At 65.3% G+C, this 112,662-nt stretch carries 108 protein-coding genes, 3 rRNA genes and 1 pseudogene (2 of these 112 cut by a window edge); 49 read left to right on the top strand and 63 right to left on the bottom strand.

Translation table 11 applies throughout. The features are described from left to right. Positions 1–487 carry the final stretch of an EAL domain-containing protein gene (locus tag CKW06_RS02425; protein WP_005412097.1) on the top strand. The gene continues 1,130 nt to the left of window position 1, outside the view, so only the last 487 of its 1,617 coding nucleotides appear in the window; its start codon lies off the left edge, out of view; its stop codon occupies positions 485–487. Positions 488–807: 320 nt separating this feature from the next. Here CKW06_RS02425 and CKW06_RS02420 read toward each other — a convergent pair whose 3' ends face one another. Beyond that, positions 808–1,992, bottom strand: a complete 1,185-nt coding sequence (locus CKW06_RS02420) for an MFS transporter (RefSeq protein ID WP_005407879.1) — start codon at positions 1,990–1,992, stop codon at positions 808–810. Continuing rightward, the gene (locus CKW06_RS02415; protein ID WP_005407878.1) at positions 1,989–3,167 is read right to left on the bottom strand and encodes a serine hydrolase domain-containing protein; all 1,179 of its coding nucleotides are present in this window, start codon (positions 3,165–3,167) and stop codon (positions 1,989–1,991) included. The genes CKW06_RS02420 and CKW06_RS02415 overlap by 4 nt, the downstream gene beginning before the upstream one ends. Positions 3,168–3,395: 228 nt before the next feature. Between CKW06_RS02415 and CKW06_RS02410 the strand changes: the two genes are divergently transcribed. Together CKW06_RS02410 and CKW06_RS02405 are read left to right on the top strand one after the other, a co-directional pair. Then, positions 3,396–4,295, top strand: a complete 900-nt coding sequence (locus CKW06_RS02410; protein ID WP_005407877.1) for a LysR family transcriptional regulator — start codon at positions 3,396–3,398, stop codon at positions 4,293–4,295. 225 nt (positions 4,296–4,520) lie between these two features. After that, positions 4,521–6,128, top strand: coding sequence for an ATP-binding cassette domain-containing protein (locus CKW06_RS02405; protein ID WP_024958651.1), 1,608 nt, complete (start codon positions 4,521–4,523; stop codon positions 6,126–6,128). 105 nt (positions 6,129–6,233) lie between these two features. On the opposite strand, the gene CKW06_RS02400 is transcribed toward CKW06_RS02405, so the two are convergent. After that, the gene (locus tag CKW06_RS02400) at positions 6,234–7,559 is read right to left on the bottom strand and encodes a GTP-binding protein (RefSeq protein ID WP_005407875.1); all 1,326 of its coding nucleotides are present in this window, start codon (positions 7,557–7,559) and stop codon (positions 6,234–6,236) included. A 69-nt stretch (positions 7,560–7,628) separates the two neighbouring features. On the opposite strand from CKW06_RS02400, the pseudogene CKW06_RS02395 reads away from it, so the two are divergent. Continuing rightward, positions 7,629–8,004, top strand: a pseudogene (locus CKW06_RS02395) (MerC domain-containing protein). A gap of 95 nt (positions 8,005–8,099) precedes the next feature. Here CKW06_RS02395 and CKW06_RS02390 read toward each other — a convergent pair. Next, positions 8,100–8,384, bottom strand: a complete 285-nt coding sequence (locus CKW06_RS02390; RefSeq protein ID WP_005407873.1) for a metal-sensing transcriptional repressor — start codon at positions 8,382–8,384, stop codon at positions 8,100–8,102. A gap of 48 nt (positions 8,385–8,432) precedes the next feature. Here CKW06_RS02390 and dmeF point away from each other — a divergent pair, with 48 nt between their 5' ends. Then, positions 8,433–9,407 (top strand): CDF family Co(II)/Ni(II) efflux transporter DmeF, encoded by a 975-nt coding sequence (dmeF, locus tag CKW06_RS02385; protein WP_024958650.1) that lies wholly within the window; start codon positions 8,433–8,435, stop codon positions 9,405–9,407. A gap of 88 nt (positions 9,408–9,495) precedes the next feature. Here the strand turns inward: dmeF and CKW06_RS02380 are convergent, their stop codons facing one another. Next, positions 9,496–9,780, bottom strand: coding sequence for a hypothetical protein (locus CKW06_RS02380; RefSeq protein WP_012478993.1), 285 nt, complete (start codon positions 9,778–9,780; stop codon positions 9,496–9,498). A 90-nt stretch (positions 9,781–9,870) separates the two neighbouring features. On the opposite strand from CKW06_RS02380, the gene CKW06_RS02375 reads away from it, so the two are divergent. The 3 genes from CKW06_RS02375 to CKW06_RS02365 all read left to right on the top strand — a co-directional run bounded on the left by CKW06_RS02375 (position 9,871) and on the right by CKW06_RS02365 (position 11,650). Beyond that, a complete protein-coding gene (locus CKW06_RS02375; protein WP_005407870.1) occupies positions 9,871–10,287 on the top strand; it encodes a hypothetical protein in 417 nt (138 codons plus the stop codon). Positions 10,288–10,356: 69 nt separating this feature from the next. Further along, on the top strand, positions 10,357–10,680 hold the full coding sequence (locus tag CKW06_RS02370) for a hypothetical protein (protein ID WP_005407869.1): 324 nt from the start codon (positions 10,357–10,359) through the stop codon (positions 10,678–10,680). Positions 10,681–10,807: 127 nt separating this feature from the next. Continuing rightward, complete coding sequence (locus CKW06_RS02365; RefSeq protein WP_024958106.1) at positions 10,808–11,650, top strand: class I SAM-dependent methyltransferase; 843 nt, start codon at positions 10,808–10,810, stop codon at positions 11,648–11,650. A 3-nt stretch (positions 11,651–11,653) separates the two neighbouring features. Here CKW06_RS02365 and CKW06_RS02360 read toward each other — a convergent pair whose 3' ends face one another. Next, complete coding sequence (locus tag CKW06_RS02360) at positions 11,654–12,622, bottom strand: polysaccharide deacetylase family protein (protein ID WP_024958107.1); 969 nt, start codon at positions 12,620–12,622, stop codon at positions 11,654–11,656. Between the two features lie 69 nt (positions 12,623–12,691). Then, positions 12,692–13,351 carry a hypothetical protein gene (locus tag CKW06_RS02355; protein WP_024958108.1) on the bottom strand — a complete coding sequence of 220 codons (660 nt, stop codon included), beginning with the start codon at positions 13,349–13,351 and terminating at the stop codon, positions 12,692–12,694. Positions 13,352–13,484: 133 nt separating this feature from the next. On the opposite strand from CKW06_RS02355, the gene CKW06_RS02350 reads away from it, so the two are divergent. Next, the gene (locus CKW06_RS02350) at positions 13,485–14,165 is read left to right on the top strand and encodes a hypothetical protein (RefSeq protein WP_024958109.1); all 681 of its coding nucleotides are present in this window, start codon (positions 13,485–13,487) and stop codon (positions 14,163–14,165) included. A gap of 91 nt (positions 14,166–14,256) precedes the next feature. On the opposite strand, the gene CKW06_RS23705 is transcribed toward CKW06_RS02350, so the two are convergent. After that, complete coding sequence (locus tag CKW06_RS23705) at positions 14,257–14,430, bottom strand: hypothetical protein (protein ID WP_005412082.1); 174 nt, start codon at positions 14,428–14,430, stop codon at positions 14,257–14,259. 9 nt (positions 14,431–14,439) lie between these two features. Then, complete coding sequence (locus tag CKW06_RS02340) at positions 14,440–15,252, bottom strand: alpha/beta fold hydrolase (RefSeq protein ID WP_024958110.1); 813 nt, start codon at positions 15,250–15,252, stop codon at positions 14,440–14,442. Positions 15,253–15,473: 221 nt separating this feature from the next. Between CKW06_RS02340 and CKW06_RS02335 the strand changes: the two genes are divergently transcribed. Then, on the top strand, positions 15,474–15,953 hold the full coding sequence (locus tag CKW06_RS02335; RefSeq protein WP_024958111.1) for a DUF4440 domain-containing protein: 480 nt from the start codon (positions 15,474–15,476) through the stop codon (positions 15,951–15,953). 63 nt (positions 15,954–16,016) lie between these two features. Then, positions 16,017–16,409, top strand: coding sequence for an XVIPCD domain-containing protein (locus CKW06_RS02330; protein WP_024958112.1), 393 nt, complete (start codon positions 16,017–16,019; stop codon positions 16,407–16,409). 26 nt (positions 16,410–16,435) lie between these two features. Here the strand turns inward: CKW06_RS02330 and CKW06_RS02325 are convergent, their stop codons facing one another. From CKW06_RS02325 to CKW06_RS02305, 5 genes are all read right to left on the bottom strand, one after another. Continuing rightward, positions 16,436–17,308, bottom strand: coding sequence for a hypothetical protein (locus CKW06_RS02325; protein ID WP_095052028.1), 873 nt, complete (start codon positions 17,306–17,308; stop codon positions 16,436–16,438). Between the two features lie 12 nt (positions 17,309–17,320). Next, positions 17,321–18,466, bottom strand: a complete 1,146-nt coding sequence (locus CKW06_RS02320) for a YncE family protein (protein ID WP_038646122.1) — start codon at positions 18,464–18,466, stop codon at positions 17,321–17,323. Between the two features lie 166 nt (positions 18,467–18,632). Beyond that, positions 18,633–19,559: an XVIPCD domain-containing protein gene (locus CKW06_RS02315; RefSeq protein WP_024957151.1), complete on the bottom strand. Its 927-nt coding sequence runs from the start codon at positions 19,557–19,559 to the stop codon at positions 18,633–18,635. Between the two features lie 133 nt (positions 19,560–19,692). Next, positions 19,693–20,631: an XVIPCD domain-containing protein gene (locus tag CKW06_RS02310; RefSeq protein ID WP_024957152.1), complete on the bottom strand. Its 939-nt coding sequence runs from the start codon at positions 20,629–20,631 to the stop codon at positions 19,693–19,695. A gap of 9 nt (positions 20,632–20,640) precedes the next feature. Then, positions 20,641–21,108, bottom strand: a complete 468-nt coding sequence (locus CKW06_RS02305; protein WP_231910869.1) for a hypothetical protein — start codon at positions 21,106–21,108, stop codon at positions 20,641–20,643. Between the two features lie 668 nt (positions 21,109–21,776). On the opposite strand from CKW06_RS02305, the gene CKW06_RS02295 reads away from it, so the two are divergent. From CKW06_RS02295 to CKW06_RS02260, 8 genes are all read left to right on the top strand, one after another. Next, positions 21,777–21,986, top strand: coding sequence for a hypothetical protein (locus CKW06_RS02295; RefSeq protein ID WP_024957154.1), 210 nt, complete (start codon positions 21,777–21,779; stop codon positions 21,984–21,986). Positions 21,987–22,077: 91 nt separating this feature from the next. Continuing rightward, on the top strand, positions 22,078–22,407 hold the full coding sequence (locus CKW06_RS02290) for an energy transducer TonB (protein WP_231910867.1): 330 nt from the start codon (positions 22,078–22,080) through the stop codon (positions 22,405–22,407). A 549-nt stretch (positions 22,408–22,956) separates the two neighbouring features. Beyond that, the gene (locus tag CKW06_RS02285; protein WP_024957155.1) at positions 22,957–23,325 is read left to right on the top strand and encodes a hypothetical protein; all 369 of its coding nucleotides are present in this window, start codon (positions 22,957–22,959) and stop codon (positions 23,323–23,325) included. Between the two features lie 766 nt (positions 23,326–24,091). Beyond that, positions 24,092–24,703, top strand: a complete 612-nt coding sequence (locus CKW06_RS02280; RefSeq protein WP_197697520.1) for an HNH endonuclease — start codon at positions 24,092–24,094, stop codon at positions 24,701–24,703. A 96-nt stretch (positions 24,704–24,799) separates the two neighbouring features. Beyond that, complete coding sequence (locus CKW06_RS02275) at positions 24,800–25,219, top strand: very short patch repair endonuclease (RefSeq protein WP_076738390.1); 420 nt, start codon at positions 24,800–24,802, stop codon at positions 25,217–25,219. Between the two features lie 94 nt (positions 25,220–25,313). Beyond that, on the top strand, positions 25,314–26,132 hold the full coding sequence (locus CKW06_RS02270; RefSeq protein ID WP_024957157.1) for a NaeI family type II restriction endonuclease: 819 nt from the start codon (positions 25,314–25,316) through the stop codon (positions 26,130–26,132). A gap of 402 nt (positions 26,133–26,534) precedes the next feature. Continuing rightward, positions 26,535–27,491 carry a DNA cytosine methyltransferase gene (locus CKW06_RS02265; protein WP_076738391.1) on the top strand — a complete coding sequence of 319 codons (957 nt, stop codon included), beginning with the start codon at positions 26,535–26,537 and terminating at the stop codon, positions 27,489–27,491. A gap of 154 nt (positions 27,492–27,645) precedes the next feature. Continuing rightward, entirely contained in the window at positions 27,646–28,356 is a 711-nt protein-coding gene (locus tag CKW06_RS02260) for an NgoMIV family type II restriction endonuclease (protein ID WP_231910863.1), read from the top strand. 116 nt (positions 28,357–28,472) lie between these two features. Here CKW06_RS02260 and CKW06_RS23450 read toward each other — a convergent pair whose 3' ends face one another. The 3 genes from CKW06_RS23450 to aceE all read right to left on the bottom strand — a co-directional run bounded on the left by CKW06_RS23450 (position 28,473) and on the right by aceE (position 32,945). Further along, positions 28,473–28,991, bottom strand: coding sequence for a HEPN domain-containing protein (locus CKW06_RS23450; RefSeq protein WP_141401639.1), 519 nt, complete (start codon positions 28,989–28,991; stop codon positions 28,473–28,475). Between the two features lie 2 nt (positions 28,992–28,993). Further along, positions 28,994–30,169: a DUF262 domain-containing protein gene (locus CKW06_RS02255; RefSeq protein ID WP_076738392.1), complete on the bottom strand. Its 1,176-nt coding sequence runs from the start codon at positions 30,167–30,169 to the stop codon at positions 28,994–28,996. Positions 30,170–30,257: 88 nt separating this feature from the next. Next, positions 30,258–32,945, bottom strand: a complete 2,688-nt coding sequence (aceE, locus tag CKW06_RS02250; RefSeq protein ID WP_005407842.1) for a pyruvate dehydrogenase (acetyl-transferring), homodimeric type — start codon at positions 32,943–32,945, stop codon at positions 30,258–30,260. Between the two features lie 568 nt (positions 32,946–33,513). Here aceE and CKW06_RS02245 point away from each other — a divergent pair. Beyond that, the gene (locus CKW06_RS02245) at positions 33,514–34,074 is read left to right on the top strand and encodes a PadR family transcriptional regulator (protein ID WP_024957161.1); all 561 of its coding nucleotides are present in this window, start codon (positions 33,514–33,516) and stop codon (positions 34,072–34,074) included. A gap of 59 nt (positions 34,075–34,133) precedes the next feature. Then, positions 34,134–34,931 carry a siderophore-interacting protein gene (locus CKW06_RS02240; protein ID WP_024957162.1) on the top strand — a complete coding sequence of 266 codons (798 nt, stop codon included), beginning with the start codon at positions 34,134–34,136 and terminating at the stop codon, positions 34,929–34,931. Between the two features lie 93 nt (positions 34,932–35,024). Here the strand turns inward: CKW06_RS02240 and CKW06_RS02235 are convergent, their stop codons facing one another. Next, the gene (locus tag CKW06_RS02235) at positions 35,025–35,846 is read right to left on the bottom strand and encodes a hypothetical protein (protein WP_024957163.1); all 822 of its coding nucleotides are present in this window, start codon (positions 35,844–35,846) and stop codon (positions 35,025–35,027) included. Between the two features lie 209 nt (positions 35,847–36,055). On the opposite strand from CKW06_RS02235, the gene CKW06_RS02230 reads away from it, so the two are divergent. Beyond that, positions 36,056–36,457, top strand: coding sequence for a hypothetical protein (locus CKW06_RS02230; protein ID WP_024957164.1), 402 nt, complete (start codon positions 36,056–36,058; stop codon positions 36,455–36,457). 198 nt (positions 36,458–36,655) lie between these two features. Here the strand turns inward: CKW06_RS02230 and CKW06_RS02225 are convergent, their stop codons facing one another. Further along, the gene (locus tag CKW06_RS02225; RefSeq protein WP_080290446.1) at positions 36,656–37,363 is read right to left on the bottom strand and encodes a YceI family protein; all 708 of its coding nucleotides are present in this window, start codon (positions 37,361–37,363) and stop codon (positions 36,656–36,658) included. 86 nt (positions 37,364–37,449) lie between these two features. Next, entirely contained in the window at positions 37,450–38,040 is a 591-nt protein-coding gene (locus tag CKW06_RS02220; protein ID WP_024957166.1) for a malonic semialdehyde reductase, read from the bottom strand. Between the two features lie 126 nt (positions 38,041–38,166). Here CKW06_RS02220 and CKW06_RS02215 point away from each other — a divergent pair, with 126 nt between their 5' ends. Beyond that, positions 38,167–39,126 carry a mitochondrial fission ELM1 family protein gene (locus CKW06_RS02215; protein ID WP_005407835.1) on the top strand — a complete coding sequence of 320 codons (960 nt, stop codon included), beginning with the start codon at positions 38,167–38,169 and terminating at the stop codon, positions 39,124–39,126. 285 nt (positions 39,127–39,411) lie between these two features. Here the strand turns inward: CKW06_RS02215 and CKW06_RS02210 are convergent, their stop codons facing one another. From CKW06_RS02210 to CKW06_RS02180, 8 genes are all read right to left on the bottom strand, one after another. After that, the gene (locus tag CKW06_RS02210; RefSeq protein WP_024957167.1) at positions 39,412–39,804 is read right to left on the bottom strand and encodes a hypothetical protein; all 393 of its coding nucleotides are present in this window, start codon (positions 39,802–39,804) and stop codon (positions 39,412–39,414) included. 428 nt (positions 39,805–40,232) lie between these two features. Continuing rightward, positions 40,233–41,027, bottom strand: coding sequence for a hypothetical protein (locus CKW06_RS02205; protein WP_038646116.1), 795 nt, complete (start codon positions 41,025–41,027; stop codon positions 40,233–40,235). A gap of 9 nt (positions 41,028–41,036) precedes the next feature. Further along, on the bottom strand, positions 41,037–41,609 hold the full coding sequence (locus CKW06_RS02200) for a hypothetical protein (protein WP_051924758.1): 573 nt from the start codon (positions 41,607–41,609) through the stop codon (positions 41,037–41,039). 59 nt (positions 41,610–41,668) lie between these two features. After that, positions 41,669–42,184 carry a Mor transcription activator family protein gene (locus CKW06_RS24155; protein WP_076738607.1) on the bottom strand — a complete coding sequence of 172 codons (516 nt, stop codon included), beginning with the start codon at positions 42,182–42,184 and terminating at the stop codon, positions 41,669–41,671. A gap of 172 nt (positions 42,185–42,356) precedes the next feature. Then, a complete protein-coding gene (locus CKW06_RS02190) occupies positions 42,357–45,854 on the bottom strand; it encodes a phage tail length tape measure family protein (RefSeq protein WP_049450005.1) in 3,498 nt (1,165 codons plus the stop codon). 2 nt (positions 45,855–45,856) lie between these two features. Continuing rightward, positions 45,857–46,078 carry a hypothetical protein gene (locus tag CKW06_RS23445; RefSeq protein ID WP_125899025.1) on the bottom strand — a complete coding sequence of 74 codons (222 nt, stop codon included), beginning with the start codon at positions 46,076–46,078 and terminating at the stop codon, positions 45,857–45,859. Next, a complete protein-coding gene (locus CKW06_RS02185) occupies positions 46,075–46,539 on the bottom strand; it encodes a DUF6631 family protein (protein WP_049450007.1) in 465 nt (154 codons plus the stop codon). The genes CKW06_RS23445 and CKW06_RS02185 overlap by 4 nt, the downstream gene beginning before the upstream one ends. A gap of 145 nt (positions 46,540–46,684) precedes the next feature. Continuing rightward, the gene (locus CKW06_RS02180; protein WP_061782624.1) at positions 46,685–47,254 is read right to left on the bottom strand and encodes an RNA polymerase sigma factor; all 570 of its coding nucleotides are present in this window, start codon (positions 47,252–47,254) and stop codon (positions 46,685–46,687) included. Positions 47,255–47,503: 249 nt separating this feature from the next. Here CKW06_RS02180 and CKW06_RS23440 point away from each other — a divergent pair, with 249 nt between their 5' ends. The 6 genes from CKW06_RS23440 to CKW06_RS02150 all read left to right on the top strand — a co-directional run bounded on the left by CKW06_RS23440 (position 47,504) and on the right by CKW06_RS02150 (position 51,075). Continuing rightward, on the top strand, positions 47,504–47,938 hold the full coding sequence (locus CKW06_RS23440) for a hypothetical protein (protein ID WP_143568576.1): 435 nt from the start codon (positions 47,504–47,506) through the stop codon (positions 47,936–47,938). 310 nt (positions 47,939–48,248) lie between these two features. After that, positions 48,249–48,479 (top strand): hypothetical protein, encoded by a 231-nt coding sequence (locus tag CKW06_RS02170; RefSeq protein ID WP_005407834.1) that lies wholly within the window; start codon positions 48,249–48,251, stop codon positions 48,477–48,479. A gap of 48 nt (positions 48,480–48,527) precedes the next feature. Beyond that, a complete protein-coding gene (locus CKW06_RS02165) occupies positions 48,528–49,379 on the top strand; it encodes a DUF2145 domain-containing protein (protein ID WP_024957314.1) in 852 nt (283 codons plus the stop codon). Between the two features lie 19 nt (positions 49,380–49,398). Further along, entirely contained in the window at positions 49,399–49,893 is a 495-nt protein-coding gene (locus CKW06_RS02160; protein WP_005407832.1) for a hypothetical protein, read from the top strand. Between the two features lie 32 nt (positions 49,894–49,925). Next, the gene (locus CKW06_RS02155; RefSeq protein WP_005412056.1) at positions 49,926–50,438 is read left to right on the top strand and encodes a hypothetical protein; all 513 of its coding nucleotides are present in this window, start codon (positions 49,926–49,928) and stop codon (positions 50,436–50,438) included. A 76-nt stretch (positions 50,439–50,514) separates the two neighbouring features. After that, entirely contained in the window at positions 50,515–51,075 is a 561-nt protein-coding gene (locus CKW06_RS02150) for a queuosine precursor transporter (RefSeq protein WP_005412055.1), read from the top strand. A 632-nt stretch (positions 51,076–51,707) separates the two neighbouring features. Here the strand turns inward: CKW06_RS02150 and glnE are convergent. Continuing rightward, on the bottom strand, positions 51,708–54,503 hold the full coding sequence (gene glnE, locus CKW06_RS02145; RefSeq protein WP_024957145.1) for a bifunctional [glutamate--ammonia ligase]-adenylyl-L-tyrosine phosphorylase/[glutamate--ammonia-ligase] adenylyltransferase: 2,796 nt from the start codon (positions 54,501–54,503) through the stop codon (positions 51,708–51,710). A 421-nt stretch (positions 54,504–54,924) separates the two neighbouring features. Between glnE and scpC the strand changes: the two genes are divergently transcribed. After that, positions 54,925–56,439 (top strand): succinyl-CoA:acetate CoA-transferase ScpC, encoded by a 1,515-nt coding sequence (gene scpC, locus CKW06_RS02140; RefSeq protein ID WP_005407828.1) that lies wholly within the window; start codon positions 54,925–54,927, stop codon positions 56,437–56,439. 173 nt (positions 56,440–56,612) lie between these two features. Here the strand turns inward: scpC and hglS are convergent, their stop codons facing one another. The 9 genes from hglS to CKW06_RS02095 all read right to left on the bottom strand — a co-directional run bounded on the left by hglS (position 56,613) and on the right by CKW06_RS02095 (position 67,740). After that, entirely contained in the window at positions 56,613–57,977 is a 1,365-nt protein-coding gene (hglS, locus tag CKW06_RS02135; RefSeq protein ID WP_012478960.1) for a 2-oxoadipate dioxygenase/decarboxylase HglS, read from the bottom strand. A gap of 166 nt (positions 57,978–58,143) precedes the next feature. Then, positions 58,144–58,632 carry a hypothetical protein gene (locus CKW06_RS02130; protein WP_012478959.1) on the bottom strand — a complete coding sequence of 163 codons (489 nt, stop codon included), beginning with the start codon at positions 58,630–58,632 and terminating at the stop codon, positions 58,144–58,146. 31 nt (positions 58,633–58,663) lie between these two features. After that, positions 58,664–59,416 (bottom strand): HAD family hydrolase, encoded by a 753-nt coding sequence (locus tag CKW06_RS02125; protein WP_012478958.1) that lies wholly within the window; start codon positions 59,414–59,416, stop codon positions 58,664–58,666. Positions 59,417–59,500: 84 nt separating this feature from the next. Then, positions 59,501–59,917, bottom strand: a complete 417-nt coding sequence (locus CKW06_RS02120) for an EF-hand domain-containing protein (protein ID WP_005407824.1) — start codon at positions 59,915–59,917, stop codon at positions 59,501–59,503. A 232-nt stretch (positions 59,918–60,149) separates the two neighbouring features. Then, entirely contained in the window at positions 60,150–60,521 is a 372-nt protein-coding gene (locus tag CKW06_RS02115) for a hypothetical protein (RefSeq protein ID WP_012478956.1), read from the bottom strand. Positions 60,522–60,919: 398 nt separating this feature from the next. After that, a complete protein-coding gene (locus CKW06_RS02110) occupies positions 60,920–61,633 on the bottom strand; it encodes a M15 family metallopeptidase (RefSeq protein ID WP_032963637.1) in 714 nt (237 codons plus the stop codon). Then, on the bottom strand, positions 61,566–63,119 hold the full coding sequence (locus tag CKW06_RS02105; RefSeq protein ID WP_024957147.1) for a serine hydrolase domain-containing protein: 1,554 nt from the start codon (positions 63,117–63,119) through the stop codon (positions 61,566–61,568). Before CKW06_RS02105 ends, CKW06_RS02110 begins: the two co-directional genes overlap by 68 nt. A gap of 55 nt (positions 63,120–63,174) precedes the next feature. Then, positions 63,175–66,198, bottom strand: coding sequence for a TonB-dependent receptor (locus CKW06_RS02100; RefSeq protein WP_024957148.1), 3,024 nt, complete (start codon positions 66,196–66,198; stop codon positions 63,175–63,177). A gap of 51 nt (positions 66,199–66,249) precedes the next feature. Next, a complete protein-coding gene (locus tag CKW06_RS02095) occupies positions 66,250–67,740 on the bottom strand; it encodes a transglutaminase-like domain-containing protein (protein WP_024957149.1) in 1,491 nt (496 codons plus the stop codon). A 132-nt stretch (positions 67,741–67,872) separates the two neighbouring features. Between CKW06_RS02095 and CKW06_RS02090 the strand changes: the two genes are divergently transcribed. The 6 genes from CKW06_RS02090 (at position 67,873) to CKW06_RS02065 (ending at position 74,266) form a co-directional block, all read left to right on the top strand. Beyond that, a complete protein-coding gene (locus tag CKW06_RS02090) occupies positions 67,873–69,312 on the top strand; it encodes a C40 family peptidase (RefSeq protein WP_024957150.1) in 1,440 nt (479 codons plus the stop codon). Then, positions 69,309–70,403 carry a dipeptide epimerase gene (locus CKW06_RS02085; RefSeq protein WP_005412042.1) on the top strand — a complete coding sequence of 365 codons (1,095 nt, stop codon included), beginning with the start codon at positions 69,309–69,311 and terminating at the stop codon, positions 70,401–70,403. The genes CKW06_RS02090 and CKW06_RS02085 overlap by 4 nt, the downstream gene beginning before the upstream one ends. A gap of 505 nt (positions 70,404–70,908) precedes the next feature. Beyond that, positions 70,909–71,757 (top strand): MurR/RpiR family transcriptional regulator, encoded by an 849-nt coding sequence (locus CKW06_RS02080; protein WP_005407816.1) that lies wholly within the window; start codon positions 70,909–70,911, stop codon positions 71,755–71,757. Positions 71,758–71,772: 15 nt separating this feature from the next. Further along, positions 71,773–72,534 (top strand): L,D-transpeptidase family protein, encoded by a 762-nt coding sequence (locus tag CKW06_RS02075; RefSeq protein ID WP_024958191.1) that lies wholly within the window; start codon positions 71,773–71,775, stop codon positions 72,532–72,534. Beyond that, positions 72,531–73,832 (top strand): APC family permease, encoded by a 1,302-nt coding sequence (locus CKW06_RS02070; RefSeq protein WP_005407814.1) that lies wholly within the window; start codon positions 72,531–72,533, stop codon positions 73,830–73,832. Before CKW06_RS02075 ends, CKW06_RS02070 begins: the two co-directional genes overlap by 4 nt. A gap of 110 nt (positions 73,833–73,942) precedes the next feature. Next, positions 73,943–74,266 (top strand): hypothetical protein, encoded by a 324-nt coding sequence (locus CKW06_RS02065; RefSeq protein ID WP_024958190.1) that lies wholly within the window; start codon positions 73,943–73,945, stop codon positions 74,264–74,266. Positions 74,267–74,353: 87 nt separating this feature from the next. Here CKW06_RS02065 and yiaA read toward each other — a convergent pair whose 3' ends face one another. Next, positions 74,354–74,806, bottom strand: coding sequence for an inner membrane protein YiaA (gene yiaA / locus CKW06_RS02060; RefSeq protein ID WP_024958189.1), 453 nt, complete (start codon positions 74,804–74,806; stop codon positions 74,354–74,356). 168 nt (positions 74,807–74,974) lie between these two features. On the opposite strand from yiaA, the gene CKW06_RS02055 reads away from it, so the two are divergent. Further along, positions 74,975–76,144, top strand: coding sequence for a PQQ-dependent sugar dehydrogenase (locus tag CKW06_RS02055; protein ID WP_024958188.1), 1,170 nt, complete (start codon positions 74,975–74,977; stop codon positions 76,142–76,144). Between the two features lie 64 nt (positions 76,145–76,208). Here the strand turns inward: CKW06_RS02055 and CKW06_RS02050 are convergent, their stop codons facing one another. The 4 genes from CKW06_RS02050 to folB form a co-directional block, all read right to left on the bottom strand. Further along, on the bottom strand, positions 76,209–76,754 hold the full coding sequence (locus CKW06_RS02050) for a hypothetical protein (protein WP_024958187.1): 546 nt from the start codon (positions 76,752–76,754) through the stop codon (positions 76,209–76,211). 129 nt (positions 76,755–76,883) lie between these two features. After that, entirely contained in the window at positions 76,884–79,058 is a 2,175-nt protein-coding gene (locus CKW06_RS02045; protein ID WP_024958186.1) for a glycoside hydrolase family 3 N-terminal domain-containing protein, read from the bottom strand. 128 nt (positions 79,059–79,186) lie between these two features. After that, the gene (locus tag CKW06_RS02040) at positions 79,187–80,458 is read right to left on the bottom strand and encodes a mechanosensitive ion channel family protein (RefSeq protein WP_005407808.1); all 1,272 of its coding nucleotides are present in this window, start codon (positions 80,456–80,458) and stop codon (positions 79,187–79,189) included. A gap of 91 nt (positions 80,459–80,549) precedes the next feature. Continuing rightward, a complete protein-coding gene (folB, locus tag CKW06_RS02035; RefSeq protein WP_005407807.1) occupies positions 80,550–80,903 on the bottom strand; it encodes a dihydroneopterin aldolase in 354 nt (117 codons plus the stop codon). Positions 80,904–81,257: 354 nt separating this feature from the next. On the opposite strand from folB, the gene CKW06_RS02030 reads away from it, so the two are divergent. Next, positions 81,258–81,911, top strand: coding sequence for a hypothetical protein (locus CKW06_RS02030; protein WP_024958185.1), 654 nt, complete (start codon positions 81,258–81,260; stop codon positions 81,909–81,911). Between the two features lie 33 nt (positions 81,912–81,944). On the opposite strand, the gene tsaD is transcribed toward CKW06_RS02030, so the two are convergent. Then, entirely contained in the window at positions 81,945–82,970 is a 1,026-nt protein-coding gene (gene tsaD, locus CKW06_RS02025; RefSeq protein ID WP_005407805.1) for a tRNA (adenosine(37)-N6)-threonylcarbamoyltransferase complex transferase subunit TsaD, read from the bottom strand. A 166-nt stretch (positions 82,971–83,136) separates the two neighbouring features. On the opposite strand from tsaD, the gene rpsU reads away from it, so the two are divergent. The 6 genes from rpsU (at position 83,137) to CKW06_RS01995 (ending at position 88,287) form a co-directional block, all read left to right on the top strand. After that, complete coding sequence (rpsU, locus tag CKW06_RS02020; RefSeq protein ID WP_002808376.1) at positions 83,137–83,352, top strand: 30S ribosomal protein S21; 216 nt, start codon at positions 83,137–83,139, stop codon at positions 83,350–83,352. A gap of 134 nt (positions 83,353–83,486) precedes the next feature. After that, positions 83,487–83,930 (top strand): GatB/YqeY domain-containing protein, encoded by a 444-nt coding sequence (locus CKW06_RS02015; protein ID WP_005412032.1) that lies wholly within the window; start codon positions 83,487–83,489, stop codon positions 83,928–83,930. Positions 83,931–84,035: 105 nt separating this feature from the next. Beyond that, on the top strand, positions 84,036–84,956 hold the full coding sequence (locus CKW06_RS02010) for a YihY/virulence factor BrkB family protein (protein ID WP_024958184.1): 921 nt from the start codon (positions 84,036–84,038) through the stop codon (positions 84,954–84,956). A gap of 60 nt (positions 84,957–85,016) precedes the next feature. Next, entirely contained in the window at positions 85,017–86,756 is a 1,740-nt protein-coding gene (dnaG, locus tag CKW06_RS02005; RefSeq protein ID WP_024958183.1) for a DNA primase, read from the top strand. 27 nt (positions 86,757–86,783) lie between these two features. After that, complete coding sequence (locus CKW06_RS02000) at positions 86,784–87,284, top strand: protein tyrosine phosphatase family protein (RefSeq protein ID WP_024958182.1); 501 nt, start codon at positions 86,784–86,786, stop codon at positions 87,282–87,284. 31 nt (positions 87,285–87,315) lie between these two features. Then, positions 87,316–88,287: a bile acid:sodium symporter family protein gene (locus tag CKW06_RS01995; RefSeq protein ID WP_005407800.1), complete on the top strand. Its 972-nt coding sequence runs from the start codon at positions 87,316–87,318 to the stop codon at positions 88,285–88,287. Between the two features lie 116 nt (positions 88,288–88,403). Here the strand turns inward: CKW06_RS01995 and CKW06_RS01990 are convergent, their stop codons facing one another. From CKW06_RS01990 to CKW06_RS01970, 5 genes are all read right to left on the bottom strand, one after another. Beyond that, entirely contained in the window at positions 88,404–89,210 is an 807-nt protein-coding gene (locus CKW06_RS01990) for a hypothetical protein (RefSeq protein WP_024958181.1), read from the bottom strand. 146 nt (positions 89,211–89,356) lie between these two features. After that, positions 89,357–90,250, bottom strand: coding sequence for a heme o synthase (gene cyoE, locus CKW06_RS01985; protein ID WP_005407798.1), 894 nt, complete (start codon positions 90,248–90,250; stop codon positions 89,357–89,359). A gap of 4 nt (positions 90,251–90,254) precedes the next feature. Then, positions 90,255–91,418 carry a COX15/CtaA family protein gene (locus tag CKW06_RS01980; protein WP_005407797.1) on the bottom strand — a complete coding sequence of 388 codons (1,164 nt, stop codon included), beginning with the start codon at positions 91,416–91,418 and terminating at the stop codon, positions 90,255–90,257. A 10-nt stretch (positions 91,419–91,428) separates the two neighbouring features. Then, on the bottom strand, positions 91,429–91,998 hold the full coding sequence (locus CKW06_RS01975) for a hypothetical protein (RefSeq protein ID WP_032964395.1): 570 nt from the start codon (positions 91,996–91,998) through the stop codon (positions 91,429–91,431). A 108-nt stretch (positions 91,999–92,106) separates the two neighbouring features. Then, positions 92,107–92,820 carry an SURF1 family protein gene (locus CKW06_RS01970; RefSeq protein WP_024958179.1) on the bottom strand — a complete coding sequence of 238 codons (714 nt, stop codon included), beginning with the start codon at positions 92,818–92,820 and terminating at the stop codon, positions 92,107–92,109. 57 nt (positions 92,821–92,877) lie between these two features. Between CKW06_RS01970 and CKW06_RS01965 the strand changes: the two genes are divergently transcribed. After that, the gene (locus tag CKW06_RS01965) at positions 92,878–93,096 is read left to right on the top strand and encodes a twin transmembrane helix small protein (RefSeq protein ID WP_005412025.1); all 219 of its coding nucleotides are present in this window, start codon (positions 92,878–92,880) and stop codon (positions 93,094–93,096) included. A 20-nt stretch (positions 93,097–93,116) separates the two neighbouring features. Here CKW06_RS01965 and CKW06_RS01960 read toward each other — a convergent pair whose 3' ends face one another. From CKW06_RS01960 to CKW06_RS01935, 6 genes are read right to left on the bottom strand one after another with little or no spacing between them, the layout of a single operon-like run. After that, the gene (locus CKW06_RS01960) at positions 93,117–93,992 is read right to left on the bottom strand and encodes a cytochrome c oxidase subunit 3 (protein WP_005412024.1); all 876 of its coding nucleotides are present in this window, start codon (positions 93,990–93,992) and stop codon (positions 93,117–93,119) included. Positions 93,993–94,005: 13 nt separating this feature from the next. Further along, complete coding sequence (locus tag CKW06_RS01955) at positions 94,006–94,596, bottom strand: cytochrome c oxidase assembly protein (RefSeq protein WP_005412023.1); 591 nt, start codon at positions 94,594–94,596, stop codon at positions 94,006–94,008. Next, positions 94,593–94,871 carry a hypothetical protein gene (locus CKW06_RS01950; protein ID WP_024957486.1) on the bottom strand — a complete coding sequence of 93 codons (279 nt, stop codon included), beginning with the start codon at positions 94,869–94,871 and terminating at the stop codon, positions 94,593–94,595. Before CKW06_RS01950 ends, CKW06_RS01955 begins: the two co-directional genes overlap by 4 nt. 8 nt (positions 94,872–94,879) lie before the next feature. Beyond that, positions 94,880–96,487, bottom strand: a complete 1,608-nt coding sequence (gene ctaD / locus CKW06_RS01945) for a cytochrome c oxidase subunit I (RefSeq protein ID WP_005407790.1) — start codon at positions 96,485–96,487, stop codon at positions 94,880–94,882. A 59-nt stretch (positions 96,488–96,546) separates the two neighbouring features. Continuing rightward, complete coding sequence (gene coxB / locus CKW06_RS01940) at positions 96,547–97,503, bottom strand: cytochrome c oxidase subunit II (RefSeq protein WP_024957487.1); 957 nt, start codon at positions 97,501–97,503, stop codon at positions 96,547–96,549. Positions 97,504–97,514: 11 nt separating this feature from the next. Next, positions 97,515–97,991: a DUF2244 domain-containing protein gene (locus CKW06_RS01935; RefSeq protein WP_024957488.1), complete on the bottom strand. Its 477-nt coding sequence runs from the start codon at positions 97,989–97,991 to the stop codon at positions 97,515–97,517. A gap of 274 nt (positions 97,992–98,265) precedes the next feature. Here CKW06_RS01935 and putA point away from each other — a divergent pair, with 274 nt between their 5' ends. Further along, positions 98,266–101,484 (top strand): bifunctional proline dehydrogenase/L-glutamate gamma-semialdehyde dehydrogenase PutA, encoded by a 3,219-nt coding sequence (gene putA / locus CKW06_RS01930; protein ID WP_024957489.1) that lies wholly within the window; start codon positions 98,266–98,268, stop codon positions 101,482–101,484. 116 nt (positions 101,485–101,600) lie between these two features. Here putA and CKW06_RS01925 read toward each other — a convergent pair whose 3' ends face one another. The 3 genes from CKW06_RS01925 to CKW06_RS01915 form a co-directional block, all read right to left on the bottom strand. Beyond that, complete coding sequence (locus tag CKW06_RS01925; RefSeq protein ID WP_024957490.1) at positions 101,601–102,674, bottom strand: AAA family ATPase; 1,074 nt, start codon at positions 102,672–102,674, stop codon at positions 101,601–101,603. After that, on the bottom strand, positions 102,661–103,260 hold the full coding sequence (gene pnuC / locus CKW06_RS01920; RefSeq protein ID WP_012478928.1) for a nicotinamide riboside transporter PnuC: 600 nt from the start codon (positions 103,258–103,260) through the stop codon (positions 102,661–102,663). Before pnuC ends, CKW06_RS01925 begins: the two co-directional genes overlap by 14 nt. 110 nt (positions 103,261–103,370) lie before the next feature. Further along, on the bottom strand, positions 103,371–104,798 hold the full coding sequence (locus CKW06_RS01915; protein ID WP_024957491.1) for an outer membrane protein transport protein: 1,428 nt from the start codon (positions 104,796–104,798) through the stop codon (positions 103,371–103,373). A gap of 227 nt (positions 104,799–105,025) precedes the next feature. On the opposite strand from CKW06_RS01915, the gene CKW06_RS01910 reads away from it, so the two are divergent. Next, positions 105,026–105,718, top strand: coding sequence for a rhomboid family intramembrane serine protease (locus CKW06_RS01910; RefSeq protein WP_005407784.1), 693 nt, complete (start codon positions 105,026–105,028; stop codon positions 105,716–105,718). Positions 105,719–105,801: 83 nt separating this feature from the next. Here CKW06_RS01910 and CKW06_RS01905 read toward each other — a convergent pair whose 3' ends face one another. Beyond that, positions 105,802–107,250: a S41 family peptidase gene (locus CKW06_RS01905; RefSeq protein ID WP_024957492.1), complete on the bottom strand. Its 1,449-nt coding sequence runs from the start codon at positions 107,248–107,250 to the stop codon at positions 105,802–105,804. A 108-nt stretch (positions 107,251–107,358) separates the two neighbouring features. Beyond that, complete coding sequence (locus tag CKW06_RS01900) at positions 107,359–108,660, bottom strand: murein hydrolase activator EnvC family protein (protein ID WP_024957493.1); 1,302 nt, start codon at positions 108,658–108,660, stop codon at positions 107,359–107,361. Between the two features lie 94 nt (positions 108,661–108,754). Between CKW06_RS01900 and CKW06_RS01895 the strand changes: the two genes are divergently transcribed. Both CKW06_RS01895 and CKW06_RS01890 read left to right on the top strand, forming a co-directional pair. Further along, entirely contained in the window at positions 108,755–109,417 is a 663-nt protein-coding gene (locus CKW06_RS01895) for a DUF4097 family beta strand repeat-containing protein (RefSeq protein ID WP_024957494.1), read from the top strand. 86 nt (positions 109,418–109,503) lie between these two features. Beyond that, entirely contained in the window at positions 109,504–111,219 is a 1,716-nt protein-coding gene (locus CKW06_RS01890) for a M28 family metallopeptidase (protein WP_024957495.1), read from the top strand. 314 nt (positions 111,220–111,533) lie between these two features. On the opposite strand, the gene rrf (CKW06_RS01885) is transcribed toward CKW06_RS01890, so the two are convergent. The 3 genes from rrf (CKW06_RS01885) to CKW06_RS01875 all read right to left on the bottom strand — a co-directional run. Then, positions 111,534–111,648 (bottom strand): 5S ribosomal RNA (gene rrf, locus CKW06_RS01885). A 132-nt stretch (positions 111,649–111,780) separates the two neighbouring features. Then, positions 111,781–111,895, bottom strand: a 5S ribosomal RNA gene (gene rrf / locus CKW06_RS01880). Positions 111,896–112,022: 127 nt separating this feature from the next. Then, a 23S ribosomal RNA gene (locus CKW06_RS01875) occupies positions 112,023–112,662 on the bottom strand (it continues 2,240 nt past the right edge of the window).

Here is a 112,662-nt window from a genome sequence, read left to right as displayed (position 1 = left end):
CGGCATCCTGCCGCAACAGATCTGGATGGAAGCCACCGAGCGCGGCTTCCTCGATCTGGACCGCGCCCGCACGATGCTGGCACAGGCACGTCGGGCCGGGCACAGCGTGGCCATTGATGATTTCGGCGTCGGCTTCTCCAGCCTGCAGTACCTGGAGCAGCTGCCACTTGACGCGCTGAAGATCGACAAGTCGTTCATCGATGCGATCGGCACCGAGAGCGCGACCAGCCCGGTGACGCCGCACATCATCGACATGGCCAAGGAGCTGGGCCTGTGGGTGGTGGCCGAGGGCGTGGAAACCGAGGCACAGCTGGCGTACCTGCATACCCGGAAGGTCGAGTTCGCGCAGGGCTGGCTGTTCTCGCGGCCGCTGCCACGGGATGAGTTCGTGGCGTTCCACCACAAGCGGCAGCAGCGCTATGGCGCGGCGCGGGAGCACATGCAGAATCCGCGCAGCGTGCCGATCGAGCGTGAGGGAGTGGAGTAGGACGGCGAACGGCGGAGCCCCTCGTGGCGGGTCGCGTATTGCTATCCCAGGGTTGGCCGGGACGGTCGGGTTCGCGGGGGGCGCCGTAAACCCGTCCGTGGGGGCTTGGCCGCGGCATCCATGCCGCGGACACCCCCGCGAACCCAACCGTCCCGGCCTCTGACAGGTTCCGGCGGCGTCCCGCCACGGAATCAACAGAAGAAGGCAAAGGCAAAGGCAAACGCGGGTCGCTGCGCTCGGTAGATCCACGCCATGCGTGGATGGCGTGGACCACGGTAGTGCCGGCCGCTGGCCGGCACCGCGCCATCACTGATCGCCGCCTACGCCCAGGCCTTCGGCCGTGCCAGCAGCCACGCCACGCTCACCGCCAGCAGCAGCAACGGCAGCCATCCCAACTGGTTCGGGCCGCCCGCCTGCAGCAGCACACCCCCTGCAACGCCACCGGCGGCGATGGCCAGGTTCCAACCGGTCACCAGCATCGACTGCGCCAGATCCGCGGCGGCACCCGCACGCCGTGCCAATGCGGTCTGGAACAACGTGGGCACCGCGCCGAAGGCCACGCCCCACAGGATCGTTGCCAGCAGCAGCGGCGTCGCTTGGCCCGGCCACAACAGCAGGGTCAGCACCGGCACGATGAAACCGATCACCGCCACCCACACCAGCGTGCGCAGATGACGGTCCACGCCCCAGCCGGCAATGCCGATGCCGGCGATGGCGGCCACGCCAAAGGCCAGCAGCAGGCGGTCCAGCCACGGGCCGGCGCCGGCCTCCACCGCCAGCGGTTCGATGTAGGTGTAGAGCACGTTGTGCGCCAGCACGTACAGCACCATCACCAGCAGTGCACTGCGCACGCCCGGCATGCGCCACACCGTGCCCAGCGGTATGCGCCGGCCAGCACCGGCGGCGGGCAAGGCCGGCAGTGCCCAACGCGCATACGCCAGCAGCCCCACGCCCAGCACGCTCATCAGCGCGAACGCCCAACGCCAGCCGATCTGCTGGCCCAGCAAGGTGCCCGCCGGTACGCCCAGTGACAGCGCCAACGGCGATCCGACCATCGCCACCGCGATTGCCCTGCCCTGCAGCGACGGCACCACCATGCGCGCGGCGTAACCGGCCACCAGCGACCACAGCAGGCCACCACTCACGCCGGCCAGGAAACGCGCGGCCAGGATCAGCGGATAGCTGCTGCTCAGTGCGGTCAGCGTGTTGACCAGCACGAAGCCGGCAATCGCGGCGAGCAGCAAGGGGCGTCGTGGCAGGCGCTGGGTCAGTGCGGTCATCGGCAAGGCGGCCATCACCGAGCCCAGTGCGTACACGCTGACCAGCTGGCCGACCGCCGCATCACTCACGCCGAGGCTGTCGCCCATCGGCCGCAGTACACCGGCCGGCAGGGTCTCGGTCAGCAGCGTGATGAAGCCGCCACCGGCCAACGCCAGCAGGCCGGCCCATGGCAGGCGCGTGGCTTCACCGGCGGGGCTGGCTGCATCGATGGCATGGCCGCTCATCGCACGGTCCCCATATCGGCATACACCGCATCGCGCAGTTGATCGACGAAGGCACCGTCCATGCCTTCGTAAAGGGTGTTGGTCAGCGCCACCACGCTCAGCCCGCGCACAGGATCGACAAACCAGCTGTGCCCGTAGGCACCGCCCCAGCGCCATGTACCTGCGTTCTGCGGCGTACCGCTTGCGGCCGCATCGCGCAGCACCGCAAAGCCCAGGCCGAAGCCCCAGCCGGCCGGTTCCGGCGGTCCCTGCTCGCCGACCTGCGGGCTGGCCATCTCCGCTGCCAGTGCGGACGGCAGGAGGCCTGAACGCTGCACATCACGCAAGGCTTCCAGCACCGCCATCACGTCATCGGCGGTACCGACCAGGCCGGCCCCGGCCGAGGGGAAACGGCTGGCATCGGTGGCGCGCGCGAGGCTGTATTCGATGCCGACCGTACCCTCGAACGGAGCGACCACCTCGCCTTCCTGCAGGCGATGCGGCTGCGGCGCGTCGCTTACATAGGGGGTGGCCAAGCGTGCCGCGTTGCGCGCAGCAAAGGCGGTGTCGCGCAGGCCCAGCGGTGCGGCCAGCAAGCGCTCGTACAGTGCCTGCAGCGTTTCACCCGTCGCTGCTTCGGCAACGGCACCGGCAACGTCCACGCCCAGCGAGTAGAGCCATTGGCTGCCCGGCGCGAACAGCAGTGGCGCCTGCGCGATGCGGCGCACGTTGTCGGCCAGGGAGAGCGGGTTCGCGTCCAGGCCATCGCTGACCCCAGCGCGCGCATACGGGCCGTCGGCATCGGCTTCGAGGAAGCGATAGCCCAACCCGCTACTGTGGCTGAGCAGTTGGCGCAGGCTGATCGGCGGCGTGCTGCCGTCGGCCAGTGCCGGGCGGAAGTCCGGCAGCCAGCGCTGCACCGGCATATCGAGGTCGAGCACGCCCTCTGCTACCAGGCGCAGGATCACCGTGGTCAGCAGCGGCTTGCTGACCGATGCCAGCCGGAACAACTGGTCGCGCTGCATCGGCGTGGCCGTCTCGCGATCGGCCAGCCCGGTCGCGCTGGCGTGGCGCAGCACACCGTGCTCGCGCACCAGCACCACCGCACCGACCAGGCGCTGCGGGTGCACCTGCTGCAGCAGCCGCTGCACCGATGGCAGTGTCGGCGTGGGTTCAAGGGAAGGAGCGGCATTCATCGCGGGAATCCGTGGGGGAGAGGCCCGCCACGTTAGGCAGCACGGCGCAGCGCAAAAAGCCGGTTGCCGCTCCGGGCATCATGGACCGTGCAGTCCGCAATCGGCATGATGGCCGGAACTGCTAGGCCGTAACGGCCCCACGCCACCCCGCACCACAGTGTTGCGATGGCGGAGCCAGCCGCTACGGTCGCACCAACCTACCCTGCCGCTTTCACTGCCCGCACGCCCATGTCAGTCCTGGACAACCTCGCCAATCTGCAGACCTTCGTGCACGCGGCCGATACCCGCAGCTTCGTCGAGACCGGGCGCCTGCAGGGCATCTCGGCCTCGGCCGCCGGCAAATGCGTTGCCCGCCTGGAGCATGCGCTGGGCGTGCGCCTGTTCCACCGCAGCACGCGCAGCATCACCCTCACCGCCGAAGGCCAGCTGTTCCTGGCGCGTTGCCGGCGCATCCTCGACGAGCGCGATGCCGCACGCACCGAGCTGGCACAACCGCACGCCACGCCTCGCGGCACGCTGCGCATCGGCCTGCCACTGGTGGGCGACCTGACCCTGCCGCTGATGGCCGAGTTCATGGCGGCCTATCCCGATATCCGCCTCGACCTCGATTTCAGCGATCGGCTGGTCGACGTCATCGAGGAAGGTTTCGATGCCGTACTGCGCGTCGGCGAGCCCAGCGACTCACGCATGAACGCACGACGCCTGGGTGTGTTTCCACGCCGCATCGTCGCCTCACCCGCCTACCTGCAGCGGCGCGGCACGCCGCGCACACCGGCCGATCTGATGCAGCACACGCTGCTGCACTATCGCTTCCCCAGTACCGGCAAACTGGAACTGTGGCCGATCCACTGGCCCGACCATGAAACACCGCAGGAACTGCCAGTGCACATGGTGGCCAACACCATCGAAGCGCGCGTGGCATTGGCCCTGCGTGACATCGGCCTGGCCTTCGTGCCAGTGCACTCGGTGCGCGATGCGTTGGCCGATGGCCGCCTGGTCACCGTGCTGGACGAGCATGTGCATTCCTGCGGCATCTTCCACCTGCTGTGGCCCTCCGGCCGCCACGTGCTACCGAAACTGCGCGTGTTCATCGACTTCGTCAGCGCACGCCTGGAAACCGTGCCCTAGGCGATCGATCCACCCCATGCCCGGCCCACAGTAGATCCACGCCATGCGTGGATGCCTTTGTAGAGTCGCGCCATCAAACCATTCAGCCAGCCCCGCTATACTGGCCGCTCATTCCTCCCAGAGGCTCGCGACCAATGCGCCATTGATGCCGCCGTCTTCCCACCAGACGGCCTGACTCTTCCCGCCCCTGCGCGCAGGGGAGAACCCGGCATCCATGGAGGTCGCATGACTCCGCATTCCCTCACGCTCGATCGCGTGTCGTATCGATTGGCCGACGGCCGCCCGCTGTTTTCCGATCTGACGTTTTCCTTCGAACCGGTCGCCACCGGCCTGGTCGGTGCCAATGGCGCCGGCAAGAGCGTGCTCGCACGCCTGCTGGCCGGACGGTTGCTGCCCGACACTGGCCAGGTGCGCGGCAGTGGCCGCGTGTTCCTGTTGCCGACGCCCGGCTATCCACCCGCCGGCACGGTCGGTGAACTGGCCGGCGTCGGCGCGGAACTGGCCGCACTGCAACGCATCGAAGCCGGCAGCGTGGACGAGGCCGACTTCGCCTGCGTCGGCGACCGCTGGGACCTGCGCGAACGCCTGCAGCAGCAATGGCAGGCGCTTCGGCTGCCCGACGATCTCGATCCCGCCCAGCCGGCCGCGCGCCTCAGTGGTGGCCAGGCCATGCAGGTCGCGCTGTCCGGTGCCTGGGCCAGCGGTGCCGATTGGCTGATCCTGGACGAACCCAGCAACCACCTCGATGCACGCCATCGCCAACAGCTGTACGAGCAGTTGCAGCAGTGGCGCGGTGGCCTGCTGGTGATCAGTCATGATCGCGAGCTGCTGGCGCACATGCAGCAGATCGTCGAACTCGATGGGCGCGGGCTGCATCGTTACGGCGGACCGTGGCAGCACTATGCCGATGCGCGCGCCGCCGAGCGCGAAGCTGCCGCCGCCCAGCTCGATCATGCGCGCGCCCAGCACCGCCAGCAGCAACGCAGCGCGCGCGAACAGCACGAACGGCAACAACAACGCCAGGCGCGTGGCAACCGCGATGCGAAGCAGGCCAACCAGGCCCCGATCCTGCTCGGCCGGCAGAAGCAGCGCGCCGAGGCCAGCCACGGCCGCGCACAACAGGTGCAGGCCGAACGCCTGCAGGCCAGCGCAGAGCATCTGCGCGCAGCGGCATCGGCGGTGCACGCGGCGCCGGAACTGGCACTGTTCGCCGGTGCGGGTGACCGTGGCAGCATGCGCCTGCTACAGGCCGAGGCGCTGGTGCCGCCACATGGCTGCAGTGCACCGTTGCAGCTGGAGATCCGCCGCGGCCAGCGCATCGCCGTGGTCGGTGACAACGGCAGCGGCAAATCGACCCTGCTGCGTGTGCTGGCCGGCCAGCTGCCTGCACGCAGTGGCGCCGTGCAACGGCATGCGCCACTGGCCCTGCTCGACCAGCAGCTGCTGGGGCTGTCCGGCGAGCGCAGCATCCTCGACACCGTGCAGGCCGCCAACCCGGGCGCGGACCCAGGCGAGCTGCGCACGCGGCTGGCCCTGCTCGGGCTGGATGCACAGCGCATCCAGCGGGCAGCCCACAGCCTCAGCGATGGCGAACGCGTGAAAGGTGCGCTGGCCAGCGTGCTGTACGCCGATCCCGCGCCCCAGCTGTTGCTGTTGGACGAACCCGGCAATGCGCTAGATCTGAGCGCATTGCAGGCGTTGGAGGAACTGCTTGCGGCGTGGCCGGGCGCGCTGCTGATGGTGAGCCACGACCGGCACCTGCTGCAGGCATTGCGACCGACGCAGGTGTTGCAGGTCACCGCCAACCACTGGCAATGGCGCGACAGTCTGTAGAGTCAAGCCATGCTCGACTCCGCCATGCATCCATCCACGCATGACGTATCGACCAGGGGGTAGTGCCGGCCGCTGGCCGGCAACCCATGGATCCTCAATGCACCGTCAACGCTTCCACACCGGGAACGCCTGCGGCAACTGCTGCCACAGCAATGGCCCCGCACGCAGCTCCTGGTCGTTGAGCAGACACGCATCCAGCTCTGCGCGCACCGCACGCTCATCCATGTGCACCCCAATCACCACCAGTTCCTGGCGACGGTCGCCCCACAAGGGATGCCACAGCCGTTGCATCGCCGCGTGCGCGGCCGAATCCGGGAATTCTTCAGGCCCCGGCAGCGGCGCGCTCCAGCAATCGGCCTGCTGCCGCGCCCATCCGAGGTCGCTGTAAGGCAGCGGCGTGGGCGGCAACAACGGCGCGGTGTCTTCCAGCCCGGCCCGCACGCGGTCACGTGCGGCGTACCAGAAGCCCGCCGCCTGCGTGCGCGTCGCCGCGCCCACGCTGTTCAGCTCACCCACCCAGTCCATGCGGTTGGCCAGCCAGAACCAGCCTTTGCTGCGGATCACGCCGGGCACGCCGGACTGCAGCGCGCGGGCGAAGCGCGCCGGGTGGAACGGACGTCGCGAGCGGTAGACGAAGCTGCCGATGCCGTACTCCTCGGTTTCCGGTGTGTGCTCGCCCCGCAGTTCCTTCACCCAGCCCGGCGCACGTTGCGCACGCTCCATGTCGAAGCGACCGGTATCCAGCAGCTCGGCCAGCGGCACATCGCCGAAGCTGGACAGCAGCAGCTTCGCGTCGCGGTTCAGGCCACGCAACACGGCCAGCGTGTCCTGCAACGCTTCGTCATCCACCTGGTCCACCTTGCTGACCACGATCACGTCGGCGAACTCGACCTGCTCGCATAGCAGGTCAACCACACCTCGATCATCCTCCGGGCCGGCCTGCTGGCCGCGCTCGGCCAGTCGCGACGTCGAGCCGAAGTCGGCCAGGAACGCGCTGCCGTCGACCACCGTCACCATCGTGTCCAGCCGCGCGATATCACTCAGGCTGAAGCCATGTTCGTCGCGCACCGCGAAGGTGGCCGCCACCGGCATCGGCTCGCCGATGCCTGTCGATTCGATCAGCAGGTAGTCATAGCGACCCGCATCGGCCAGGCGCCGCACTTCCTGCAGCAGATCATCGCGCAGCGTGCAGCAGATGCAGCCGTTGCTGAATTCCACCAGCGTCTCTTCAGTGCGGCGCAGCTCGGCGCCACCCTCGCGCACCAGCTGCGCATCGATGTTGACCTCGCTCATGTCGTTGACGATGACCGCCACGCGCAGGCCTTCGCGGTTGCGCAGGATCTGGTTGAGCAGGGTGGTCTTGCCGGCCCCGAGGAAGCCGGACAGCACGGTGACCGGAAGGCGACGGTCGGCGCGGGAAACAGTGTTCATGTCGGAGCGGGTTGGCTGCGGAACGGAAATGTTACTGTATAACAATTGTTGCGCAAGGAACCTCCCCCGATGAAGTCGCCTTCTGCCGCCCTGCTTGATGCCGGTGCGGTCGCCCTGTCCAGCCTGTGCCTGCTGCACTGCCTGGCGCTGCCCCTGCTGGCCGCCGCGCTCCCCCTGTTCGGCACCTGGGCCGAAGCGGAATGGGTGCACCCTGCTGTTCGTGGCCATCGCCCTGCCACTGACCGGCTACGCGCTATGGCGCGCCGAGCGCCGTCACCCGCTGCCCGTACTGGCCTGGGCCGCCGCCGGCGTCGGTCTGGGCCTGTTGCTGGCCGGCGCGCTGGCGCTGCCCTCACATGACTGGGAAACGCCGATGACGGTCACCGGCAGCCTGCTGCTGGCCGCAACGCATATCTGGAACGCGCGGCACCGCCACGCGGGGTAGAGTCGACTGTTAGTCGACTATCGCGCGAAGCGCGGGGTTTTTCGTTGGTTGTACGAAGAGCAGTCGACTGACAGTCGACTCTACCGCCCCCCGGCCTATTTGCCGTAGCGGCGCAGCAGCTCCACCAGCACCGCGGCCTCGTCCGCCCGCTGCTGCGGGTCGTCGGCACCCACCACGTGTTCCTGCAGGTGCTCGTGCAGCAGCTCCATCAACAGGCTGTGGGCGGCACCGCGCACGGCGGCGACCTGCACCAGAACGTCCGCACAGTCGCCGGCTTTACCCTCGGGCTGGTCCAGCGCCTGCTCCAACGCCGCCACCTGGCCCGCGATGCGGCGCACCCGGGTCAGCAGCTGCTTTCGATTCTTGTGTACATGCGCCATGGCGGGATCATATACCCTATGGGGGTATCCACTCCAGCTCCCGCCGCCATGCACTTGGACGCCCTCGCCGCCGCCCGTCGCCACGAACACCGCTTCGACGACGGCAACCCGCTGGCCGAACGCAATACCCGCCGCGCCCTGTGGCTGACCTTCGGCATGATGCTGGTGGAGATCGTCGGCGGCTGGTGGTTCAACTCCATGGCCGTGCTCGCCGACGGCTGGCACATGAGTTCGCACGCGCTGGCGCTGGGCCTGGCGGTGTTCGCCTACCGCTGCGCGCGCCGCTACGCGCACGACCCGCGCTTCGCCTTCGGCACCTGGAAGATCGAGATCCTGGCCGGCTACACCAGCGCCATCGCCCTGCTCGGCGTCGCCGCGCTGATGGCCGTGCAGTCACTGCAGCGGCTGTGGGTACCGGCGCCGATCCACTACAACGAAGCCATCGCGATCGCTGCGGTAGGCCTGGGCGTGAACCTGCTCTGCGCGTGGTGGCTGCACGACAGCCCGGGCCACGCGCATCACCACCACGGGCATGACCATGGCCATCATCACGGGCATGACCACGAACACCGCGATCACGGCCATGCGCACGGTCACGACCTCAATCTGCGCTCGGCCTACGTGCACGTGCTGGCCGACGCCGCCACCTCGGTGCTGGCCATCGTCGCCCTGCTCGGCGGCAAGCTGCTGGGCCTGACCTGGCTGGACCCGGTGATGGGCCTGGTCGGCGCCGTGCTGGTCACGGTGTGGGCTGTCGGCCTGCTGCGCGACAGCGGCCGCATCCTGCTCGACGCGCAGATGGACGCACCGGTGGTGGCCGAAGTTCGCGAAGTGATCGAACAGGGTCCCTGGCCGGCGCGCCTGGCCGACCTGCACGTCTGGCAGGTCGGTCGCGGCAAGTACGCGGTCAGCGCCAGCGTGGTTACCAGCGACGCCCGCCTGGATGCGGATACCGTGCGCAAGGCGCTGGCGATCCATGAGGAGCTGGTGCACGTGACGGTGGAGATTCACCGCATCGTGTGATCCATACCGGGTAGTGCCGGCCGCTGGCCGGCAACCTCATGAGCTTCGGACCCAAACTGCAGTTGCCGGCCAGCGGCCGGCACTACCGCTAGAGCTTCAGCATCATCCGCAGCAGGTACATCAGCAGCGGCAGCGCACTCAGCACCGCACCACCGATGCCGATCCACGGCCAGCGCTCGCCGCGCACGCGCGAGGCCACCGCCAGGCCGCAGCCCACCAGTGCCGCGCCCAGCACGCCCACGCCCAATCCCGCAGCCATGCCATTGCCGCCTGCGGCCACCGCCGCCTGCGCCGCCAATGTGCCGGCTCCCCAACCCACAGCGATCCCCAGCCAACTGGCCATGCCGCACCACGGTGCCTTGCCCTGCGCCATCCGAAAACCCCTTTGTTCTTGCCGAATTTCTGTACGGGCGACGCCCGAGTGCCGCCTACACTAGCCGCACCTGCCCTGTAGGGACATCCCATGCGCATGCTTCGCCTGCTGCTGCCCGGTGCCGTCCTGCTGCTCACCGCCTGCAGTGGCGATGCCGGGCTTCCTTTCAGCGCCGACCCGTTGCAGGGCTGCTTCGCCACCGGCGTGCGCAAACCGGCCGACTTCCGCATCGACAGGGAAGGCGGCCAGTACTTCGTCTCCTTCAGCCGCGGCGACCAGTGGCAGCGCGAGCCGAATGCCCTGCACAAGGCCACCCGCAGCGAGATCAGCCGCTACTTCCGCGATGACGCCGAGCAGATCGACAGCGCGTTGATCCGCATGGCGGGCGGCTTCGGCATCTTCCATTTCAACAAGGACGCGACGTTGAAGGGCAAGGCCAGCGATAGTGACTACATGGCGTTGATGCTGATCGGTGCTGGGCCGGTGTATGCGGTGAAGTGCCCGTAAGGCGCAATGATTCTGATGGCGGCTCAGGGCACTATGGGCGCATCCTGTCTTCTTTGAGGAGCGATGCCAATGCTGCTGTTTCTGCTGCTTGCGGTAAGCGCGCCGAAGACCGAGGGGGCCTATGACGAAGTCCGGCAGCTGCCCGATGGCCAGACCCTGGTCATGCGCACCCTGGACTGGGATCTCGGTGATGGTCGCCACGAACGCGTTACCGTGCATTGGCTGCTGCAGGAAGACGGCAGCCTGCGCTACGACTTTGATCGGCAGACACCGGAAACCCAGGACGTCCATCGTCGGTCGTGCGCGCTGCAGGGCATGCAGCCCTCACGCGGCGTCAACATGATTTCAGGAGAAGGAGCCACACACGGCTACAGCTGCACCAGCCAGCGGTAGCGCCGAGCCCACGCTCGGCTCCTCCCGTCTACATCCACGCATGGCGTGGATCTACTGCAGCAGCCACACGTGGCCCCGGCAACAGCTGCGGTACCATGCCCTCCCCCGAACCGCCCCGGTACCCGCCGTGCCCCATTACACCGGCCCCCTGCTGACCCGCGACAGCGCCGATACCCTGCGCCGTGCCCATGACAAGGGCGCCGCCGACTGGCAGGGCTCGCTCGACCTCGGCCGCAGCGAGGACAGCGTGGTGCTGGATGCCGACGGCTTCCACTTCCGTGGCCAGCCCTACCCGTGGCCGGGCAAGCTGAAGGACCGCACGCTGTACTACTGGGACGGCGAGGACTTCGCACCGATTTCGCGCTACAGCGGTTCGCTGATCAAGCTGGTGCCGACCGAATGGGGCGCACCGACCTTCGAGATCGACGGCATCAAGATGCTGCCGACCTCCAAGCTGTCACCGTTCGAGGACGCGCGTCGCAAGGTGGAGCTGGTCGCCCCGGCCGGCAAGGTCATCCTCGATACCTGCGGTGGCCTGGGCTACTTCGCCGCCTGCGCGCTGGAGGCCGGCGTCGGCCAGATCCGTTCGTTCGAGAAGAATGCCGACGTGATGTGGCTGCGCACGCTCAACCCGTGGTCGCCGGATCCGGAATCGGCTGCGGCTGGTGGCCGCCTGCAATTCAGCCACGGCGATGTCTCGCAGCAGATCGAACAGGTGGCCAGCAACAGCGTCGACGCGATCCTGCACGACCCGCCGCGCTTCGGCATCGCCGGCGAACTGTACTCGCAGGTGTTCTACGACCACCTCGCCCGCGTCATCCGCAAGGGCGGTCGCCTGTTCCACTACACCGGCGCCCCGAACAAGCTGACCAGCGGCCGCGACGTGCCGCGTGAAGTGGCCAAGCGCCTGGAAAAGGCGGGGTTCAAGGCCGAACTGGCGCTTGACGGCGTGCTGGCCGTCAAGCGCTGAGCCTCATTCCGAGTCCACCTTCGCCAGCTTCATCACCCACTTCGGCACTTCCGGTTCACCGACGTAGAAGTCCTTCGGCTTCTTCTCCGCCATCGCCCAGCGGTGCAGCCAGCTCGGGCCGTAACGGCCGCTGTAGCCTTCGGCGCCCCGCGCATAGGCCGGGTCACGCATCGCTTCGTCCAGCGAAATGAAGCGATAGCCGCGCCGCTTCGTCGCCGCCACCAGTTCGGCGAACGTGGCTGCATTGAGTTCGTTCGCATGCATCAGCCAGACCTGCGGCAGCGCGTAACCCAGCAGCGCCTGCGACTGCTTCTCGTAGTAGTCCAGCTTGTTCAGCATGTACGGCACATAGCCCTTGCGCAGCTGCGCCAGCGTCGCCTCGCGCGCCGGGGAATCCGGCTGCTCGTTCACCACGTTGGCATAGGCGAACGCCCACACCCACTCGCCGTTGTCGACCGTCACCGGTGCCACGCGGTAGCCATGCTGCTTGAAGAACACGTCCATCTGCGCGCGTTCTTCCGGCGTGCGCCCGGCACGCAGATAGGGGTGACGCATCCACTGCGGCTTCAGCCCGCGCTCGGCCAGCAACGGCCGCAGCACCGCCTCGCCACGCAGGAAATCCTGCTGGAACGCAGGCACGCCCTTGGCGTTCAGGTCCATGTGCGAGTAGGTGTGGTTGCCCAGCACATAACCGGCGTCCAGCCAGTCGCGCAGCATCTGCACCCGCGCCGGCTGCACCTGCCCATCGATCTCAAGCTTGTTCTCGTTGACGAAGCCGACCACCGGCACGTCTGCCTGATGCAGCTGCGCCATCAGCGCTTCGTGCCGCGACTGAAGATCCGGCGGAACGATCTCGTCCACCCGCGCCCAGGGCAGGTCGTCGATGGTCACCGCAATCCGGCGGTCCACCTCGGCGGCGTGTACCGCCAACGAGCAGAGCAGTAGCGGTACAGCACGCAGCAACCAACGCATTGGCACATCCTTGCAGGAGCGAAGCGCAGACTGTAGCGCGATTGCGGGCGCGTGGTCGGTCACACCCCCTCAGGGGCTGGGCGACTGCACCTGACGTTCGCGCACGATCGCCCGCCACAGCATGAATCCTGCAGCCATTGCCACCAGCATCAACGCGACCAGCACCAGGGCAAGGTCATCGGGATTGCGCAGCAGCGGCGCATGCTCATGGGTGAGGATCTCGAACACCACCTGCTGCGCCTGTGCCAGCGGCAACCGGCCCTGTTCGCCCAGTTCCACCAGGCACGCCGCTGGGGACAGCTTGGCCACGCTGGTCCACGCCATGTCGTACAGATGCAATGCCCTGAGGGCCAGCGCCAGGATCGCGGCGTGCAGGGCCATCACCCCCCAGTTGGCGCGTCGCAGGCGTTCGGACAGACGCCCCAGGCGGTAGACGCTGATCGACATCGCGCCCAGCAACGCCAGTATCACCCCCGCCATCGGAATCCACTGCAACGGTTGCCATGGTGCAAGCGCAGCGGACCGCGCCAGCAGCTGTTCTGCAACCTGCATGCGCGCGACAGGATCAGGCCCACCGCATGCGTCATCCACCGGCTCCAGCAGCAATCCCACGCGGTAGTGGAAGAAGCCGGCTGCAAGGGCTACCGCCAGCAGCGCCACCACCTGCAGTGCCAGCAGAATCGGGCCAGGACCACAGATACGACAGAAGCGGGCAGCAGCAGAGACCATCGGTTCATCCGTGACAACAAAGGACCATCCTAACCAAGCGCCCTGTGCTTGTCGGCTGGCGGATACGACAACCGCCGCGTGGTCCCGGTAGGATGTGGATGAGCATGGATGGTCGCATGTAGAGGTGTTGTGGATGGTCACGCTGTATCTGTGGGTGCGAACGCTGCTTCCGCTGCTGGCGTTCGTGATCGCGTGGATGCTGCTGTCGCGCCTGATCAAGGCCCGCGTGGCGCGCCTTCCACGGGTGCCCTTGAACCTGCCCGAGCACAGCAGCAGCCCGCGCAGGAAGGACCGGCGCATCTACGCGCGCAAGCTGCGGCGCAGACCGGGCCTGCGCACCGCAACGCGTCCGGCCACCGCGCCGCGCAGCTGGAACCTCGCGGCGGTGTTCGTTTCGTTCTCTGCGTTGATTGCCGCCGTGCTGGTCATGCCGGATGGCGCGCGCTTCCAGGTGCTGGTCGAGAGCCTTACGGGCTACCCGGCCACGATTGCTGAAGTACATGTTCCCGCTGCCGGGCAGCCCTTCGTGCTGCAGGCGTGGCAGCCCGCACTGGCGCAGCTGTCACGGCCGGTAACAATGCGCTACCCGATCGGGCGCACCGGCGGCCAGCATGACGCGCACGCCACGCTACCGGTACAGGTGAGGCATCAGAGTGATCGGCTGCAGGTGGCTACGGCCGGGCCGGTGGATTCCGAGCTGCTGCGTGCAGAACTTGCGCGCTTGGCGGGGCTGCCGACGGAGGCAATCACCGTCCGCCAGAGCGAGATCTCGCCATGGCTGGAACCCGGCTGGACGCCGCTGGACGGCATGTAGATGCCGGGCCAGGCCAGGCCGCTGTTGCAGTAGATCCACGCCATGCGTGGATGGGCACCGTGCGGGGTCGAGCACGGCTCGACTCTACAGATCAGGACCCGCGCGGCAGCTTCGCGGCCCACATGTTGTCCACCAGATTCGGATAACGCCGGCCATTCTCTTCCGCCCGCTGCCGCGCCGCCTCTTTCTGTGCAGGCGACAGCGGCTGCGAGGTCTGGCCCTTGGGATTGGGCTTCTTCCACGGGGGTGTCTTGGTCTGGCGCATGGCCGCAGCTTACCGCTTCAGGAAGTTCAGCAGCGCCAGATTGAAGTGGTCCGCATGGCTGGTATTGCACCCATGTGGTGCGCCTTCCAGGATCACCACTTCGCTGCCCGGAATGGCCTGGTGCGTGCGCTGGCCCGAGCCTTCAAACGGCACGATGGCGTCGCTGTCACCGTGCAGGATCAGGGTTGGCACCGTGATCTTCTTCAGATCGTCGCGGAAGTCGGTAGTGGCAAACGCCTTCATGCAACCCAGCGCCGCCGTCTGGTCGGATTGATGGCAAAGCGCGATTGCGGCTTGGCGCTCATCCTCGGTGACCATCAGCTTGCCATCGGCACTGAAGAAATCGCGGGTGAAGCCATCGAAGAACGCCTCGCGATCCTTCTCCAGACCGCTACGCATTTCGTCGGCCTTGTCCTGTGTGAGCGGACCTTCCGGATTGTCCTCGCCGCGCAGCAGATACGGCGGCACCGCTGCTGCAAACACCACGCTGTGCAGGCGCTCCTGCCCGTGATTGGCCACATACCGCGCAACCTCACCGCCGCCCATCGAGAAACCGACCAGGGTCACGCCGCGCAGGTCATGTTCCTCGATCACCCCGGCCAGATCCGCCGCCAGCGTGTCGTAGTCGTAACCCTCGGCGGGCTTGTCGGAACGGCCGAAGCCGCGCCGGTCGTAGCTGATCACCCGGTGTTGGGCGTCGCGGAGGATCGACACCTGCGTCTTCCATGCGTCGGCGGAAAGCGGCCAACCGTGAATCAGAATGACCGGGCGGCCGTCGCCACCAGTGTCTTCAACGTGCAGGCGGACGCGGGAAGCAGGCATGGAACCTCCTGTGGAAGGGGAGGATTTCAGGCTACGGGCCGGCCCCTATCGCGACCGTGATGGAATCGCCGGCCGCCATGACATCCCCTGCACAGGCGACGCCGCTGGAGCCGGGCCGTCAATGCGGGCATTCACTCCGTGGAAGGGCCGTTTCGTCGGACGCCGGCTGCAGCGCCCCAAACGCCATGCGAGCCTGCGTGAACCCTCCCTGGAAACTCGCCATGCTGCTGCTCACCCTGCCCCTGCTGGCCGCCGGCCTCGCCGCCGCACCCGCGCCCTCCGATGACCTGCGCGAGCAGATCCGCCAGGCCGACACCCAGCTGTTCGCCGCCGCCTTCGAAGCCTGCGATGCCGACAAGGCCGCCGCGATGACCACCCAGGACATGGAGTTCTTCCATGACAAGGATGGCAAGTCGGCCAGCAGCCGCGAAGACTTCCGCCGCAGCGTGGCCAACATGTGCAGCAATGCGCGCAAGGGCGGCTGGAGCCTGCGCCGCGAGCGGGCGGAGCCTTCGCTGCAGGTGTTCCCGCTACACGACGAGCGGGCGCTGGAAATCGGCGACCACCGCTTCCATGAACGCGGCAAGGACGGCGTGGAGCGCTGGGTGGGCCAGGCCCGCTTCATCCAGGTCTGGCGTCGCGTGGACGGGCGCTGGTTGGCCGAGCGGGTGATCAGCTATGACCATCGGCCGGCAGACTGACTTCGCGGGCCGGATCTATACTTGGGGGGTTCACCCACGACCCACCGCTACCGTTCGATGGCCATGGCAGAGATCACCCCCAACCACCCCGACTATGGCCTCAATCAGCAGGTCCGCCAGGGCGTGGCCGCACTGGACGCGCAGCATGGCCGCCCGTTCGACCAGACCAGCGAGCGACTGACCGCCAGCCTGACTGTGCTCGCCCGCGAGCAGGGCCTGCAGCAGGTCGACCATGTGCTGGTCAGCAACGCCACGGCCAATCATCCGGCCGGGCATAACGTCTTCGTCGTGCAGGGCGACCCGGCCAATCCGGCGCACCTGCGCGCGATGATCCCGACGGCTGTGGCAGCGCAGACGCCGGTGGAGCAGTCGATGCAGAAGTTGGGGGTGGGTGTGCAGCCGCAGGTCGAAACCCAAGCGCAGGAGATGCAGAATCCTGCGCACCGGTTGGGGTGATGCTTCTCTGAAGCTATCTTCACGATTTACGGCATTTTCCAGTAATGGACCTCAATAGAGATAACGCCGCCCGGCTGACGTCTCGCCACAGAGTAAACACCGTTGGCGTGCATCAGCGTGCGATCGTCGGCGGGCAAGCCCGGATACTTGTCGGCTGCTTGATAATCGCCATAGTACGCAATCCAAAGCCCTACCCGCTCAAGCTCGGGTTGAAAATCCCTCAACTGTTGACTTGAGACAAGAAGCCCGCCGAACAATCCAACTACGCCCAGAAGCCGTGCCAGTGCGATGTTCTTCTTCCCTTCCAATCTACTCTTTACACGCCGGCCGACAGAAGGGATCAGCATCGCCAGAAGTGGCACTCCGAGCGCCACCAATCCCAACGTGATTTGCCAGACAACGGTCGCCAAGCCTACAAGCAACATTGCCAGCGTCAGCCAAACAAATATGTAAAGCGGAAGCGCTAGCGCTCCGGTAGCCATGACGAAATCCTGCCCCGGGAGACCGGTTGCGCTAGTCATGATGTTTCGCGCGATCATGGCCGCCACAAGAATAACCCCCAAGTGCAGCATCAGCATCAGCCTGCGCACATAGCCATACCTCCATGCCCCCTGAAGGACTGGGATAAGCCAGGTCATCAACCCCAGCGCCATCAATGTATAGCCTAGGACAAGAGCAGCCTGGAAGCTGTACTGATTCCCGGTTCTTACCACCTCGAAAATCCACACCGCCAGCAGTGATGCTCCGAGCAGGTAGAATTTTTTCTCCATATTCAGCGCTCTGAGGCGATCAACAGTGCGCGCAAGAATTTCCATGTTTTCCTGACCCAGTAGGAGCGGCCAGCATTCTGCAGGTTCATCCATTTGTTGACCACTGTGGATCAAGTCCACAGTGGCCACTCGTTCGACTCCTTACAACTGAATCCGCGCCACGCTCTCGTCAGCGCCCTTGTCGTCCTTCTCGCCGTTCTTGATGCTCACGAACAACACGTTGTTCTTCGCATCCAGCGCCAGGCTGTTCGGGTGGGTCGGCACCTTGTAGGTCGCCACCTTCTGGTAGCTGTCACTGTTGTACGCCGTCACCGTACCCGCTTCGCGATTGGTCACGTACAGGCGCTTACGCGGTGCGTCCAGCAGGATGCCCAGCGGGCCGGCATCGGTCGGGATGCTGGCCAGTTCCTTGCCGGTGCTGCGGTCGAGCACCAGCACGCGCTGGCCCGGATGCTTGCTGACCAGGCCGCTGCTCTTGGCCTGGTAGCCACGCAGGAATTCCGAGCCCTGGTCGGTCACGAACAGGCGCTTGCCGGCCGGGTCCAGCGCGATGTTCATCGGCTGCTCGGCGGCGATCCTGTGCTGCGCCACCACCTTGTTCGAATCGGTGCCCACCACCACCAGGTCGGCCAGCAGATTGGTGGTGTAGACGCGCTTGTTGGCCGCATCCAGCGCCAGGCCCGGCGCCTTGGCATTGCCCAGGCCGTCGATGGTGTTGATTACCTTCAGCGTGTTCGTATCAATCACGAACAGCACGCTGCTCACGTCCGGCTGGCTGCTGTGGCCGGTCACGTACAGGCGGTTGGCGGCGCTGTCGACCACCAGCTCGCGCAGGTCGTGGGTGTAAGCGGCCTTGCCGTCCTTGCCTGTCTTCTTCTCCATCAGCTGGATGGTGCCGACGGCCTTGCTCTGTGCGGTGTCGACCACGGTCACCGACAGGTCCACGGTGTTGCCCACGTACAGGCGGTTGTGGGCGTCATCCAGCACCACGCCGAAGGCTTTGCGCTCCAGCGGAATGCGGGTTTCCACGGCCAGCGTGGCCGGGTTCAAGCGCAGCACCTGGGCCGGGCCGGCGTCATCGCCGAAGCCGCCGGACGAGGCCACGAACACGGCGTTCTGCTTCGGGCTGTAGGCCAGCTCGTACAGGCCCTTGGCCACGGCCTGGCGCTGCACGGCGGCGGTGGCACTGGCGGCGGGTGCGTTGTCGGCGAATGCGGAGGGCGCGCCGAGGCTGAGCGAGACAGCGAGGGCCAGCGCGGCCGAACGGAAGAGAGGATTACGGAACATGCGAGCGTCCTTGAATGGGCACGGGAAGGTGTCCTGGCTCGCTGGGCCGTACTGCGACGGCCCGCCCCGCATCTGTCTGCGCAGGGTGGGCTGGCTGGGGTTGCGGGGGCATGGTAGCAGGTGGGGGGCGTGGCGTGCGCCGACGCGCGTATGGCAGGCGCGCGGATTATTGCTCCTTCAACCGCAGTGAATCGGCCACATCGGTCTTGGCCGCCACCTCGGTGGCGATACTGGCGCGGCGGTGCCCGGGATCGTTGCGGTCGCCCTGCACGATGAAGATGCTCTCCGCCGCATGGCTGCTCTTCGTCGGCCGGCTGAGCAGCACGTGGTCCACGCGCGAGAGATTGTTCTGCTTGGCCAGCACCAGCAAGCTGGCGCTGATGCGCTGGCTGGCGGCATCGAACGGGCGGCCATGCGCCGCATCCAGTTCGGCCACTTTCTGGATCAGCTGCGAGAACAGACGATGGTCTGGATGCGAGGGATCCAGCAACGTACCGGCCACTTCAATCGGCGTCGGCGGCGGCTCATCGCTGGCGCGGTCACCCTGGCGATGGTGCTCGGCCTCGCGCTCGGGCATCGCATGATGGGTTTCGGCATTCAGATCGCTGCCCGGGTACGGCGCGCCAATACACTGGATTTCCGGCAGGTTGAACAGCACCGCGAACTCGCCCAGGTTGCTGCCGCCGTCCAGCGGCGCCGGCAGCGGATGCAAGCCCGCATAGTGCAGCGCCGCCCAGACGAAATCGCTGCAGCGGTTGATGGTGGCCGGGCGATCCACATCGAATTCGAACTCGGCCGGCTCCTCGGCGAAATCACGCAGACAGCCGTAATGCTCCTCGGTGATTTCCAGGGTGCGGCTGTAGTACGGGTCCAGATGTTCGTCGGCATCATCGTGGCGCACCTGCGCGTACTGCACGCCGGTGCGGGCTTCGCCCGGCGCCTGGCGCGGTGGTGCGAAGCCGTAGCTGTGGGCCTCGTCGCCTGCTGCCACCTGCAGGTACATATGGCCGCGCGGCGAGGTGCCCCCACTCTTCAGCGGGGTGCCGGGGGCGGCCAGGTACAGCGTTGCGGTGTAGCGTGTTGCCTGCTCCATGCCTGTTCAGCCTTGATGGGTGCTGCGGTCCTGGCTGGATGATGGCATAGGTGGGATGGGAGGCAGGTGGAGATGGAAGCAGTTTCGAGGCCAAGGCGCTCGAAACTGTGATCTTCCGTGCAGTCGCTGGAAGTCAGCCCATCTGCAGCGGCGCCCGGGTTTGTTCCAGGGCCGGCTCCTGCGGCGCCAACAAGGCGCGCTCCTGCTGGGTCTGCGAAATCTGCTCGACCTTGGCGAATGACTGCTCCACCGGTGTTCGCGCAGCCTCCTCCGCCGTCATCGAAGCTCGCACATGGGCAGGATCGTTGAGCTCCCCCTGCACGACGAACAGTCGCTGCGGCGAACCATCGCTTGGAGCATTGCCCAATACCACATGGTCGACATGCTCCAGCCCGCTCTCCTTGGCCGTGGCCAACAAGCCCACTGACATCCGCTCGCTGGTCCCATCGTAGGAGCGGCCATGCGCCTCATCAATGCCCGCTATTCCCTTGCGGATGGAATCGAGCATATCGCGATCGCCCTGCGGCAGTCGCTCATCGCTGATGATTCGCTGCATCAACGTTCTCTCCGGCATTTTGTTGTAGTGCTCGCTATTCAGCGCGCTATCTGGAAAGGGCGCGCGGATGCTGCGGATGTACTCCACATTGCTGAGCGGTTTCAGGCCACCTTCGAAGCTCTTGTCCTGCATAAAGAGAAGGTTGGTTCGATGAAGGCCGGCGTGATTCAGTGCGCCCCACGTGTAGTCGATACAGCTGTTTTCCACCCCGTGATACTCAGTACTGAATCCATGCTCGCCGGGCTTTGTGCCAAATTCCACCAGCTTGTCGTACTGCCGCTTGCTGATTTCCATCGTCCGCGTGTAGTACGGGTCTTTGTACTGCTCGGCGTCATTGTTGTAGACCATTCCAGGCCCAGTCACGACGCCATGCTCGATGGGTGCAAAGCCAAAGCTCACCTCGTCCTTGCCATGTGCCACTTTGTAGTATACGTGGCCGGCGCTGGATGTCCCTCCAGCCAGCAGCGGCGTGCCGGGAGCGGCAACGAAGATTGTGACTGTGTACTTGTCGTCCATGACGCACTCCTACTTCGACTTGTTTACGTAGGCCACCAGCAACTCGGCTTGCGTGGCCGCCAATCGATCATCAGGCTTCAGTATCTGCATGCTCAGCCTGTAGTGGCCAGGCTGCAGTTCCTGAGCCCAAGCGAGGGCAAGTTGTGTGTGGTGACTGTCAGGCGTCTCCAATCCTGCTGACTGCAGAGACTGATGATCGACGTCATCCAACCACCCGGCTTCCACCCGGCCCGTGGGTCCGATGGGCTCAATACGCGCGGGCGTGCCTGCCACCGACTCCACCCTCACCAACGGAACAGGAATGCGCTTCTGCGCCTCCAGCCGCTCCAGTTTCACCTCGGCGGGTAGGCCCATACTGCGGATCTCACGGCTCGTATTCAGTGATTTCAGCCCGTCTTCTCCACCCACCCGGATTCCAAGAAACAAGGTTGGCGAGGAGCTTTTCCCTGGGGGCGGTAGGGTGAACTCGACCACCATGGGTGTGGTCATTGCTACCAGCGGCAGCGGCCTGACGAAGGGCACCAGGGTCCCGTTCTCTGCCGGAGCACGCGGCCCGGGTACCGCCTCCGAGCTGGCTCGGCAGCCGCTCAGCAGGGAACCTGACAGTATCAAGGCCAGGCAGACCAACCATCTTCCTTGTCGAAACATCGCTTTTCCTCTTCCAAGGCTCATCGAAGACGTTGAAGGCGCCTTCGCCCGTACTTATACACCCCGGCCGCAGATGATTCTGCGACGAAGTTCGCTGCGTCGCGGCTCCTGCGACTGGGAGTGATCAAAGTCGACCACGCGCAATGGTGCGCTTACCGTACACGCATAGGGAGTAGTAAATGGACCGCTACTTTGTGAACAGAACGCCGCAGGCCAATGGAGACCATGAGGTGCATAAACAGGGATGCTATTGGCTTGCTCGCGCCCAGTCCACACAGGACCTCGGCTTGCACACCAGCTGTAGGACGGCCGTTGCTGAAGCCCGGAGGTGGTACCGGCAGTCGAATGGCTGTGCCACTTGCGCTGCAGCTTGCCATACGAGTTGATCAACGGCCGAAAGCGAAGCGGATGCGGCCCCGCCAAATTTGGGCGGGGCCGCACCGTCACAGCCGCTGAGACAGGCCTAAGCCTCCCCCCGTCCCCACTGGAGGATGCCCATGACCAAGATCCACCCCACATGGCTGGAAGCCTTTGACAAGGAGCTCCTCCACCTGTTCGCCATCGACCATAGCGATGCCGGCATGGATGACTACCTGCTGGGCTGCTACGCAGACCTCCCACCGCGCGAGGCGGCGCTGGCGTTTGGCAGCGACTACGACCTGGAGCGCGACGATGCGCTGTGGCCACGGCCGGGCGCGCCTATGTGAGCCGCGCAGAAATCCCGCACGCCGGCATTCAAGGCAAGCGATGCCAAGGGATGGCCGCTACGCTGGCAGCGCACCGGAATGGAAACCACGTGTGCCCCGTTTGAACACTACCCTGGCACTGGACTTCGTTCTGATGCTGCTGGGCGCTACACCTGCCATGGCCATGGCGGCAAACCCGCAGGTTTCCAGTGAAGTGTTCGTGGAGCGCGGTGACAACCCCACCTTCGAGCTGCAGCAGGCGCCTGCCATTGAGTATTCAACGGCCCCTGCCACGCCACCCGATACCTTCCTGCAGGCTCCCATGCAGGTGCTGTTGGTTGCTCAACTGAATGAGCTGGGCCACGTTTCCAACGTGATGGTGGCGCGGTCCAGCGGACTGCGGGAGCTTGATCGTGCGGCCCTTACCGCAGTGGACAAGTAGCGCTTTGATCCGGTTGTGGTTGATGGCGTCGCGCGACATGCGCGGGTTCGGGTGCGTTTGAGCTTCGTGCCTCCGGCCGAGGCGCCGCCCGGCTGAACCGCTGGTCCAATCTGTCGCGATCGGCCCTGCGCCAAGGCGCTGACTGCGAGTAATCCTGCGCTTGGGGCCAATAACGCCAAGCCCTCCAAGACCGTTGCAGCGCAATCGCTTGCTGGCTTAACACCGTGTGCGACAATGCCGAAAGCGTCAGGACTGGCAATCGTCGGTTCTGCAGTTTCTTGGCATTTGGTAGCTGTACGGGTATCTCTTGGCGTGCCACCGGAAAAGGGTGGCGCGGGACTCGAAAACCCGTCTGAATACCCAGTGCTTTACGCTTGCCAGTCGGCGTCATCCTCGGATGGCGCCGACTGGCAATCCGTTCGCGTTCCATGGCGGGCGGTGCGTGGGGGCCTTCGGGCCCGCCGGCTTGGGTATTCACCGGTTTTCGAGCCCGCACCGTCCGCCACCTTTATCGGTGGCGCTGCTATCTGTCCTGTACGGAGCATTGCCATGAACACATCGGACTTCCGTTCCCTGCACGCGCAGTACGATCCGGACAACGCCAAGACCGAGCGCGAACCCTCACCCGACCCAAACTCCTTCGTCGCCACGCTGCACCGCATCGGCACCGGTACGGCTGCGGATGGCCAGCCTTGGCCGGAGCGGCATCAACTGCCTGGGCGGTGTCTTCAGCTGGCGGATGCGGATTGCGCGCTGGCGGGGCTGCGCGTGGTGGCGGAGCTGATGCTGGCTGCGGAGCGGACTCGGCAGAATGGAGCGCCCGAGGAGTACCTGGGAGATCGGGTGATGGAAGGGTTGAAGATGGCGTGTGTGGCGTTGACTGCGCAGGTGACTGAGCGGTTGCAGGTGCGGGAGTAGCGCCTAAGGCTTGAGCCTTAAGCAATGGGCTGCAGGCTATCGTCGCGGCCCCATTATCCGTTCGCCTCTGATCTGCAGGACTTCCAATGAAGTCTCTGACGTACGCAGTACTGTGCTTAGCAGCGCTGATTGGTTCAGCGCTCGCCCACTTCCACTTGCCAAAAGGCGATTTGGAGCTGAAGACTTACCCCAAGGTCTCGGCTACCGAATTTGCTGTCATGCGCGAGGAAGCCCTAAGCCTAGCGGCTGAAGATGCAACGCTTGGTGCCGGACGCTTTGAAGCAAGGTACTTCGAACTCACTTGCCTAGGTGAGCCCGCTCTGCTGGTGGACAACTCGTCATCACAGTTGCTCATCCTAGGCTTCATAGGCCGAGCCAGTGAGACGGCTTGCGTTCAACCTCTACTCCAGCGCTGGAGTAGCCGACTACTTCCGGCCGATTAGGGCTTTGCAACCGAACTCCACGTACTGGATGCATCGACGGGCCTGAACAGTCTGCGGTTTGCGCTGACACACTACGCTCCTCCGCCTCAAGCCATTAGCGGCTCATTGCATCGTTTACGGCATACTTTCCCCAGGAGCGCCACGCGCGGTCGCGGACAGGGAAGGGTGTGAGCAGGTGGACTGACGACGAATTGGCTGCTGCCGTTGAGGCGTATCGCCAAATGGAGGCCCGACTTGCTAGTGGATCAGCCCTTGAGAAGGCAAGGGTCTATCGGGAACTGGCAACCCGCCACGGACGCACGCCCAAGGCGTGGGAATACCGCATGCAGAACATTTCCCATGTTCTAGATCAGGCAGGCAAACCTTGGCTACCCGGGCTTCTCCCAGCATCGAACGTGGGTGCGAGGGTTGAGCCGAAACTTGCCATGCTCCTCGGGCTTTCCTGTGAGACGCTCACGTCGGTCTCTGGTCCTACAAAGGGACTGTTGGAGCAGGAGGCCAAAGCGGCGGAGGCATCTGGTAGTTTCTCTCCAACAGACGAGGTGGACGAGAGGCAACGTGTGCTGGCAGCTATCGTTCGGCGCCGCGGGCAGCCTGCCTTCCGCAAGGCACTGCTGGACGCATACGGCGGCTGCTGTGCTATGACGGGATGCGATGTGGTCGATGCGCTCGAGGCGGCCCACATCCAGCCCTACTCAGGCCTAAAGAGCAACGATGTCAGGAACGGTCTTTTGCTCCGTGCCGATGTGCACACTCTGTTCGATTTGTATCTGATAGCCATCAACCCCGGCTCTCTGCGGATCGCCGTGGCGCCTGCTCTCCAGCAATCAACCTACTTCGAGTTGGATGGCCGTGAGTTGAGCATTCCCATGCCGTCTGAGCTGTCAGCCTGCCAGGAATCAATCAGTTGGCATCGATCGCAGTGCCAGTGGTAGGAAGCAGTGCGGGACCAATGGAACGTTCACTTGCTATCTACCGAGAGCTGAAATAAGCGAGAGTGTGCTTTATCTCAGAAGACCCGAGGCAGGACGATGCCCGACATTCTTAGCCCTGAAGCACGAAGCGAACGAATGTCCAGGATTCGCAGCTCAGATACCAAACCTGAGCTGTGGCTACGCAAAGCTATGCATGCTCGAGGTTTTCGGTATGTGCTGGGAGGAAGCGGGCTTCCTGGACGACCAGATATCGTGCTACCGAAGTACAGAACCGTCATCTTCGTGCATGGCTGCTTCTGGCATCTGCACAGTTGCTTGAACGGAAGGAGGCCGGGAACTAACGCGCGCTACTGGTCACCCAAGCTGGAAGCGAATGTCCGGCGCGACCGTAGGTCAGCGCGCCGCTTAAGGGCCGCAGGCTGGAAGGTGATTACTGTTTGGGAGTGCAAGATCAAGCGGGAAGCGGATCGAGCCCGAGAGATCGATCGCATAGTCAGATTGTTGCGGCCCGACTGACAACTCAGGATCACGAGAATTGGGCAGCGGCTAACTATGGGCCGGACACGACATAACCTTACGTAAATTGCCCACATTGTGATAGAAGGGTTCAATGAATGGCCTTTTTTCACAAGTTCCTCAGCTGGATGACCCCGCTTTAGAGCAGGTTGCGGCTGCTCTCTCACGCGACCCTGCTCTGCTGAGCAAAGTGGGGCAAGCGCTCCGCACGGCGTTCGACGAAGTGATTGACGCGCCCCGTACGGGGCGATTTTGCATTGATCAGCTAGAGAAAACAGAAAAGACTTACATCGGCACAAAGGTCGAGATCCTGCTCCGCAAAGCCTTGGCCCTGGAGCGAGGAGTCTTATTGGACAATCTAATTGCCGGCCACGAGGTTGATACCAAATTCACTGTCAAGAACGATTGGATGATCCCGCAGGAGGCGGTTGGGCAGCTTTGCATGCTTGTCCGCGCGGACGATGTGAAGGGGCTTTGCTGGCTCGGCCTGTTGAGAATGACCCCAGCAGTACTGACCAATGGCCAGAACAGAGACGGGAAGAAGTCCATCTCCGCTGCCGGTAAGGCGCAGATTCGATGGCTTGTAGAAGGTCCGATGCCCAGGAACTTCATGCTGGATCTCCCTGAAGTGGTGCGCTCGGCAATCTTGGCCCAGCCTAGTGGGCGGCAGCGAGTGCGCGCGCTCTTCACCATGGCCACGGGCCTTCTCATCCCACGGGACGTCATCGAACAGTTAGCACAGCAAAGGGATGCAGTGAAGCGGGCTCGCGAGATGAAGGAAACGCTGGGGAGGGAGGGCTACCAGGTCCTTTGTGCCACCTATCTCGCGGACCGCGAGATCATGATCGCCCACGGCTTCACCCCTGCAGCCAAAGATGAATGGTTGAGCCTCAGGATCTCTGATAGCCCATAAGGCTTTGCTATAGAGGCTCACAGCCAGCAGCTTCCAGGACTCGGCTGACTGCGTTACGCAGTGGCCCAGCGCGGGCCTTGACATCTCGGGGATTTCGGAAGCTATTTGGCGGAATTGACCTGCAGGGATGACGTCCCAAGCGTCCTGAACTCCAAACACTTGCACTAGCGATCAGGCTTGGTACGCTGGCAGTTGCCAGAGAAGGGGAATCCAGGCATCTGGACACGCCACGCACTGTCATGCGGCTTAGGGGCACGCCTGCCCTAGTCTCAGCATCTGATACGGCGCCAGCGTGTACTTGCTGACCCCACCGCCCCCACCCAACACCTGGTGCTCTAAGGAGCTCGCGCTGTATCCAGCGCGACACCCTCCTGCCGGGCTCCTTTCTGATCTGAGATCTACATGAGTCAATTCACCTCCCTTGAGATGTGCGCCGGTGCTGGCGGACAAGGCCTTGGCCTAGAGATGGCCGGCTTCGACCACTCTGCGCTCGTGGAATGGGAGCCGGCCGCATGCCAGACGCTCCGCTTGAACCGCCCGAGCTGGAACGTGATTGAGGGTGATCTTCGCGAATTCGACGCATCCCCATATAAGGGTGTGGACCTCGTTGCCGGCGGCGTACCCTGCCCTCCTTTTTCTAAGGCCGGAAAGCAGCTTGGTGCCGACGATGAGCGTGATCTATTCCCTGAAGCCATTCGAATCGTGGACCAGGTTCGCCCTCAAGCCATCATGCTGGAAAACGTTCGCGGCCTCCTCGATCCAAAGTTCGAGGACTATAGAAAGGGCGTCGAGAAAGATCTCAAGAAGCTGGGGTACGTCGGTGATTGGCGGTTGCTTCACGCGTCGGATTACGGCGTCTCCCAGCTTCGTCCGCGCGTTATATTTGTTGGCATGCGAAAGGAGCTGGCCTCGGGTTTCTCTTGGCCAGAAGCATCGGAAGTGCCGCCGAAGACTGTTGGCGAGCTCCTGCATGATTTGATGGGCGCGAGGGGCTGGGATCAAGTTGACGCATGGCGGGAGGGAGCAAATGCGATTGCTCCTACGTTGGTCGGTGGTTCTAAGAAGCACGGCGGCCCCGATCTCGGCCCGACTCGCGCCAAGAAGGCCTGGGCTGCGCTTGGAGTTGATGGCATGGGCCTATGGGACCAGGCACCTGATACTGATTTCGTTGGAATGCCCCGGCTTACGCCCCGGATGGCTGCTCGTATCCAAGGTTTTCCGGATGCTTGGGAATTTGCAGGACGAAAGACCGCAGCTTATCGGCAGATTGGCAATGCATTCCCTCCACCCGTTGCGGCGTCGGTTGCAAGCCAAATCAAGAAGGCGCTGCTGCGACAGAACTCAAGCAGGGCTGCATGAAAAAAGATACGGAAGCAAGTTTCACCAGCGAGCGCCTCGCTTTTCATTCAACGCTGTTGAGAAAAATCCTAACTTTGGACTCAGAGGGAAACCCTTCAAATTCTGACAAGGATAGTGGCCCGAGCAAGAGAATCGGCAAACACATCGCTCACAATTGAAGGTTGAGACCACAGCAGCCCGTGTAGCCGCCCAGACTTCAGGCGCTACCTTCGAAGGCATCTGCGCTGATTTCGTACGCGCGACGTTCTTGAAACTTGGACATATTCGCCCGGGGAGCTGGGAGGTACTGCAGGTTGGCGGACGAAACCGCCGAAAAATCGCGCAGTTCCAGCAGTATGCCCATCTAGTTGCTTTAGACAACGCAACAAGAGGCAATCGCGAGCTAGCCGCGGCCCTTGGTGGAGACTATACGATCACTCCAGACATAATTATTTCCCAAGGCCTAATTGAAGATAACACCATCAACTCCGAGGAGTTTCTGGTAGATAACTCAGTCGCTAGGCGGGCATCAATTCGCAAGTCCAATGGAGGCCTGAACTTGCTCCATGCGAGCATTTCTTGCAAATGGACTATACGGAGCGATCGAGCTCAAAATGCTCGCTCTGAGGCTCTGAATCTGATCAGAAATCGGAAAGGCAGACTCCCTCACGCTGTAGTGGTGACCGCGGAACCGCTGCCGAGTCGATTGGCCTCGATAGCGCTGGGGACGGGTGACATTGATTGTACGTATCATTTCGCACTTTATGAATTACAGAACGCGCTAGATGAACTTGGCCTGGATGATGCCAGGGAGATGTTGGCCATCCTTGTGGACGGCCAGCGCATTAAGGATATCAGCGATCTTCCGCTGGACCTTGCCGTTTGATCCGAGCCGCATCTTCAGATGTGCACATTGAGCTCATCACCCGCAGTATTCTAGGACTAACTTAAGATCCAGTGACGGCATTTCCGCACAGCATTGACTAAACCGCCTGTAGCTGATCAGTGCCAGTCGGATATAATTGCCTCGAAAAATTCGACAAAAAGACAACCCTGGCGATAGAGAGAATAGATTTCGTCGGTCGTCAAATCAATATTGAACGCAGCATAATTATTATGCACCATTTGATTGCGAAGCGAGCATATTCTGAGGAATGCCGACTGAGATTCCCTCAGCCTTTTTGAGTCTTTAATTTTTGACTCAGCCCTGCTTTTGCAGGAAGCACCAAAAGCTCTAAAGAGCTTGTTTGTATTCGCTTTATCGAAGTCAAAGTAGCTATAGAACTGCCTTGAAATAGCCTTTGACTCTATTAAGCTTCGAAAATCCTCCGGAACATCCCGCCGGAGAGCAGATCGTTCAATCGCCAGGCCAAGCTCATGCTCGAAATGAGACGCCGCAGCAATTAGCACGCTTTTTCTCCAAACATCTTCAGCAGTTACAACCAGAGAAATCTCGCCCCTCTCCGTCAAGAAGCCTTTGATTGAATCAGCGGAAAACTTCAATTCCTCGACAGTCTTCACTGTCACCCCGCCATTATGGTGGAGGCCAAGCCCAGCCTTCGGGAAACGTTCTCCGACTTACTTGTACCTTCTGAGGATGCAGATACAAAACCAGGCTCGGAGCGAAGTTTATTGAGCAGCGCCTCTGACACCTCCGGAATATGCATGCCTCTCAGATCGAAGACAGGCTTGCAGGCAGCATAGAATACGGACTCAAACAGAGAAATATTGAATCGATTATTTGCAGGAGTAAAGAAAGCCTTGCTTGACAAGCGACTAGTCGCCGTCAAAAATTCATCAAATATTCTTTCTAAGTAGAGATTATGCTCAGGACTATTACTCTTGGATTTTTTAGAGAACAGATTCAAGAACTTTGTCATTGACGGAGCATATGAATCTGAATCGATCAGCAGTGCAAATGCCCTAAGAAGAATCTCCACGTCCTTCATGTGAAGATCCAGCTCCTCACGACCAACTATCTGCCTCCAACCAGGCTTTGAGTTCATTCGCTGGAGAACAGCGTAGAAATCAGAGTGATACATGCTCGCCCGAATTTCCTGGGGAGTTAAATTAACGCCCCCCGAATTGAGACGATTAAAAATCTCAAAAACAGCGGAATCGTTACCAGTTGACGTAGTCTGCTTAACAATTATGTTTCGAACAGTACGAAGATCAAATGCAACCCTGTAATCACCCAGGGTTGAATAATTAAGTCCATTAAATCGACTCGGATGCCCTGGCAACTGCTCAGGCAATTTCAGCTTAAATGGAACGAAATAGTCATCATCATCAATGATAGATGCCGGTATTTCACCAGAATATCGGTCAAATATTGCCCTCAACTCCGCACGCTTATCCTGCCGAGGAAAGCGCTGCAGCACAAAGTAATAAATGGACATTAAGCGCTGCTGACCATCGATCACAAGAAAACTATTACGTGAATCTTCGTATAAAAACACCTGGGGGACAGGAAGACCAAGTATAAGCGACTCAATTAGCTTAGACGACCGCTTGATGTCCCAAACGAAATGACGCTGAAATCCGGGGATCTTAACGGCGCCCGACTTAATAAAACTAAAGATCGTAGCGACGTTAAAATCGTTTGGCGACGAACTTATCTCATACTCATCGATACGCCCATCGATGTCCGAATCTTGATCATCATCAAACCAATCACTAGTAACGTCCAGCACTTCCATGTTTTAATCCTGGCATTCAGATTAAAAAAGGCGCCACTGCAACAATCTGCAACAGCGCCCTATTTATAAACTTGGATCAGACTTCTAATCAAACCCCAACAGGATTAGCCTTCTCCGGATCAATCTTGTACTGCTTGATCGCCCGGGCCACATCCTTCGCGGTCATCTTGCCTTCCTTCGCCAGCGCCGCAATCGCGGCATGCGCGATGTAGTAGCGGTCAACCTCAAAGAACCGGCGCAGGTTCGCACGCGTATCCGAACGGCCGAAGCCATCGGTACCCAGCACCGTATAAGACATCGGCACGAACGCGCGGATCTGGTCCGCATACGCACGCACGTAGTCGGTGGCGGCAATCGCCGGGCCCTGGCGGCCTTCCAGCAGCTCGGTCACGTAGGCCTTGCGCTGCTCACCTTCCGGATGCAGGCGGTTGGCACGCTCCACGTCGAAACCATCGCGACGCAGTTCGTTGAAGCTTGGGCAGCTCCAGATATCGGCGGTCACGCCGAAGTCCTTGTCCAGCAGCTCGGCCGCGGCAATGGCTTCGCGCAGGATGGTGCCCGAACCCAGCAGCTGCACGCGCAGCTCGCCCTTCTTCGGCTTGCCGGCATCGGTCAGCAGGTACATGCCCTTGACGATGCCTTCGGCCGCGCCTTCCGGCATTTCCGGGTGGGTGTAGTTCTCGTTCATCAGGGTGACGTAGTAATACTCGTCAATCTGATCTTCCATCATCGCCTTGGTGCCGTGCTGCAGGATCACCGTCACTTCGAAGCCGAAGGTCGGGTCGTAGCTGCGCACGTTCGGGATGCCACCGGCCACCAGATGGCTGAAGCCATCTTCGTGCTGCAGGCCTTCACCGTTCAGCGTGGTGCGGCCGGCGGTGCCACCCAGCAGGAAGCCGCGGGTACGCATGTCGGCGGCCTGCCAGGCGATGTCGCCCACGCGCTGGAAGCCGAACATCGAGTAGTAGATGTAGAACGGCAACATCGGCACGTTGCTGACCGAGTAGCTGGTACCGGCGGCCATCCACGAGCTGATCGCACCCGGCTCGCTGATGCCCTGCTGCAGCACCTGGCCGCTCTGGTCTTCGCGATAGAACATCAGCTGGTCGGCGTCGACCGGCTTGTACTTCTGGCCGAACGGCGCGTAGATGCCGATCTGGCGGAACAGGCCTTCCATACCGAAGGTACGGGCTTCGTCGGCCACGATCGGCACGATGTGCGGGCCCAGTTCCTTGTCACGCAGGGTGATGTTCAGGCTCTGCACGAACGCCATGGTGGTGGAGTAGCTGCGCTCGCCGCTGCTCTTCAGCAGGCGCTCGTAGGCTTCCAGCTTCGGCGCCACGAAGGTCTTGTCGGCCTTGCGGCGGCGCTGCGGCAGGTAACCGCCCAGCGCGGCACGGCGTTCCTGCAGGTACTGCACTTCCGGCGAATCCGGGCCCGGGTGGTAGAACGGCACCTGGCCGTCGGCCAGCTGCGCGTCGGTCACCGGAATGTTGAAGCGGTCGCGGAAGTGGCGCACCGCTTCGTCGTCCAGCTTCTTGGTCTGGTGGGTCGGGTTCAGTGCCTCACCGGCGCTGCCCATGCCGTAACCCTTCACGGTCTTGGCCAGGATGACGGTCGGCATGCCCTTGGTGTTCACGGCCTGGTGGTAGGCGGCGTACACCTTGTGCGGGTCGTGGCCACCACGGTTCAGGCGCCAGATGTCGTCGTCGCTCAGGCCGGCCACCATCGCAGCGGTTTCCGGGTACTTGCCGAAGAAATGCTCGCGGGTATACGCGCCGCCGAAGGCCTTGCAGTTCTGGTATTCGCCGTCGACGGTTTCCATCATCAGCTTCTTCAGGACGCCGTTGGTGTCCTTGGCCAGCAGGGCATCCCAGTAACCGCCCCACAGCAGCTTGATCACGTTCCAGCCGCCGCCACGGAACACGCCTTCCAGTTCCTGGATGATCTTGCCGTTGCCGCGCACCGGACCGTCCAGGCGCTGCAGGTTGCAGTTCACCACGAAGATCAGGTTGTCCAGGCCTTCACGGCCGGCCAGCGCGATGGCACCCAGGGTTTCCGGCTCGTCGCTCTCGCCGTCGCCGATGAAGCACCATACCTTGCGGTCGGACTTCTCGATCAGGCCACGGTTTTCCAGGTAGCGCATGAACTGCGCCTGGTAGATGGCAGCCAGCGGGCCCAGGCCCATCGACACGGTCGGGGTCTGCCAGTAGTCCGGCATCAGCCACGGGTGCGGGTACGAGGACAGGCCACCGCCGTCCACTTCCATGCGGAACTTGTCCAGCTGCTCTTCGCTGATGCGGCCTTCCAGGAAGGAACGCGCGTAGATGCCCGGGGCGCTGTGGCCCTGGATGAACAGCAGGTCGCCCGGGTGGTTTTCGCTCGGGGCGCGCCAGAAGTGGTTGAAGCCCACGTCGTACAGGGTGGCGCCGGACGCGAACGAGGCGATGTGGCCGCCCAGGTCACCCGGCTTGCGGTTGGCGCGGACCACGGTGGCCATCGCGTTCCAGCGGATGATCGAACGGATGCGCCATTCCAGCTCGGCATTGCCCGGGCTCTTGGCCTCGAACTGCGGTTCGATGGTGTTGACGTATTCGGTGGTGGGAGAGAACGGCAGGTAGGCGCCCGAACGACGGGTCAGTTCCACCATGCCTTCCAGCAGCTGATGCGCGCGCTCGGAGCCCTCGACATCAATAACGGCCTTCAACGACTCGATCCACTCCTGGGTTTCCACAGGATTCGGGTCGTTGTTCAGCACCTCGTTCAACCAGTTCATTAGCGCTCCCATAACCGCACGCACGCGCGCGACTGTTGTATAGATTTCTAGACCGCAAAGTGTAGCGCACCAAGGGCTTTCGTCACTTGGCTACGCAGGCGTATGGATGCAACCGGCCAGTGTCCGCAAGGGGCTTGCCGGGCCCGCTGACGGCCCTGCGGCGGGCCTTGGTGGCTGCGCGGGCTGTCGCTTGCGGGCCGCTGCGCCCATGTGCAGGACGCAGTGTTACCGCTGCCGATGACGGTTGTAGGGCAGCACCACAGCCTGCCGTATCGGCAGCGCGGGCTAGCGCTGAACCGGCGACAACGTGTCGCACCTGCCTCTGGATTGGCCCCCACCCTGCCCTCAGGGTAGGCCTTGAGTGTTGGCCTCGCCCGCTTCGGTCCGCCGTCTGGCCCTGCCTCGCTCCCTTCCACAGTGTTGCCCGGGGCGCCTCGCAAGGGGCGCCCCTTTTGCTGTGCGCGGGGCTGGCCGTGGCCCAAAACTGACCCGCTTGTGGCCGGATCGATGATTGCCGGCTTCGATATATCGATATATCGTTTGCACACTCGTTTACCGATATATCGAAATGAGCCGCACCGCTTCTCCCAGAGCCCGTTCCACCAATCCGGAAGTGCCGCGCCGCAACGGCCAGCCGCGGGTGCTTAGCCGCGGCGACCTGCGCCTGCTGGTGCTGGCCCTGATCGGCGAGCAACCCCGCCATGGCTACGAGCTGATGCAGCTGATCAGCAACCAGTTCATGCAGGCCTACACGCCCAGCGCCGGCACCATGTACCCGCTGCTGGCCAGCTTCGAGCAGGCCGGCTGGATCGAGGCCGAGGAAGTGGACGGCAAGCGGATCTTCCGCATCACCGCCGCCGGCGAGTTCGAGCTGAAGGTGCAGCGCACCCAGGTGCGGCTGGCACAGCGGCGTGCCTTCGACCGCGCCCGCGAGATCACCAAGGCCTCGCTGCCGCCGCCGCTGGCCGGTGCCCTGCGCGAGTTCAAGCGGGCGCTGGTGCATCACCACGGCCGCTGGGCCGAGGGCGAAGCGGAAGAAGTGGCGGCGCTGCTGACGCGGGCGTCTGCCCTGCTCAACGGTACGGCCGGTAGCGAGAGCCCACCCATTTCAACGACCCAGCCAGACTGAATCCAGCCAGGTCTCTCCTACGCCGCGCAGCACTGCGCGACACCTTTACAGGTAACCCCATGACCGAACACAACAACACGCGCCTGCGCCTGGATGTGCGCTTCCGTGAACTGACCGTGCTGCGCACCGAAGAGGTCACCCCGCACATGCGCCGCATCGTGCTGGGTGGCGCCGAGCTGGTCGGTTTCGATTCGCCCGGTGCCGACGACCACATCAAGCTGTTCTTCCCCAACGCTGCGGGCGAGATGGTGCTGCCGGTGGTCACCGCCGAAGGCCGCAGCTATCCGGCCGGCAAGGAGCCCTCGCCGGCCCGCGACTACACCCCGCGCTGGTGGGACCACGAGACCGGCGAGCTGGCCATCGACTTCGTACTGCACGACCAGGGCATTGCCGGGCCGTGGGCCGAGCAGGCCCAGCCGGGCGACGTGCTGGTGATCGGCGGCCCGCGCGGTTCGTTCGTGGTGGCCGACAGCTTTGATGCCTATGTGCTGATCGGCGATGAAACCGCGCTGTCGGCCATCGCCCGCTGGCTGGACGTGCTGCCGGACGGTGCCGAGGTGCAGGCCTTCATCGAAGTGAGCGATGAGGCCGAACGCCAGGACCTGCCGCAGTACGAGAACGTGCGGATCCACTGGCTGGAGCGCAATGGCTTCCCGGCGGCCACCAGCACGCTGCTGGAAGACATGCTGACCGACTTCGAGGCACCGGACGGCGATGTCTTCTACTGGATCGCCACCGAATCGCGCCGCGCACGGATGATGCGCAAGTTCATCGAAGGCCACCTGGGCGTACCGCGCGACTGGATCCGCTCGACCGGCTACTGGAAGGCGCACCCGGACGAAACCGACGGCGATTGATCCAAAGACGGTGGGTGCGGACCCTGCCTGGTAGGTGCGGACCGTTGGTCCGCACGCCCTGCAACAGGTAGTGCCGGCCGCTGGCCGGCAACCTCATGAACCTTCTGCAGGAAACCGCAATTGCCGGCCAGCGGCCGGCACTACCACCCGGCGCGCCCACCCGAACCGCTGCGCGGCCCAGATCTCCAGCGCCACCAGCAGTGCGATGACCAACAACGGCAACAGCAGCCCGAAGTACACGCCGGGCATCATGCCGTTGATCTGCGCCTTCACCAGCCGCAGCACACCACGGGTGTGCAGCAGCTCATCCACATGCATGGTCAGCGCCTCGCGCACCACCTTGGGCTCCAGGCCCACGGTGTCGGCCTTGTCCACCAGCGTGTCTTCCACCATGCCGCGCAGCAGGCCTTCGCGCACCTTACCGATCACCCAGCCGGTGCCGCGCGCCAACGGGCCGTTGCCAAGACGATCCAGGCCGGGCAACGGATGTTCGCTGAGGTAGGCCGAAGCGATGGTATCGGCCACGTCGCCCACCGTGCCCTGGCTGCGCAATGCCTCGCGCATGCGCGGGTCGTCCAGCGAGTCGGTGAAGCCCTCACTCCAGCCTTCCACCAGGGTCTGCAGGTGCGGCTGGAAATGATCGAGCTGCTTGAACAGCGCGCGGTGCGCACCGGCGGTGAAGCCCAGCTGCAGCCCGAAGAAGGCGGTGGCCAGCGGCAGCACCACCACATAGCTGGCCAGCAGCCAGTGATGCCAGCGCTTGCGCCGCTGCAACCAACCCCGGCGGTGCAGCCCGCGCCAGGCGAGAATGCCCAGCACCAGGCCAAGCAGCATACCGAGCACGCTGCCGCCCACCAGATCGAGCACGCTCAGGCCCGACCAGAATTCGTTCAACCAGTACTGCGCGTCCTGCATGGGTCTTCCTTCCGTGGGTGCGGCTGCGCCTGAAACGCCAGCCAGGTAGAGTCGACTGTTAGTCGACTATCGCGCGCAGCGCGGGGGTTTCCGGCATCGCGCCAAGAGCAGTCGACTAACAGTCGACTCTACCAAACGGAAGACCGCCGCTCCGGAACACGCCAAGCAATGCGACAATCGCGCTCCTTTCCTGCAGCAACGAGGCCCACATGGCCAAACTGACCCTGGCCAGCGTGGATGCGCTGCGTACCCGCTTTGCCGATGACGCCGCCTGCGATGTGGCACTGGCCGCCTTTGCCGACCCCGCCGCACTGCGCACGCCGCTGCGTGAGCTGGTGGAGGCACAGCACCGCTACCTGCAGGCCGAATTCGAAGTGGCGCAGGTGGCCGATGTATTGCGCCGCGACCAGAAATACGCGCCGGTGGGCCGGCCGTCGGTGCACATCGTGCAACTGCGCAAGCAGCAGGCCGCGACCAAGCAGGCGGCGCTGATCGCACGCCAGGTGGTGGCGCAGGCCGCGCAGACGTTCGTGCGTGTAAGCGGGCTGGCAGTGAAAGCCAAGCAGAGCCCGAGCGAAGCGTGCGTGGCATGGTTGGGCGCGTTGCGCTGAGGGATCGTGCGGACCAACGGTCCGCACCCACCAGATGCAGGTTGGCGTCTACCGGGTAGTGCCGGCCGCTGGCCGGCAACCCCTCATCATCGGGCACCTCGCATGCAGCCGGCCAGCGGCCGGCTCTACCGGCACCCAAAAAGAAGGCCCGCTTTTCAGCGGGCCTTCTGCCTTCTCACGACGAGTGAGTTGGATGCATCAAGCAGCCGGCTTTTCGCCGGTGGCTTCGGTGGTGATGCGGATCTTCACTTCATCGCTGACGTTCGGGGCATACGCGCCGACGCCGAAATCGCTGCGCTTCAGGGTGGTGGTGGCATCGAAGCCGGCGGCCGGAACCTTGGCCATCGGGTGCTCGCCGCCGCCGTTGACGGTCACGTCCAGGGTGACCGGCTTGGTGATGCCCTTGATGGTCAGGTCACCGGTGACGGTCAGCTTGTTGGTGCCAGCGGCTTCCACCTTGGTGCTCTTGAAGGTGGCATCGGCGAACTTGGCGGCGTCGAAGAAGTCGGCGCTCTTCAGGTGCTCGTCGAACTTGGCGGTGAAGCTGTTCAGGCCGCTCAGCGGCAACTTCACTTCCACGGTGGACTTGGTCACGTCTTCGGCGTTGTACACCAGGGTGCCTTCGACGTTGCCGAAGTGCGCGCTCGGATTCGAGAAGCCGAAGTGGCTCCACTGGGCCAGCACGTCGGTGTGGGTCGGGTCCAGCTTGTAGGTGCCCGAGGCGATCTTGATCGCTTCGGCGGCCGGCGCGGCAGCGGCGGCATCGGCGGCCGGGGTGGCGGCCTGCTCGGTGGTGGCCGGGGCGGCGGCGGCGGCGGCCGGGGCAGCGGTGTCGGCCGGCTTGGAGCAGGCGGCGATGGCCAGGGTCAGGGCCAGCGGCAGCAGCAGTTTACGGGTGGCGCTCATCTGAGGAACTCTCCGGATCGTAGGGTGGGTACACGGTGCAGCAAGAGCCTGCCACGGGACAGCAGGCCCGAAACCGATACAACGACTTACGCGATGCGCGCCGCTTCGTCGAACGACAGGCGCGGCAGACGCGGGAACAGGCCCGCCGGGTCACCGTAACCCAGGTTGACCAGGAAATTCGACTTGATCGAAGTGCCGGCGAAGAAGGCTTCGTCGACCTTGGCCGGGTCGAAGCCGGACATCGGGCCGGCATCCAGGCCCAGCGCGCGTGCGGCCAGGATCAGGTAGGCGCCCTGCAGGCTGCCGTTGCGGAGGGCGGCTTCGTGGCGGCCTTCCTGCGGGCCGTCGAACCAGGCCTTGGCATCGGTGTGCGGGAACAGGTACGGCAGCTTCTCGTGGAAATCCAGGTCGAAGCCGATGATGGCGGTGACCGGAGCGGCCATGGTCTTGTCGTGGTTGCCTTCGGACAGGGCCGGGGCCAGCTTGGCCTTGGCTAACTTCGAGGTGACGAAGACGAAGCGGGCCGGCGTGGTGTTGGCGGCGGTCGGGCCCCACTTCACCAGGTCGTACAGTTCCTGCAGCAGGCTGGCCGGGACCGGCTTGTCGAGGAAGGCATTCTGGGTGCGGGCAGTACGGAACAGCTGGTCGAGGGCAGCAGCGTCGAGCGCGTGGGACATCGGTGGATCTCCAGGGCGGCTAAGGGAAGTCAGTGCCCGCGGGCGGCGCGGGGCGAAACGACGAGCCGCAGTGTAGAGTGTCGCGACTGTTGCAACACCCAGCAGGGCTGAAACGAATTAATGCCAATGGTGAAACGATCGAGCGCGCCATGGACGGTCACTGACGGCCGTGCGGGCAATGTCCGCCAAGCGGTCGCGCTGGCCTCGGCGCTGCGCCAGGGCACCCACCGACCGCTGGTCCTGCAGCCCCGCGCACCCTGGCGCTGGCTGTCGCCGCGGCGCCTGCCGGGTGATGTGAACGGCTATGGCGAGGCTTTCGCGTCATTGGCTGCCGAGGCCCCGGCGCTGGCGATCGGCTGTGGCCGCCAGGCCGCCGGCGCACTGCGCGTGCTGCGCGCACGTGGCAGCCAGGTGGTGCAGATCCTCGACCCGCGCATCGGCGCACGCCACTGGGACGTGGTGGTGGTGCCCGAACACGATGCCCTGCGTGGCAGCAACGTGCTGACCCTGCTCGGCAGCCTCAACCCGGTGGACGACGACTGGCTGGCCTGGGGCCGCGCCGCGTTCGCCGGCTTCAGTACCTTGCCCGGCCCGCGCACCGCGTTGCTTGTCGGTGGACCGACGCCGCTGGCGCCGTGGGATGAAACGGCGATGGTGGGCGTGTTCCAGGCGCTGGCCGGGCAGATCCGCAGCGAAGGCGGCAGCCTGCTGGCGACCACCTCGCGGCGCACGCCACCGGCGTTGGCCGAGATCCTGCGCGCGACGTTCGCCGACCTGCCGCACGTGATCTGGGGCGACGGCGGCGACGGTACGAATCCTTATGGCGGCCTGCTCGGCTGGGCCAACCGCGTGGTGGTCTCGCCCGATTCGGTGAACCTGCTGTCTGAAGCCTGCGCCACGCGCATGCCGGTGATGGTGGCGCTGGCCGATACCGCGCAGGGCCGGCTGGCGCGCTTCCAGCAGCAGCTGCGCGAGCGCGGGCGGCTGCAGGCGCATTGGCTGGACTGGCAGTACGACCGCATCGAACCACTGCGCGAGACCGCGCGGGTGGCCGCGGAAGTGAAACAGCGTCTGGCATTGGGGTAGTGCCGGCCGCTGGCCGGCAATGCTCTACGCGCTACCGAAGATCCTGACGTTGCCGGCCAGCGGCCGGCACTACCGGGTGCGCAGCGTTTTCTGAACATTTCGATCCGACTGTGCGGTTAGAGTCCAGCGTCCCCCATCTGTAACGGCGCGCGATAAATGGGGCGTGGAATGCGCGATAAATGGATGCTGCCGCAGATTGCGTAGCGTGTAACGAATTTGCAGATGCAGAAACGCCCCGGATGGCCGGGGCGTCAGGTTGAGGCTGCTGTGGACCGAATAGGGCGGTCAAGCATCCAGAGCTGGATGGCCGTGCACGATCTCGCCGAGCCGGTGGACGGCAACCTCTTGCAGCTTGGCCAGCAGGCAGACCAGCGACCACACACGGGCGCGAGAGATGCCGTTCAAGTTGGCCTCGGGGCTGATCAGGTCGATGATCGCAGCGCGGGCCTCGCCAATCCCCTCATCACTGACGCCCTCCGGCAAGTTGCGTGCCTCAGTGGCGTGGAAGAGCATCGCCAGGTTATCCCGGTTGATGGCGTCGTTGTTGCCCCGGACTTCCAGCGCGTCGCGCAGGCCATTCAGCGCTCCGGCAATGGTGTCAAGGTCATCATGGGCTTGGGATGCTGCCAGCTTGAGCGAGCGGGAAGGGGGCTGGCTGGCGGAATTGGTCATGTTCATTGTCGGGTCCTCAGGTCTGTGAGTGACCGCCACCCGGACTGCAATCATGGTGGCGGACGATGCACGGTTGCAGTACCGGCCTGAGGACCGGTGGGTCTTTCGACCCCCGCGCACCGCCCGCCATAAAACTGACTGGCCGCCCCCGCCCGATGCGGGACAACAAAAAAGCGCCTTCATCGGGCGATGGGCGCTTTATGCGCCTCAGGTTGATGGGACTGCAATCCCGGACGCCCATGTGGGGCGACGGGACAGACATTACACCCCCGAGGCTGCACATGCAACAGCTCTGGGGTTGGGTGGTCACCGCCCCGTGACTTCGCCCTCGGAGAATCTGGCGAACGGCCAACGGCCGGAAGAGCAGCCCACCCTGCGGTCGTTGTTGAGGCCGAGGCCCACGGACACGCACCGCTTGTCCGTTAGCGCCTGGCTCAGCGCTCGGGAACAAACTCTTCCTGGCCGGTTTCCAGATTCATGCGCATCCAGCCCCTGACGCCATCCCGCACAACGATTGACCGAGCGCGCAGGGGATCGTCAATCGCCTCCTGTCGCCGGCGACGCTCCACGCTCTCAGTCAGCTGATTCAACCACTCCCAGCTACCCGGCTGGATCGGCTCCACCTTCACCGGCTTCGGTGGCAGGGTCAGGCCGATGCGGTGCGCATCCTTTTTCAGCAACTCCAGCTCGGACTCAATGCTGAGCATTTCCCGATCAATCTCGCCGATCTTCGCCAGCGAAGCCTTGAGCGGGAGGGCCTTGGGCCAATTTGCGATGCCATCCAGGGCGTCGGCAGTCGCCAGCTTCATCTCATCCAGGAGGAAGTAGGTAGCGGCAAGCTGGGTGAGCGGCTCCCTGTCAAAATCACCGCCGTAGACCGCTCCGCGCAGCTGTCCCGGCAGGATGCCAAGCATATCGTCGGGCTTCATCGTGTTGACCCGCATGGCCGACCCTACAGTGGCCTTCATCTGGCCGGGGTCACCGTTCCCAAAGATGGATTTCCTGAGCTCATCGGTGAGCCTCTGACGATAGTGATCAGCCTTCAGATCCAGCATGCGCCACACGAGCGTCGTGTAGTCCCTGCGCGACACGGGCTGCGAGACGATCCTGCCCCTTTCCCCGGCCAGCACCTCCAAGCGCTGGTAGCGCTCAGAAACGGCGGCAGTGATTTTCTCTTTGATCGCGCCCAGGCTTTCGATGCTGGACTGGATTTCCGTGATGGTGTTCATGGGGACCTCTTATCGTTGAATGGCCTTTTGGGCCATGATCGCGGCTTGGATAAAGCCGATAGATGGGTTGGCGTGTTGCACATCACGCGCCAGTTCGTACAACTGCATCTGTGCACGATCAACCTGGTACCCGATGGGTGCGGAGAAGTTCGCAACAGAGGGAGTGCCGCCATGCGCAGGTTCTGCAAAGCTCAACGGCTGCATTCCCTTTACAGCGGGGGCTTGAGCACCCAGAAAGCCGACATGCCGGAGGTAGTAGGTACCCGGCATGGGGTTGCCTGGCGAGTTGGGAAGGTAAATCGAGGCTGAGACGCTCTTGTAGGAGCCAGTTCGCACCGAGCCGATCAGGCTGTCATCCACATCGGCAAAGGCGTAGAGCTCGCCATCCATTTCAGCCAAGCCTCGCACCTGACCATAGGTGTTCGTCTCGACCTCAGGGTGACCGAGCACCAAGGGGGCAGCCTTTACCGCTTGGCTATAGTTGAGGGCAACGGCGGTGACGGCCCGCTTGTCGATGGTGACCGAGCCAGACTGAGAGTTCCATGTTCCAGCTCGGAAGATTTGAAATGCACGCAATGCCATTTTGAAATGCCTGTCACAGGGTAGGAATAGAGAGCTGCATACGCAGCAATCACGTGCTTCTACGGCCTATCAGTTGTTGCTTTCCAGTTCCGACCTTCACGTCGATTGCGTTCGCGGCTTCGCTGCAAGATTCGACGGACCGAGCGCTCGGAGATGCCACAGGACGCAGCAATTTCATGAGTTCTCTCTCCGGCTCGGTAGCGGGAAACAATTGCCGCGTGTTGCTCGGCCTGGCGGTAAGCCGCCATCGATGGGATATAGACCGATCCCCCAGAGAATGCCGTCAGCACAGACGCCACGGCCGCTGCACCAGCCGCCTCGCGTCTGTCCTGGTCGCACCCACGGATTACCAGTTGGCGGATGACCTCCGCTTTCAATCCGGCAATGAATCCGTCCCGGCGAGCCTTGGTGTCGCTGCGGCGTCCCGCACCTTCGGCGGAGACCGGAAAGCACAGATTGACCCCGCCATGCTCCCGCGCGACGTACTGAATAGCCGCTCCAACTACCGCAGGAACGTCCACCTCTGAATTCAGCTTGTGCAATGCACGCGCAAGAGCGGCAGCAAGGCCCTCCATCACACCCGAGCCCTCATTTGAGAATGGCGCCAAGTCGCTCACCTTTGTCGCCCACCCCTGACCCTGCCCATCGTCAGCCGCACCCCTGCCCGCTGGTGTCTGACACGCGTCTGCGGGCGCGCAGCCGCATTTGAGCGGATGATCACAAGTCTTTGAGCGTCTATCTTGCACGTCAGCCTCCCAACACCTGGCGGATCGCCTCGGAATTGCGATTGATCTTGTTAATAAACACGTGGTCACTCCCGGGGTCATCCAGGTAGTTCGCCAGCAAGCTCGGCTCCACCACATTCACCATCCGCAATCCAATGCGCGGTGCCTGGCTCGCGGGAGCGCCAGTAGCCACCATCCTCGCCATTGGCTGTGAGACCGACATGGGCTGTCCAAGGCTGACCGGGCCGCCCTCCGCGTAGCCATCGCGCCAGCCGCCGATGGCAGCCATGCCCACTCGATTGAATGCTGAGAGGAATGTCTTGGCACCAGACTGACGAACCACTTCCTGGCGCAAGACGAATTCATCGGCATGCACGATGCCGGCAGGCTGGTACTTACCACCAGGCCCGGTCCAACCACCAGTTGCAAAGCTGGCTGCACTGGACACAGCCATAGCCGCGGCAGCAGCCTGCATCTGGCTAGCGGCCTTGCTGACCGCCTGCGCGCCGATGACCAGGCCGAGTCCCGAGGACCCCAGAGTGGTTGCAGAGGTCTCCAGCTTCGCGGCACCAAGGCCAATAGCTGCACCGGCTGCTGCCGCAACCGTTGCTGCTTTGGTCATCTCTTGCGCCCCATCTCCACCGCCACTCGAACCGGGGAACAGGCTCATAAGACGCATGGCTGCGGCTTGAGCAAGCTGAGCTGCGGCGAACTCGGCAATACCCAGCGCCAAGCTGGAGAAGAAGTTGGCAATCGAATCACTCAGTGAATCGGTTTGCGTAACCAGGGACATGAACAGGTTCTTGAATGACCCTTCCAGGGTGTTGCGGATCGACTGTTGCAGAAGGCTGGTTGTTTGCCCCATCTCTTGGAGCTTCAGCTGAATCTGATCCACCGCCGCAATGACTGCCGGGTCCTTGAGCGTCAACGCGATGGCACGCATCTCCGGGAGAATCTCCCTGATGGTGCTGAGCTTGCTTTGGTAGACCGCCACAATGCGATCTTGAGCCTGCGCCTCGGTAATGAGCCCCGCCTGAAGCTCGACCTGGATGCGCTGCTGCTCGAGCGCGATCGCACCCATCGTCTGGTTGTAGGTCTCCTGCAACGTCTTGAAGCGTGTGCTCGCCTCGCTCAAGTTGAGTAGTTTGGTGACGTCGGCCGCTTTGGCTGTTTCGCCCAGCCGCTCCAGCTCCTGCTTGAGCAGGTTCAGCTCTCGGCGGGTCTTCGCCAGTTCCGCATCCGGGCCTTGCCCCTGCAATTGGGCAATTCGATCCCTGACCCCGAGCAGCTGCCGCTCAGCATCAAGGCGCTGGTCAGCCAGGTCTTTCTCCGCTGCCTTGTCCAGCAGCTCTTGCTTTGTGCGCGCAGTGGCATTCTTGAACTCACCCTCGGCAATAGCGGCCTCGATACGAGCCTTTTCGGTAGCCTTCTTGTGCATTTCATCCAGCGTTCCAACCAGCTGAATTTGCTGCTTTAGCCGCTCCAGTTCTCGCTGTGCAGCGGCCTCATCCTTCTGCGCGTCGGATTTTCGAGCCTTGGGCGTCGTCTCCCGAAACTGACTTTGTAGCTGCTTGACGCGCCGGTCATAGGCACCGCCGCTGACGCTGCCATCGTCCCCAAACACCACTCCCTTGAGCAGGTCGCTGCCGGGGCTGATCGCACGAAGCGTACGGAACTGATCGGCGACCTCCGCAGTGGCCTTTCTCAGCTTCTCGGCCTTGCTGGCACCACTATCGAGCGCACGTGCCAGGTCATCTGCTACGGCAACACCCTTTCGGCGCAGTCCTGTCACAAAAGCCTCGCCCGACGCGAGTTCGTCCTGGTCTTCCTTCTGCGCCTTCAACAGCGCCAGTCGGCGCTCCAGCTCGGCGATATCGTTGGCCCGGTTCTGATCGCTCAGATATCGAGGTGCAACGAAAGCGCCACTGCGCAGCGCCGCAAGCTGCTGCTGAGTCTTGGCAATATCGATTTCCAGCGTTGGGTTGGAAATGTTCTTCAGGTCTGCCGTAAAGGCCTGCCACTCCTGACGAAGCTGGCTCACAAAGCCAGTGAGGCCGCGAGTGGCATCCTGCACGCGCTTGAGCCGCTCGGTGTAGACGTCGGCCATATACTCCACCGCCACCCGAACCGCGTCGGTCTCGCGCCCCTGCTCTTCGAGAGAACGCACATGCTCGTAGACTTCAACGGTCAGGAAGCCATATTGGTCACTGAGCTTGCGCAGCGTTTCGGTAGGTGACTTGGCGATTTCGGAAATCTTGGCGGTGGTCGAATCGATGGAATCACCCGTCAGCTTTGCCATCGCAGCTGCTGCGCGACTGGCATCGTCCAGGGTCTTTCCTGAGAGCTGACCGCTTCGAGTGAGCTGCTCCACCGACGCGCGCGCCAGGTCGTAGTCCTTGACCAGCCCGCCAACCTCACCGGCAAGCTGGTTCAGCTGGCCAGCAGTCCTGCCCGAGCTGCCACCGTTGGCGATGATCGCCGACTCCAGCGATAGCAATTCCGTGTAGCCACGGTGGGCCATATACGCCATAGAGCCCAGCACCGCAGCGGTACCGCCGACAGCCAGCACCATCGGGTTGATGGCCGCCGCCACCGCCCTCGCAGCAGGGCCGATGCCGCCGAAAGAGTCCTTGATCTGGCCGCCCTGCTGCACCGCCACCATCCAGATCGGCATGCCTGTTGCCAGGCTGGTGGTGATATCGGTGATTTGCGCAGGCAACTGCCGCATGGCGGCCTGATACTGGCCCGCAGATACGGCCCCAGCACCCATTGAGCGCGAGAGCGCATCAGCGTTTTTGACCGCATTGCGTTGCGCGGTCAGGTCCGACAACGCGCGATTGTACTGCTCACGACTGATTCGGCCGGAGTCTACTGCAACCTTGAGTGCACGCTCATCCTGCTCGAGCTTCTGGAGCTTGACCGAGGCTTTGTCGTAGCGCCCTACAGCCCCATCCACGGCCTGCTCGCGCTGTCGCTCAGTGCGCGCGAGCGCGCCACCCTGCTTATCCAGAGTCTTGATTGCGTTGTTGTAGTCCTCGGTGCTGAGCAACCCTCTGGACATCGCCCTATCGAGCAGGGTCTCCGTTTCAGCCAGGTCGGCCATGCTTGCTGCACCGCGCTGCAACCGGGCATCAAGCTCTCCAATCATGCGAATTTCGTCAGCAACCGTCTTTTGAACGGCGGTGCCAGATGCACGCACGCGATCTGCCGCAGCTGCAACATCTGCTGACATGGCTTTGGCCGAGCCGCCCGCTGCCTCCATGCCAGCGGCACCCTTGGCAGCACTTGCCCCCGCCTCTTCCATGCGGCCTGCGGACTCAGAGCTGCTCCTGCTGGCTTTGTCCAAGGCCTGTGCAACCTTGGTGGACTTCTGCGCCAACGCGTCAAAGCCAACACCAGCAGCACTGCCAGCATCCTTAATCGAGCTCAAGCCACGCTGCAATACCGGCAGCGCCTTTTGCGCCTGCTCGATATCCACGGCGATACGCATCGCCAGTTCCATGCTGCGCTTGCTTGCCATGACTATTCCTCTGACAGCAGATGCCTGAGCAGCGCTGCGGTTTCCTTGGGTGCGCCGTTCACGGCGGCATTCATGTCGTTGATGCGTTCAGCGCGAAAGCGACGGCGCTGTAGCTGCGATTCGCGGTAGAGAAGCTGCAACTGACGTCCCGTCATTGATTTCAGTTGCTGGCAAGGCCCATAGCCCGCCTGGGTCAAGGCGCTGAAGACCTTGGCCCAGCTCACGGGTTGCTTTGGGGCGCCTCTGCGATTGCGCGCCGGAGGACCCGACGGATAAAAAAACCGGAGTTCACTCTCCACCAGGCAAGCATCAGCAGTTCACCCTCGGCCTCAGCCAGAGACTCCACCCAACTGCGTTCGACATTGGCTGACTTCGCCATCAGGTCCAGAATCACATCGGCATTGCGAGCGCAGATCGCACTCACTTGCTCGAAGCTGGGAACGGTGCTGCCTGGCTTGAACACGCCGTACAGATCTTCCAGGAAGGATCGAGCGGTAGCCTGGATGAAAAGCCCCTCGGCGAAGGTGTACTCACGTACAGAGAGCTGTTGGCCGGCCACCCGAACCTGGCCTTCGCCCATCAATATCTCCAGTTCAGCCTGGCCGCCTTCACTGCCGGTTTCAGTCATCTGCGTCGCCTCGCTGGTGCCCAGCTCGGCATCCACGTTTCCAATCTTCTTAGCCATTTTTCACCTCAGGGTCTGTGAGCGAATTGAAACAGAAGCGGACAGCTGTCTCATGAGGACCCGGGTCCGGGTGCGCACGGTACGGAAAGCGAGTAGAGGGTCCGCTTGCCGCTCTCGATGGCAAGCATCTGGAATGAACGAAGCGTCATACCTGGCACTCCTTGTGGTGCTCACCGTCCTTTAGCTTGTTCGTCGCTTGGAGGTGTTTCTCTGCACGCCTGATCATCTTGCAGACGGCTTGGGTCGATACATTCAGCATCGTCGCGATTTCGCTCCTGCTCTTGTTGTTCTGAAGGTGGGAGTGAGCCTGTAGTGCCCTTGCCAATGCGGCATCCCGTTGCCCGCTGGGTACGTAGATGCAAAGAGAGCAGCATCGAGCCAGCAGCTCCTGGCGAACGTCTTCGGTCGCAGCGGCGAGCTCCAGGTCATCCAGCAGGGCCGCCTGGCGCAGTTGATGAGAGAGTTCGTCCTCAACCAGGTCGAGGAGTTCCATCCCCAGCTTGCTGGCATGCCCTCCTGCCTTGGACCGGTTCGTCGGCAGGTAGATCGTGCTGCCTCCAAATTGGGACTTGATCCGACCACACACTTGGCTGGATACCGCGAGGGCGTCGGCATGCGGAACATCCGCGCTACTGAGGACAAGACGGATCACGTCCGTAACCTCATCGAAAAAGGTTCTGTTGGCCGACACGCTCTTGCTCCAGATGACATTCATGAAACCGGACAGCTGTCCGGGTGACGAAAGTATTCCGGTGGCGTCGAGGCAATTCCCTGAAACCAGTTTCTAGAAATGAGATTTCGCTCAAAACGCTCGGCGCCGAGCGTTTTTCCTCTATGGGGATGGCAGGCAAATCGTGCGGCGCCGCACGATTTGGGGCGTGAGACAGGCGGCAATGACTGGCAAAAGTGCCACAGTGGCACTTTTGGTGATCGGCACTGTATCGGCCAAATCATGCGAATTCGCATGATTTCTGTATTGTCCAAATGTCGCGACGTCGCGACATTTCACGCGATTCAATGGGCCTTACGAAAACGGCCGACGTCGGCCGTTTTGCCCTGGTGGACGGCCCCGCGCAACGTATGGCGGCGTTCGAAAAGCGACTCTGAGTCGCTTTTGGCAGTTTGGCAGGCGGTGTGGCATAGCCCGGGCTGGGCAAGTGTCGCCATGCGCGTCGGGTGCATCCAGTCGGCGCTCGTCGCGGCGACGGTCGCCGACAAAATCATCGCCGAACAGTACGCGAGCACTGTTGAATCAAAGGCTTACGTCGGGGCGCCCTACGCCGACGACAGCGGCAATCCGGCGACGGTCGCCACGATCAAGGACTGGTGTCATCTGATGACGAGGCTCGAAAAGCGACACGATGTCGCTTTTGGGTGCTTAGCAGGCGGTGTGGTATAGCCCGGGCTGGGCCAGCGGTGCAGTGACGCTGCTACGCCAAAACGGACATTGTGTCCGAAATGCGTCGACGTCGACGCATTTCACTCAGGCAAATGCCGCGCCGGCGCGGCATTTGGATCGAGGGTGAAGCTGGCTCAAATGTTGCGATGTCGCAACAATCGCCGCCGCTTGGCATGGATTGCCGCTGGCGCAACGTCGTCGGATCTGCACTGGGTAGTCCCGCCACATCCCGGGTAGTCCGGCATCAATTATCCCGCCCGGCCCCCTTGGAATATCTCACCCCCGAACACCCATCACGCTGAACGTCTTCATGCGCACCCTGCTCCTGCTGCCCCTGGCCCTGCTCGCCGCCTGCTCCACCACGCCCACCGAGCTGGATCCGATCTCGTATCAATGCCAGCAGCAGCTGGACGCGTACCGCGAACAGCCGGCGCTGCGCGATCCGAAGACTGGCCAGCGCCCGCCGCTGCCGGTGGCCCCGATCAGCGACGCCTGCGACAAGGAACTCCAGCGCAAGGGCCTGGATCGCCCGCTGCGCTGACCGGCGTATGATCGGCGCGCGGGCCTGCCCGCCGTTGAAGGTATCGACATGGATCGTTTTTCCCGCCTGCCCCGCGCCGCGCTGCTGATCGCCAGCCTGCTGGCGACTGCACCGGCCTGGGCCAACAGCACCGAATGCCGCGAGCGCTACCCGAGCGTGGCCGCGCAGGCGGCGATGCTGGACGTGGCCTGGACCACCGCCGAACGCCTGGACGCGCTGCCCGATGTGGACGTGGTGGTGGCCGCGCGCGGTGGCCAGGACCTGAGCCGCTACGGCCTGCGCCACAGCCACCTGGCCTTCCTGCTGCGCGAGGACGACGGCCGCTGGCGCGCGATGCACCTGCTCAACCGCTGCAAGACCGACAGCTCGCAGCTGTACCACGAAGGCCTGGGCAACTTCGTCGGCGAGAGCGGCGGGCATACCGACCTGCGCATCGGCGTGCCGTCGGCGCCGCTGCGTGCTGCATTGAAGGCGATGCTCGTGTCGCCGTCGATCCAGCCCAAGGCGCTGCACGAGACCAGGTACAACGTGGTCGCCTACCCGTTCGCCACCGACTACCAGAACTCCAACCAGTGGGTACTGGAGGTGCTGGCGGCAGCGATGGCACAGGCCGACGGTGCGCCGGCCATCGTCAAGCGCGAACAGGCGCAGCAGTGGTTGCGCCAGCAGAAGTACCAGCCCAGCGTGCTGCATATCGGCCTGGGCAAGCGCGTGGGTGCGCGCCTGTTCATTGCAAACGCCACCACCACCGACCACCCCGCCGGCGAACGCATTTCCGGCAACTATTCGGTGGTGACGGTGGAATCGGTATTCGACTTCCTGCACCAGCGCAGCCAGCTGCAACAGGAACTGGTGATCCCCCATGTGCCGGTGGCCGGTGCTGCTGCCGCCACGCCCTGAATCCCGCGAGGAGAACGACATGCGTCCGCTGCCTGTTTCCCTGATGTCGATGGTGATCATTGCCGGCCTGCTCGGCGCGAACACCGCCCATGCCGAACGCCGCATCATCATCCTGCAGGACCCGGGTCCGCAGGGGCCGAGCCTGGAAATGTCCGCGCCCCTGGTTGCTTCCGCGCGCGCCGCCGCTGCCAAGGAAGCCCGGGATGCCGGGCTGCCGCCCGGCCACGGCGCATCGGTGAAGCTGCCGCAGATGCAGGTGAGCGCCATCGCCACCACCGTCGACGGCCGCCGCGAAGTACTGCTGCGTGATGCCAACAACCCGCAGAACACCGCGTCGATGCAGTGGCCGAAGCGCCCCGGCGATCCCGCCGTGCAGTTCACCGTGGGCCAGACCGTGAACTTCGAGCCGACCGGCACCGACCAGGGCTGGCAGGTGAAGGACAACCAGGGCCGCCCGCTGGAATACCTGCCCGAGGCCACCGGCCCGCGCGACATCTTCGATACCCGGCGCTGAGCCGCCGCCCCCACGTTGACCAGGAGGTCTCCATGTTCCGTTGCCTGCGCATTCCCGCGTCCGCCCTGCTGCTCTCGGTGCTGCTGGTGCCCACTGTCCATGCTGGCGCCGCGCCGCAGTTGAACAGCAGCGAGGCCAGCGTGATCGTGACGTCGTTCGTGGTGCTGTCGTTGCCACTGGCGGCCTCGATGGGCTTGTCCGAACTGTCCAAGGCGCCGTTCAAGGCCAGCGAACGCAACGGCCGGGCCACGCGCACCAAGGCAGTGCCGCTGCCGCCGATGGAGGTGAAGAAGGTGGAGACCACGCCGGAGGGCGAGCGCCAGGTACAGCTGCAGGTGCCGGACAAAGCCGATCAGACCGCCACCCTGCGCTGGCCGGCGCGCGTGCATCAAGACCAGGCTGCAGGCTTCGTGGTCGGCCAGCAGGTGCACTTCGACCCCACCGAAGCCGGTGCCGGCTGGACCGTGAAAAGCGCGCAGGGCCAGGCACTGGCTTACGTGCCCACCGCCTACGCCGCTGGCGATGTGATGAGCGAAGCGCTGTAAAGCTGAACGACCGGTTTTGGCTTTGCCGCGGGCCGGGCGGATAATGGGCGATCGCCCTTTGTCCCCCTGGCTCGCCATGTCCGTGCGTCCTGCCCCTCTTTTTGCCCCGCTGACCGCCCGCGCCCTGGTGCTGGCGGTACTGGCGATGGGCGCGGTGGTGCTGCTGTCCAACGTACTGGTGCAGTACCCGATCAACGACTGGCTGACCTGGGGTGCCTTCAGCTATCCGGTCGCGTTCCTGGTCAGCAACCTGATCAACCGCCGCTTCGGCCCGGGCCCGGCGCGCCGCGTGGCGTGGATCGGCTTCCTGGTGGCGGTGGTGTTGTCGGTGTGGGTGGCCACGCCGCGCATCGCCATTGCCTCGTGCTCGGCCTTCATCGTGGCGCAGCTGCTGGACATCACCGTGTTCGACCGCCTGCGTCGTGGCAGCTGGTGGCGCGCACCGATGGTGGCCACCACCTGCAGCGCGACGGTGGATACCACCATTTTCTGGTCGATCGCGTTTGCCGGTTCCGCCCTGCCGTGGGTGAGCTGGGCAGCGGGCGACCTGGCGGTGAAGCTGGCGATCGGCGTGTGCCTGCTGGCCCCGTTCCGCGCGTTGTTGTGGAAGATGGCGCCGCTGCGGGCCACCAGCTGACCGCACATGCTTTGGTAGGTGCCGACCGTTGGTCGGCGCGCCCTGCAGAACTCATCGCTGCCGACAGATTGTGCCGACCAACGGTCGGCACCTGCCAGGAGCGGGCATCGCAGGGCCATTGATTCGGTGGGTGCCGACCGTTGGTCGGCACGCCCTGCAGAACTCATTGCTGCCGACAGATTGTGCCGACCAACGGTCGGCACCTGCCAGGAGCGGGCATCGCAGGGCCATTGATTCGGTGGGTGCCGACCGTTGGTCGGCACGCCCTGCAGAACTCATCGCTGCCGACAGATTGTGCCGACCAACGGTCGGCACCTACCAGGAGCGGGCATCGCAGGGCCATTGATTCGGTGGGTGCCGACCGTGGGTCGGCACGCCCTGCAGAACTCATCGCTGCCGACAGATTGTGCCGACCAACGGTCGGCACCTACCAGAAGCAGGCATCGCAGGGCCATTGATCCGGTGGGTGCCGACCGTGGGTCGGCACGCCCTGCAGAACTCATCGCTGCCGACAGATTGTGCCGACCAACGGTCGGCACCTACCAGAAGCGGGCCATCTCAGGGCCATTGATCCGGTGGGTGCCGACCAACGGTCCGCACCCACCCAAAGTGGTTGCAGCATTTGCCCCCGCTCAGGCGAACGGCAGCTCCGCGGCTCTGCACGCTGCCGTAATCGCGGCACACGCCTCTTCAATCGCAGGCGTGGTCGGCGCCAACCGCGGGCGCCGGTCCAGCGTGCAGGCCAGGCCTACGTCCAGCAGCGTGGCATGTGCCCCATGCAGTGCATGCGCGGTGGCATCGGGAAGGAAACCGGCCACCGCCAACGCATCGATCAACGACGGTGTATCGCGCGGCTGCAGCAGCACCGCATGCTGCGCACTGCGCGCCAGCACGCCGGTCTGCAGCAGGAACTCCAGGTCCACCACGCCGCCGGCACCCTGCTTCAGGTCCAGTCGTGCGGCATCGCTGCGGTCCAGTTCGGTGCGCATGCGGCCGCGCATCTTCAGCACGTCCGCATACAGCACACCCGTGTCGCGCTCACGCCCAAGCGTTTGTGCACGCACCTGCTCGAAGTCGGCCAGCAAGCTCGCATCGCCGGCCACGCCGCGTGCGCGCACCAGGGCTTGGTGTTCCCAGGTCCATGCGCGTTCGCGCTGGTATTCGGTGTAGCTGGCCAGCGAAGACACCAGCGAACCCTTGCCACCGTCCGGGCGCAGGCGCACATCGATGTCGTACAGGCGGCCGGCGGCGGTAACCGCGCCGAGCAGGGCCATCACTTTCTGCGCCAGGCGTGCATACCAGCGGCCCGGCTCCAGCGGGCGCGCGCCATCACTGGCATCCACGCCGGCCGGGTTGTCATGCAGGAATACCAGGTCCAGATCGGAACCGAAGCCCAGTTCAAGCCCACCCAGGCTGCCGTAGCCGATGATCGCGAAACGTCCGCCGGGAATTCCGCCGTGTGCGGCATGCATGTCCGCTTCGGCCATCGCCAGCACGGTGACCACCACCGCCTGCGCCAGCTCGGCCAGTTGCCGGGTGCTGTCCACCGCGCCCTGGCGGCCATCCAGCGTGGCCATCGCCATGCGGAAGCTGAGCGCCAGCCGCGTCTCGTTGAGCCAGCGCAGCGCGGATTCGGGATCCTCCACCGCCAACACCTGCTGGCACTCGGCCAGCATGCCGGCGGCATCCGGCATCGGCCCGGACACGCGTACGTCCAGCAGTTCGTCCAACAGCAGCGGATACGCCGCCAGGCGCTCGGCCAGCAGCGCGCTGCGCGCCAGCACATCCACCAGCCGCGCCAGCGCACTGGGCTGCTCGTCCAGCAGCGCGAGATAGCTGGTCCGTCGCAGCACCGCCTGCAGCAGGCCAAGCACACGCTTGAGCGCGGCGTCGGGTTGTGGCGAGCGCGTGGCCGCATGCAGCAGTGCCGGCAGCACGCGATCCAGCCGCGCACGCGCCGCATCGGACAAGGACTTCACGCCGGTGCCCTGGGCGAAATCGCGCAGCGACTGGTCAGCGCCGTTGGCATCGAGGAACCCGGCTTCAGCCAGCAGTGGTGCGTTGCTGCCTTCGGGCAGGCTGCGCCAGTAGTTGGCCAGCGCGTCGGGCGCGGCCTGGCCCTTGCGCGGCGCCAGCAGCGCGGCGAATTCAGTACTGACCCGCTGCTGCTGTTCGGCCAACGCCGCGCGCAGCACGTCCCAGTCCGCATAGCCGAGGCCGACGGCGATGCGCTCGCGGTCCAGCGCGTCGCTGGGCAGTACGTGGGTCTGCGCGTCGCGCAGCATCTGCAGGCGGTTCTCCAGCCGGCGCAGGAACAGGTAAGCCTCGCGCAGTGCACTGCCATCCTCGGGCGCGATCTGTCCGGCGGCGACCAGTGCATCCAGCGCCACCAGCAGGCGACGCTCGCGCAGTGCCGGTTCACGGCCACCGCGGATCAGCTGCAACGCCTGGCACAGGAATTCGATTTCGCGGATGCCACCGGCGCCACGCTTGATGTCCTCGTGCAACTCGCGGCGCGCGACCTCGGCGGTGATCGCCGCCTTCATTTCGCGCAGGCCATCGAGCGCGGTGAAATCGAGGTAGCGGCGGTACACGAACGGGCGCAGGGTCTGCAGCCACGCTTCACCGGCGGCGATATCGCCGGCTACCGCGCGCGCCTTCAGCCACGCGTAGCGTTCCCAGTCGCGGCCTTCGCGCTGGAAATACTGGTCCATCGCCGCGAACGACAGCGCGACGCGGCCGGCGCTGCCGAATGGGCGCAGGCGCAGGTCGACACGGTGGCTGAAGCCATCGACGGTGGTTTCGTCCAGCAGCTTGGCCAGGCGCTGGCCGAGGCGGGCGAAGTACTCTTCGGCGGCCAGCGCGCGCGGGCCATCGGATTCGCCGCCGTGCGGATAGGCGTAGACCAGATCGATATCGGAACTGAAGTTGAGCTCGCCGCCGCCCAGCTTGCCGAGGCCGAACACGACCAGCTGCTGCGGCGTGCCTTGGTCATCGGCGATGACGCCATGGCGCTGGGCGAATTCCTGCTGCAGGGCCTCCAGCGCCAGCCGCAGGCAGTCTTCGGCCAAGGTGGTGGCGCCGGCCAGGGTCTGCGCCACGTCGTCCAGCCCGGCAAGGTCGCGCCAGATCAGCCGTGTGGACATCGCCGCACGCCAGCGCCGCAGCTGTGCCGGCCAGTCGCTGGGCTGCAGTGGGTCGAGCACCGGCGCCGGGATCGGCGGGCAGCCGGGCGTGGCCAGCTGCGCCAGCAGCGCGGGTTGACGCACCAGGGTGTCCAGCGCGAAGTCGCTGGCCACCGCCAGCCGGGTCAGCAACGGCAGCAGGTCGGCCGGGATGGGCTCGGGCAGGACCTGGGCCAGGCGCGCCAGGGCGCGGTCGACAAGAGGCTGCAGGGAGGCGGGCAGATCAGCGGGGGCGAGGGTCATGGGCTGATTGTATCGACCCGGTCGGGACGCAACGGACCCGGTAGTGCCGGCCGCTGGCCGGCAACCCCGGTAACCTTCGGCAGCATCATCGGATCTGCCGGCCAGCGGCCGGCACTACCAAGTCAACGGATCTGCCGGTTAGCGGCCGGCATTACCAACAATGGAGGCCGCGTATTCATACTGGGCGACAGGCAATAAAAAAGCCCGCTTGCAGCGAACTGCCAGCGGGCTCTGCTCCCTCCCCCACGTCGGGATGCAGGGCCATCGTGCGGGCTGCGAAAGCACTTTGCACGCTGCACTGCAAAACAAAACCGACGGGTTTGGGTGAGCCCCTGGGGAAAAGCCATTCCACGAAGGTAGAACCCCCCGTACGGATGAGGATGGCCGATAATCGGAATTCCCCCCAGCAACACGTGTCGTCATGTCTGTTGATCGCATCGCCAACGCGCGTCTCCGTGACCGCGTGGTCTCCGCAGAGGCCGCAGCCGCGCTGATCCAGCCCGGTGAAACCGTGGCCATGAGCGGCTTTACCGGCTCCGGGTATCCCAAGGCCGTTCCCGTCGAACTGGCCCGCCGCATTGAAGCGGTGCATGCCCAGGGCAACCCTTTCCAGATCAAGCTGATGACCGGCGCCTCCACCGCGCCGGAACTCGATGGCGCGCTGGCCAAGGCCGATGGCATCGCCATGCGCATGCCGTTCCAGAGCGACCCGGATGCGCGCAACCGCATCAACGAGGGCAAGCTGGATTACATCGACATCCACCTCAGCCACGTTGCCCAGCACGTGTGGTTCGGCTTCTACGGCGAGATCGATACCGCCGTGATCGAAGTCTCGGCCATCCGCGAGGATGGCTCGCTGGTGCCCTCCACCTCGGTCGGCAACAACAAGACCTGGCTGGACCTGGCGAAGAAGGTGATCGTCGAGGTCAACGAATGGCAGCCGGCCGGCGTCGACGGCATGCATGACATCTACTACGGCACCGCGCTGCCGCCGCACCGCAAACCGATTCCGCTGGTGAACGCCAACGACCGCATCGGCGACACCGCGCTGCGCTGCGACCCGGACAAGATCGTGGCCGTGGTACGCACCAACGGCCCGGACCGCAACAGCCCGTTCAGCCCGATCGATGCGACCAGCGAACAGATCGCCTCGCACCTGATCGAGTTCCTCAAGCATGAGGTGAAGAAGGGCCGCCTGCCGCCGAACCTGCTGCCGCTGCAGTCGGGCGTGGGCAACATTCCCAACGCGGTGCTGGCCGGCCTGGCCAAGAGCGGTTTCCGCGACCTGGCCGCGTTCACCGAAGTGATCCAGGACGGCATGCTCGACCTGCTGCGCGACGGCGTGCTGAGCTATGCCTCGTGCACGGGTTTCGCGCTGAGCCCGCAGGCCAACGAGACGTTCAAGGAGAACATCGATTTCTACCGCGAGCGCATCATCATGCGCACGCAGGAAATCTCCAACCATCCGGAACTGGTGCGCCGCCTGGGCTGCATCGGCATGAACGGCATGATCGAGGTGGACATCTACGGCAACGTCAATTCGACGCACGTGATGGGCACGCGGATCATGAACGGCATCGGCGGTTCCGGCGACTTCGCCCGCAACGGTTTCCTGTCGGCGTTCCTGAGCCCGTCCACCGCGAAGAACGGCACCATTTCGGCGATCGTGCCGATGGCCAGCCATGTCGACCACACCGAGCACGACGTGTCGGTGATCGTCACCGAACAGGGCCTGGCCGACCTGCGTGGCCTGACCCCGCGCAAGCGCGCGCAGGTGCTGATCGACAACTGCGCGCATCCGGATTTCCGTCCGCAGCTGCAGGATTACTTCGACCGCGCCAGCCGCGAGAGCTACGGCAAGCACACCCCGCACCTGCTGCCGGAAGCGCTGTCGTGGCACCAGCGTTGGCTGGATACCGGAACGATGAAGGGCTGATTGCGTTGGGGGTCAGAGCCCTTTTCTACCAAAAGGGGATCTGACCCCGATCATGCGCAACGTCGGGGTCGGATCCCTTTCCACAGGAAAGGGCTCTGACCCCAGCTACGGAATCGGGTAGTGCCGGCCGCTGGCCGGCTTCCCCAACAGCCGGCCAGCGGCCGGCTCTACCTTCACGCGATGCGCAGGCTCGCTAGCGATTCGGCCTGCAGCCGCTCGTAGATCTCGAACTCGTCATTCACCGCCACGCCCAGCGCCTGCTCAAAGGCCTCGCGGTTGGCATGTGCGGCATAGGCGCGCTGTTCTTCACCACCCAGGTTCGACTGGAAGATGCCCGCGGCACTGACCGGCAGGAAATCCTCATAGACGATCGGGTCGGCCGTGGCCAGGCCGGCGGCCACGAGCACTTCAGCCGGCAGATCCGCCACGCGCTCGGGCGCGGCACGGCCGGCGTCGGTCAGCTGGTAGCGGTAATAGCCCAGTCCTTCCTGGCGCAGCGTGTCATGGTCATCCGGGAAGCTGGCGAACACCGCCTGCAGGCGCTGGCCGTAGTCGCCGCCGGTGCTGCCTTCGCCACCGGCATCGCGGGCCTGGGACAACAGCTGGTCGTACAGCGCGCGGCCCTTCGGGGTAAGCGCAAGGCCGCGCTGTTCGATCTCGCCGAAGCGCGCGGTATGGGTGCCGGCATCGCCGCCTTCGCCGCCCGGGAAATGCACGGCCTCTTCCAGTGCCTTGAAGCTGGTCTGGCGCAGCAGGATCGGGCAGGCGCGGCGCGGCGGGCCCTCGATCACCGCCTTGGCCGCCATGCCGTGTTCGATCATCGCCGCCTGCGCAGCGTCGATGTCCAGCGTGCGCGGTGTCAGGTGATTGATGTGCGGGCCACGGAAACTGACCACGTCGGCCACCAGGCGGTGCGCGTTGTGCAGCGCGTGGTAGGTCGGCAGGTCGACCGTGGCATCGCCGTGCCAGCGGAAGGTTTCCAGTGCTTCCTCGACGAAGCGCTCGGCATCGGCCTGCGCCAGGCCACCGTCACGCTCGGCCTGGTCGATCAGCGCCAGCGCGCCGTCGGTGAAGATGCGGCGGCGCGCAAGGATTTTCGCCGATTCGGCACGCAGCGCTTCGTCTTCGATCAGCTCCAGGCGCAGCAGCGAGGTGAACACGCGGAACGGATTCTGCGCCAGCGCCGCGCCGGTGAGCGGGCGGAACGCGGTGGAATGCACCGGCACGCCCGCGACCGACAGGTCGTAGTAGCCGACCGGGTACATGCCCATCACGGCGAACAGGCGGCGCAGCGTGGCCAGTTCCTGCACGGTGCCGACGCGGATCGCGCCGTGGCGCTCTTCATCCAGGCGTGCGCGCTCGTCGTTGCGCTGCAGCTGCGCGGCCAGCGCCGGATCCTGCTCCAGCACCTGCGCGTTGATCCGCTCCACCAGTTCCACCAGCGTGCCGTACAGCGGCACTTCGGTGCGGTACATGCGGGACATGGCCTGTGCGAACAGGCGGCGGATCACATCAGGCGAAACCAAAGAGGCGCTCATCAGTCACTCGATTACGGGAACGGGGGAACAGCTCGGACCCGTATTGTCGCCGGAGCGCGCGGTGGCGGCGATATGCAGAGCAACATGAAACAAACCGGTAGTGCCGGCCGCTGGCCGGCAATCTCCGGATGCCTGGAAGGGTGCAATTGCCGGCCAGCGGCCGGCACTACCGCTTGAGCTGGCGCTTCAGGGTGGCATCCAGGGTGATCGGCCGGTCCCAGTGCTGGTAGCTGGCCACGATGGCGTGGCGCACGGCACGGTAATGCAGGTTGTCCGGCTTGGTGGGCATCCGCTTCACCACCGCTTCCCAGCCGCCGTCCGGGTCCTGGCTGAAGGCGCGCACGCTGTCGCGGCAGGTCTGGCCACTGGCCTTGGCCCAGAAGCAGGCGAAATAGATGTCCCCGGCCTGCCAGCCATGGGTGGTGAACAGCGCGCTGATGTAGCCACGGGGCACGTCGGCATAGCGCGATACCTCATCGAGAAAGGCATCCGGGTAGCGTTCGGCGTAATGGTTGATGTCCTGCAGCTGGGCATCAACCCAGCTGTCGCCGGTTGCCACCTCATACGCAGCCGAACGCTCGGCGGTCTGCTGGGCCAGCACGGTGGCCGGCGCCAGCAGCAGGGACAACAGCAACACGCGCAGTCGGTAATTCATGCCCCGATTCTGCCGCAGCCGCCGGGCCCTGTCAGGCCGCCGCAGCGGCCTTGGCTTCGATCGCCGCCAGTGCGGCCGGCCAGTCGTGGGCGGTATCGGCGGTGACCATGCGCGGTTCATCATCGGCCACGCCGTGCTGGGTCTCGTGGGCCCAGGTCACTGCGTACGGGGTATGCACGCCCCAGCCACCCAGGGTAACCACCGGCTCGATGTCCGAACGCAGCGAGTTGCCGACCATCACGAAGCGCTGCATGGGCAGATCGAATTCGGCCAGCACGCGGGCGTAGGTTTCCGGGTCCTTCTCCGAGACGATCTCGATGCGCGGGAACAGCTCGCCCAGGTTGGCGACCTTGATCTTCGCTTCCTGGTGGAACAGGTCGCCCTTGGTGATCAGCACCACCGGGTAGTGCTCGGCGATGGCCGCCACCGCTTCGCGCACACCGTCGATCAGTTCGACCGGGTGGCGCAGGGTGTCGTGGCCGATATCCAGGATGCGCTGGATGTCCTTCGCTTCGATGCGCTGCCCGGTGATGTCGATGGCCGCTTCGATCATCGACAGCGTCATGCTCTTCACGCCGTAGCCGAAGGTGCCCAAGTGGCGCTGCTGCACTTCCAGCAGGTGGCGCGCGGTCTGGGTGTCGTGCACGTCGACGTAGCGCGACAGCAGGTCAAGGTAGTCCTGCTCGGCCTTGCGGTAGTAGTCCTCGCTCTTCCACAGCGTATCGTCACCGTCAAAACCGACCAGGCCGATGGCGCGCGACGGCGCAGGCGTGGAGGTGTTCATCGCGCAAGGATACAGGGGCCGTGGTGACGAAAAAAACCCGGGCGGCCGAAGCCGCCCGGGTTCCCATACGCCCCGATACAGGTCTTACCTGCCCTGCGCACCCTGCGCTGCGCCGCCGGCGCCGGCCTGCTGGGCGGCCACATAGGCCTTGTACTCATCGGCGCTCAGCTCGCCGTCCTTGTTGGTATCAGCCTGGTCGAACACCTGGGCCAGGCCCGCGTTCACCTGCGCCTCGGTCTTGCTGATGGTGCCGTTGCCATCGGTATCGATGCTGGCCCAGGTCTGGCCACCGCCGTTGGCCTGCGCCGATGCGGCTGCGGCAGCGTTGGTCGCCTGGTCGGCGGCCTGGCCGGCCTGTGCAGCCGCCTGCTGGGCCTGTGCGGCCTCGTTCTGCGCATGCGCCGCCTGCTGCTTGGCCGACTGGGCCATCGCCGGAATGGCCAGCACGCTGCCAGCGGCGACGATCAGGGCGATCAGGGGCTTGCGGTTGCGAATAGTCATCAGGGGTGTCTCCTGCCAATTGGGTGGTGTTGCGCGGCGTGTTGTCTCCGCACGGCACCTACCCTGCCACCCCGTTTCTGAATCGATTTTGCCCCGCGACCCGCGTCAACACGCACCATTAACCACTCGCCCCCGCGCATGCATTAGCACGGTGGTTAGCAGCAAGTGAGCAGCTCATAAGATGCGCATTCAGCGCTGCCGGATTTAACCGGCAACCAACGAAAAACCTGCGTCAGTCGACGGTTTTTTCCGATGACCGCGAACTGAACAACACCCACCCCAGCGCAACACCGGCGAGCGCACCGGCGATTTCCAGCACCACGCGGCTGCCGAGTTCGTTCGGATCGTGGATGGTGGCCAGGAACAGGCGCGCGTACAGCGGCGACTCCAGCCGCACGATGCCCATGTAGAACAGCTTCCATGCATCGATGCCGGCGGAGATGATCACGGCGATGACACAGGACCACCCGATCGCGTGACCCGCGGTCCAGTGCAGGAGCCGGCACAGCTGCGACCACAGGAAGTACACCAGCAGCCCGACCAGCAGGGCGATGGCGCCGGCTTCCAGGGTACCGAGCAGGCCGAAGTGCAGGGGAAGGTTCATCGGGTGGGCAGGGATGAAGAGGCGGCCAGTGTAAGGGATCTGCCCCGGCCCCAATCCGGTAGCCCCAGTAGATCCACGCCATGCGTGGATGAATCTCCATCGAGATCGAGTATCTCGACGATTGAACAAGAAGCAGCCGACGAACAAAGAGCAGCCGAGCATGGACTCGGCTCTACAACGGACCGCGCGGGAAACTGTCAGAGGCTGGGCGGCGCCGGAGTGCGGGGTGTCAGCCGCATGGATGCGGCTGCCAAGCCTCCATGGACGGATTTACGGCGTCCCCGCACTCCGGCACCGCCAAGCCATCCCACGGAATGCACGCTGTTGCTGTTGCGTCTGATGTTGCCGGCCAGCGGCCGGCACTACCGCGGGTGCAGGGCGCAGCCCTGCCGATACCCCTACCGTACCGGGACGTCGTACGCGGTGCCGGGATCCGGTTCGGGCTGCAGGGTGTAGTGCCACCACTCCTGCGGATAGTTGACGAAGCCGTGGCGTGCCATCGCCTGCACCAGCTGCTGGCGGTTCGCCTGCTGCACAGTGCTCAGCCCGCTCGTCCGGGTATGCGCGCGCGGGCCAAAGAAATCGAAGTCGGTACCCATGTCCAGCGGCGTGCAGGCGCCAGTGCGGCAATCCAGCAGGCCAAGATCAACCGTGGCGCCACGACTATGGCCAGAACGCTCGGCGATGTAGCCGTCGGCCAGCAGCCGTGGCTTGTCCAGGTCCGGGTACTGCTGTGCCTTGCGCGAGAGTTCGCGCGGATCGTTCACCCAGGCCATGAAGGCCTGCACCGAGCGCACCGGCCGGTAGCAGTCGTAGAGGCGCAGGCCAAATCCCTGCGCGCGCAGATCCTGTTCCACCAGCGCCAGCGCTTTCGCCACGGGCGCCAGCAGGTAGCAGGATGGCGCCTCATAGCCGGGCACGCGCGCGCCGGTGAAGTTGTTGGCATTGGCGTATCGGATGTCCATGTCGATGCCTGGCGACAATGTGCGGATTTCCACCAATCCGGCGCTGGCCGCATCGGTGGCCGGCGAAACGCGCGGTGGCTCAGCGGCGTCGGCGGTCGCCGCCAGGGCAGTCGCCAGTACGAGTGAAATGCAGGTCCTGGAAGTCATAGCTGAAGTCGATGTCCGGATCGATGGCACGCAGGTCCAGTGTCGGTGCCGGGCCCTCGCCCGGCTGCAGCCACGCCTGCGCCTCGTCACCCAGCGTATCCCAGCGCAGCAGCCAGCGCCCCTGCAGTTGCAGCACGGCCGCTTGCAGCCTGGGCGACTTGTCCACGCTGAAGCGCAGGCCATCCTTGCCCAGGCACAGCGAAGCCGGGCCCAGCCAGGGGTCGGAGTAGCGGCCCTGCCAACGCGGCAGGTCATTGCCGCGTGCCGGCTGTGCGGCGGTGGTCGCTGGCCGTTGATGGCCAGATGCTGCCTGCGCTGCCCGGTCAGCCTTCAGTTCGGCCAGGTACTCCATCGCAGGGCGCGCATCGTCTGGTGCGGTGAAGCGCTTCAGCGTGGCCTGCATCAGCGCCGTGCGTGCATCCTCGCCTTCGCCGTTGATCAGCATCACCACGCCGACCCTGCGGTCAGGAAGCAATGCCAGCGACGAGTACATGCCCGACAACGTGCCGGTATGCGCCACCTTCCACTGCCCGTCCATGTCCGACACCCGCCAGCCATATCCATAACCGTAGAAATGCGCGTTGTCCCAGCGCCGCTGGCGTTCACCCAACGGCATTGGCATGTGCAGAGTCCACAGCGTGCGCCGCTGCTCGCTGCCCAGCCAATCCGGCACCAGCGCGGGATCGAGCAAGACCTGCATCCAGCGTGTCATGTCGCGCAGCGAACAACGGATGCCTCCCGCCGCCATCGAGGGCAGGTCCGGGCTGATCGCAGCATCGGCGTTCGCCACCTCGTTGCGTTCACCACGCCAGGCATGCGGCTGTGCCACGTTGCCCACGCGTTTCACCGACCACGCACCCACCTGGCAGCGCGTCATGCCCAGTGGTTCGAACACCTGCTCGCGCATCAGCTGGTCATACGGCTTGCCACCCGCTGCCGCCGCCACCTCGCCGGCCACCACATACATCAGGTTGTCGTAGGCATAGTGGCTGCGGAAGCTGCTGACCGGTTTCAGGTGCGCCAGCCCTGCAATGATGTCGGCGCGGGTGAACGCGTTCGGCTCCGGCCACAGCATCAGGTCCCCGGCGCCCAGGCCAAGGCCACTGTTGTGGATCAGCAGGTCGCGCACCTGCATCTGCGCGCCCACCCACGCATCGTGCATGCGGAAGCCCGGCAGATGCCGCTGCACCGGATCATCCCAGCGCAGCGTGCCCTGCTGCACCAACCGCGCCAGCAGTGCGGCGGTCATCGCCTTGCTGTTGGAGGCGATCTTGAACAGCGTGTCCTCGTCGATGCGGCCGCCATCGCCGCGCGCCCCCTCTGCATGGCGATGGACCACCTGTCCGTTCTCGACCACCGCCAACGCCAGCCCAGGCAGATGCTCGGCCCGGACCACGGTCGCGATGTCGGCCTCGATGGCTGCACTGTCGACCGACGAAGCGGACGGTGCGGCCAGTGCCGCCGCGAGGATCAGCAGGTGGTGCATGCGGGCAGCCCCTCCATTGCCCGCGCCGTCACGGTGGACGGCGCGGATCGTGGCCTCAGAAGTTCCAGGTCACCACCAGCTGGGTGTAGCGCGGTGCCTGCCAGCGCGTACCGGTAGCGAACGTCGCCTCGCGATACTGGCCGGGCTGCGCCTCGTAGCGCTGGTGCACGTTGATGGTCTTCTGGTTGTTGAACAGGTTGTACACCGACAACCGGGCGCTGAGGTCGATGCCCTCCACCGGCAGGCGCCAGGTCACGTTGGCGCCCATGGTCCAGGTCCACGGCAGGCGACCAAACGCGCCGCGCGGGCTGTACTCGAACTGGCGCTGGTTGTACGGGCCCGAACAGTTGGCCACGCACAGCCAACCGGTGCCACCACCACTGCCTTCACTGGACGTGCTGCCACCGGCGATGGAGTCGTTCGGCCACATCACGCCGTAGGCGGTGATCGGGCCACCGGACTGCACCTGCAGCGTGGTGCCGAACGACCACTGCTTGTTCAGCGCATACGCGGCACGCAGCTTGAACTGATGGCGGAAATCGTTGAACAGAACACCATAGCGTTCATTGGTGGCCGGGTGGTCCCAGAACTGCACCATGCCGGTGTCGCCGTAGTTGGTATCGGAGTTTACCGGGCCTTCGAAGTTGCCCTCGCTCTTGGACCACAGATAGGACGCGTTGAACATCCACTTCTCGTCCCACGCACGGTCGATCTGGAACTCCAGCGCCTTGTAGGTGCGCTTGGGCTTGGAGTAACCGATAACCTCGCCACTGCCGCCCTTTCGATAGCCGCTGTTGGCGGTGTCGATGGTGATCCAGCCTTCGTTGGCGCAACCGATGCTCTTGTCGCCCCAGATCGTCAGGCTCTCGCCCGGGTTGGCGATCGGCCACAGCGTGCTGGGGGTCGGGCCGCACGGGGTGTAGTTGATGCGGATGTCATCCAGCGCGCGGGTCATGCGCCGGTAGGTGGCATTGACGCCCCACGACCAGGCCTGGTTGATCATGTTCTGGAAGCCCAGGATGTATTCGTCCTGGTAGACCGCCTTCAGATCGCGGTCCACGCTCTGGCGCAGGTCGGCACCGCCGGTGTTCATGCGGGTGTCGGTCGGCCCGATCTGCTGGCCAACAATCGGTGCCATGTACGGCGAACCGGTCGGCGAGGTTTTCTGCTCCCAGCCGTTCAGCACGTAATAGCTGTATTCGTCGGTCAGGCCACCGGCAAAGTTCACGTTGATGTTGTTGGTGACCGGCAGGTAGTAACGGCCGGCGTTGCCGAACAGCTTGGTGCTGCCATCACCGCGCATGTCCCACGAGAAACCGACGCGTGGCGCGATCAGGTCGTCCATCTTGATGAACGCCTTGCCGGCGGCGGTGCGGTTCTCGAAGCGGTCCCAGCGCACGCCGAGGTTCAGCATCAGGTTCGGGGTGATGTTCCAGATGTCTTCCAGGTAGAAGGCATTGGCCTCGGTCTCGAAGGTGCCGCCGGAGCGGCGGTTGCGAGCGCGCAGCATCTCGGTGACGCCAGCCGGTACGTAGGCGTTGGCGCCATCCCACACTTCATCGCCGGGGCGCGCCACGTAGGCGGTGTAGCTCAGCTCGGTCGGCCCTGGGTAACGGGTGGACTGCTTGGTGGTCATCAGTTCGCGGTCGACACCGAAGCGCAGCAGGTGATCACCGAGCTGCCATTCGAAATCCAGGCGCGCGACATCGCGGGTGTCATCGCGCTCGGCCACCGCCGCGCCGGTCGGGTGGCAGCCCGCGCGCAGCCCCTGCAGCTTGCCCAGCCGCGGGCCGTAGGTGCTGTCGGTGAACACCGGGCTGCAGGCCTGGTCCAGCGACGAATTGGTGAAGGCACGCTGCTTGTTCTGGCCGACCATGGCGCGCGCGGTGAAATTCTGGCCGAAGTGGCCGGTGTAGGTGGCCGACCAGTTGCGGCCGCCGGTCTCGGTGACCGAGTCGCCGCCCCAGGAACCGATCCGGTCCGCATTCCAGTTGTAGCCGTACGACGCGTTGGTGACATCGCCCTCGTCGGAGAACGCCAGCAGCGCCAGGCTGTGGTTGTCGTTGATGTTCCAGTCCAGCTTGGTGCCCCAGAAGCCGTTGCCGGAGTCGTTCTTGAACCAGGTACTGCCATCGGACGAGGTGTTGTGGCCCTTGTCGCTGCGGTCCTCGTACATCGCGAACAGGAACAGCTTGTCCATGACGATCGGCCCCGAACCCCAGACGTTGGTCTTCAGGAAGGAGTTGTTGTCGCGGCTTCCGTAGGAATGCGGGGTGCCGTCGCGGTGGAAATGATCGCCGCCACTGGCGCGCCACGCACTGGGCTCGGCGGTGACTTCAACGCCGCCTTCGAATTCGTTGCTGCCCGAACGGGTCACTGCATTGATCACGCCACCGGTGGAGCGGCCGAACTCGACCGAGTAGCCACCGGTCTTGACCTGGAATTCCTTGAAGAAGGCGAACGGCGCGGTGCTGAAGCCACGACGGGTATACATGTCGGTGACATTCAGGCCGTTGATGAAGACCGCATTCTCGGCCACCGATGAACCGGCGAACGACAGGCCTCCGAATGACGAGTTGCCGCCGACCACGCCCGGCGCCAACAGCGCGACCGCGGACAGATCCTGCGCTACCGGCAGCCGCGAGATCTCCTGGCGGTTGATGTTGAACGAGGTTTCGGTGGAGTACACATCCACGCGGTTGACCACGCGGGTGCCAACCACCTGCAGTGCATCCAGGTTGGTGACACCGCCGCCGCTGCCCAGGTTGACCGTGGTGGTACCGCCGACGGCAACGCTCACCGATACCTGGTCGCCCAGCTTCTGGCCATCGCGGCTGAGCTGCAGCTGGTAGTCACCCACCGGCAGCTGGCCGAGGCGGTAGCTGCCATCGGCGCCTACGGTGACGGTACGGGTCAGGCCGGTGCTGCTGCTGACCACGGTCACCTGGTCACCGGCGGTTGCACGGCCGGCGACTGCACCGCTCACGTTCTGTGCCATCGCGATGCCGGGCAGCACTACGCCCAGACACGCCCCGAGGGCGACGCACAACGCCGCCCGCTTGATGCTGTAAGCCTTCATCCCCTGCTCTCTCCTGCAAGAATTGAATGGTGTGGAATGCGATGTGTCGCGCTAGCGTTGCCTGGCTGGCAGTACCCGCCACTGGAAGTCGTAGCTCCATTGGTCGAAGTACAGGTTGCCGCCTGCCCACTCGGCCTCGCCGCGCTGCGAGTCGACCGTTTCCGAGCGGAAGTGCTGCTTGGCCGGCACGAAGGGCTGGCCGAAATCGTCGTTGAAAGCAATGCGGTAGCCGTCGAGGCCACCCAGATAGAAATCGCGCAGTGCAGGCACATCGCTGGCAAGCGCGCCGGTGGTCACGTCCATCGGCAGCCAGCCGTATGGCGCCAGGTAAACCTGTCCCCAGTCATGCAGGTTGTTGTAGCCGCTGCCATCGTCGGAGAACACCATGCCCGACTGCCAGCGTGCAGGAATGCCGTTCATGCGCAGCAGCGCAATCAGCAGCAGGGTCTGCTGGCCACAGTCGGCATGGCCGGCGCGCAGCCCGTAATCGCTGATGTTGCTGAGCGTCGAGTATTCGCGCGCACCGGCCCATGGAATGCGGTCCACGGCAGCAAACAGCTTGCGCACCACTTCATAGGGGCGCGTCTCGCCCTGCAGCACCTGGTCGGAGAACAGCTTCAGCGCCGGGGTGAAGCGCACATGCGGCAGCTGCTCGGCCAGATAGGGCTTCAATGCGGGATCATTCGGGGTGGCCTGCAACTTCGCGGGATCGATCGCGGTGTGTCGCGCGAAGACCGTTACCGCATAGCGGATCTCGAACCGGGTCGGCTTGCCGGCTACGGCTTTGGCTTCCAGATAGGCGGTGCGCTGCAGGGTACTGGCCGGTGCCACCCGTGCCTTGGCCGGGGCGCCGCCCAGCCACTGCACCTGTTCCTGCTGGCCGGGGATCTCGCGCGGGTATGGAATCCAGGCGCGTACGGTTTCGCCGGCTGGCACGGCGTCGGCCTTCACCGTGAGCGACTGGGTGAATTCAATGCGCTGCGGCAGCACCGACGCCTGACCACTCTGTTCGGCCGCGGCAAGCACGCGCGCGTGGTGCGCGTTGAGCACTTCGTTCGGGCCTGGCGGTGACATCGGTGCATCCGCGCGGCGGCGTGCGCGTGCTTCGTCACTGAGCAGGAACAGGTTCGACGGTGCACGCTTGAAATACCAACGCGTACCATCGATATCGAGATGCTCGATCAGGCCGAGTTGATCCCACCGCGCGAACTCCTCGTCGGTCAGGTCGGGAATCCAGCGGCGCACGGCCGCCTTGGCGGCGGTTTCGTCGAGGGAAAAATCCTGGCGGATGCGGCGCATGCGTTCTTCCTGGAACGCGATGTCGTCGAAACTGACGCCAGGCTCCGCCGCGTCGGCGGCCGACCAGGTGTTCAGTTCGCTGTGAGCTTCAAAGAACCGTCCCGCGTCGATCATCTGCACGACGCGCGCAAACTGGACGGCCGAGGGCGGCGGTTCCGCTCCCGCCGACCACACCCACAGCAGCAGCGCGGCACACAGGCCGGCAGCAGCAGGCAGACGCGGTTTGCGAACGGCAGACTCCACAGCGACACTTCCCCAGCGCGGGTGGTAACGGCTGTGTAACACGGGCCGGGATGCCGGTCAATAATTTATTCTTGCTTTCGATGCCAAAAGGAATAAATATTCCAACAGGCATTCGAGGAGGGTGTGCACCGCATGAGCCTGGCTTCCCGCGAACCGCACCGGCGTTGGCCGCGCCGGTTGACCCTGGCCCTGTGCCTGCTGGCCGCACCGGCCTTTGCACAGGCGGCACCACCGCCCGACCCGGGTGCGCCGCTGCCCTATGTGATCGGCCTGCACGAGGCCTACCTCACCCCGCAGTACTGGGCCGCGCGCCTGGACAACGCTGATGCGCCGATTCTGGATCGCGCGCAGATCGAGGCGCAGAACGCGCGGATGCGGGCGCAGGACAACCATATCCAGGACATCGCCACACTGCCCGCCCAGCTTGATGCGGCGACGGTGCGTGCCAGCATCAGCGCGCTGTCCAGCTGGCCCACGCGTGCACTGTTCAACGAGACGGGCCAGGCCATCGCTCCCGCGCTGCGCAGCGGCATCGAAGCCAACCTCGGCCTCGATGCGATTCCTGCCCAGGTGGCACCGGCCTATGGGCTGGTGGTGAAGCGCGCGGCACTGCGTACCTTCCCCACCCGCGAGCGCGTCTTCAGCACCGCCGGTGACACCGACATCGACCGCTTCCAGGAATCGGCGCTGTTCCCCGGCGACAAGGTCGCGGTGGTTCACCGCAGTGCCGACGGCCGCTGGCTGTTCGTGCACAGCGAGCGCTACAGCGCGTGGATCGAAGCCGACGCCATCGCCAGCGGCGACAAGGCCACGGTGCTCGGCTATGGCGCGAAGGGCCCGTACCGCATTGTCACCGGCGCCACCGCGCAGACCGCCTACACCCCGGAGGAACCGCGCGTATCGCGCCTGCAGCTGGACATGGGCGTACGCCTGCCGGTGCTGGCCGACTGGCCTGCGTCAGAGCCGGTGAACGGCCAGCAGGCGCATGCCTCGTGGGTGGTGCAGTTGCCGGTGCGCGAGGCCGATGGGCGTCTGAAGCTCGTACCGGCGCTGCTGCCGCGCTCGCAGGACACCGCCGCCGACTACCTGCCACTGACCCCGCGCCTGCTGCTGCAGCAGGCCTTCAAGTTCCTGGGCGAACGCTACGGCTGGGGCCATGACTACGACACCCGTGACTGCAGCGGGTTCGTCTCCGAGATCTACCGCAGCTTCGGCGTGCTGCTGCCGCGCAATACCAGTGCACAGGCGGTCAGCCCGGCACTGGATCGCCTGCCGTTCACCGACAAGGTCGGCAAGGCCGCGCGCGACCGTGCGGTCACCGAACTACAGGTCGGCGACCTGGTCTACATCCCCGGCCACGTGATGATGGCCATTGGCCACGTCGACGGCCGCACCTGGGTCATCCACGATACGGCGGGCGGCAGCTGGTTCGGTGCCGACGGCAGACGTGTGCAGGCCCATCTCAATGGTGTTTCGGTCACGCCGCTGGAGCCGATGATGGCCAGCGATACCGTCCGCTACATCGACCGCATCACCAACATCCAGCGCCTGCGGGCCAAGACTCCTGAATGAAGATCACCGCCATCGAACTGGGCATGCTGCGCGTGCCGCTGAAGACGCCGTTCAAGACTGCCCTGCGCACGGTGGAAACCGTGGAAGACGTGGTGGTGCTGATCCGCACCGACACCGGCAACACCGGTTACGGTGAAGCCCCGGCCACCGCGGTGATCACCGGCGATACGCACGGCTCGATCATCGAAGCGATCCGCCACTTCATCGCCCCGCGCCTGATCGGCCAGGACGTGGTCAACCTCAACCATCTGTGCACGCTGGTGCAGACCGCGATGGAGCGCAACACCAGCGCCAAGGCAGCGGTGGAGATCGCGCTGTACGACCTGTGGGCGCAGCTGCACGGTGCGCCGCTGTACCAGATGCTCGGTGGTGGCGACCCGGTGATCACCACCGACATCACCATCAGCGTGGACTACATCGACAAGATGGTGGCCGATTCGCTGTCGGCCATCGAGCGCGGCTTCGAGTCGCTGAAGATCAAGGTCGGCAAGGACATCGGCCTGGACATCGAACGGGTCAAGGCGATCCATGCCGCCGTGGAAGGCCGTGCCCTGCTGCGCCTGGATGCCAACCAGGGCTGGACCGCCAAGCAGGCGGTGCATGCGATGCGTACGCTGGAAGAGGCCGGCGTGGTACTGGAGCTGCTGGAACAACCGGTGAAGGCCGCCGACATCAGCGGGCTGAAGTACGTCACCGACCGCGTCAACACGCCGGTGATGGCCGACGAAAGCGTGTTCAGTCCCAGCCAGGTGATGGACCTGATCCAGCAGCGCGCGGCCGACATCATCAACATCAAGCTGATGAAGACCGGCGGCCTGTCGAATGCGATCCGCATCGCCGACATCGCCGGCATCTACGGCGTGCCGTGCATGATCGGCTGCATGATCGAGTCGAGCATCAGCGTGGCCGCCGCCGTGCACCTGGCCGTGGCCAAGAGTGATGTGATCACCAAGGTTGACCTCGACGGTCCCTCGCTGGGCCAGTTCGACCCGGTCAGCGGCGGCGTGCATTTCAACGAATCGGAGATCAGCATCAGCGACGTGCCGGGGCTGGGCATCACCGAAGTACGCGGGCTGGAGATGCTGGGGTGATTTGCGCCTTGCGGCTGGCTTGGTCCTCAACTGATCCTGGGTCGCGCGTTACTTTTCTTTCCGCGGAAAGAAAAGTAACCAAAAGAAACGCTCCGCCGGCCGCGAGCCGACGTGCTGCGCACGCCGGTGCCCTGCGCTCCTCGGTCCGCCGAGGGACGGCGCGGAACTCGCTGCGCTCAGACACCCGCGCCTCTTCGCCCTCGCCGGACCTGCGGTGCTCGGCTCGCTTGAAGGCGGACTCAACGACAGCTCCGGGTAGATCCACGCCACGCGTGGATGCTCCTGCTTCTGCTCTACCTCGTATCCTCTTCGCGGCTGGCACGCGCGCGATCTGTCCGGGGTCGGGCGGGCGGGGCTTGCGGGGGTGTCCGCCGCATGGATGCGGCGGCCAAGCCTACACGGACGTACTTGCGGCGTCCCCCGCAAACCCCGCCCGCCCGAGCCACCACATAATCTGCTCTACGCTGCCAACCGCAACGCGCCTATCCATGTCCGGACGCCCCGCATGCCGCCCCTGCTGAAGATCCGTTCCGAGCGCGGGCAGATGTCGGCCATCGAGCGCCGCATCGCCGACTTCATCCTCGACAACGCCCACCTGCTGCGCGACTACTCGTCCCAGCAGCTGGCCAGCGCGCTGGGCATCAGCCAGTCCAGCGTGGTGAAGTTCAGCCAGAAGCTCGGCTTCAAGGGTTACCCGGACCTGAAGTACTCCATCGGCCAGGATGTCGCCCGTGCTGGCGCCGATCCGCAGCAGGCCCCCAGCGAACCCGACAGCGGCGACGACTACCTGCGCCTGGGCGACACCCTGCGCCGCAGCAAGGCGCAGGCCGAAGAGGAAACCCGCCAGGCCAACCCACGAGAGGAAATCGAGCGCATCGTGCAGCTGCTCGACGGCGCGCCCAAGCTGTTCGTGTACGGCCTAGGTGACGACGGCCTGTATGCCCGCGAGTTCGCCATGCGGCTGTCGCTGCTCGGCCTGCTGGTGGTGCCACATACCGACCCGATCCTGATGCTGGCCAACCTGTCGGCCGCGCGCCCCGGCGATGCGCTGCTGGTGTTCTCCGAATTCGGCAACCTGCCGCAGCTTTCGCAGCTGTCGCGCCAGTTCCAGGACATGGGTGGCAAGGTGATTTCCATCACCCGCCATACCGCCAACCCGCTGCGCGCGCATGCTGACGCAGCGCTGGTGGTGTGTGCGCACGAGCGCACGCCGCAGGTCGCGCAGCTGCTGTACCGTAGCGCCATGCACGCCCTGCTCGATTTCCTGTTCGTGCTGCTCTGCCACACCAATCCGGACCGCCAGCAGCAGCTGGCGGTGAACCTGGAGCGGATCGACCACCTGCTGGATTCCTGACCGGAGCACCTGTTGATGAAATCGCTGGTCCGTCTCGCTACCGCTGCACTGCTGCTTGCCGCGGCGGTATCCGTCCACGCTGCGCCGCTGCAGGGTGCACGCCAGCTGATCGTGGTCACCAGCGAAAGCTGGGACAGCACACAGGGCCAGCTGCAGGCCTATGTGCGTGATGGCAAGGGCTGGCACGCACATGGAGAGGCGTTCCCGGTGGCACTGGGCCGCACCGGCAGCGCCTGGGGCCTGGGCCTGCACCCGGCGCAGGCCGATGGCCCGCAGAAGCAGGAAGGCGATGGCCGCAGCCCGGCAGGCGTGTTCGCGCTCGGCAGCGCGTTCGGCTATGCCGTCACCCGCCCCGGCACCGCCATGCCCTACCAGCCGATGCTCGACAGCAGCTACTGCATGGATGTGCCGGCGTCGCCCTTCTATAACCGCATCGTCGACGCGAAGAAGGTCGGCAAGGCAGCTGTGGAAGGCTCCACCGAGCCGATGCGTCTGGATCTGCACAACAGGGGCGACGTGCGTTACAAGGAAGGCTTCGTGATCGCCCACAACCCGGACAACCAGCCCGGCAAGGGCAGCTGCATCTTCGCCCATCTGTGGCGCCAACCCGGTGAGGCCACGGCCGGCTGCACCGCCATGCCGCAGGCCCGCATGCAGGCCCTGCTGGACTGGTTGCGGCCGCAGGATGCGCCGCGCTTCGTGCTGCTGCCGCGCGCCGAGTACACGCGCCTGCAGGCCCAGTGGCAACTGCCCGCACTGCGCGGAGACGCCCGTTGAGCGCGCAGGACGAACCGCAGCTGCAGCGCGCGGTCAGCCGCTGGCAGATCGTCGGCCTGTCGATCAACGATGTGATCGGCAGCGGCATCTACCTGCTGCCGGCCGCCACCGTCGCCCTGCTCGGCCCCTTCAGCCTGTGGGGCGTGGTCGCCGCCGGTATCGTCGTGGCGCTGCTGGTGCTGTGCTACGCGCAGGCCGCCAGCTATTTCGACGAGCCCGGTGGCAGCTACCTGTATGCACGCGAGGCGTTCGGGCGCTTCGCCGGGTTCGAGATCGGCTGGATGATCTGGCTGACCCGCATCAGCTCGGCGGCCGCACTCAGCAACGCGCTGGCCGATGCGGTCGCGCGTTTCTGGCCGTGGGCCGGTGCCGGCATGGGGCGCATCGCGGTGATCGTGGTGTCGCTGGGCTTCCTCACCGGCGTCAACATCATCGGCGTGCGCTCGGCCGCGCGCACCGGCGTGGTGCTGGTGATCGGCAAGATGTTGCCGCTGCTGCTGTTCGTGGCCATCGGTGCGTTCTACATCGACCCGCAGCTGGCCTTCTCCGGCCAGCGCCCCGACCCGCACGACCTGCAGCGCATGGGCGAGGCCGCGTTGCTGCTGCTGTACGCCTACGCCGGCTTCGAGAACATCCCGGCCGCCGCCGGCGAGTACCGTAATCCGCGTCGCGATATTCCGTTCGCGCTGATCACCATGATCATCACCGTCACCGTCATCTACGGCGCGGTGCAGGTGGTGGCACAGGGCACGCTGGCCGGCCTGGCCAGCTCGGCCACGCCGCTGGCCGATGCCGCTGCCGGCTTCGGCGGCGAAGCACTGGCGCTGATCCTCACCGTAGGCGCGACCATCTCCATCCTCGGCACCAACAGCAACACGATGATGATGGGCCCACGCTTCCTGTTCGCACTGGCCCGCGATGGCTATGGGCCGAAGATCCTGGCGCAGGTGCATCCGCGCTTCCACACGCCGGCCGCGTCGATCCTGTGCCAAGGCCTGATCGCGCTGGGCCTGGCCCTGTCCGGTTCGTTCGTGCAGCTGGCCCTGCTGTCGATGACCACGCGCCTGTTCGCCTACATCGGAACGGCCGCTGCGGTACTGGTGCTGGCCAAGCGCTATGCGGACCGGCCGGGCGCACTGAAACTGCCGGGTGGCCCGCTGATTCCGGTACTCGCGCTGCTGCTGTGCCTGGCGCTGTTCGCCAGTGCCAGCTGGCAGAACATCGCTGCTGCGCTGGTGGCGTTCGCCATCGGCGCGGTGATCTACAAGCTGCCGCGAAAAGATGCCGACGCCGGATGACCGATAGCGCCGGGCCATGCCCGGCGGATTGATCTGGTGATCACGCTGCCGGACCGGGCCGTTAACCGCCACGCAGGCAGGATCAGGCTTCGTCCACAACGGAGCCTTCCATGACCGAGTACCAGATCCCCGGCCGCGTACCGGACGACAGCACGCCGCGCGATGCGGTCAGCAACTACTGGCGCGAACGCTACACCGCCGAACCGTACTACGACGACCAGCTGTTCTTCGAGGACTATGAACCGGCTTACCGCATCGGCCATGCCGCGCGTACGCAGGACATGATCCGCGCCTACGAACAGGTCGAAGCTGAACTGGAGTCGCGCTGGGCCAGCGAGCGTGGCCGCAGCCGGCTGGAATGGGCGCAGGCACGCAATGCCGTGCGCCGTGGCTGGGAGGATGCGCAGTTGGCGGATCCGCGGTTGAAGCGATAACGCCATGCTTTTGTCGGGCCGAGCCTACGCTCGGCTCGACTCCACAAACGCCGCACGACAGCCGAGCATGGGCCCGGCTCTACACATTCACTCCTGTTCCGGCAGCGGCGGCACGACCGCGCTGCGCTTGCTCTCACCGCCACCGGCGGCGATCAGGTCGCGGGTGTTCTTCTGCACCGCCACCGCGCCGAACAGCGACAGTGCATACGCCATGCCGTAGAAGCCCTTCTCGCTCGGTGCCAGCGTGGCATTCCACAGGCCAACCAGCAGCAGCATCAACGCCGACATCAGTGCGAACCAGCACAGCGCGTAGTACAGGCCACTCACCGGAATGCCCTCGACGCGGTCACGCACGCTCTTCTGCAGCGACACCGCCGCGAACAGGCCGAACAGCAGCAGGGTCAGGTAGTAGCCCTTTTCGTTGAGCGCCATCGTGGCGTTGAACAGACCGATCAGGTAGGCCGCCGCACCCAGCAGCAGGGCCACCCATGAGGCGGCGATGAAGGCGGTGGAGGGCTTGTGGGGCATGGCAGTGTTCATTGCAGATCCTTGGCAGGCAGACGGGCACGCTTTGCCCGGGCGTGCCCACCCTAGACGATCCCGCCGCGCTCGCACAGGGGTCGCAGGACCTTCGGGCCACGACGCTCACGGCGCCGGTGGTATACAAGGGACAGCCCGGCCATCCGCATCCCCGCACTGGAGATACCCATGACCCGCACGCCCCTGCTGCTCGCCCTCGGCCTTGTGCCGATCCTTGCCACCTCCGCCTGCAATGCCGCCGACCCGGCCGCCAACGGCGCCCAGACCGCAGCGCCCGCAGCCTCCACCACTGCCGACCAGCGCCCGTTCACCGCCACCGAAATCAGCCGGTTCGACCAGCCGTGGGCGATGACCTTCCTGCCGGACGGCAGCCTGCTGGTCACTGAAAAGCGCGGCAAGCTGCAGCACCTGGACCTGGCCAGCGGCCAGAAGCATGAGATCACCGGCGTTCCGAAGGTCGCTTACGGCGGCCAGGGCGGCTTCGGTGACGTGATCCTGCACCCGCAATTCGCCAGCAACCACGTGGTCTATCTCAGCTATGCCGAGGAAGGCACGCTGGACACCCGCGGCGCTGCCGTGGCCCGTGCCACGCTGGCGCTGGATGCCAACGGTGCCGGCCAGCTGAAGGACCTGAAGGTGATCTGGCGACAGAGCCCGAAGGTGAGTGGTGAAGGCCACTACGGCCATCGCCTTGCTTTCGGCCCGGACGGCAAGCTGTGGATCAGCTCCAGCGAGCGCCAGAAGTTCGATCCGGCGCAGGACATGGGCGGCAACCTCGGCAAGATCATCCGCCTCAACGAAGATGGCAGCCTGCCTGCCGACAACCCGTTCGCCTCGCAGGGCGGCGTGGCCGCGCAGGTGTGGTCACTGGGCCACCGCAACATCCTCGGCATGGCCTTCGATGCCAACGGCAAGCTGTGGGCACACGAGATGGGCCCGGCCGGCGGTGACGAGCTGAACCTGATCGTGCGCGGCGCCAACTACGGCTACCCGATCGTTTCCAATGGTGACCATTACGACGGCCGGCCGATTGCCGACCACAGCACCCGCCCGGAATTCGCCGCGCCGAAGGTGACCTGGACGCCGGTGATCTCGCCGGCCGGCTTCGTGATCTACAGCGGCAACCTGTTCCCGCAGTGGAAGGGCAGCGGCTTCATCGGCGGCCTGTCCTCCACCTCGCTGGTGCGCGTGGCTTTCGACGGCGACAGCGCGCGCGAAGCCGAACGCTTCAACATGGGCGAGCGGATCCGCGAAGTGGAACAGGGCCCGGATGGCGCCCTGTGGCTGCTGGAAGACGGCAGCAAGGCGCGCCTGCTGAAGCTCACCCCGAGCACCTGAGGTAGTGCCGGCCGCTGGCCCGCACGTTTGTCCGCAACGGCCCCGCACGCGGGGCCGTCTGCGTTCATTGGATGGTGATGACCTTCACCTCGGTCTTCGTGCAGGCCTGGTCCAAGCACTGCCCGTTCAACCACACCTGGCCGCTGCCGATCATCACGCCCTGCTGGTTGACGAACACCTTGCCGAAATCCTGCTCGGACACCGCCTTGACCACCGCCGGGGTGATGATCTTCTCGTAGTTGCGCTGGAACTCACCGGGGCCGGTGATCTTCTTTCCGCCACCGACGTTCAATGGAAAGCGCACTTCCTCGACCACCGCAGCGCGATCGCCGCCAACCACGGCGGCCTTGAACGCATTGAAGACCTTCTCGAACTGCGCCGCATCGCCAAGCAGCGTTTCGATGCGCGCGCGTGCGTCTTCGGCGGGCGCTTCCGCTACGGGCGCGGCCGGTGCCGAAGCAGCGGGTTCAGTGGCAGATGCCGCAGGCGTTGCCGGGGCGCTGGCCTCCATCGGCGGCGGTGCATCCGCCGCAGGCTCGGCCGGCGGTGCCGCCGGCTGCGAACAGGCGGCCAGCATCAGGGCGGGAATCAGACAAGCCATCCGGCGCATGCGCGCACTCCATCGAAACAGGGAGCCCGATGGTAGCGCCGCCGCGGTGAGGACAACAAAAGGGGACGGAGGGGATTAAGTCGTCAGTGGCACAAACGACTTAATCCCCTCCGTCCCCTTTTTCTTCGATCAGGCCTTCAGCAGCTCGAACTGCACGGCTTCGCCGGCCGCCGAGGACGCGCAGACCCACAGGTCGAAGTGGCCCGGTTCGGCACGCAGCACGCCGTCGCGGCCGGTGAAGGCCAGCTGCTCGCGGGTGAGGGTGAACACCACGTCGGTCGACTCGCCTGGCTGCAGTGCCACCTTGCGGAAGTCCTTCAGTTCACGCACCGGACGCACGCGGCTGGCCACGCGGTCGTGGATGTACAGCTGCACCACTTCCTCGCCGGCCACGTCGCCGGTATTGGTCAGCGTAGTGGTGATGGTCAGGGTGTCGTCCCAGCCGAGCTGCGCCACACTCAGCTGCGGCACGCCGTAGGCGAAGGTGGTGTAACCGATGCCGTGGCCGAACGGGTACAGCGGCTCGTTCGGAATCTCGCGCCAGCGAGCCTTGAACTCCGACATGGTCGGCAGTTCCGGGCGACCGGTGCGCGGGTGGTTGTAGAAGTACGGCTGCTGGCCGGACACCTGTGGGAAGCTGACCGGCAGGCGGCCGGACGGGCTGTAGTCGCCGAACAGCACATCAGCCACGGCATGGCCGGTCTGCGTGCCCAGGTACCAGGTGACCGCCACCGCGTGCGCGTTGCGCACCGCGCCCTGCAGTGCCAGCGCACGGCCGTTGCGCAGCAGCACCACCAGCGGCTTGCCGGTCATCGCCACCGCCTCGGCCAGTGCCTGCTGTGCCGGCGGCAGGGTGATCTCCACGCGCGACTGCGCTTCACCGCTGTAGCGCTGCGGTTCGCCCAGCGCCAGCACCACCACGTCGGCGCGCAGCGCGGCAGCCACCGCTGCTTCGGTGCCGCCCGGAATGGCAGTTTCCAGTTCGCAGCCCGGCACGATCTCCAGCAGCGCTTCATCGCCGATGGCGGCGCGCACGCCGGTTTCCAGGTCCACGTAACGCTGCTTGTCGCCGAACAGGGTCCAGCAGCCTTCAATGTTCTCGCGGTCCTGCACGAACGGGCCGATCAGCGCGATCTTCTGCCCGGTCTTCTGCAGCGGCAGCACGTTGTCGCGGTTGTTCAGCAGCACGATCGAACGGCGCGCGGCATCGCGCGACAGTTCGTCATGCGCGGCGAGGTACGAGGTATCGGCTTCGCGCGCCGGGTCCAGCGAACGGTACGGGTCGTCGAACAGGCCGATGGTTTCCTTCAGCCACAGGATGCGGCGCACGCCCTCATCCAGCACCGCCATCGGCACCTCGCCGCTCTCGACCAGGCCCGGCAGGTGCTCGGCGTAGAAGCCGCTCTGCATGCTCAGGTCCAGGCCGGCGGTGAACGCCTTGGCGGTGGCATCGCGGTCGTCGGCGGCATAGCCGTGCGCGACCAGTTCCATATCGGCGGTGTAGTCGGAGATCACCACGCCCGGAAACTTCCATTCACCGCGCAGGATGTCGGTCAGCAGTTCGGCGTTGGCACTGGCCGGCACGCCATTGATGTCGTTGAACGAGGACATCACGGTGATCGCGCCGGCGTCGAAGGCGGCCTTGAACGGTGGCAGGTGCACATCGCGCAGGGTCTGCGGCGAGATGTCCACCATGTTGTATTCCATGCCGGCCATCACCGCGCCATAGGCGGCGAAGTGCTTCGGGGTGGCCAGCAGCGAATCGGCGGCGCGCAGGTCGCTGCCCTGGAAGCCGCGCACGCGGGCGGCGGCGAACGCACAGCCCAGCACCACGTCCTCACCGGCACCTTCGGCGCCACGGCCCCAGCGCTGGTCGCGGGCGATGTCCACGGCCGGGGCATAGGTCCAGTGCAGGCCCGCGGCGGTGGCTTCGATGGCGGTGGCGCGCGCGGTGCGCTCGGCCAGCGCCGGCTCGAAGCTGGCGGCCTCGCCCAGCGGGATCGGGAACACGGTGCGCATGCCGTGGATGACGTCGGCCGCCAGGATCACCGGGATGCCCAGGCGGCTCTCTTCGGTGGCGACCTGCTGGATCCGGCGGCCCAGTTCGGCGCCCACACCATTGAACAGCGAGCCGACCTTGCCCTCGCGCACCTGCTGCAGCACCTGGTCGGCATTGCGCACGTTGGCTTCCGGGTTCACGTCCGGGGCGAACGGGCGGACCATGTCCGCGAAGACACCCAGCTGGCCGACCTTTTCCTCGACGGTCATCTGGGCAATGAGGGATTCGATGCGATCGGAGGCCACCGGCAGTCCTTGATGAAAACGTTTACAAGCCCGGCATTCTAGCGATCCCGGGCGATTTGGCGAGGGGTTTTTTCATTCAGTTTCAGCCACCAGCGGGGTCCGTATGGCCCCGCCGGGGGCACCGCAGCTTACTCCGAGCCAGCCAGCTGGCGCTGCCCGGCCATCAACATGGCGTCGCTGGAGGCTTGGAATACCCGCAGGCCGAAGGCCGGCAGGATCGCCAGCAGGTGGTCGAAGATGTCCGACTGCACCGCCTCGTACTCGCCCCAGGCGGTGCTGCGGGTGAAGCAGTACAGCTCCAGCGGCAGGCCTTCGGTGGTCGGCTGCAGCTGACGGACCAGCAGGGTCATGTCGGTATGGATGCCCGGGTGGCTGCGCAGGTAACGCTCCACATAGGCCCGGAAGGTACCCAGGTTGGTCACCCGGCGGCTGTTGACCTCGGCCACGCCCTGCTCGCGCAGGCGCCCGTTCCACTGCCCCAGCTCCTGCTCCTTGGCCTGCAGGTAGTCGCGCAGCAGCGCGAATTCACCGAGGAAGGCCAGGTCGCCCTCATCCAGGAAGCCGACGCTGTGCTGGTCCAGGTACAGCGCGCGCTTGATCCGGCGGCCACCGGCCTCCTGCATGCCGCGCCAGTTCTTGAACGACTCGGTCACCAGTTTCTTGGTCGGGATGGTGGTGATGGTCTTGTCGAAGTTCTGCACGGTGATGGTGTGCAGGGCGATGTCGATCACATCACCGTCGGCGTTCTGGCTGGGCATCTCGATCCAGTCACCGATGCGCACACGACCATCGCCACTGATCTGTACGCTGGCCACCAGCGACAGGATGGTGTCCTGGAAGATCAGCATCAGCACTGCGGTGGCGGCGCCGAGACCGGTGACCAGATAGCGGAGGTCGACGCCGGCCAGGGTGGCAACGATCGACAGGCCGGCGATCACGAAGATGACGATCTTGGCGACCTGCAGGTACCCCTTGATCGGCTTGTTGCGTGCCTCGGGGCGGCGCTCGTAGAGATCATTGGCCGCATCCAGCGCATGCGAGATGGCCAGCACCACGGTCAGGATCGCCCACGCCTGGCAGGCGCCGATGATGAAGCTCACCAGCCCCGGCGGCAGGTCCGGCACGATGCGGATGCCCGAGGCGATCACCTGGCTGGGCACCACGTTGGACAGACGCGAGATCACCCGCATCAGGTGGCTGCCGCGGCCGGTATCAGCGCCCGGCAGGCGGCTGAGCAGGCGTCGCAGCCCGCGCAGCAGGATGCGCTTGGTCACCCAGTTGGCCAGGCCAGCGGCGATCAGCAGCGCCGAGATCATCAACGCCAGGTAGGCGCCAGGATAGGGTTCCAGTGTGTTCTGCAGCCGTTCCAGCCACTGTACCGCCACCACCGCGTCCACCATCGGTTGTCTCCTGTCTGTTTCGTTGTTGCCAAGGTTGCCGGCCAGCGGCCGGCACTACCGGGGTTGCTGGCCAATGGCCGGCGCGACCGGGTCAGTCCCGCGTGCGTTCGATGATCACGCCCACCGCGCGCGCGCCGCGCACCGCGCCCGGCTTGCTCAGCTTCAGGCGCAGCCACTTCACGTCGAATTCGTCCAGCACGATCTGCGCGCAACGTTCGGCCAGGGTCTCGACCAGGCCGAACTCCGACTCGCGCACGAACTGTTCCAGGCGCTTGCTCACCGCCTTGTAGTTCAGGGTGTGGGCGATGTCATCGGTGGCTGCGGGGCGACGGTTGTCGAAGCCCATTTCCAGGTCGAACACCAGGTCCTGGCGGATCCGCCGCTCCCAATCGTAGATGCCGATCAGGGCGTCGATCGTCAGCCCCTCGATGAAAACCTTGTCCATTGCGGTTACCAGCCGAATACAGACGGCCATGGTACCGGCACGGCGGTGAGCCTGCCCGGAACGGGCGGCGGGCCACCGGCGTGGGGCGGTCCGGAAAAAACAAAGGGCCCTGCTAGCGGGGCCCTTTGGTACCTCTCAACGTCCCCGGGGGGAGCTGGAATCCAGCCGCGAGTCCCGGAGCACACGATGCAGATCGTGACGTTCATTTCCTCTACGGTCCAGAGTCAATCACGACATACTGGAGGAAGCCCAAGGCGATACAGGAATTTTGCCGCCTGACACGGCGGCATTGCCCGATATCACGCCTGCGGCAACCAGCGCAGGCTAGTGATCCGCCATGTGGTCCCGTATTTGATGAGAGAGCAACGAATCCTGCAGGCAGCGCTGTCACGCCCACGGTGGGCGACGTACAAACGCATTGCATACCGGCACTGTTTGGACGCCGCCTCACTTTACGTATGGAACATGCAGATGTGCGGCGCGCTGCTATCTCCCCTGCACGTCTGTGAAATCGTAATCCGCAATGCGGTGGCCGCGGCGCTGGCGCATACCTTCGGGCGGCGCTGGCCCTGGCATCCCGCACTGCTGCAGCGGATGCCAGCAGATGGCGCGTTGTCGGCCTTGCAGGATATCCATAGACAGGCAGATCCTCGGATGGACACTCCGGAGATCATCGCCAGTCTTCGTTTCGCTTTCTGGCAGCAGCTTTTCACGCGGCGCTTCGAGGGAGCCGTCTGGGCGCGGGGCTTGAAGATTGCGTTGCCGAACGCGCCACAGGATGCTCTCAGCGTGGTCCGCACGAACATCCATGCTGACCTCGACCGCATCCGCCACCTGCGCAACCGCATCGCCCATCACGAGCCCATCCTCGAGCGCGACATCGGCGCCGACCTGGCCGCGATCGGGCGGCTGATCCATGCCCGCTGCCCACACACGCTGGGCTGGCTGCAGCGCCATGAGCGGGCGACAACCGTGCTGGCGGCGTCGCCGTTGGCAGTGCATCGGTAATGCGTCCGCCGGCCGTGGCCCGACGCTACCGGTTCACACCGCCGGCAGGGTCGCCATGTCCCAGCGCGGGGTCACATCCACTTTCGGCGGGCTGTGCTGGCCAGCCTGCAGGCGCAGCGCGCCGGCGAAGGCGATCATCGCGCCGTTGTCGGTGCACAGTGCCGGCCGCGGGAAGCAGGCACGGCCGCCGAGGCGCTCGGCCATCTGCTGCAGGCGGGCGCGCAGGCGCTTGTTGGCGCCGACACCGCCGGCCACCACGATCACGTTGGTGCCCGCTGCTTCCAGCGCGCGCTCGCACTTGATCGACAGGGTCTCGACCACCGCATCTTCAAAGCCACGGGCGATGTCGGCTCGGGTCTGCTCGCTCTGGTCGCTGTCGCGCCAGGCCATCAGGACCTGGGTCTTCAGGCCGGAGAAGCTGAAATCCAGCCCCGGGCGGTCGGTCATCGGCCGCGCGAAGCGGTACGCGCCCGGCGTGCCCTGCTCGGCCAGCCTGGCCAGCTGCGGGCCACCGGGGTACGGCAGCCCCATCAGCTTGGCGGTCTTGTCGAAGGCCTCGCCGGCCGCGTCATCCAGGGTCTCGCCCAGCAGGCGGTATTGGCCGATCGCATCCACCGCCACCAGCTGGGTATGGCCACCGGACACCAGCAGTGCCACGAACGGCGCTTCCGGCGGGTCGTCTTCCATCAGCGGGGCCAGCAGGTGGCCTTCCATATGGTGTACGCCCACGGCCGGTACCTCCAGCGCCCAGGCCAGCGAACGCGCCACGCCTGCGCCTACCAGCAGCGCACCAACCAGGCCGGGACCGGCCGTGTAGGCCACGCCGTCGATGTCGTCTACGCCAAGGCCAGCTTCTGCCAGAGTCTGGCGCACCAGCGGCAGCAGCTTGCGGACGTGGTCACGGCTGGCCAGCTCTGGCACCACACCCCCGTATTCGGCGTGCAGGGCGATCTGGCTGTAGACCGCATGGGCGCGCAGGGCCGCGCTGCCGGACAGGCCGGTGTCATACACCGCCACGCCGGTCTCATCACAGGAAGATTCGATGCCAAGGACTCGCATGCCTGCTATTATGACGCCCCTGCCGCCCCCTCGGGGGATGTGCAGATCTCACTGCTTTCGAACTTCCGGCCCGTATTCAGGGTTGGCCGCTTGCAGTTTGTCTATTCGCCGCTATAATGTGCGGCTCGCCGGGCGTGACCCGGTTCTACTGTGTCCCGGAGATTCCATGCCCAGCGTCAAAGTCCGCGAGAACGAGCCCTTCGAGTTTGCTCTTCGCCGCTTCAAGCGCACTTGCGAAAAGGCCGGTGTGCTGGCCGAAACCCGCAAGCGCGAGTTCTACGAAAAGCCGACCCAGGAGCGCAAGCGCAAGGCCGCCGCTGCTGTGAAGCGTCAGCTGCGCCGCTCGTCGCGCGACGTCACCAAGCGTCAGCGCCTGTACTGATCGGACGCATCTTCATTGCGGCGGGCCTGCCTGTCGCGATGGAGCCGAAGCCGGCACGCGCGAGCGTCGCCGGCTTTTTGCGTTTCCGGGTTCGGGCATCCGCCCCCGCCCCACCTACCACCACGAGGTTCCTCATGAGCATGAAGCAGCAGCTCACCGAAGACATGAAGGCCGCCATGAAGGCGGGCGAGAAGCACAAGCTGGGCGTGATCCGCCTGATCAATGCCGCCATCAAGCAGCGCGAAGTGGACGAGCGCATCGAACTGGACGACACCGCCGTGATCGCCGTGCTCGACAAGATGGTCAAGCAGCGCAAGGACTCGGTCAGCCAGTACGAAGCCGCCAACCGCGAAGACCTGGCCGAGATCGAGCGCGCCGAGATCGTGGTCATCGAAGCCTACCTGCCGGCCAAGATGGGCGAAGCCGAGATCGTGGCCGCCATCCAGGCCGCCATCGCCGAAACCGGCGCCTCCGGCCCGGCCGACATGGGCAAGCTGATGGGCGCACTGAAGCCCAAGCTCGCCGGCCAGGCCGACATGGGCCTGGTCTCCAAGCTGGTCAAGCAGCTGCTGGCGTAATCCAGCACTTGCGGTCGGATCCCTTCCGCGACACGGAAGGGCTCTGACCCCATTGATGCACCCGCTTCACCGCACCTTCGTCGGTCGCCTGCTACAACCGCACACATGGTTGAACCCGAGCCCAACGTTCCCGTGTCACTGCGCAAGTACATCAAGCGCCTGCAGGACAGCTTCCCGATGGCGGTGGCCAAGCGCTTCATCGACGTCGACGTGCTGACCCAGGCAGCTTCCGTCTCCTTCTACGCCCTGCTGTCGATGGCACCGTTGCTGGTGCTGCTGCTGTGGCTGACCGCCTCGCTGTACCCACCGGCCCAGCAGGCACTGATCGACCAGATCAGCTCGGTGGCCGGCAGCAGCGCGGCTACCGTGGCCGAAACCGTTCTGCAGAACGCCGACAACCAGCCGGATGTCGGCTCGCTGGCGGGTGTGTGGAGCACGCTGCTGCTGTTCGTCGGCGCCACCGCCGTGTTCGCCCAGCTGCAGAACGCACTGAACCTGATCTTCCGCACCAGCGGCGAGCGCCTGGAAGGGCTCAAGGCCTGGCTGCGCAAGCGCGTGTTTTCTTTCGGCGTGGTGCTGGCGCTGGGCTTCCTGCTGATCCTGTCGATGACCGCCACCACGGTGCTGCAGGTGGCCTTCGCGCAACTGCCCTCGATCCTGCCCGCGCTGGGGTACGTCACGAGCCTGCTGCTGTACGCAGTCGGCTTCGCCTTCATGTACCACTACCTGCCCGACCGTCGCGTGGCGTGGCGCCAGGCCTTCATCGGCGGCGTCATCACCTCGGCACTGTTCGCACTGGGCCGGTACGGCATCGGCGTCTACATCGCCACCGTGGCCCCCGGCAGTGCCTACGGCTCGATGGGCGCGCTGGTGATCTCGCTGGTCTGGATCTACTACGCCACCGTCGTGTTCTTCGTTGGCGCCCTGATGACGGCGGTGATCGATGAGCGCCTGCGCGCGCGTCATCACCTGGCCGCAGCCGGCATTGATCCGGCAACCGCCAGCCAGGTGCCCGACAGGGGGTAAACTAGGCCAACCGCCCCGGTTCCGTCGCGTGGTCCTGCACCGCGCCCTGCCCTGTTGCCCATGGCCCGTATCCCCGACGCTTTCATCGACGACCTGCTCGCCCGCACCGACATCGTCGAGGTGGTGGGCAGCCGCGTGCCGTTGAAGCGCCAGGGCAAGGAGTACGCCGCGCGCTGCCCGTTCCATGACGAGCGCTCCGCGTCGTTCACGGTCTCGCCCACCAAGCAGTTCTATCACTGCTTCGGCTGCGGCGCGCACGGCACCGCGATCAGCTTCCTGATGAACTACGACCGCCTCGAGTTCCTCGACGCGGTGGATGAGCTGGCCAAGCGCGCGGGCATGGAAGTACCGCGCAACGAGAACCCGCGCAGCCCCCAGCAGCAGGACGACAGCCGCGAGCTGTATTCGGCACTGGATGCCGCCGCCCGGTTCTTCCAGAAGAACCTGGAAGGCAGCGACAAGGCACGCAGTTACCTTGATGGCCGTGGCGTGGACGAAGAGAACCGCGCGCGCTTCCAGATCGGCTACGCCCCGGACGGGTACAGCGGCCTGCGCGATGCACTGGGCAAGGACGAGCGGCGCATGAAGCTGCTCGACCGCGCCGGCCTGTTCTCCAAGAACGATCGCGGCCATGTCTACGACAAGTTCCGCGACCGGGTGATGTTCCCGATCTTCGACCGCCGTGGCCGGGTGATCGCCTTCGGTGGCCGCGTGTTCGAGAAGGACGACGGCCCCAAGTACCTCAACTCGCCCGAAACCGCGCTGTTCCACAAGGGCCGCGAACTGTACGGCCTGTGGCAGGTGCGCCAGGCCAACCAGAAGATCGAGCGGCTGATCGTGGTCGAGGGCTACATGGACGTGGTCTCGCTGTTCCAGTTCGGTGTCACCCAGGCGGTGGCAACACTGGGTACCGCAACCACGCCGGACCATGCCGAGCTGCTGTTCCGCAACGCGCCGGACGTGTTCTTCTGCTTCGACGGCGACGCCGCCGGCCGCCGCGCCGGCTGGAAGGCGCTGGAGTCGGTGCTGCCGCGCATGAAGGATGGCCGCCAGGCCTTCTTCCTGTTCCTGCCCGATGGCGAAGACCCGGACACCATCGTGCGCAAGGAAGGCGCCGAGGCCTTCAACGAGCGCCTGAAGCAGGCCACGCCGCTGTCGCAGTTCTTCTTCGATGAACTGACCCGCGAGATCAACCTGGGCACGCTGGACGGCAAGGCGCGCCTGGCCGAACGCGCAAAGCCGATGCTGGCGCAGATTCCCGACGGTGCCTTCGGCGACCTGATGAAGCAGCAGCTGGCGCAGCTGACCGGGCTCGGCGGCAACGCCCAGGCTGCACGCACGCCGATGCCGCAACGCCAGCCTTCGCGCACGATCCAGCCGGTGGCCAGGCGCAGCCTGGTGCGCGGCGCGATCGCCGTGCTGCTGCAGCAACCCTCGCTGGCGCTGACCTTGGGCGGCAAGCATCACTTCCAGGGCCTGCGCCTGCCCGGTGTGGAACTGCTTCTGGAGCTGCTGGGGCTGGTCGAACAGCGCCCGGACATCAGCACCGGCGCCCTGCTGGAACACTTCGACGGCCGCGAGGAACAGGCCTCGCTGCATACATTGGCCGCACAGACGCTGCCCGGCACCGAAGCCAGCTGGACCCAGGAACTGCACGACGCGGTGGCCCAGCTGGAGAAACAGCTGCTGGTGCAACGTCTGGATGAGTTGTTGGCAAAGCAGCGCCAGCAGGGTCTGGACGATACTGACAAATACGAACTGCGCGAGCTGTTGAAGGCCCGCGCCGGACTGCGCTTGTAGCGGCAGGACGTTTTCACGGAGAGGACCATGCTGCTGCGCCTGACCTGCCTGCTGTTGTTGTCGCTCTGCCTGCCACTGACGGCCCTGGCCGAAGACGTGCCTCTCAACGAAGTCCGTCCCGGCCTGTATGCCGGTGGCCAGCCCAGCGCCGCACAGCTGCAGGCCCTGGCCGCACGGGGCGTACGCACGGTGATCGACCTGCGCCAGCCTGGCGAGGACCGGGGTTTCGATGAAATCCACGCGGCCGAATCGCTGGGCCTGCGCTATGTGCGCATTCCGGTGGCCGGCGCCGAGGGCCTGGATGCGGCCAATGTGCGCGCCGTGCACCAGGCCCTGCAGCAGAGCCAGGGGCCGGTGCTGCTGCACTGCGCCTCCGGCAACCGCGCCGGTGCCGTGCTCGGCCTGGTCAATGCCCGCTATGAACATGCCAGCCCGGAGCAGGCGCTTCAGCTCGGCCAGCGCGCCGGCCTGAAGTCGCTGGAAGCCGCCACCCGCCAGCGCTTGGCCACACCGGTCACCTCGCCCTGAACCACCCTCCGCACCAAGGACTCTGCCCACCATGACCCGCTGGTGGTCGCGCCTGCGACCGGACAACTTCACCCTCGCCCTGCTGTGCACCGTCGGCCTGGCCTCGCTGCTGCCGATGAAGGGCGCCGCTGCCATCGTGCTCGACGATGTCACCACCGTCGCCATCGCCGCGCTGTTCTTCCTGCATGGCGCGCGCCTGCCGCGCGAGTCGATCATCGGCGGCATGCTGCACTGGCGGCTGCACCTGACCATCCTGGCCTGCACCTTCCTCCTGTTCCCGCTGCTGGGGCTGATGTTCAAGCCACTGTCGGGCTGGCTGCTGACTCCGGAGCTGTACCTGGGCGTGCTGTTCCTGTGCACCCTGCCGTCCACCGTGCAGTCGTCCATCGCGTTCACCTCGATGGCCCGCGGCAACGTGCCGGCAGCGGTGTGCAGCGCCTCGCTGTCGAGCATCCTCGGCGTGTTCCTGACCCCACTGCTGCTGACCGCGCTGGCCGGCACCTCCGGCGGCGTGCATGACCCACTGCACGCGATCGGCGGCATCATGCTGCAGCTGCTGGTGCCGTTCGTGGCCGGCCACCTGCTGCGGCCGTGGATTGCCGGCTGGGTGGAGAAGCAGCGCGCGCTGCTGCGCTACACCGACCAGGGCACGATCCTGCTGGTGGTGTATTCGGCGTTCGGCGAAGCGGTGACCGAAGGGTTGTGGAGCAAGACACCGCTGCTCTCGTTGCTGGCCGTGGCCGTGGTGGCTGCAGTGCTGCTCGGCATCGCCATGCCGCTGATCACCTTCATCGCCCGCCGGCTGCGCTTCAACCGCGAGGACGAGATCGCCATCGTGTTCTGCGGCTCGAAGAAGAGCCTGGCCACCGGCGTGCCGATCGCCAAGGTGCTGTTCGCCGGCGGCAGCCTCGGCGCGATCGTGCTGCCGGTGATGATCTACCACCAGATCCAGCTGATCGTCTGCGGTGTGATCGCGCAGCGGTATGCGCGGCGCAAGCCCTGACAGGGCACGCGGGTTGTTCCGGGTAGACCATCCACGCATGGCGTGGATCTACTCCAAACCACGGATGGCGTGAACCACCAGTAGATCCACGCCATGCGTGGATGGGTTGCCTGACGCTACGGATCCACGAGCGTGCCGACGCTCAGCTCCGGCATCCACACCCACAGGTCGTACACCCGTTCCGCATGGGTATCGCCCCGCGGCCGCGGGGCCACCTGCTCTGGAAGTGGCCGCGCCATGCAACGGTCCGCGCACGCCCACGCCTGGCCACGCAGCGCACCCAACCGCACGCTGTAGATATCCAGGTCCCGCAGCTGGGAGGCCATCGGCCGCCTCTGCATTTCCGGTGGCATACCTTCCGGCCGCCGCAGCATGGCGTGGACATTGCCAGTCAGCACCAGCATGCGTGCATTGTCTGGCAACTCTCGATAGAGCCGTCGCAACTCGGCTGCCATGAAGTCATCGCGCGCCTGGTTGCCGTCACTGCTGGCATTGACGTCATAGCCAACCACTTCGATCACGCGCCCCTGCGTCTTCAGCACACGCAGGCCTTCGATCATCGCCAGCATGTCGCGGCTGCGGCGACCATCATGCTGGTCATCGCGCACGGTCCAGAACGCGCGGCCGTGCAGGTGCCGGCGCGCCCTGGCCCCGCCATCGGATTCCAGATATTCGCGCAGCACAGGGTTCTCGGCGCGTGGCAGTTCCAGCGCCATCAGGACCGGGCCGTTGCGGCTGTAGTCGTCCACCAGCTGGCGTACCAGCAACGGGGTCTCGCGGGTGCCGTGGAATTCGCCCAGTACCAGCAGGCGGTGCTCACCGGCATGCTGGCGGATCTGCGCGGCGGTGTCATCGGCATGCGCGGTGAGGGCTACACCCAGCGCCAGCAGCAGCGCGGTGGTCCAACGGACGATCGAATGCATCCCTGCGCCTTCCTTTCCTTTGCGGTCAGGAACAGCAATGGCGACGCAGCAACCGCGGTTCAAGTAGATCCACGCCGTGTGTGGATGCTCCCGCCATCAGACCGGGCCTGAGTCGAGCGTGGCTCGACTCTACAAAGGGCAGCCCCTCACAGCCAGGGCAGGATCCAGTGGTCCACCAGCAGGAAGGCGAACAGCGCCATCAGGTACACGATGGAGTAATAGAACATCTTCATCGAGAACAATTCGTCCGGCGGGTTGAGCATGCGCCAGGCATACCAGAGGAACACCGCGTTGAGCACGATCGCGCCGCCCAGGTAGAACGCACCGCTCATGCCCACCAGGTACGGCAGCAGGCAGACCAGCGCCAGCACCACCGAATACACCATGATCTGCTTGCGGGTATGCACCACGCCGTGGGTCACCGGCAGCATCGGGATCTCTGCCTTGGCGTAATCCTCGCGGCGGAAGATCGCCAGCGCCCAGAAGTGCGGCGGGGTCCAGATGAAGATGATCAGCACCAGCAGCGACGAGTACGCCCAGTCCGACGAGCCCTGCATGCCGGTCACTGCGGCCCAGCCCAGCATCGGCGGCATCGCGCCGGCCAGGCCACCGATGACGATGTTCTGCGAGGTCGCACGCTTGAGGTACACGGTGTAGATCACCGCGTAGCCGATCAGCGAGGCGAAGGTCAGCACGGCGGTGATCAGGTTCACCCACAGCACCAGGATGGTCATCGACAGCACGATCAGCACGCCGGCAAACACCAGCACCTGCCATGGCTTGACCTTGCCCACCACCAGCGGACGCCACGAGGTGCGCGCCATCTGCGCATCGATGTGTGCGTCCAGCAGCTGGTTGATGGCGGCTGCGGCCGAGGCCGCCAGCCAGATGCCGAGGAAACCGAGCACGCCGGCGCGCACCTGCTCCCAGCTCGGCACGCCCGGAATGGCCAGGACCATGCCGACCAGGGCGGTGAAGACGATCAGGGCAACGACCTTGGGCTTGGTCAGGTCCCAGTACTGGCGGTAATTGGAAAACATGGAATCAGTCCGGGGCGCGCAGGCGGGCCAGCAGGCTGACCAGCACGAACAACAGGGCAACGGCCACGCCGTTGTGGGCCACCGCCACTTCCAGCGGCAGCGCCAGCTTCACGTTGAGGATGCCGAGGGTGACCTGCAGCACCAGCAGCGCGATCAGCGCGCTGGCCCAGCCACGCATGCTCGGCAAGCGGAACAGGCGCACGCCCAGCCACAGCAGGTAGACGGCCACCACCACCGCGAACAGCCGGTGCGCCATCTGGATGGCGATACGCGAGGCGCCATCCAGCACTCCGCCTTCGTAATCCACGCCGATGCCGCGCCACAGGGTGAAGCCTTCGACGAAGTTGTGCTGCGGCCACCACTGGTTGGCACAGCGCGGGAAGTTGTCCAGCGAGGCGCTGCCGCCGCCGCAGGCCAGCGCCGCGTAGTTGGCACTGACCCAGCCGCCCAATGCGATCTGGGTGACCAGCACCGCCACGCCGATGCGCAGCACCCACTTCAGCTTCGGTGCTTCGGCCAGGGTGATCGGCATGTGCGTGGCGCGCCAGGCCATCCAGACCAGCAGCGCGAACATCAGCATGCCGCCCAGCAGGTGCCCCATCACCACGATGGGCTTGAGCAGCAGGGTCACCGTCCACATGCCCAGCAGGGCCTGGAAGATCACCACGGCCAGGGTCAGCAGTGCAGCGCGCGCCAGGTCGATGTTGCTCCAGCGCAGCGCGGCGATCAGCAGGATCGCCTCGCCGATCAGAGCCAAGGTACTGGCGGTGCCATGCCAGCCCATCATGTACAGCGGTATGCCGGCGGCCACCAGCACGCAGGCGGTCACCACCGCCGTGCTTCCGAATCGCCGCTTGCGCGTGGCCAGCAGCGCCAGGGTCAGGATCTCGATGCCCAGTGCGCCGGCCAGGAAGCGGTGCACCTGTTCACGCCAGGCCTTGTGGGTCTCCAGCGGGCGGATCTCCGCCGCCGGGTGGCCGATGGTCTCTTCCACGTGCTGCGGCCAGGTGGCCTGGCCATAGCAGGTCGGCCAGTCCGGGCAGCTCAGGCCGGCATCGGACAGGCGCACGAAGGCGCCGAACATGATCGTGCTCGCGGTCATGATCATGGCGAACCACGCCAGGCGGTGGAAATTGCGGTGCAGCGCCGGACGCGCGGAAAGGCTCATCAAACGGGACTCACTTCAGTTTCAGCAACGTGGCCATGTCCTTGCGCAGGCCACCGAGGTCGGTGCCCGGGGCATGACGCATGATCACGAAGCCGTTCGGATCGATCACGTAGACCGGCAGGCCAGCCGGATCGTCGACGCCGGGCAGGGCCGCGCGCAGTGCTGGCGACGGAGCCAGCGGCCGCAGCGCGGGCAGCGAGGCGATCGACGCCGGTGGCGTTCCCAGCCACAGGATTTCGACATTATCGGCGTTATGGCCGAACAGCTGCCACACCTTGCCCAGTCCCTGCGACAAAGTGACGCACTGGACGTCGCAGGCACCGGCAGGCGCCACCAGCAGGCGCCAGGTACGGGCTTCGGGGTTCCACGGGTACGGCTGGCCGTTGGCCAGGGTCCGCGCCTGCTGGCGCAGGTCCACAGGCGGCTTCAGCAGCTGGCCGGCATTGCGGTGCCCGGCGGGCTGCCAGCCAGAGAAGCGCAGCACGGCGGCCAGCGCCATCGCCCCGAAGAACACGGCAAACAGCAGCACCAGGGTCCGGCGGCCGGAGCCGCGCGCCTGCGGGGACGTAGCAGTGTTCATGCGGGGCATTTTCTCATGGTTGGGTGAGGGATGCGGGTGTGACGCCGCGGTAGCGCCGGCCGCCGGCCGGCATCCAGGAATGCGGGGGTTGCCGGCCAGCGGCCGGCACTACCGGGCAGCACGTCGCCTGCGCCACTCCAGTACCAGCGCGACCACCAGCACGGTCAGGGCCAGGCCGAACCACTGCACGGCGTAGCCCAGGTGGCGTTGCGGCGGCAGCGTGTTCGGCAGCAGGTCCAGGTCGCGTTCGTCGCCGAAGGGCAGCGCCGGGTCCAGTCGCAGGACGCGATCAGGCAATCCCGGCAAGCCAAGCGCCGCCGCCAGGCCCTCGGCGGGCAAGCGGCTGGCAAGCCAACGCCCGGCCTCATCGGTAGCGGAGAACGCCGGGCCCAGGGCCAGCCCCGCCGACGGCGGCGGCGCCAGCAGGCCACGCACCGCCACCGGCGAAGGCGGTGCCGGCACATCCGGCAGCCTGCGATCGGGCGGCAGCGCGCGCCAGCCCAGATCGACCAGCAGCACGCTGCCCTCGTCACTGCGGAACGGGCGATAGATCTTCACGCCCGCGCGGCCGTGCCGGGTCTGGTTGTCCAGCAGCACCACGCCGGGCAGGAAGCGACCGTGGTCGGCCACGCCGTGCAAGGCGCCAGGTGCAACCAGAGCCTGCGCCAGTGGCAGCGCCTGTGCCACAGCTGGACCTTGTGCATCCAACATTGCCTGCTTGGCATGCATGCGCTGCAGCTGCCACAGCCCCAATGCGGTGAAACCAACCATTGCCAGCACCGCCAGCAGCCATCCGATCACGCGCGTGTGCTGGCGCATCATGACAAGTCCGCGCAAACGCGGTCAGATAGGCGCATCCACCCTGCCCTCGAGCCGCGCATGAGTGATTCGCTGAAGACCCTGCTGGTAATCGCGTTTCTGATCGTCATCGTCTGGAATCTGGGCGCCGGCCTGTATTACCTGCTGGTCGACCGCGGCCAGACCAAGCGCACGGTCAACGCACTGACGCGCCGCATCGCGGTGTCGGTTGCGTTGATCCTGCTGGTGATCGTGAGCATCTACATGGGCTGGATCAAACCGCACGGCATCGGCGGCTGAGGCCACCGATGCATGCGCGGTCAAAGCACGTAGACGAACATGAAGAGCATCAGCCACACCACGTCGACGAAGTGCCAGTACCACGCGGCCGCTTCAAAACCGAAATGGTTGTCGCGGGTGAAGTGTCCCTTGGCCGAACGCAGCCACATCACGATCAGCATGATCGTGCCCAGCAGCACGTGCGCGCCGTGGAAGCCGGTCAGCATGAAGAACGTTGAACCGTAGATGCCCGAGCCGAGCGTCAGGTTCAGTTCCTTGTAGGCGTGGATGTACTCCTCCGCCTGCAAGGTCAGGAAGCCCAGGCCAAGCACCACGGTCAGGCCCAGCCAGATCAGCAGCTGGCGGCGGTTGCCGGCCTTCAGTGCGTGATGGGCGATGGTCAGGGTCACGCCGGAGGTCAGCAGGATCAGCGTATTGATCAGCGGCAGGCCCCAGGCCGGGATGGTCTGGAACGCGCCACCGATCGCCGCCGGCCCGTTGGTCGGCCAGCCGGCGGAATAACCCTGCCAGAGCAGCTCGTTGGTCATTACCCCGCGGCCTTCGCCGCTCAGCCACGACAGGCCCAGGTTGCGGGTGTAGAACAGCGCGCCAAAGAAGGCGCCGAAGAACATCACTTCGGAGAAGATGAACCAGATCATCCCCATCCGGAACGAGCCATCGACCTGGTGGTTGTAGTTGCCCGCCTGCGACTCGCGCACCACGTCGCTGAACCACCAGAACAACGTCAGCACCAGCATCGCGATGCCGATGTAGAAGGTCCAGCGTCCCCAGCTGGCATCGTTGAGCCAGCTGGCCACGCCCACCATGGTCACCATCATCGCGATGGAACCCACGAACGGCCATTTGCTCTGGGCCGGGACGAAGTACACGTTGGCGTCGGTCGGTGTCTGGGCCATGTCGGTATCCGGGTCAGGGTGCGGCGTGCGCGCCTTCCGAAGTGGCGGCCGGGGCCAGCCGATCGGACAGCGCGTCGTTGCGATAGAAGGTGTAGGACAAGGTGATCGTCTTGATCTCCGGCGGCAGGTCCGGATCGACGATGAAACGCACCGGCATGTCGCGCTTCTCGCCAGCCTGCAGCGTCTGCGCGGTGAAACAGAAACATTCGGTCTTGCTGAAGAAGCCCGAGGCACGCGCCGGCGCCACCGAAGGCACCGCACTGCCGACCACCGCCTGCTGGCTGTCGTTGCGGGCGAAGTACAGCGCCTCGTTGAGTTCGCCGGGCACCACGTCCATGGTCAGCTGTTCGGGATGGAACGACCACGGCAGGCGCGAATTGACGCCGCCATCGAACTCCACGCGCACGGTGCGCTTGCCGGTGGCGGCGCCTGCACTGGCTTCGCCACCGGGGCCGCGTTCCAGGCGCACACCGAACACCTTCTCGCAGGCGATGCGGTACAGCGGCACCAGCGAGAACGTGAGCAGGAACACCGCCACCGCCACACCGATCAGGCGCGGCAGCCCCGCACTGCGTGACGGTGTGCTGGCTGGCGCCTCGCTCATCGGCCGATCACCCCGCTGAGGATGAAGCCGACGTAGACCAGCACGGCGATGGCGCCGACCCACATCGCCGTGCGCCTGGCGCGCTGGCGTTGCTGTTCGATGCCGTGGCGTTGGGCTTCGGTCTGGCTTTGGCTTTGGCTTTGGCTTTGGCTTTGGCTTTGGCTTTGGCTTTGGCTTTGGCTTTGGCTTTGGTAGAGCCGACTGTTAGTCGGCTGCACTTCGCGAGTCGACTGACAGTCGACTCTACCGATCGGCAGCGGGCTCTCGTTATGCATGCCCCACCTCAATGCGTGATGTCGTCATGCGCCAGATCACCCGGGCGGATGGTCGGCGGCGTGGTGAAGGTATGTGCCGGTGCCGGCGACGGCAGCGTCCACTCCAGGCCGCGCGCACCCTCCCAGGAACGGGCCTCGGCCTTCTCGCCGTTGCGCAGGGACGACAGCAGGATCGCGGCCATCATGAACGGGGTGACGAACATGCCGAACGCACCGATCGAGCTGATCAGGTTCCAGTCGGCAAACGCCACGCTGTAGTCGGGAATGCGCCGCGGCATGCCGGCCAGGCCGAGGAAATGCTGCGGGAAGAACAACAGGTTGACGAATACGATCGACCACCAGAAGTGCACCTTGGCCCACTTCTCGCTGTACATCCGCCCCGTCCACTTCGGCCACCAGTAGTACACCGCGGCGATCAGCGCGAACACCGCACCGGTCACCAGCACGTAGTGGAAGTGGGCGACCACGAAGTAGGTGTCGTGGTACTGGAAGTCGGCGGCGACGATCGCCAGCATCAGGCCGGAGAAGCCACCAATGGTGAACAGGATGACGAAGGCCACCGACCACAGCATCGGTGCCTCGAACGTCAGCGAGCCACGCCACATGGTGCTGACCCAGTTGAACACCTTCACCCCGGTCGGGATCGAGATCAGCATGGTGGCGAACATGAAGTAGATCTCGCCGCCCAGCGGCATGCCCACGGTGAACATGTGGTGGGCCCAGACGATGAACGACAGGAAGGCGATCGCGGCGGTGGCGTATACCATCGCCTGGTAGCCGAACAGCGGCTTGCGGCTGAAGGTCGGGATGATCTCGCTGACCACGCCGAAGGCGGGCAGGATCATGATGTAGACCTCGGGATGGCCGAAGAACCAGAAGATGTGCTGGTACATCACCGGGTCACCGCCACCGGCGGCGTTGAAGAAGCTGGTGCCGAAGAACTTGTCAGTCAGCAGCATGGTCACCGCACCGGCCAGCACCGGCATCACTGCGATCAGCAGGAAGGCGGTGATCAGCCAGGCCCAGCAGAAGATCGGCATTTTCAGCAGGTCGATGCCCGGCGCACGCATGTTGAGCACGGTGGCGATGATGTTGATCGCGCCCATGATCGAACTGATGCCGGCCACGTGGATGGCGAATACGCTGAAGGCAACGTTGTAGCCGCCCTGCAGCGACAGCGGCGGGTACAGCGTCCAGCCACCGGCCGGTGCACCGCCCGGCAGGAACAGGGTCAGCAGCAGCAGGCTGAAAGCCACCGGCAGCAACCAGAACGACCAGTTGTTCATGCGTGGCAGCGCCATGTCCGGCGCGCCGATCTGCAGCGGGATCATCCAGTTGGCCAGTCCGACGAAGGCCGGCATCACCCCACCGAAGATCATCACCAGCGCATGCACGGTGGTCATCTGGTTGAAGAACTCGGGCTTGACGAACTGCAGGCCCGGCTGCGCCAGCTCGGCGCGGATCACCACGCTCATCGCCGCGCCGATGATGAACATGATGAAGCTGAAACCGAGGTACAGCGTGCCGATGTCCTTGTGGTTGGTCGAGAAGAACCAACGTTCGAAGAAGCTCTGGTGGTGATGGTGATCGTCGTGCCCAACTGCCGAGTGCGCCATTGCAAAACACCTCTCAGAATCGGTTGTCACCGCGGCCGCGAGCGGCCGCGGGCTTTACATCACGCTCCGCTGGCCGCGGTGGCAGGCGCGCTGCCGGCTTCTCCAGCAGCAGGCGCGGCCGGTGCCTCGCCCGTCGGTGCAGTCGGTTCGGCAGGTGCCGCAGGCGTGGTGGGCTCGGCAGGCGGCGCCGGCTTGCGCTGCGCCAGCCACTTCCTGAAGTCCTCCTTGGACACCGCCTCGACCACGATCGGCATGAAGCCGTGGTCCTTGCCGCACAGCTCGGCGCACTGGCCGCGGTAGACACCGGGCTGCTCGATGCGGGTCCAGGCTTCGTTGATGAAGCCGGGGATGGCGTCCTGCTTCCAGCCCAGCGCCGGCACCCACCAAGCGTGGATCACGTCGTCGGAGGTGATGACGAAACGCACCTTGGTATCGACCGGCAGCACCAGGCGGTTGTCGACATCCAGCAGGTAGTGCGGATGGCTTTCGCGGGTCGGCACGATGCCGCTCTGCCGCACCCGGTCGGACTCGCGGTCCAGGCGGCTGGTGAAGGTGACGTTCTCGCCGAGGTATTCGTACTTCCACATCCACTGGTAGCCGGTGACCTTGACCGTCATCTCGGCATCGCGGGTGTCGTACATCTTGATCAGGTTGGCCGTGGCCGGCCATGCCATCACGATCAGGATGATCACCGGGATCACTGTCCAGATGATCTCGGCCTTGGTGTTGTGGCTGAAGGTGGCCGCGACCGCGCCCTTGGATTTGCGGAACTTGAAGATGGCGTAGGCCATCGCCCCGAACACGATGACGCCGATCACCGTGCAGATGATCAACGACAGGTTGTTCGATTCCCAGGCCAGGCGCGAGGTCTGGGTCACCCCCTTGCCCATGTTCAGCTGCCACGGCTTCGGATCGGCCGCCTGGGCCCAGGCCAACGCCGGCATCAGTCCCCCGGTCGCCAGCATCGCGGCGACCGCGTTCACGCACTTCGTGCCCCACCTGCTGCTTTGCTTCATTGCCTAGACCCTTAGCGTCGTCGGTTGCCGCCATCGCTGGCGGCGAGCAAGCTTTCAAGTGTCTCTGCGAGCGTCTGACGTTCGGCCGGCGCGAGGAAACTCCCCACCTCCACCTGCCGGCCGCTGGATGCCAGCCGGACCCTCTCATCGTCGGTGAGCAGGCGCACCCAGTGGGGATGGGCCCGGAACACCGGCGATCCACCGGGTACGGGGATGACCTCCACGTACGCCGGCACTACCCGGATCTCCTCCTGCCGTTCACCGCTGCGCCACAAGGCACGCAGCGCGGCCGCCAGCACCAGGCTGTACAGCAGCGCGAACAGGGGGGCGAATGCATTGCCGGCGAACCACCCGAGGGCGGACACCAGCCACATCGCACCCGACAACACGGTGAACAACAGGATGAACTGCCGGGCATCGAGCGCCCGTGGGGGACGCAGCCGCAGCTGCGTACCTGACCCATCCGGAGCTGGAAGCACCTCGATCATGTCGCAACCGCGTTCCTGCCGCGGGAAACGCCTCGATGGTAGCCCCGCCCTCTCGCCGGTAGCAAGGGTGCATTCACACATTTTCCGATGCTGCAACACAGCATGAGGTCGGCGGTACGAATGACGAATTCGGCATAAACTCCTCCGCACTTGCTGAACACGCTGAATCCACCGCAGCTATTGGCTATCAGCGCTTCACGAAGGTGGCTGCTGGGCACTTCCGCAACCCGCAAAAATGATTAAAATCGCCAAGTTTTCCACTGGCCGGACCGGCATGAACGCACCTTCCTCCTCCCCTGCAGCCCACGACGCCCCGCGTCCCGGCGCGTTGCTGTCGCCGGAACTGCCGGCGCCCCCCAACCCGTTCCGCCAGGCCATCACCGACGCCTGGTTGAAGGACGAGGCCACCCACGTGCGCGAGCTGCTGGCGCAGGCGCGCCTGCCCGCCGAAGAACAGGCCAAGGTGCAGGCGCTGGCCGCCGACCTGGTCGGCCGCGTGCGCGTGCGTGCCAAGGACCAGGGCGCGATCGAAGCCTTCATGCGCCAGTACGACCTGGGCAGCGAGGAAGGCGTGCTGCTGATGTGCGTGGCCGAGGCACTGCTGCGTATTCCGGACCAGGACACCGCCGACAAGCTGATCCGCGACAAGCTGGCCGATGCCGACTGGGAAAAGCACCTGGGCGGCAGCGACTCGGTGCTGGTCAACGCCTCCACCTGGGGCCTGATGCTGACCGGCAAGCTGGTGCAGATGAACGACGCCACCCGCGCCGATGCGCCCAGCGCGTTCAAGCGCCTGGTCGGCCGCGTCGGTGAGCCGGTGGTGCGCCTGGCCGTGCGCCAGGCGATGAAGATCATGGGCCACCAGTTCGTCATGGGCCGCACCATCAGCGAAGCGCTGGCGCGCTCGCACAAGGGCGACAACGCCAGCTACCGCTACTCCTTCGACATGCTCGGCGAAGGTGCGCTGACCATGAAGGACGCGCTGCGCTACCTGGAAGACTACCGTCGTGCGATCCACGCCATCGGCGGCGATCACAAGGCACGCGGCGGCCGTCCGGATGGCGACGTCAACAATGCCCCGGGCATCTCGATCAAGCTGTCGGCGCTGTACCCGCGCTACGAGCACGCCAAGCGCGAGCGCGTGCTGAAGGACCTGGTGCCGGGCGTGCTGGAACTGGCGCAGCTGGCCAAGAGCTATGGCATCGGCTGCACCGTCGACGCCGAAGAGTCCGACCGCCTGGAACTGTCGCTGGACATCATCGAGCAGGTGTTCTCCGACGCCTCGCTGGCTGGCTGGGATGGCTTCGGCGTGGTCGTGCAGGCCTACCAGAAGCGCACCCCGTACACGATCGACCACCTGGCCGACATGGCGCGCCGCGCCGGTCGCCGCCTGCAGGTGCGCTTGGTCAAGGGCGCGTACTGGGACGCCGAGATCAAGCGCGCGCAGATCGAAGGCTACCCGGGCTACCCGGTGTTCACCCGCAAGCAGAACACCGACGTGTCCTACCTGGCCTGCGCCAAGCGGCTGTTCACCCATGCCGACGCGATCTACCCGATGTTCGCCACGCACAACGCGCACACCATCGCGGCCGTGCGCAGCATCGCCAACGGCGGCGTGTACGAGCACCAGAAGCTGCACGGCATGGGCGACGACCTGTACGCCGAGGTGGTGCCGGCTGACCGCCTGGGCCTGCCCTGCCGCGTGTATGCACCGGTCGGTTCGCATGAAGACCTGCTGCCGTACCTGGTGCGTCGCCTGCTGGAAAACGGCGCCAACTCCAGTTTCGTCAACCGCATCACCGACGAGCGCGTGCCGATCGCCGACCTGATCCGCGATCCGGTCGAGATGGTCGCCTCGTTCGCTTCGATTCCGCATCCCAAGATCCCGCTGCCGGTTGACCTGCTGCGCAGCCAGAACCACGACAGGAAGAACTCCATGGGCGCCAACCTCGCCAACGACAACGAACTGCGCGCCCTGGCCGAGCAGATCAACGCGGCTGTGAAGCCCTGGCAGGCCGCGCCGCTGGTGCCGGGCGCCAACCCGGCCGGCGCCGCGCTGCCGGTGACCAACCCGGCCGACACCCGTGAAGTGGTTGGCCAGTGGCTGGCCGCAGACGCCGCCACCGTGCAGAAGGCCCTGGCGAATGCCGTAGCCGCGCAGCCGGCCTGGAACCGCACCCCGGCCGCCAGCCGCGCCGCCATCCTCGAGCACGCCGCCGACCAGCTGGAAGCACGCATGCCGGAATTCATGGCGCTGTGCGTGAAGGAAGCCGGCAAGAGCCTGCCCGACAGCATCGCCGAAGTGCGCGAAGCGGTGGACTTCCTGCGCTACTACGCCAAGCAGGCGCGCGAGCAGTTCAGCCACGCCGAGAAGCTGCCGAGCCCGACCGGTGAGTCCAACGAGCTGCAGTTGCACGGCCGCGGCGTGTTCGTCTGCATCAGCCCGTGGAACTTCCCGCTGGCGATCTTCCTGGGCCAGGTCGCTGCCGCCCTGGCCGCCGGCAACAGCGTCATCGCCAAGCCGGCCGAGCAGACCAACCTGATCGGCTACTACGCGGTGAAGCTGCTGCACGACGCCGGCGTGCCGGCCGAGGTGGTGCAGTTCCTGCCGGGCGACGGTGCTACCGTCGGTGCCGCGCTGACCGCCGACCCGCGCGTGGCCGGCGTGGCCTTCACCGGCTCCACCGACACCGCCCGTGCGATCAACCGCGCGATGGCGGCGCGTGACGCCGCCATCGGTGTGCTGATCGCCGAGACCGGTGGCCAGAACGCCTTCATCGCCGACTCCTCGGCACTGCCGGAACAGCTGGTCAAGGACGCGATCGGTTCGGCCTTCACCTCCGCCGGCCAGCGTTGCTCGGCCGCGCGCGTGCTGTTCGTGCAGGACGACATCGCCGACAAGGTGATGACCATGCTGGCCGGTGCGATGAAGGAACTGAAGGTCGGCAACCCCGGCCTGCTGTCCACCGACGTCGGCCCGGTGATCGACGCAGATGCGCTGAAGATCCTGCAGGACCACGCTGAGCGCATGGACCGCGAAGCGCGCCTGATCGCCGCCGCCGAGCTGTCCGCCGAAGCCGCCAACGGCACCTTCTTCGCACCGCGCGCGTACGAACTGAAGGACCTGGGCCAGCTGCAGAAGGAAGTGTTCGGCCCGGTGCTGCACGTGATCCGCTGGAAGGGCGACCAGCTCGACGCGGTGATCGACCAGATCAACGCCACCGGCTACGGCCTGACCCTGGGCGTGCATTCGCGCATCGACGAGACCGTCGACCGCATCAGCAACGGCGTCCATGTCGGCAACGTCTACGTCAACCGCAACCAGATCGGTGCGGTGGTCGGCGTGCAGCCGTTCGGCGGCCAGGGCCTGTCCGGCACCGGCCCGAAGGCCGGCGGCCCGCACTACCTGCTGCGCTTCGCCACCGAAAAGACGGTGACGGTGAACACCACCGCCGCCGGCGGCAACGCCTCGCTGCTGACCCTGGGCGACTGATCGCCCGGTTGATGCAGTGAACGAAAAACCCCGCGAAAGCGGGGTTTTTTGTGCCCTGCTTCTGTAGAGCCGGGCCCACGCTCGGTTTGCCTCGCACAGCCGAGCGCGGGCTCGCTCTACAGAGGCTGGGCCACACTGAACCGATTGTCCGCCCGCTTCGCCAGCTCGCTCTGCACGCGCGCGATGCGCGTCTCCAGATCGCCTTCCAGCAGCACGTAGTCGACTCCCCGCGCCTCCAGCTCGCGCGCGTACCACGCATGCTGCTGCGCCCGGAAGGCCTCGCCCACCCGCGTGCCGTCCTGGTCGAACGGGATATCCGGCGCACACAGGAACAGCAGGTCATACGGTCGCAATGCAGCCTGCCGCAGTGCCTCCGGCGCCGTACCAGACATCCAGCCGCTGTAGCCCAGCGTCACCAGCGGCGTGGTATCGCAGAACAGCCAGCGATGCGCATGCCGTGCGGTCTCGTCTTCGTGCTGCGGCTGTGCCATTGCGATGCGAAGCAGATCATCTGGCGTCAGCTCTCCGCCCTGCTGCTCCCATAGCGTGCGGCCATACTCCGGCACCCAGGCGGTCTGCAGTCGCTCGGCCATCACGCGCGCCAGCGTGGTCTTTCCGCTGGACTCGCCACCAATGAACGCCACGCGCTGCACATAGCCGGCATAGACCTGCGGTGCGAGGCCATGACGGTGCGCATGCGGATCGGCGCGCAGCTGGGTGCCACACGCCTGCCCGACGTCCAGTGCGCGTTCGAGCCGCTCATGGCGTACCGGCGCGCCGAAGTGCGTGGCCAGCGCCTGCGCGAAGCCGTCGCCGTAGTCCTCGCCGGTGTAGACCGCCTGCACCGGCCCGCCGAACAGGCTCAGGCACAGCCAGGCGGTGAACTCGCGCTGCACGTGCTCGTTGTCGCTGTCCTGCGGCAGCGTGCGCACGGGCAAACCATGCTGCGTGCACAATGCCGCCAGGCGCGCATCATCGAGCACCGCCACCGTCGCCTGCGGGAAGCGCGCTCGCAGCCAGCGCTCGCGACGCTCGGCGCTGTAGCCTGGGAAACCCGGCTGCGACCAGCCAATCACCAGCAGCTGCCGGCAGCGCGTGGCGGCGAAGTCGATCAGGTGTTCGTGACCCAGATGCAGCGGGCAGAACTTGCCCACCACCAGGCCGCGTGCAACGCGCTCAGGCAGCAGCATCGGCCGTCTTGGCCTCGTCACGCATCAGGTGCCGCCAATGGCGCAAGGCCACCAGCGCATTGATCCAGAAGCCCACGTACAGGATCGAGGTCAGGTGCAGGCCACGGCTGTAGTACAGCGGTACCGCAACGGTGTTCACCAGCAGCCACACCCACCACGATTCCAGCTTGCGGCGCATCATCAGGATCTGCGCGATCACGCTCAATACCAGCACTGCCGAATCGATGTAGGGCGCATAGGCGTTGGTCAGTCGGGTCAGCATCCAGCCGTAGCCGAAGGTGGCCACTACCGCCAGCGGCACCAGCCAGGCCCAGGCACGTGGGCGCAGCGCGGTGATCGGCAGCGGCGCGCCATGGTCACCGCGCAGCCACTGCCACCAGCCCAGCACGCTGATGGCGATGAAGAAGAACTGCAGCACCATGTCCGCATACAGGTGCGATCGTTCGAACACCGCAGCAAACAATGCGCAGCCGACGATGCCCAGCCACCAGGTGTGCACGTTGTTGCGGCCGGCCAGCAGGATCGAGCCGGCGACGGCGATGTTGGCAGCCAGCTCCAGCTGGAAGTTCGGGTCGGACAGGTTCATGACGCTATTGTCGCGTAGATCCACGTGCGTGGATGGCCCACACCACTCCGCAAAAAAAAGGCCCCGCTTGCGCGGGGCCTCCTTCGTCCTGCGTCAGGCAATCGCCCGAATCAGAACTTGTACTGCATCGAAGCCGCCAGCACGTCGCCGCTGACCTTGTACTTGCCGGTCACGGTGTTGGCGGTGGCCGAGGTCGAGGTCACGTTCGGATCCTTGGTGAACAGGTGGGTGTAGCCCACGCTGTATTCCATCTTGTCCGAAGCGGCGTAGGTCAGGCCCAGCGACAGCCACTTGCGGGTGGTGTCCGGCACGCGCACGTCGCGGTGGGCGTCGGTGGTCGGGGTCTGGTCATAGGCCAGGCCGCCACGCAGGGTCAGCTTGTCGTTCACGCGGAAATCGGTACCGATCGACGCGAAGGTGGTGTCGCGGTAGTGGAACGGCAGCACGCTGTCCGGCTGGTTGGAGTCATAGTCGACGGTGACCTGGTCGAACTTGCTCCACGCGGTGCGCGTGACTTCGGCCATGATCTGCCACTGGTCGTTCACGCGGTGGGTGAAGCCCACGGTGGCGCTGGCCGGCAGGGTGATGGTGGCGCGGCCGTTGCTGTCGATGAAGGTACCCGGGGCGGCCGTGGCCAGGAAGGCGGCAGCGTTCTGCGGGACGGTGAAGTCGGCCTTGCCGTCGGTGATCTTGTGCTCGACCTTCGAGCGGTAGCTGAAGGCGATGTTGGTGCCTTCCACCGGGGTGACGGTCATGCCCAGGGTATAGCCAACCGACACTTCATCGCCCTTGATGCGCAGGTAGCCATCGGCGGTACCCGGCGAGAAGCCGAGCTGGGCAGCCTGGCGTGCAGCCGCCTGCGACGCCGCCAGAGCCTGGGCGGCGGTGCCGCCGGCAGCCAGCACGCGCGCCGCAGCGGTGCGCTGGGCAGTGGCGTTGATCGCGGTGCCGGTGTCGACAGCGCTGGTCAGGTCGACGTTCAGGCGCTCGGCGAACACCGACGCACCGAACGACAGGTACGGATTGACGTCATAGGAGAACGCCACGCCCAGGTCGACCGCCTGCAGCTCGGTCTTGACGCCGTTGTAGCGGCCGACCCAGTCGCGGTCGTATTCGGTCTTGAAGCCGAACGGCACGGTCAGCGATGCACCGAAGTGCATGTTCTCCTTCTCGCCGAACGGCAGGTGGAAGTAGGCCGCCGGAACCGGGGCGATCATGCCGGCGTCGCCGCCGTTGCCACCGGAAATCGGAGCGCCGTTGCCGTACTGGCCCTGGCCACGGAACTTGGCGCCGAAGCTGATGGCGCTGACGTCGCCCTGGATGAGGGTGCCGTCGAGCAGGCGCATGGAGGCCGGGTTGGTGGCGATGACCGAGGCGTCACCTTCGGTCGAGGTGGAGCCGGCGAACGCGCGGCCCAGGCCCTTGGCGCTGTTTTCCTTCAGCTGGAAGGCGGCAGCATTGGCATCGGCGGCGGCCAGCGCACCGGCAACGCCGACGGCCAGCAGGGTCAGTCGGGCAATGGTGGAAGCGGGTTGCATCGTAGTTCTCTCTCTCCGGTAAGCGGTGATGGTGCTCTGAGTACGCCTGCGCCCGGCAGGCCCAGAGGCCCGTCGAAGCGCGCCGGATTCCCCTCCCGACATACGACGCCGTATGCGAGTATTACCCAGAGCCGTTAATGAAACAATAACGACGCAGGCGGTTTTTCCGTCTCAAAAGCTGAACAGGACAATCCCCGTCGCAAGCGCCCGCACGCTAGGCTAGTGCCATGTTCGTCTCCCTCCCGTCCCGCAAGAAGGCGGCCCTGCGCTGGGCCACGCCCGTGCTGTTTGCGGCACTATGGCTGGCGTTCCTGTGGTCGATCTCGCGCCCGGACGATGCCCGCGGCAGCCTCTGGCTGGACTGGGGCGCCCTGTCCACCGGCCTGACCCACCCGCTCGACTGGTGGGCGACGCTGCAGGACGGCAGCGTGCTGCGCCTGTTCACCGCCCTGTTCCTGCACGCGGACTGGTCGCATCTGCTGGGCAACCTGGTGTTCCTGCTGATCTTCGGCCTGCCTGCTGAGCGGGTGCTGGGCCCCTGGCGCCTACTGCTGCTGTTCCTGGTCGGCGGCGCGGTGTCCAACCTGGTGGCCATCTACACCATGGGCAGCCCGGACCAGATCATCATCGGTGCCAGTGGCGCGGTCTCGGCACTGATCGGTGCCTACCTGGCCCTGTTCCCGGGGGCGCGGCTGGGCGTGGTGATCCCGCTTGGCCTGTTCCTGGAATTCGTGCGTGCCCCGGCCTACCTGCTGATCGGCGTGTGGGCAGCGCTGCAGGTGGTGTTCGCCCATATCGGCCCGAGCTTCGGCATGGTGGCCTGGTGGGCCCACATCGGCGGCTTCGTGTTCGGCCTGGTGTACGGGGTCTACGTGCGCGCGGCCATCGCCCGCCGCCTGCGCAAGCGCCACGGCTTCTGAGGCCCAGGTAGTGCCGGCCGCTGGCCGGCATTTGGTTTCTTCTTCCGCCCTTGAGCCGACGCCGGGTATGGCCCGGCGCTACCTCACGGCTTCGCTGGGGCCGGTGCGGGCTTTGCTTCCGGCTTTGCTTCCGGCTTAGGTTCGACCTTCGCTTCCGTCTTCGCCGCAGCGGCCTTCGCGGCCTTGGCCGCATCCGCCTTCGCCGCTTCAGCCTTCAAGCGTGCAGCCACCGAACCCGGGTTCTTCAGCTCGGCCAGCGCGTCATTGATCGGGCCATCGCCCGGCAGCACCGCACCGGCGTGGTAGCCCTCGGTGCCTTCGTCGTCGCCACGCAGATGGCCCGGCAGGGTCGCTTCGCTGTAATCGCTCAGGCTGGCCGGCAGTGCCTCGTCTTCCGGGCGCGCCGCAGGCTTCAGTTCGACCTCCGGCACGATGCCAGTGGCCTGGATCGACTTGCCGCTGGGCGTGTAATAACGCGCGGTGGTCAGCTTCACCGAGTCACCGTTGTCCAGCGGCAACACGGTCTGCACCGAGCCTTTGCCGAAGGTGCGGCTGCCGACCACGCGCGCGCGCTTGTTGTCGCGCAGCGCCCCAGCCAGCACTTCCGAGGCGCTGGCCGAACCCGCATCGACCAGCACCACCACCGGTGCGCCCTTCAGCAGGTCGCCCGGCGTCGCATCGAACCGGGCATCGCTGATGCTGATGCGGCCGCGGGTGCTGACGATGTTGCCCTTGTCGAGCAGGTCGTCGGCCACCTGCACCGCGGCAGTCAGCAGCCCACCCGGGTTGCTGCGCAGATCCAGCACCAGGCCCTTGAGCTGGCCACCGGACTGCTTCTGCAGCTGCTGCAGGTGCTTCTGGAAGTCCGACCCGGTGTCGGCCTGGAAGGTGCTCAGGCGGATGTAGCCATAGCCCGGCTCCAGCAGGCGGCTGCGCACGCTGGTCACGCGGATGGTCTGGCGGGTGAGGCTGACGTCGAACGGCTTCGGCTTGCCCGCGCGCACGATGGTCAGCACCACCTTGCTGCCGGCCGGGCCACGCAACGGTTCGCTGGCATCAATTGCGCTGATCGGCTTGCCGTCGATGGCGATGATCAGGTCACCGGCGAGGATGCCGGCCTTGGCCGCCGGCGTGTCGTCGATCGGCGAGATGACCTTCATGCTGGCGTTGTCGGGCTGCTGCTGCAACTCCACGCCGATGCCCTCGTAGGCGCCGTTGGCCTGCTCGTCGAAGGCCTGCGCGTCTTCCTTGTTGAAGTACGTGCTGTGCGGGTCGAGGTCGAGCAGCAGGCCGCGCACCGCCGACTGCATCAGCTTCTTGTCATCGACCGGGTCGACATAGGCCGCGCGCACCGCGTTGTACACCGCCACGAAGCGGCGGATGTCCTCCAGCGGCACCTTCGAGGTCACCGCCTCCTCGCTGTTCGCTGCCTGCCCGCTGGTTTCCTGGCTCGGGGCGGGCGCGGTCTGCTGCGCCCAGGACAGCGCTGGCAACAGGGCCAGCAAGAGGGTGGCGGTACGGGCTGCGCGCATGGATCACTCCTGTCGACGTTGGCATCGTGCCCAAGGCACATGCGTCGATTATGCGCGAAGCACAGCTAAATTCCCGTTGAATCCGTCCGCCACGCGACAGCGCCGGATTCAGCGCCGCTGCAGCCAGCTGTCCGGGTTGACCGGCTGCCCGCCCCGGCGCAGTTCGAAGTACAGCGCGGTCACGCCCTGGCCACCGGAATTGCCGACCTTGGCCACCGCATCGCCGCGGCTGACCCGGGCACCCGCATCCTTCAGCAGGGTGTCGTTGTGCGCGTACAGGCTCATGTAGCCGTTGCCGTGATCGACGATCAGGATCATGCCGTAGCCGGTCATCCAGTCGGAGAACACCACGGTGCCGTCGGCCACGGCGGTGACGGTGCTGCCGGCGGGCGCGCCGATCAACACACCACTGCTGGTGCGGCCGTCGGGCAGCTTTCCGCCGTAGCGGGCCAACAGGTTGCCCGACAACGGCCAGCCCAGGCCACCCACCTTCGGCGCCGGCGCAGAGGCCACGGCAGGCGGGACCTTGGTGGGCGGCGGTGGCGGGCGGCCCTGCGCGGCGGCCTGGCGTGCGGCACGCTCGGCGGCGGCCTTTTCAGCGGCCGCCCGCCGCGCTGCGGCGCGGCGCTCGGCTTCGGCCCGTGCCGCAGCGGCACGCAGGTTGGCCAGCAGCGTTTCCAGTGCCTTGGCGTCCTGGCCAAGCGCCTGTTCCTTCTCGCGCTGGTCCTTGAAGCGCTCATCCAGCGAGGCGACGGTCCTGGCGCGATCGCGACGGTCGGCTTCCAGCGCCGCAGCCTGCTGCTTCTGGTCCTGCTGCGCACCCTGCAGCTTCTGCTTGCGCTCGGCGATCTGCGCCTGCAGCACTTCCAGCTCTTTCAGGTCGGCTGTAAGCGTGGTGATGCGCTGTGCCCGCTCGCGTTGCAGGTAGCGGTGGTAGGCCAGGGCACGATTGGCATCGGCCACCGTGTCCTGCGACAGCAGCAGCTTCAGAGGTGCATGGTTGCCCAGCTGGTAGGCCGCACGCAGCAGGCCGGCCAGCTCGCGATGCTGCTGGGCGAGGTTGGCCTGCAGCGTGCTGCGGCGTTGTTCGGCCTCGGCCAGGGCCCTTCCCTGCTCGCGCAGCGCAGTTTCAGTCTGCGCAAGCGCATGGCCGGTGCGGGCCACCTTCTCGTCCGCCTCACGCAGCTGCTGCGAGGCCTGGCCCCGCTGGCCCTCGATCTGCCTGCGCTCCTGCGCCACGCCCTTCAACTCGCTACGCAGCTTCTGCAGCTTGCGCTCGGTCTCGCGGGTGGTCTGAGCGGCGCCCGGCAACGGCAGCGCCAAGGCGATGGCCAGCCCCAACAGCAGGCAGCGCCCGCCGCGGATGGCGGCGATGTGATGTCGGCGTGATGGGAAGGCGTTGTCGCGCAAGGGCTTTCCAGTGACTTCAGGCAGTTGCAGGGGGTACCGGGGAATGGTGACATCTCCGCACGCGGCCTGCCAGCCGCACATCCATCGAGGTCCCATGAAAACTCTTTCCATTCCGCTGTTGTTGGGCGTCCTGCTCGTTGCCGGCCCCGCCGGTGCCCAGGACAACATCAGCAAGGTCAACGGCAGCATCAGCGCCGAGCCTGGCCAGCGCTACGGCAAGCTGGATACCGTCAACGGCGGTATCCGGGTTGGTGAAGGCGTCGAGACCGGCAGCATCGACACCGTCAACGGCGGGGTCAAGGTGGCCGACCGTGCACGTACCGGCAAGATTGAAACGGTCAACGGCGGCGTACGCCTGGGCCGCGAGGTGATTGCACACGGCAGCGTCAGCACCGTCAACGGCAGCATCTTCACCGATCGCGGCAGCCAGATCGAAGGCGGCGTCGAAACCGTGAACGGTGGCATCGGCCTGGTCGAAAGCCGCGTCGGCAAGGACGTGGAGACCGTCAACGGCGATATCACCGTCGGCATCGGTTCCCAGGTCAACGGTGGTGTGCACGTGCGCAAGCCGAACTTCAGCGTCTCGCTCACCGCCAGCCGCAAGCCGCGCGTGATCGTCGGCCCGAGTGCCGTGGTCAACGGCCCCCTGCAGTTCGAACGCGAGGTGGTGCTTTACGTGCATCGCACCGCGCGCATCGGTCCGGTCACAGGCGCCGAACCGATCCCGTTCGACACCGAAACCGCCCCGGCGGACTGAGCGCACCGGACCGCTTGGTTCGGTGATACTCGCTGATACCGGCCGTGCACGACGTGCGGCCGCCCTTTGTTTTCCAGGAATCGACGATGCCCCGCAAACTCCTCCTGTGCCTGGCCGCCGCGGCCGCGCTCAGTGCCTGCAAAGGCGAAGACACGCCGGCCACCGCAGCGGCGTCAGCCACCGACACCGCTGCCGCGAAGCCGGCGGCTCATCAGTTCTCCCCCGAGATCAACGCCGGCGACTTCGCCGAGATGGTCAAGACCCTGGCCTCGGATGAATTCGAAGGCCGCGCGCCGGGCAGCAAGGGCGAGGAACTGACGGTCAACTACATCCGCGACCAGATGCAGCGCATCGGCCTGCAGCCCGGCAACGGCGACAGCTGGTTCCAGGATGTGCCGATGACCGAGACCACGGCCGACGCATCGACCGTGCTGAAGATCACCCAGGGTGGCAAGACCACCGAGCTGAAGTTCGGTACCGACATGGTGGTCGGCACCCGTACCGGCCAGGCTGAGGTGAAAGTCGATGCCAGCGACCTGGTGTTCGTCGGCTACGGCGTTGATGCGCCGGAGCAGAAGTGGAACGACTACGCCGGCCAGGACTGGAAGGGCAAGACGGTCGTGATGTTCGTCAACGATCCGGGCTTCCATGTTGACGACGCGAAGCTGTTCGACGGCAAGCGCATGACCTACTACGGTCGCTGGACCTACAAGTTCGAAGAGGCCGCGCGCAAGGGCGCCGCCGCGGCGCTGATCGTGCACGACACCGCCGGTGCCTCCTATGGCTGGGACGTGGTGAAGAACTCCTGGGCCGGCCCGCAGTACGACCTGCCGGCCAAGGATGACCCGGAAGCCCGCATTCCGGTGCAGGGTTGGCTGAGCGCCGACGCCGCCAAGGCGCTGTTTGCCGGTGCCGGCCTGGACCTGGCACAGGCCTACAAGGACGCCAGCAAGCGCGGCTTCAAGCCGGTGCCGCTGAAGGCCACCGCTACGGTCGACCTGAAGAGCCAGATCGCGCAGAAGCAGTCGCGCAACGTGGTGGGCGTGCTGCCGGGCAGCAAGCGTGCCGACGAGGCCGTGCTGTACATGGCGCACTGGGACCACCTGGGCAAGCATGAGGGTGAAACCGGCGACAACATCTACAACGGTGCGGTCGACAACGCGACCGGCGTGGCCGGCATCCTTGAGGTGGCCGAAGCCATGGCCCACCAGGATCCGAAGCCGGAGCGCTCGGTGGTGTTCCTGGCGGTGACCCTGGAAGAGTCCGGCCTGCTGGGTTCGAAGTACTACGTCTCCCACCCGACCTTCCCGCTGGACAAGATCGCCGGTGTGATCAACATCGACGCGATGTCGGTGGCCGGCCGTGCCAAGGACGTGACCGTCACCGGCTTCGGCAGCTCGGAGCTGGAGGACATCCTCAAGCCGCTGGCTGCGGCCCAGGACCGCACGCTGCATGGTGAGACCTCGGTGCAGAGCGGCTTCTACTTCCGTTCGGACCACTTCAACTTCGCCAAGGCCGGCGTGCCGGCCCTGTACGCCGATGGTGGCGAGGATCTGCGAGAGGGTGGCGTGGACGCCGGCCGCAAGGCCGCAGCGGACTACGGCGCCAACCGCTACCACGGTCCGAAGGACGAGTTCGACGCGTCGACCTGGAAGCTGGACGGGACTGTCGAAGACCTGCAGCTGATGTACGGCGTCGGCAAGGAACTGGCCGGTGGCGATCATTGGCCGAACTGGTACGAAGGCAACCCGTTCAAGGCAGCCCGCGACGCGATGATGAAGGACAAGGCTTCGGCAAAGTAAAGCCGGGCCATGCTCGACTGAACATCGTTGAGAGCAGAGCGGCGCCCTACGGGGCGCCGCTTTTCTTTTGCGTACCGTCGGCGGCTCATCCACGGTTGGTGTGGATCTGCCGGTAGTGCCGGCCGCTGGCCGGCAATCGATTGGTAGCGGCCAACCTTGGCTGGCGCCATGCTTCCTCGCGGAGCACCCACGCATGGCGTGGTTCTATCGGCCATGTAATGCCATCGGGGTGCCGGCCAGCGGCCGGCACGACCCGCATTTACTGCGCACAAAGAAAAACCCCGCTGCGTGAGCAGCGGGGTTTTGGGTGTAAACCCTGGCGATGACCTACTCTCGCATGGCTTGAGCCACACTACCATCGGCGCAGCTGCGTTTCACTTCCGAGTTCGGGATGGGATCGGGTGGTTCCACAGCGCTAATTTCACCAGGGAGACGGTTGCAGCAGCGCTTGCAGCGCCAGCTTCGCGATCTTGCCCTTGGGGCGGAAGGCGTCCAGAAAAGCAATGCCTTCACTTAATAAGAAAAACCCCGCTGCGTGAGCAGCGGGGTTTTGGGTGTAAACCCTGGCGATGACCTACTCTCGCATGGCTTGAGCCACACTACCATCGGCGCAGCTGCGTTTCACTTCCGAGTTCGGGATGGGATCGGGTGGTTCCACAGCGCTAATTTCACCAGGGAGGCGGTTGGAGCGTCGCCATCCGATACAGCTGGATAAGGCGCCTGCCTCTCATAGTTCTTGTGACGTAGCGTGCACTTGGATGCTCTTACGACGTTGTCGTAAAGCCAAGGCAACTTGAGGTTATATGGTCAAGCCGCACGGATCATTAGTATCAGTTAGCTCAATACATTGCTGTACTTACACACCTGACCTATCAACCACGTAGTCTACATGGTTCCTTCAGGGGGCTTGTGCCCCGGGAGATCTCATCTTGAGGCGCGCTTCCCGCTTAGATGCTTTCAGCGGTTATCGCTTCCGAACATAGCTACCCGGCAATGCCACTGGCGTGACAACCGGAACACCAGAGGTTCGTCCACTCCGGTCCTCTCGTACTAGGAGCAGCCCCTCTCAAATCTCCAACGCCCATGGCAGATAGGGACCGAACTGTCTCACGACGTTCTGAACCCAGCTCGCGTACCACTTTAAATGGCGAACAGCCATACCCTTGGGACCGACTACAGCCCCAGGATGTGATGAGCCGACATCGAGGTGCCAAACACCGCCGTCGATATGAACTCTTGGGCGGTATCAGCCTGTTATCCCCGGAGTACCTTTTATCCGTTGAGCGATGGCCCTTCCATACAGAACCACCGGATCACTAAGTCCTAGTTTCCTACCTGCTTGATCCGTCGATCTTGCAGTCAAGCACGCTTATGCCTTTGCACACAGTGCGCGATGTCCGACCGCGCTGAGCGTACCTTCGAGCTCCTCCGTTACTCTTTAGG

Origin of the sequence: Stenotrophomonas maltophilia, assembly GCF_900186865.1 — a bacterium.
Lineage (GTDB): Bacteria > Pseudomonadota > Gammaproteobacteria > Xanthomonadales > Xanthomonadaceae > Stenotrophomonas > Stenotrophomonas maltophilia.
The sequence above is the reverse complement of the archived record's forward strand: the minus strand, read 5'-3'. Positions and strand labels throughout refer to the sequence as shown.

Excerpts from the sequence above, each read along its gene's own strand:
- CKW06_RS02420 (WP_005407879.1), bottom strand. The coding sequence starts at position 1,992 with ATGAGCGGCCATGCCATCGATGCAGCCAGCCCCGCCGGTGAAGCCACG.
- CKW06_RS02415 (WP_005407878.1), bottom strand. The coding sequence starts at position 3,167 with ATGAATGCCGCTCCTTCCCTTGAACCCACGCCGACACTGCCATCGGTG.
- CKW06_RS02410 (WP_005407877.1), top strand. The coding sequence starts at position 3,396 with ATGTCAGTCCTGGACAACCTCGCCAATCTGCAGACCTTCGTGCACGCG.
- CKW06_RS02405 (WP_024958651.1), top strand. The coding sequence starts at position 4,521 with ATGACTCCGCATTCCCTCACGCTCGATCGCGTGTCGTATCGATTGGCC.
- CKW06_RS02400 (WP_005407875.1), bottom strand. The coding sequence starts at position 7,559 with ATGAACACTGTTTCCCGCGCCGACCGTCGCCTTCCGGTCACCGTGCTG.
- CKW06_RS02390 (WP_005407873.1), bottom strand. The coding sequence starts at position 8,384 with ATGGCGCATGTACACAAGAATCGAAAGCAGCTGCTGACCCGGGTGCGC.
- dmeF (WP_024958650.1), top strand. The coding sequence starts at position 8,433 with ATGCACTTGGACGCCCTCGCCGCCGCCCGTCGCCACGAACACCGCTTC.
- CKW06_RS02380 (WP_012478993.1), bottom strand. The coding sequence starts at position 9,780 with ATGGCGCAGGGCAAGGCACCGTGGTGCGGCATGGCCAGTTGGCTGGGG.
- CKW06_RS02375 (WP_005407870.1), top strand. The coding sequence starts at position 9,871 with ATGCGCATGCTTCGCCTGCTGCTGCCCGGTGCCGTCCTGCTGCTCACC.
- CKW06_RS02370 (WP_005407869.1), top strand. The coding sequence starts at position 10,357 with ATGCTGCTGTTTCTGCTGCTTGCGGTAAGCGCGCCGAAGACCGAGGGG.
- CKW06_RS02360 (WP_024958107.1), bottom strand. The coding sequence starts at position 12,622 with ATGCGTTGGTTGCTGCGTGCTGTACCGCTACTGCTCTGCTCGTTGGCG.
- CKW06_RS02355 (WP_024958108.1), bottom strand. The coding sequence starts at position 13,351 with ATGGTCTCTGCTGCTGCCCGCTTCTGTCGTATCTGTGGTCCTGGCCCG.
- CKW06_RS02350 (WP_024958109.1), top strand. The coding sequence starts at position 13,485 with ATGGTCACGCTGTATCTGTGGGTGCGAACGCTGCTTCCGCTGCTGGCG.
- CKW06_RS23705 (WP_005412082.1), bottom strand. The coding sequence starts at position 14,430 with ATGCGCCAGACCAAGACACCCCCGTGGAAGAAGCCCAATCCCAAGGGC.
- CKW06_RS02340 (WP_024958110.1), bottom strand. The coding sequence starts at position 15,252 with ATGCCTGCTTCCCGCGTCCGCCTGCACGTTGAAGACACTGGTGGCGAC.
- CKW06_RS02335 (WP_024958111.1), top strand. The coding sequence starts at position 15,474 with ATGCTGCTGCTCACCCTGCCCCTGCTGGCCGCCGGCCTCGCCGCCGCA.
- CKW06_RS02330 (WP_024958112.1), top strand. The coding sequence starts at position 16,017 with ATGGCAGAGATCACCCCCAACCACCCCGACTATGGCCTCAATCAGCAG.
- CKW06_RS02320 (WP_038646122.1), bottom strand. The coding sequence starts at position 18,466 with ATGTTCCGTAATCCTCTCTTCCGTTCGGCCGCGCTGGCCCTCGCTGTC.
- CKW06_RS02315 (WP_024957151.1), bottom strand. The coding sequence starts at position 19,559 with ATGGAGCAGGCAACACGCTACACCGCAACGCTGTACCTGGCCGCCCCC.
- CKW06_RS02310 (WP_024957152.1), bottom strand. The coding sequence starts at position 20,631 with ATGGACGACAAGTACACAGTCACAATCTTCGTTGCCGCTCCCGGCACG.
- CKW06_RS02305 (WP_231910869.1), bottom strand. The coding sequence starts at position 21,108 with ATGGTGGTCGAGTTCACCCTACCGCCCCCAGGGAAAAGCTCCTCGCCA.
- CKW06_RS02295 (WP_024957154.1), top strand. The coding sequence starts at position 21,777 with ATGACCAAGATCCACCCCACATGGCTGGAAGCCTTTGACAAGGAGCTC.
- CKW06_RS02285 (WP_024957155.1), top strand. The coding sequence starts at position 22,957 with ATGAACACATCGGACTTCCGTTCCCTGCACGCGCAGTACGATCCGGAC.
- CKW06_RS02280 (WP_197697520.1), top strand. The coding sequence starts at position 24,092 with ATGCAGAACATTTCCCATGTTCTAGATCAGGCAGGCAAACCTTGGCTA.
- CKW06_RS02275 (WP_076738390.1), top strand. The coding sequence starts at position 24,800 with ATGCCCGACATTCTTAGCCCTGAAGCACGAAGCGAACGAATGTCCAGG.
- CKW06_RS02270 (WP_024957157.1), top strand. The coding sequence starts at position 25,314 with ATGAATGGCCTTTTTTCACAAGTTCCTCAGCTGGATGACCCCGCTTTA.
- CKW06_RS02265 (WP_076738391.1), top strand. The coding sequence starts at position 26,535 with ATGAGTCAATTCACCTCCCTTGAGATGTGCGCCGGTGCTGGCGGACAA.
- CKW06_RS02255 (WP_076738392.1), bottom strand. The coding sequence starts at position 30,169 with ATGGAAGTGCTGGACGTTACTAGTGATTGGTTTGATGATGATCAAGAT.
- aceE (WP_005407842.1), bottom strand. The coding sequence starts at position 32,945 with ATGAACTGGTTGAACGAGGTGCTGAACAACGACCCGAATCCTGTGGAA.
- CKW06_RS02245 (WP_024957161.1), top strand. The coding sequence starts at position 33,514 with ATGAGCCGCACCGCTTCTCCCAGAGCCCGTTCCACCAATCCGGAAGTG.
- CKW06_RS02240 (WP_024957162.1), top strand. The coding sequence starts at position 34,134 with ATGACCGAACACAACAACACGCGCCTGCGCCTGGATGTGCGCTTCCGT.
- CKW06_RS02235 (WP_024957163.1), bottom strand. The coding sequence starts at position 35,846 with ATGCAGGACGCGCAGTACTGGTTGAACGAATTCTGGTCGGGCCTGAGC.
- CKW06_RS02230 (WP_024957164.1), top strand. The coding sequence starts at position 36,056 with ATGGCCAAACTGACCCTGGCCAGCGTGGATGCGCTGCGTACCCGCTTT.
- CKW06_RS02225 (WP_080290446.1), bottom strand. The coding sequence starts at position 37,363 with ATGAGCGCCACCCGTAAACTGCTGCTGCCGCTGGCCCTGACCCTGGCC.
- CKW06_RS02220 (WP_024957166.1), bottom strand. The coding sequence starts at position 38,040 with ATGTCCCACGCGCTCGACGCTGCTGCCCTCGACCAGCTGTTCCGTACT.
- CKW06_RS02215 (WP_005407835.1), top strand. The coding sequence starts at position 38,167 with ATGGTGAAACGATCGAGCGCGCCATGGACGGTCACTGACGGCCGTGCG.
- CKW06_RS02210 (WP_024957167.1), bottom strand. The coding sequence starts at position 39,804 with ATGAACATGACCAATTCCGCCAGCCAGCCCCCTTCCCGCTCGCTCAAG.
- CKW06_RS02205 (WP_038646116.1), bottom strand. The coding sequence starts at position 41,027 with ATGAACACCATCACGGAAATCCAGTCCAGCATCGAAAGCCTGGGCGCG.
- CKW06_RS02200 (WP_051924758.1), bottom strand. The coding sequence starts at position 41,609 with ATGGCATTGCGTGCATTTCAAATCTTCCGAGCTGGAACATGGAACTCT.
- CKW06_RS24155 (WP_076738607.1), bottom strand. The coding sequence starts at position 42,184 with ATGGAGGGCCTTGCTGCCGCTCTTGCGCGTGCATTGCACAAGCTGAAT.
- CKW06_RS02190 (WP_049450005.1), bottom strand. The coding sequence starts at position 45,854 with ATGGCAAGCAAGCGCAGCATGGAACTGGCGATGCGTATCGCCGTGGAT.
- CKW06_RS02185 (WP_049450007.1), bottom strand. The coding sequence starts at position 46,539 with ATGGCTAAGAAGATTGGAAACGTGGATGCCGAGCTGGGCACCAGCGAG.
- CKW06_RS02180 (WP_061782624.1), bottom strand. The coding sequence starts at position 47,254 with ATGAATGTCATCTGGAGCAAGAGCGTGTCGGCCAACAGAACCTTTTTC.
- CKW06_RS23440 (WP_143568576.1), top strand. The coding sequence starts at position 47,504 with ATGATTTCTGTATTGTCCAAATGTCGCGACGTCGCGACATTTCACGCG.
- CKW06_RS02170 (WP_005407834.1), top strand. The coding sequence starts at position 48,249 with ATGCGCACCCTGCTCCTGCTGCCCCTGGCCCTGCTCGCCGCCTGCTCC.
- CKW06_RS02165 (WP_024957314.1), top strand. The coding sequence starts at position 48,528 with ATGGATCGTTTTTCCCGCCTGCCCCGCGCCGCGCTGCTGATCGCCAGC.
- CKW06_RS02160 (WP_005407832.1), top strand. The coding sequence starts at position 49,399 with ATGCGTCCGCTGCCTGTTTCCCTGATGTCGATGGTGATCATTGCCGGC.
- CKW06_RS02155 (WP_005412056.1), top strand. The coding sequence starts at position 49,926 with ATGTTCCGTTGCCTGCGCATTCCCGCGTCCGCCCTGCTGCTCTCGGTG.
- CKW06_RS02150 (WP_005412055.1), top strand. The coding sequence starts at position 50,515 with ATGTCCGTGCGTCCTGCCCCTCTTTTTGCCCCGCTGACCGCCCGCGCC.
- glnE (WP_024957145.1), bottom strand. The coding sequence starts at position 54,503 with ATGACCCTCGCCCCCGCTGATCTGCCCGCCTCCCTGCAGCCTCTTGTC.
- scpC (WP_005407828.1), top strand. The coding sequence starts at position 54,925 with ATGTCTGTTGATCGCATCGCCAACGCGCGTCTCCGTGACCGCGTGGTC.
- hglS (WP_012478960.1), bottom strand. The coding sequence starts at position 57,977 with ATGAGCGCCTCTTTGGTTTCGCCTGATGTGATCCGCCGCCTGTTCGCA.
- CKW06_RS02130 (WP_012478959.1), bottom strand. The coding sequence starts at position 58,632 with ATGAATTACCGACTGCGCGTGTTGCTGTTGTCCCTGCTGCTGGCGCCG.
- CKW06_RS02125 (WP_012478958.1), bottom strand. The coding sequence starts at position 59,416 with ATGAACACCTCCACGCCTGCGCCGTCGCGCGCCATCGGCCTGGTCGGT.
- CKW06_RS02120 (WP_005407824.1), bottom strand. The coding sequence starts at position 59,917 with ATGACTATTCGCAACCGCAAGCCCCTGATCGCCCTGATCGTCGCCGCT.
- CKW06_RS02115 (WP_012478956.1), bottom strand. The coding sequence starts at position 60,521 with ATGAACCTTCCCCTGCACTTCGGCCTGCTCGGTACCCTGGAAGCCGGC.
- CKW06_RS02110 (WP_032963637.1), bottom strand. The coding sequence starts at position 61,633 with ATGACTTCCAGGACCTGCATTTCACTCGTACTGGCGACTGCCCTGGCG.
- CKW06_RS02105 (WP_024957147.1), bottom strand. The coding sequence starts at position 63,119 with ATGCACCACCTGCTGATCCTCGCGGCGGCACTGGCCGCACCGTCCGCT.
- CKW06_RS02100 (WP_024957148.1), bottom strand. The coding sequence starts at position 66,198 with ATGAAGGCTTACAGCATCAAGCGGGCGGCGTTGTGCGTCGCCCTCGGG.
- CKW06_RS02090 (WP_024957150.1), top strand. The coding sequence starts at position 67,873 with ATGAGCCTGGCTTCCCGCGAACCGCACCGGCGTTGGCCGCGCCGGTTG.
- CKW06_RS02085 (WP_005412042.1), top strand. The coding sequence starts at position 69,309 with ATGAAGATCACCGCCATCGAACTGGGCATGCTGCGCGTGCCGCTGAAG.
- CKW06_RS02080 (WP_005407816.1), top strand. The coding sequence starts at position 70,909 with ATGCCGCCCCTGCTGAAGATCCGTTCCGAGCGCGGGCAGATGTCGGCC.
- CKW06_RS02075 (WP_024958191.1), top strand. The coding sequence starts at position 71,773 with ATGAAATCGCTGGTCCGTCTCGCTACCGCTGCACTGCTGCTTGCCGCG.
- CKW06_RS02065 (WP_024958190.1), top strand. The coding sequence starts at position 73,943 with ATGACCGAGTACCAGATCCCCGGCCGCGTACCGGACGACAGCACGCCG.
- yiaA (WP_024958189.1), bottom strand. The coding sequence starts at position 74,806 with ATGAACACTGCCATGCCCCACAAGCCCTCCACCGCCTTCATCGCCGCC.
- CKW06_RS02055 (WP_024958188.1), top strand. The coding sequence starts at position 74,975 with ATGACCCGCACGCCCCTGCTGCTCGCCCTCGGCCTTGTGCCGATCCTT.
- CKW06_RS02050 (WP_024958187.1), bottom strand. The coding sequence starts at position 76,754 with ATGCGCCGGATGGCTTGTCTGATTCCCGCCCTGATGCTGGCCGCCTGT.
- CKW06_RS02040 (WP_005407808.1), bottom strand. The coding sequence starts at position 80,458 with ATGGTGGACGCGGTGGTGGCGGTACAGTGGCTGGAACGGCTGCAGAAC.
- folB (WP_005407807.1), bottom strand. The coding sequence starts at position 80,903 with ATGGACAAGGTTTTCATCGAGGGGCTGACGATCGACGCCCTGATCGGC.
- CKW06_RS02030 (WP_024958185.1), top strand. The coding sequence starts at position 81,258 with ATGAGAGAGCAACGAATCCTGCAGGCAGCGCTGTCACGCCCACGGTGG.
- tsaD (WP_005407805.1), bottom strand. The coding sequence starts at position 82,970 with ATGCGAGTCCTTGGCATCGAATCTTCCTGTGATGAGACCGGCGTGGCG.
- rpsU (WP_002808376.1), top strand. The coding sequence starts at position 83,137 with ATGCCCAGCGTCAAAGTCCGCGAGAACGAGCCCTTCGAGTTTGCTCTT.
- CKW06_RS02015 (WP_005412032.1), top strand. The coding sequence starts at position 83,487 with ATGAGCATGAAGCAGCAGCTCACCGAAGACATGAAGGCCGCCATGAAG.
- CKW06_RS02010 (WP_024958184.1), top strand. The coding sequence starts at position 84,036 with ATGGTTGAACCCGAGCCCAACGTTCCCGTGTCACTGCGCAAGTACATC.
- dnaG (WP_024958183.1), top strand. The coding sequence starts at position 85,017 with ATGGCCCGTATCCCCGACGCTTTCATCGACGACCTGCTCGCCCGCACC.
- CKW06_RS02000 (WP_024958182.1), top strand. The coding sequence starts at position 86,784 with ATGCTGCTGCGCCTGACCTGCCTGCTGTTGTTGTCGCTCTGCCTGCCA.
- CKW06_RS01995 (WP_005407800.1), top strand. The coding sequence starts at position 87,316 with ATGACCCGCTGGTGGTCGCGCCTGCGACCGGACAACTTCACCCTCGCC.
- CKW06_RS01990 (WP_024958181.1), bottom strand. The coding sequence starts at position 89,210 with ATGCATTCGATCGTCCGTTGGACCACCGCGCTGCTGCTGGCGCTGGGT.
- cyoE (WP_005407798.1), bottom strand. The coding sequence starts at position 90,250 with ATGTTTTCCAATTACCGCCAGTACTGGGACCTGACCAAGCCCAAGGTC.
- CKW06_RS01980 (WP_005407797.1), bottom strand. The coding sequence starts at position 91,418 with ATGAGCCTTTCCGCGCGTCCGGCGCTGCACCGCAATTTCCACCGCCTG.
- CKW06_RS01975 (WP_032964395.1), bottom strand. The coding sequence starts at position 91,998 with ATGAACACTGCTACGTCCCCGCAGGCGCGCGGCTCCGGCCGCCGGACC.
- CKW06_RS01970 (WP_024958179.1), bottom strand. The coding sequence starts at position 92,820 with ATGATGCGCCAGCACACGCGCGTGATCGGATGGCTGCTGGCGGTGCTG.
- CKW06_RS01965 (WP_005412025.1), top strand. The coding sequence starts at position 92,878 with ATGAGTGATTCGCTGAAGACCCTGCTGGTAATCGCGTTTCTGATCGTC.
- CKW06_RS01960 (WP_005412024.1), bottom strand. The coding sequence starts at position 93,992 with ATGGCCCAGACACCGACCGACGCCAACGTGTACTTCGTCCCGGCCCAG.
- CKW06_RS01955 (WP_005412023.1), bottom strand. The coding sequence starts at position 94,596 with ATGAGCGAGGCGCCAGCCAGCACACCGTCACGCAGTGCGGGGCTGCCG.
- CKW06_RS01950 (WP_024957486.1), bottom strand. The coding sequence starts at position 94,871 with ATGCATAACGAGAGCCCGCTGCCGATCGGTAGAGTCGACTGTCAGTCG.
- ctaD (WP_005407790.1), bottom strand. The coding sequence starts at position 96,487 with ATGGCGCACTCGGCAGTTGGGCACGACGATCACCATCACCACCAGAGC.
- coxB (WP_024957487.1), bottom strand. The coding sequence starts at position 97,503 with ATGAAGCAAAGCAGCAGGTGGGGCACGAAGTGCGTGAACGCGGTCGCC.
- CKW06_RS01935 (WP_024957488.1), bottom strand. The coding sequence starts at position 97,991 with ATGATCGAGGTGCTTCCAGCTCCGGATGGGTCAGGTACGCAGCTGCGG.
- putA (WP_024957489.1), top strand. The coding sequence starts at position 98,266 with ATGAACGCACCTTCCTCCTCCCCTGCAGCCCACGACGCCCCGCGTCCC.
- CKW06_RS01925 (WP_024957490.1), bottom strand. The coding sequence starts at position 102,674 with ATGCTGCTGCCTGAGCGCGTTGCACGCGGCCTGGTGGTGGGCAAGTTC.
- pnuC (WP_012478928.1), bottom strand. The coding sequence starts at position 103,260 with ATGAACCTGTCCGACCCGAACTTCCAGCTGGAGCTGGCTGCCAACATC.
- CKW06_RS01915 (WP_024957491.1), bottom strand. The coding sequence starts at position 104,798 with ATGCAACCCGCTTCCACCATTGCCCGACTGACCCTGCTGGCCGTCGGC.
- CKW06_RS01910 (WP_005407784.1), top strand. The coding sequence starts at position 105,026 with ATGTTCGTCTCCCTCCCGTCCCGCAAGAAGGCGGCCCTGCGCTGGGCC.
- CKW06_RS01905 (WP_024957492.1), bottom strand. The coding sequence starts at position 107,250 with ATGCGCGCAGCCCGTACCGCCACCCTCTTGCTGGCCCTGTTGCCAGCG.
- CKW06_RS01895 (WP_024957494.1), top strand. The coding sequence starts at position 108,755 with ATGAAAACTCTTTCCATTCCGCTGTTGTTGGGCGTCCTGCTCGTTGCC.
- CKW06_RS01890 (WP_024957495.1), top strand. The coding sequence starts at position 109,504 with ATGCCCCGCAAACTCCTCCTGTGCCTGGCCGCCGCGGCCGCGCTCAGT.